Origin of the sequence: Streptomyces sp. NPDC007907, from assembly GCF_042959365.1 — a bacterium.
Taxonomy (GTDB): Bacteria; Actinomycetota; Actinomycetes; order Streptomycetales; family Streptomycetaceae; genus Streptomyces; species Streptomyces indiaensis.
In genome coordinates, this window is record NZ_JBIBKR010000001.1 from 1,082,864 (window position 1) to 1,194,760 (window position 111,897).

At 71.4% G+C, this 111,897-nt stretch carries 105 protein-coding genes, 3 tRNA genes, 1 pseudogene and 1 riboswitch (2 of these 110 only partly in view); of the genes and pseudogenes, 37 read left to right on the forward strand and 72 right to left on the reverse strand.

Going from position 1 to position 111,897, the window contains the following annotated elements:
• The 9 genes from ACFZDI_RS04980 to ACFZDI_RS05020 all read right to left on the reverse strand — a co-directional run.
• On the reverse strand, window positions 1-168 hold the 5' end (the start) of the coding sequence (locus ACFZDI_RS04980; RefSeq protein WP_234849671.1) for a UDP-N-acetylmuramate dehydrogenase. The gene continues 888 nt to the left of window position 1, outside the view; the window shows 168 of its 1,056 coding nt (coding positions 1-168); the start codon lies at window positions 166-168; its stop codon lies off the left edge, out of view.
• Between the two features lie 97 nt (window positions 169-265).
• Entirely contained in the window at window positions 266-646 is a 381-nt protein-coding gene (locus ACFZDI_RS04985; protein ID WP_391247745.1) for a DUF3291 domain-containing protein, read from the reverse strand.
• A gap of 30 nt (window positions 647-676) precedes the next feature.
• Window positions 677-2,113, reverse strand: a complete 1,437-nt coding sequence (locus tag ACFZDI_RS04990; RefSeq protein WP_391247747.1) for a DHA2 family efflux MFS transporter permease subunit — start codon at window positions 2,111-2,113, stop codon at window positions 677-679.
• 92 nt (window positions 2,114-2,205) lie between these two features.
• Complete coding sequence (locus ACFZDI_RS04995) at window positions 2,206-2,760, reverse strand: TetR family transcriptional regulator (protein WP_391247749.1); 555 nt, start codon at window positions 2,758-2,760, stop codon at window positions 2,206-2,208.
• A gap of 135 nt (window positions 2,761-2,895) precedes the next feature.
• Entirely contained in the window at window positions 2,896-3,324 is a 429-nt protein-coding gene (locus ACFZDI_RS05000; RefSeq protein WP_391248049.1) for a MaoC/PaaZ C-terminal domain-containing protein, read from the reverse strand.
• 8 nt (window positions 3,325-3,332) lie between these two features.
• Window positions 3,333-3,785, reverse strand: coding sequence for a MaoC family dehydratase N-terminal domain-containing protein (locus ACFZDI_RS05005; RefSeq protein ID WP_361109479.1), 453 nt, complete (start codon window positions 3,783-3,785; stop codon window positions 3,333-3,335).
• Window positions 3,786-3,885: 100 nt separating this feature from the next.
• Complete coding sequence (gene rpmG / locus ACFZDI_RS05010) at window positions 3,886-4,050, reverse strand: 50S ribosomal protein L33 (RefSeq protein ID WP_003948671.1); 165 nt, start codon at window positions 4,048-4,050, stop codon at window positions 3,886-3,888.
• 89 nt (window positions 4,051-4,139) lie between these two features.
• Window positions 4,140-4,212 (reverse strand) — tRNA-Met (locus ACFZDI_RS05015).
• Between the two features lie 47 nt (window positions 4,213-4,259).
• Window positions 4,260-4,332 (reverse strand) — tRNA-Thr (locus tag ACFZDI_RS05020).
• A 387-nt stretch (window positions 4,333-4,719) separates the two neighbouring features.
• Here ACFZDI_RS05020 and ACFZDI_RS05025 point away from each other — a divergent pair.
• Both ACFZDI_RS05025 and ACFZDI_RS05030 read left to right on the forward strand, forming a co-directional pair.
• The gene (locus ACFZDI_RS05025; RefSeq protein ID WP_234849677.1) at window positions 4,720-5,979 is read left to right on the forward strand and encodes an amidohydrolase family protein; all 1,260 of its coding nucleotides are present in this window, start codon (window positions 4,720-4,722) and stop codon (window positions 5,977-5,979) included.
• A gap of 164 nt (window positions 5,980-6,143) precedes the next feature.
• The gene (locus tag ACFZDI_RS05030; RefSeq protein ID WP_234846132.1) at window positions 6,144-6,800 is read left to right on the forward strand and encodes an NAD(P)H-binding protein; all 657 of its coding nucleotides are present in this window, start codon (window positions 6,144-6,146) and stop codon (window positions 6,798-6,800) included.
• A gap of 28 nt (window positions 6,801-6,828) precedes the next feature.
• Here the strand turns inward: ACFZDI_RS05030 and ACFZDI_RS05035 are convergent, their stop codons facing one another.
• The 4 genes from ACFZDI_RS05035 to ACFZDI_RS05050 all read right to left on the reverse strand — a co-directional run bounded on the left by ACFZDI_RS05035 (window position 6,829) and on the right by ACFZDI_RS05050 (window position 10,223).
• Window positions 6,829-7,041: a hypothetical protein gene (locus tag ACFZDI_RS05035; protein ID WP_361109488.1), complete on the reverse strand. Its 213-nt coding sequence runs from the start codon at window positions 7,039-7,041 to the stop codon at window positions 6,829-6,831.
• A gap of 255 nt (window positions 7,042-7,296) precedes the next feature.
• Window positions 7,297-8,739 (reverse strand): rifampin monooxygenase, encoded by a 1,443-nt coding sequence (gene rox / locus ACFZDI_RS05040; protein WP_391247752.1) that lies wholly within the window; start codon window positions 8,737-8,739, stop codon window positions 7,297-7,299.
• 331 nt (window positions 8,740-9,070) lie between these two features.
• Window positions 9,071-9,898, reverse strand: coding sequence for a hypothetical protein (locus ACFZDI_RS05045; protein WP_234846128.1), 828 nt, complete (start codon window positions 9,896-9,898; stop codon window positions 9,071-9,073).
• A 243-nt stretch (window positions 9,899-10,141) separates the two neighbouring features.
• Window positions 10,142-10,223, reverse strand: a tRNA-Tyr gene (locus ACFZDI_RS05050).
• A gap of 220 nt (window positions 10,224-10,443) precedes the next feature.
• Here ACFZDI_RS05050 and ACFZDI_RS05055 point away from each other — a divergent pair.
• Window positions 10,444-10,932 carry a YajQ family cyclic di-GMP-binding protein gene (locus ACFZDI_RS05055; RefSeq protein ID WP_033309004.1) on the forward strand — a complete coding sequence of 163 codons (489 nt, stop codon included), beginning with the start codon at window positions 10,444-10,446 and terminating at the stop codon, window positions 10,930-10,932.
• 109 nt (window positions 10,933-11,041) lie between these two features.
• On the opposite strand, the gene ACFZDI_RS05060 is transcribed toward ACFZDI_RS05055, so the two are convergent.
• The gene (locus ACFZDI_RS05060) at window positions 11,042-11,308 is read right to left on the reverse strand and encodes a GlsB/YeaQ/YmgE family stress response membrane protein (protein WP_234846066.1); all 267 of its coding nucleotides are present in this window, start codon (window positions 11,306-11,308) and stop codon (window positions 11,042-11,044) included.
• Between the two features lie 193 nt (window positions 11,309-11,501).
• Here ACFZDI_RS05060 and ACFZDI_RS05065 point away from each other — a divergent pair, with 193 nt between their 5' ends.
• Window positions 11,502-12,758 carry an amino acid permease gene (locus tag ACFZDI_RS05065; protein ID WP_391247754.1) on the forward strand — a complete coding sequence of 419 codons (1,257 nt, stop codon included), beginning with the start codon at window positions 11,502-11,504 and terminating at the stop codon, window positions 12,756-12,758.
• Window positions 12,759-13,066: 308 nt separating this feature from the next.
• Here ACFZDI_RS05065 and ACFZDI_RS05070 read toward each other — a convergent pair whose 3' ends face one another.
• From ACFZDI_RS05070 to ACFZDI_RS05125, 12 genes are all read right to left on the reverse strand, one after another.
• Window positions 13,067-13,459, reverse strand: coding sequence for a YccF domain-containing protein (locus tag ACFZDI_RS05070; protein WP_234846064.1), 393 nt, complete (start codon window positions 13,457-13,459; stop codon window positions 13,067-13,069).
• On the reverse strand, window positions 13,456-14,319 hold the full coding sequence (htpX, locus tag ACFZDI_RS05075) for a zinc metalloprotease HtpX (RefSeq protein ID WP_234846062.1): 864 nt from the start codon (window positions 14,317-14,319) through the stop codon (window positions 13,456-13,458). Before htpX ends, ACFZDI_RS05070 begins: the two co-directional genes overlap by 4 nt.
• 280 nt (window positions 14,320-14,599) lie before the next feature.
• The gene (locus ACFZDI_RS05080; protein WP_391247757.1) at window positions 14,600-16,123 is read right to left on the reverse strand and encodes a proton-conducting transporter membrane subunit; all 1,524 of its coding nucleotides are present in this window, start codon (window positions 16,121-16,123) and stop codon (window positions 14,600-14,602) included.
• A complete protein-coding gene (locus ACFZDI_RS05085; RefSeq protein WP_391247758.1) occupies window positions 16,120-17,694 on the reverse strand; it encodes an NADH-quinone oxidoreductase subunit M in 1,575 nt (524 codons plus the stop codon). Before ACFZDI_RS05085 ends, ACFZDI_RS05080 begins: the two co-directional genes overlap by 4 nt.
• Window positions 17,695-17,700: 6 nt before the next feature.
• The gene (locus ACFZDI_RS05090; RefSeq protein WP_391247760.1) at window positions 17,701-19,695 is read right to left on the reverse strand and encodes an NADH-quinone oxidoreductase subunit L; all 1,995 of its coding nucleotides are present in this window, start codon (window positions 19,693-19,695) and stop codon (window positions 17,701-17,703) included.
• On the reverse strand, window positions 19,692-20,090 hold the full coding sequence (nuoK, locus tag ACFZDI_RS05095) for an NADH-quinone oxidoreductase subunit NuoK (protein WP_391247762.1): 399 nt from the start codon (window positions 20,088-20,090) through the stop codon (window positions 19,692-19,694). Before nuoK (ACFZDI_RS05095) ends, ACFZDI_RS05090 begins: the two co-directional genes overlap by 4 nt.
• Window positions 20,090-20,782 carry an NADH-quinone oxidoreductase subunit J gene (locus ACFZDI_RS05100; RefSeq protein WP_391247764.1) on the reverse strand — a complete coding sequence of 231 codons (693 nt, stop codon included), beginning with the start codon at window positions 20,780-20,782 and terminating at the stop codon, window positions 20,090-20,092. The genes nuoK (ACFZDI_RS05095) and ACFZDI_RS05100 overlap by 1 nt, the downstream gene beginning before the upstream one ends.
• Window positions 20,779-21,489 (reverse strand): 4Fe-4S binding protein, encoded by a 711-nt coding sequence (locus ACFZDI_RS05105; RefSeq protein ID WP_391247766.1) that lies wholly within the window; start codon window positions 21,487-21,489, stop codon window positions 20,779-20,781. The genes ACFZDI_RS05100 and ACFZDI_RS05105 overlap by 4 nt, the downstream gene beginning before the upstream one ends.
• A gap of 2 nt (window positions 21,490-21,491) precedes the next feature.
• Window positions 21,492-22,460 carry an NADH-quinone oxidoreductase subunit H gene (locus ACFZDI_RS05110; protein WP_391247767.1) on the reverse strand — a complete coding sequence of 323 codons (969 nt, stop codon included), beginning with the start codon at window positions 22,458-22,460 and terminating at the stop codon, window positions 21,492-21,494.
• The gene (locus ACFZDI_RS05115; protein ID WP_391247769.1) at window positions 22,457-24,109 is read right to left on the reverse strand and encodes an NADH-quinone oxidoreductase subunit C; all 1,653 of its coding nucleotides are present in this window, start codon (window positions 24,107-24,109) and stop codon (window positions 22,457-22,459) included. Before ACFZDI_RS05115 ends, ACFZDI_RS05110 begins: the two co-directional genes overlap by 4 nt.
• Window positions 24,106-24,720 (reverse strand): NADH-quinone oxidoreductase subunit NuoB, encoded by a 615-nt coding sequence (locus ACFZDI_RS05120; protein WP_391247771.1) that lies wholly within the window; start codon window positions 24,718-24,720, stop codon window positions 24,106-24,108. The genes ACFZDI_RS05115 and ACFZDI_RS05120 overlap by 4 nt, the downstream gene beginning before the upstream one ends.
• Window positions 24,711-25,118, reverse strand: a complete 408-nt coding sequence (locus tag ACFZDI_RS05125) for an NADH-quinone oxidoreductase subunit A (RefSeq protein WP_104785621.1) — start codon at window positions 25,116-25,118, stop codon at window positions 24,711-24,713. Before ACFZDI_RS05125 ends, ACFZDI_RS05120 begins: the two co-directional genes overlap by 10 nt.
• Before the next feature lie 223 nt (window positions 25,119-25,341).
• Between ACFZDI_RS05125 and ACFZDI_RS05130 the strand changes: the two genes are divergently transcribed.
• The 5 genes from ACFZDI_RS05130 (at window position 25,342) to ACFZDI_RS05150 (ending at window position 32,087) form a co-directional block, all read left to right on the forward strand.
• Window positions 25,342-26,550 carry a sensor domain-containing protein gene (locus ACFZDI_RS05130; protein WP_391247773.1) on the forward strand — a complete coding sequence of 403 codons (1,209 nt, stop codon included), beginning with the start codon at window positions 25,342-25,344 and terminating at the stop codon, window positions 26,548-26,550.
• A gap of 110 nt (window positions 26,551-26,660) precedes the next feature.
• Window positions 26,661-28,022, forward strand: coding sequence for a sensor domain-containing protein (locus ACFZDI_RS05135; RefSeq protein ID WP_391247775.1), 1,362 nt, complete (start codon window positions 26,661-26,663; stop codon window positions 28,020-28,022).
• 228 nt (window positions 28,023-28,250) lie between these two features.
• Window positions 28,251-28,910, forward strand: coding sequence for a response regulator transcription factor (locus tag ACFZDI_RS05140; RefSeq protein ID WP_308287393.1), 660 nt, complete (start codon window positions 28,251-28,253; stop codon window positions 28,908-28,910).
• 176 nt (window positions 28,911-29,086) lie between these two features.
• Window positions 29,087-31,015, forward strand: coding sequence for a 2-oxoacid:acceptor oxidoreductase subunit alpha (locus tag ACFZDI_RS05145; RefSeq protein ID WP_234846048.1), 1,929 nt, complete (start codon window positions 29,087-29,089; stop codon window positions 31,013-31,015).
• Complete coding sequence (locus ACFZDI_RS05150; RefSeq protein ID WP_391247776.1) at window positions 31,008-32,087, forward strand: thiamine pyrophosphate-dependent enzyme; 1,080 nt, start codon at window positions 31,008-31,010, stop codon at window positions 32,085-32,087. Before ACFZDI_RS05145 ends, ACFZDI_RS05150 begins: the two co-directional genes overlap by 8 nt.
• Before the next feature lie 31 nt (window positions 32,088-32,118).
• On the opposite strand, the gene ACFZDI_RS05155 is transcribed toward ACFZDI_RS05150, so the two are convergent.
• A complete protein-coding gene (locus tag ACFZDI_RS05155) occupies window positions 32,119-32,499 on the reverse strand; it encodes a winged helix-turn-helix transcriptional regulator (protein WP_391247778.1) in 381 nt (126 codons plus the stop codon).
• 91 nt (window positions 32,500-32,590) lie between these two features.
• Between ACFZDI_RS05155 and ACFZDI_RS05160 the strand changes: the two genes are divergently transcribed.
• Window positions 32,591-33,445 carry an NAD(P)H-binding protein gene (locus tag ACFZDI_RS05160; RefSeq protein ID WP_391247780.1) on the forward strand — a complete coding sequence of 285 codons (855 nt, stop codon included), beginning with the start codon at window positions 32,591-32,593 and terminating at the stop codon, window positions 33,443-33,445.
• A 185-nt stretch (window positions 33,446-33,630) separates the two neighbouring features.
• Window positions 33,631-34,581 (forward strand): EamA family transporter RarD, encoded by a 951-nt coding sequence (rarD, locus tag ACFZDI_RS05165; RefSeq protein WP_391248051.1) that lies wholly within the window; start codon window positions 33,631-33,633, stop codon window positions 34,579-34,581.
• A 32-nt stretch (window positions 34,582-34,613) separates the two neighbouring features.
• Here rarD and ACFZDI_RS05170 read toward each other — a convergent pair.
• Window positions 34,614-35,816, reverse strand: a pseudogene (locus tag ACFZDI_RS05170) (MFS transporter); the annotation flags it as partial.
• Window positions 35,817-35,908: 92 nt separating this feature from the next.
• On the opposite strand from ACFZDI_RS05170, the gene ACFZDI_RS05175 reads away from it, so the two are divergent.
• A complete protein-coding gene (locus ACFZDI_RS05175) occupies window positions 35,909-36,358 on the forward strand; it encodes a helix-turn-helix domain-containing protein (protein WP_234846043.1) in 450 nt (149 codons plus the stop codon).
• Here the strand turns inward: ACFZDI_RS05175 and ACFZDI_RS05180 are convergent.
• Window positions 36,345-36,968, reverse strand: coding sequence for an ABATE domain-containing protein (locus tag ACFZDI_RS05180; protein ID WP_391247783.1), 624 nt, complete (start codon window positions 36,966-36,968; stop codon window positions 36,345-36,347). The two genes, ACFZDI_RS05175 and ACFZDI_RS05180, sit on opposite strands and share 14 nt — an antisense overlap.
• A 21-nt stretch (window positions 36,969-36,989) precedes the next feature.
• On the opposite strand from ACFZDI_RS05180, the gene ACFZDI_RS05185 reads away from it, so the two are divergent.
• Both ACFZDI_RS05185 and ACFZDI_RS05190 read left to right on the forward strand, forming a co-directional pair.
• Complete coding sequence (locus tag ACFZDI_RS05185; RefSeq protein WP_234846041.1) at window positions 36,990-37,463, forward strand: VOC family protein; 474 nt, start codon at window positions 36,990-36,992, stop codon at window positions 37,461-37,463.
• A gap of 152 nt (window positions 37,464-37,615) precedes the next feature.
• Window positions 37,616-38,566 carry a M28 family peptidase gene (locus tag ACFZDI_RS05190; protein WP_391247785.1) on the forward strand — a complete coding sequence of 317 codons (951 nt, stop codon included), beginning with the start codon at window positions 37,616-37,618 and terminating at the stop codon, window positions 38,564-38,566.
• A gap of 16 nt (window positions 38,567-38,582) precedes the next feature.
• Here ACFZDI_RS05190 and ACFZDI_RS05195 read toward each other — a convergent pair whose 3' ends face one another.
• Complete coding sequence (locus tag ACFZDI_RS05195) at window positions 38,583-40,130, reverse strand: tetratricopeptide repeat protein (RefSeq protein WP_391247787.1); 1,548 nt, start codon at window positions 40,128-40,130, stop codon at window positions 38,583-38,585.
• A gap of 159 nt (window positions 40,131-40,289) precedes the next feature.
• On the opposite strand from ACFZDI_RS05195, the gene ACFZDI_RS05200 reads away from it, so the two are divergent.
• The 3 genes from ACFZDI_RS05200 (at window position 40,290) to ACFZDI_RS05210 (ending at window position 42,648) form a co-directional block, all read left to right on the forward strand.
• Window positions 40,290-40,793: a DUF6668 family protein gene (locus tag ACFZDI_RS05200; RefSeq protein ID WP_234849383.1), complete on the forward strand. Its 504-nt coding sequence runs from the start codon at window positions 40,290-40,292 to the stop codon at window positions 40,791-40,793.
• 20 nt (window positions 40,794-40,813) lie between these two features.
• Window positions 40,814-41,944 carry an amidase family protein gene (locus ACFZDI_RS05205; RefSeq protein ID WP_391247789.1) on the forward strand — a complete coding sequence of 377 codons (1,131 nt, stop codon included), beginning with the start codon at window positions 40,814-40,816 and terminating at the stop codon, window positions 41,942-41,944.
• 122 nt (window positions 41,945-42,066) lie between these two features.
• Window positions 42,067-42,648 carry an NAD(P)H-dependent oxidoreductase gene (locus ACFZDI_RS05210; RefSeq protein WP_391247791.1) on the forward strand — a complete coding sequence of 194 codons (582 nt, stop codon included), beginning with the start codon at window positions 42,067-42,069 and terminating at the stop codon, window positions 42,646-42,648.
• A gap of 22 nt (window positions 42,649-42,670) precedes the next feature.
• Here the strand turns inward: ACFZDI_RS05210 and ACFZDI_RS05215 are convergent, their stop codons facing one another.
• From ACFZDI_RS05215 to ACFZDI_RS05230, 4 genes are all read right to left on the reverse strand, one after another.
• Window positions 42,671-43,588 (reverse strand): ABC transporter permease subunit, encoded by a 918-nt coding sequence (locus tag ACFZDI_RS05215; protein ID WP_391247793.1) that lies wholly within the window; start codon window positions 43,586-43,588, stop codon window positions 42,671-42,673.
• Window positions 43,575-44,558, reverse strand: a complete 984-nt coding sequence (locus ACFZDI_RS05220; RefSeq protein ID WP_234849378.1) for an ABC transporter ATP-binding protein — start codon at window positions 44,556-44,558, stop codon at window positions 43,575-43,577. The genes ACFZDI_RS05215 and ACFZDI_RS05220 overlap by 14 nt, the downstream gene beginning before the upstream one ends.
• Window positions 44,559-44,595: 37 nt before the next feature.
• The gene (locus ACFZDI_RS05225) at window positions 44,596-45,837 is read right to left on the reverse strand and encodes an outer membrane lipoprotein carrier protein LolA (protein ID WP_391247795.1); all 1,242 of its coding nucleotides are present in this window, start codon (window positions 45,835-45,837) and stop codon (window positions 44,596-44,598) included.
• A gap of 231 nt (window positions 45,838-46,068) precedes the next feature.
• Window positions 46,069-47,079 (reverse strand): polyprenyl synthetase family protein, encoded by a 1,011-nt coding sequence (locus ACFZDI_RS05230; protein WP_234849375.1) that lies wholly within the window; start codon window positions 47,077-47,079, stop codon window positions 46,069-46,071.
• A 502-nt stretch (window positions 47,080-47,581) separates the two neighbouring features.
• Window positions 47,582-47,757, forward strand: a riboswitch (cyclic di-AMP (ydaO/yuaA leader).
• A 5-nt stretch (window positions 47,758-47,762) separates the two neighbouring features.
• Here ACFZDI_RS05230 and ACFZDI_RS05235 point away from each other — a divergent pair.
• Window positions 47,763-48,539, forward strand: a complete 777-nt coding sequence (locus tag ACFZDI_RS05235) for a transglycosylase SLT domain-containing protein (protein ID WP_234849374.1) — start codon at window positions 47,763-47,765, stop codon at window positions 48,537-48,539.
• Here ACFZDI_RS05235 and ACFZDI_RS05240 read toward each other — a convergent pair.
• The gene (locus ACFZDI_RS05240) at window positions 48,503-49,351 is read right to left on the reverse strand and encodes a Cof-type HAD-IIB family hydrolase (protein WP_391247798.1); all 849 of its coding nucleotides are present in this window, start codon (window positions 49,349-49,351) and stop codon (window positions 48,503-48,505) included. The genes ACFZDI_RS05235 and ACFZDI_RS05240 overlap by 37 nt on opposite strands.
• 172 nt (window positions 49,352-49,523) lie before the next feature.
• Between ACFZDI_RS05240 and ACFZDI_RS05245 the strand changes: the two genes are divergently transcribed.
• The 3 genes from ACFZDI_RS05245 to ACFZDI_RS05255 are packed head-to-tail and all read left to right on the forward strand — an operon-like array spanning window position 49,524 to window position 52,788.
• Window positions 49,524-50,609 (forward strand): GNAT family N-acetyltransferase, encoded by a 1,086-nt coding sequence (locus ACFZDI_RS05245; RefSeq protein ID WP_391247800.1) that lies wholly within the window; start codon window positions 49,524-49,526, stop codon window positions 50,607-50,609.
• Window positions 50,610-50,629: 20 nt separating this feature from the next.
• Entirely contained in the window at window positions 50,630-51,949 is a 1,320-nt protein-coding gene (locus ACFZDI_RS05250; RefSeq protein ID WP_391247803.1) for a glycosyltransferase, read from the forward strand.
• A 32-nt stretch (window positions 51,950-51,981) separates the two neighbouring features.
• On the forward strand, window positions 51,982-52,788 hold the full coding sequence (locus ACFZDI_RS05255) for a polysaccharide deacetylase family protein (RefSeq protein ID WP_391247805.1): 807 nt from the start codon (window positions 51,982-51,984) through the stop codon (window positions 52,786-52,788).
• A gap of 53 nt (window positions 52,789-52,841) precedes the next feature.
• Here the strand turns inward: ACFZDI_RS05255 and ACFZDI_RS05260 are convergent, their stop codons facing one another.
• The 5 genes from ACFZDI_RS05260 to ACFZDI_RS05280 form a co-directional block, all read right to left on the reverse strand.
• Window positions 52,842-53,891, reverse strand: a complete 1,050-nt coding sequence (locus ACFZDI_RS05260) for a glycosyl hydrolase (RefSeq protein ID WP_391247807.1) — start codon at window positions 53,889-53,891, stop codon at window positions 52,842-52,844.
• 98 nt (window positions 53,892-53,989) lie between these two features.
• Window positions 53,990-54,430 (reverse strand): hypothetical protein, encoded by a 441-nt coding sequence (locus ACFZDI_RS05265; RefSeq protein WP_391247809.1) that lies wholly within the window; start codon window positions 54,428-54,430, stop codon window positions 53,990-53,992.
• On the reverse strand, window positions 54,427-56,244 hold the full coding sequence (locus tag ACFZDI_RS05270; protein ID WP_391247811.1) for a glycosyltransferase: 1,818 nt from the start codon (window positions 56,242-56,244) through the stop codon (window positions 54,427-54,429). The genes ACFZDI_RS05265 and ACFZDI_RS05270 overlap by 4 nt, the downstream gene beginning before the upstream one ends.
• A gap of 245 nt (window positions 56,245-56,489) precedes the next feature.
• Window positions 56,490-58,757, reverse strand: coding sequence for an oligosaccharide flippase family protein (locus ACFZDI_RS05275; protein ID WP_391247813.1), 2,268 nt, complete (start codon window positions 58,755-58,757; stop codon window positions 56,490-56,492).
• A complete protein-coding gene (locus tag ACFZDI_RS05280) occupies window positions 58,750-60,066 on the reverse strand; it encodes a DegT/DnrJ/EryC1/StrS family aminotransferase (protein WP_391247815.1) in 1,317 nt (438 codons plus the stop codon). Before ACFZDI_RS05280 ends, ACFZDI_RS05275 begins: the two co-directional genes overlap by 8 nt.
• Before the next feature lie 310 nt (window positions 60,067-60,376).
• Here ACFZDI_RS05280 and fahA point away from each other — a divergent pair, with 310 nt between their 5' ends.
• From fahA to ACFZDI_RS05320, 8 genes are all read left to right on the forward strand, one after another.
• Window positions 60,377-61,588: a fumarylacetoacetase gene (gene fahA, locus ACFZDI_RS05285; RefSeq protein ID WP_391247817.1), complete on the forward strand. Its 1,212-nt coding sequence runs from the start codon at window positions 60,377-60,379 to the stop codon at window positions 61,586-61,588.
• 217 nt (window positions 61,589-61,805) lie between these two features.
• Complete coding sequence (locus ACFZDI_RS05290) at window positions 61,806-62,744, forward strand: M48 family metalloprotease (RefSeq protein WP_391248053.1); 939 nt, start codon at window positions 61,806-61,808, stop codon at window positions 62,742-62,744.
• Window positions 62,745-63,077: 333 nt separating this feature from the next.
• A complete protein-coding gene (locus tag ACFZDI_RS05295) occupies window positions 63,078-63,866 on the forward strand; it encodes a GntR family transcriptional regulator (RefSeq protein WP_234849362.1) in 789 nt (262 codons plus the stop codon).
• A gap of 33 nt (window positions 63,867-63,899) precedes the next feature.
• Complete coding sequence (locus tag ACFZDI_RS05300; RefSeq protein WP_003992261.1) at window positions 63,900-64,127, forward strand: ferredoxin family protein; 228 nt, start codon at window positions 63,900-63,902, stop codon at window positions 64,125-64,127.
• Window positions 64,128-64,142: 15 nt separating this feature from the next.
• Complete coding sequence (locus ACFZDI_RS05305; protein WP_391247820.1) at window positions 64,143-65,489, forward strand: ABC transporter substrate-binding protein; 1,347 nt, start codon at window positions 64,143-64,145, stop codon at window positions 65,487-65,489.
• Window positions 65,486-66,364 carry an ABC transporter permease gene (locus ACFZDI_RS05310; RefSeq protein ID WP_344367863.1) on the forward strand — a complete coding sequence of 293 codons (879 nt, stop codon included), beginning with the start codon at window positions 65,486-65,488 and terminating at the stop codon, window positions 66,362-66,364. Before ACFZDI_RS05305 ends, ACFZDI_RS05310 begins: the two co-directional genes overlap by 4 nt.
• Complete coding sequence (locus tag ACFZDI_RS05315) at window positions 66,348-67,196, forward strand: ATP-binding cassette domain-containing protein (RefSeq protein ID WP_391247823.1); 849 nt, start codon at window positions 66,348-66,350, stop codon at window positions 67,194-67,196. Before ACFZDI_RS05310 ends, ACFZDI_RS05315 begins: the two co-directional genes overlap by 17 nt.
• A gap of 11 nt (window positions 67,197-67,207) precedes the next feature.
• The gene (locus tag ACFZDI_RS05320; RefSeq protein ID WP_391247824.1) at window positions 67,208-70,180 is read left to right on the forward strand and encodes a fumarate reductase/succinate dehydrogenase flavoprotein subunit; all 2,973 of its coding nucleotides are present in this window, start codon (window positions 67,208-67,210) and stop codon (window positions 70,178-70,180) included.
• A 47-nt stretch (window positions 70,181-70,227) separates the two neighbouring features.
• Here the strand turns inward: ACFZDI_RS05320 and recQ are convergent, their stop codons facing one another.
• From recQ to ACFZDI_RS05395, 15 genes are all read right to left on the reverse strand, one after another.
• Complete coding sequence (recQ, locus tag ACFZDI_RS05325; RefSeq protein ID WP_391248055.1) at window positions 70,228-72,339, reverse strand: DNA helicase RecQ; 2,112 nt, start codon at window positions 72,337-72,339, stop codon at window positions 70,228-70,230.
• Between the two features lie 217 nt (window positions 72,340-72,556).
• Window positions 72,557-74,206, reverse strand: a complete 1,650-nt coding sequence (gene nuoN, locus ACFZDI_RS05330) for an NADH-quinone oxidoreductase subunit NuoN (RefSeq protein WP_361109629.1) — start codon at window positions 74,204-74,206, stop codon at window positions 72,557-72,559.
• Complete coding sequence (locus tag ACFZDI_RS05335) at window positions 74,203-75,774, reverse strand: NADH-quinone oxidoreductase subunit M (protein WP_234849600.1); 1,572 nt, start codon at window positions 75,772-75,774, stop codon at window positions 74,203-74,205. Before ACFZDI_RS05335 ends, nuoN begins: the two co-directional genes overlap by 4 nt.
• A 5-nt stretch (window positions 75,775-75,779) precedes the next feature.
• The gene (gene nuoL / locus ACFZDI_RS05340) at window positions 75,780-77,744 is read right to left on the reverse strand and encodes an NADH-quinone oxidoreductase subunit L (protein WP_234849601.1); all 1,965 of its coding nucleotides are present in this window, start codon (window positions 77,742-77,744) and stop codon (window positions 75,780-75,782) included.
• Window positions 77,745-77,759: 15 nt separating this feature from the next.
• Window positions 77,760-78,059 (reverse strand): NADH-quinone oxidoreductase subunit NuoK, encoded by a 300-nt coding sequence (nuoK, locus tag ACFZDI_RS05345; protein WP_003992252.1) that lies wholly within the window; start codon window positions 78,057-78,059, stop codon window positions 77,760-77,762.
• Window positions 78,056-78,901 (reverse strand): NADH-quinone oxidoreductase subunit J, encoded by an 846-nt coding sequence (locus ACFZDI_RS05350; protein ID WP_234849602.1) that lies wholly within the window; start codon window positions 78,899-78,901, stop codon window positions 78,056-78,058. Before ACFZDI_RS05350 ends, nuoK (ACFZDI_RS05345) begins: the two co-directional genes overlap by 4 nt.
• Entirely contained in the window at window positions 78,898-79,563 is a 666-nt protein-coding gene (nuoI, locus tag ACFZDI_RS05355) for an NADH-quinone oxidoreductase subunit NuoI (protein WP_391247827.1), read from the reverse strand. The genes ACFZDI_RS05350 and nuoI overlap by 4 nt, the downstream gene beginning before the upstream one ends.
• A complete protein-coding gene (gene nuoH / locus ACFZDI_RS05360) occupies window positions 79,556-80,953 on the reverse strand; it encodes an NADH-quinone oxidoreductase subunit NuoH (protein WP_361109638.1) in 1,398 nt (465 codons plus the stop codon). Before nuoH ends, nuoI begins: the two co-directional genes overlap by 8 nt.
• A complete protein-coding gene (locus tag ACFZDI_RS05365) occupies window positions 80,950-83,454 on the reverse strand; it encodes an NADH-quinone oxidoreductase subunit G (protein WP_391247830.1) in 2,505 nt (834 codons plus the stop codon). Before ACFZDI_RS05365 ends, nuoH begins: the two co-directional genes overlap by 4 nt.
• On the reverse strand, window positions 83,451-84,797 hold the full coding sequence (gene nuoF, locus ACFZDI_RS05370; protein WP_268839673.1) for an NADH-quinone oxidoreductase subunit NuoF: 1,347 nt from the start codon (window positions 84,795-84,797) through the stop codon (window positions 83,451-83,453). The genes ACFZDI_RS05365 and nuoF overlap by 4 nt, the downstream gene beginning before the upstream one ends.
• Window positions 84,797-85,657, reverse strand: coding sequence for an NADH-quinone oxidoreductase subunit NuoE (nuoE, locus tag ACFZDI_RS05375; RefSeq protein WP_361109644.1), 861 nt, complete (start codon window positions 85,655-85,657; stop codon window positions 84,797-84,799). The genes nuoF and nuoE overlap by 1 nt, the downstream gene beginning before the upstream one ends.
• Window positions 85,654-86,976 carry an NADH-quinone oxidoreductase subunit D gene (locus ACFZDI_RS05380; protein ID WP_053669589.1) on the reverse strand — a complete coding sequence of 441 codons (1,323 nt, stop codon included), beginning with the start codon at window positions 86,974-86,976 and terminating at the stop codon, window positions 85,654-85,656. Before ACFZDI_RS05380 ends, nuoE begins: the two co-directional genes overlap by 4 nt.
• The gene (locus tag ACFZDI_RS05385) at window positions 86,973-87,713 is read right to left on the reverse strand and encodes an NADH-quinone oxidoreductase subunit C (RefSeq protein WP_234849608.1); all 741 of its coding nucleotides are present in this window, start codon (window positions 87,711-87,713) and stop codon (window positions 86,973-86,975) included. The genes ACFZDI_RS05380 and ACFZDI_RS05385 overlap by 4 nt, the downstream gene beginning before the upstream one ends.
• Window positions 87,710-88,264, reverse strand: a complete 555-nt coding sequence (locus ACFZDI_RS05390; protein ID WP_030610600.1) for an NADH-quinone oxidoreductase subunit B family protein — start codon at window positions 88,262-88,264, stop codon at window positions 87,710-87,712. Before ACFZDI_RS05390 ends, ACFZDI_RS05385 begins: the two co-directional genes overlap by 4 nt.
• Window positions 88,265-88,277: 13 nt before the next feature.
• The gene (locus ACFZDI_RS05395) at window positions 88,278-88,637 is read right to left on the reverse strand and encodes an NADH-quinone oxidoreductase subunit A (protein ID WP_003992243.1); all 360 of its coding nucleotides are present in this window, start codon (window positions 88,635-88,637) and stop codon (window positions 88,278-88,280) included.
• A 724-nt stretch (window positions 88,638-89,361) separates the two neighbouring features.
• On the opposite strand from ACFZDI_RS05395, the gene ACFZDI_RS05400 reads away from it, so the two are divergent.
• Window positions 89,362-90,201: a C40 family peptidase gene (locus ACFZDI_RS05400; RefSeq protein ID WP_234849609.1), complete on the forward strand. Its 840-nt coding sequence runs from the start codon at window positions 89,362-89,364 to the stop codon at window positions 90,199-90,201.
• Between the two features lie 429 nt (window positions 90,202-90,630).
• On the opposite strand, the gene ACFZDI_RS05405 is transcribed toward ACFZDI_RS05400, so the two are convergent.
• Window positions 90,631-91,923 carry a geranylgeranyl reductase family protein gene (locus ACFZDI_RS05405; RefSeq protein ID WP_361109647.1) on the reverse strand — a complete coding sequence of 431 codons (1,293 nt, stop codon included), beginning with the start codon at window positions 91,921-91,923 and terminating at the stop codon, window positions 90,631-90,633.
• 98 nt (window positions 91,924-92,021) lie between these two features.
• Here ACFZDI_RS05405 and ACFZDI_RS05410 point away from each other — a divergent pair, with 98 nt between their 5' ends.
• Entirely contained in the window at window positions 92,022-92,546 is a 525-nt protein-coding gene (locus tag ACFZDI_RS05410) for a GNAT family N-acetyltransferase (RefSeq protein ID WP_391247834.1), read from the forward strand.
• 74 nt (window positions 92,547-92,620) lie between these two features.
• Complete coding sequence (locus ACFZDI_RS05415; protein ID WP_308287594.1) at window positions 92,621-92,968, forward strand: PASTA domain-containing protein; 348 nt, start codon at window positions 92,621-92,623, stop codon at window positions 92,966-92,968.
• Here the strand turns inward: ACFZDI_RS05415 and ACFZDI_RS05420 are convergent.
• Window positions 92,955-93,650 carry a demethylmenaquinone methyltransferase gene (locus ACFZDI_RS05420; protein ID WP_234850772.1) on the reverse strand — a complete coding sequence of 232 codons (696 nt, stop codon included), beginning with the start codon at window positions 93,648-93,650 and terminating at the stop codon, window positions 92,955-92,957. The two genes, ACFZDI_RS05415 and ACFZDI_RS05420, sit on opposite strands and share 14 nt — an antisense overlap.
• Before the next feature lie 491 nt (window positions 93,651-94,141).
• Between ACFZDI_RS05420 and ACFZDI_RS05425 the strand changes: the two genes are divergently transcribed.
• Window positions 94,142-95,155, forward strand: coding sequence for a chitinase (locus tag ACFZDI_RS05425; protein ID WP_391247837.1), 1,014 nt, complete (start codon window positions 94,142-94,144; stop codon window positions 95,153-95,155).
• A gap of 13 nt (window positions 95,156-95,168) precedes the next feature.
• Here ACFZDI_RS05425 and ACFZDI_RS05430 read toward each other — a convergent pair whose 3' ends face one another.
• The 3 genes from ACFZDI_RS05430 to ACFZDI_RS05440 all read right to left on the reverse strand — a co-directional run bounded on the left by ACFZDI_RS05430 (window position 95,169) and on the right by ACFZDI_RS05440 (window position 98,182).
• The gene (locus ACFZDI_RS05430; protein WP_391247839.1) at window positions 95,169-95,846 is read right to left on the reverse strand and encodes a hypothetical protein; all 678 of its coding nucleotides are present in this window, start codon (window positions 95,844-95,846) and stop codon (window positions 95,169-95,171) included.
• 7 nt (window positions 95,847-95,853) lie between these two features.
• Window positions 95,854-97,053: a cyclic dehypoxanthinyl futalosine synthase gene (gene mqnC, locus ACFZDI_RS05435; protein WP_391247841.1), complete on the reverse strand. Its 1,200-nt coding sequence runs from the start codon at window positions 97,051-97,053 to the stop codon at window positions 95,854-95,856.
• Window positions 97,054-97,165: 112 nt separating this feature from the next.
• Window positions 97,166-98,182: a type II CAAX prenyl endopeptidase Rce1 family protein gene (locus ACFZDI_RS05440; RefSeq protein WP_391247843.1), complete on the reverse strand. Its 1,017-nt coding sequence runs from the start codon at window positions 98,180-98,182 to the stop codon at window positions 97,166-97,168.
• A gap of 86 nt (window positions 98,183-98,268) precedes the next feature.
• On the opposite strand from ACFZDI_RS05440, the gene ACFZDI_RS05445 reads away from it, so the two are divergent.
• On the forward strand, window positions 98,269-98,577 hold the full coding sequence (locus tag ACFZDI_RS05445; RefSeq protein WP_234848644.1) for a hypothetical protein: 309 nt from the start codon (window positions 98,269-98,271) through the stop codon (window positions 98,575-98,577).
• 25 nt (window positions 98,578-98,602) lie between these two features.
• On the opposite strand, the gene ACFZDI_RS05450 is transcribed toward ACFZDI_RS05445, so the two are convergent.
• Entirely contained in the window at window positions 98,603-99,331 is a 729-nt protein-coding gene (locus tag ACFZDI_RS05450) for a prepilin peptidase (RefSeq protein ID WP_391247845.1), read from the reverse strand.
• Complete coding sequence (locus ACFZDI_RS05455; protein ID WP_234848646.1) at window positions 99,328-102,318, reverse strand: bacterial transcriptional activator domain-containing protein; 2,991 nt, start codon at window positions 102,316-102,318, stop codon at window positions 99,328-99,330. Before ACFZDI_RS05455 ends, ACFZDI_RS05450 begins: the two co-directional genes overlap by 4 nt.
• Window positions 102,319-102,639: 321 nt before the next feature.
• Here ACFZDI_RS05455 and ACFZDI_RS05460 point away from each other — a divergent pair, with 321 nt between their 5' ends.
• The 3 genes from ACFZDI_RS05460 (at window position 102,640) to ACFZDI_RS05470 (ending at window position 104,777) form a co-directional block, all read left to right on the forward strand.
• Window positions 102,640-103,287 carry a hypothetical protein gene (locus ACFZDI_RS05460; protein ID WP_391247847.1) on the forward strand — a complete coding sequence of 216 codons (648 nt, stop codon included), beginning with the start codon at window positions 102,640-102,642 and terminating at the stop codon, window positions 103,285-103,287.
• Window positions 103,288-103,313: 26 nt separating this feature from the next.
• On the forward strand, window positions 103,314-104,336 hold the full coding sequence (locus ACFZDI_RS05465) for a hypothetical protein (protein WP_391247849.1): 1,023 nt from the start codon (window positions 103,314-103,316) through the stop codon (window positions 104,334-104,336).
• A gap of 87 nt (window positions 104,337-104,423) precedes the next feature.
• Window positions 104,424-104,777, forward strand: coding sequence for a hypothetical protein (locus tag ACFZDI_RS05470; protein WP_391247851.1), 354 nt, complete (start codon window positions 104,424-104,426; stop codon window positions 104,775-104,777).
• 65 nt (window positions 104,778-104,842) lie between these two features.
• Here ACFZDI_RS05470 and ACFZDI_RS05475 read toward each other — a convergent pair whose 3' ends face one another.
• From ACFZDI_RS05475 to ACFZDI_RS05520, 10 genes are all read right to left on the reverse strand, one after another.
• Window positions 104,843-105,064 carry a hypothetical protein gene (locus ACFZDI_RS05475; protein ID WP_234848652.1) on the reverse strand — a complete coding sequence of 74 codons (222 nt, stop codon included), beginning with the start codon at window positions 105,062-105,064 and terminating at the stop codon, window positions 104,843-104,845.
• 306 nt (window positions 105,065-105,370) lie between these two features.
• Entirely contained in the window at window positions 105,371-105,793 is a 423-nt protein-coding gene (locus tag ACFZDI_RS05480) for a pilus assembly protein TadG-related protein (RefSeq protein WP_391247853.1), read from the reverse strand.
• Window positions 105,794-105,837: 44 nt separating this feature from the next.
• Entirely contained in the window at window positions 105,838-106,266 is a 429-nt protein-coding gene (locus ACFZDI_RS05485) for a TadE/TadG family type IV pilus assembly protein (protein ID WP_234848654.1), read from the reverse strand.
• Window positions 106,267-106,728 (reverse strand): TadE/TadG family type IV pilus assembly protein, encoded by a 462-nt coding sequence (locus ACFZDI_RS05490; protein WP_391247855.1) that lies wholly within the window; start codon window positions 106,726-106,728, stop codon window positions 106,267-106,269.
• A 46-nt stretch (window positions 106,729-106,774) separates the two neighbouring features.
• Window positions 106,775-107,026, reverse strand: a complete 252-nt coding sequence (locus ACFZDI_RS05495) for a hypothetical protein (RefSeq protein ID WP_010041603.1) — start codon at window positions 107,024-107,026, stop codon at window positions 106,775-106,777.
• A gap of 100 nt (window positions 107,027-107,126) precedes the next feature.
• Window positions 107,127-108,050 carry a type II secretion system F family protein gene (locus ACFZDI_RS05500; protein WP_361109682.1) on the reverse strand — a complete coding sequence of 308 codons (924 nt, stop codon included), beginning with the start codon at window positions 108,048-108,050 and terminating at the stop codon, window positions 107,127-107,129.
• On the reverse strand, window positions 108,050-109,000 hold the full coding sequence (locus ACFZDI_RS05505) for a type II secretion system F family protein (protein WP_391248057.1): 951 nt from the start codon (window positions 108,998-109,000) through the stop codon (window positions 108,050-108,052). The genes ACFZDI_RS05500 and ACFZDI_RS05505 overlap by 1 nt, the downstream gene beginning before the upstream one ends.
• A 46-nt stretch (window positions 109,001-109,046) precedes the next feature.
• On the reverse strand, window positions 109,047-110,351 hold the full coding sequence (locus ACFZDI_RS05510; protein ID WP_391247858.1) for an ATPase, T2SS/T4P/T4SS family: 1,305 nt from the start codon (window positions 110,349-110,351) through the stop codon (window positions 109,047-109,049).
• Entirely contained in the window at window positions 110,348-111,238 is an 891-nt protein-coding gene (locus tag ACFZDI_RS05515; RefSeq protein ID WP_391247860.1) for a hypothetical protein, read from the reverse strand. The genes ACFZDI_RS05510 and ACFZDI_RS05515 overlap by 4 nt, the downstream gene beginning before the upstream one ends.
• A gap of 17 nt (window positions 111,239-111,255) precedes the next feature.
• Window positions 111,256-111,897, reverse strand: partial view of a hypothetical protein gene (locus tag ACFZDI_RS05520; RefSeq protein WP_234848659.1) — the 3' portion only. 96 nt of this gene lie beyond the right edge of the window; the window shows 642 of its 738 coding nt (coding positions 97-738); its start codon lies beyond the right edge, outside the window — the gene reads right to left on this strand; the stop codon is at window positions 111,256-111,258.

Sequence of the window (111,897 nt, forward strand, 5' to 3'; positions counted from 1 at the left end):
CAGGTTCGAGCCACCGCCGATGAGCAGCAGCGGGGTGCCCGTCTCGTCGGCTTCGCGGACGGCGGCGATCACCTCGTCGTCCGTCGTGGCGGTGATCAGCCGGGTCGCGGGGCCGCCCAGGCGGAAGGTCGTCAGCGGGGCGAGGGGGGCGTCGTGGAGTTCCTGCACGGGCCCAAGCGTACGAGACGGCACCGACGGCGTCGGGCACGCCTGGGTGCGGCCCCCTTCCGGGAGGGAAGGGGGCCGCACGCACGCGTGGTGGTGGTCAGGGCAGGCGGCGGAGCGCCTCGGACCAGGAGAGGGGGAGGTCGTCGCTGCTCGCCTGCCAGGTGGTGTACGCCGAGTCCTTCATCTGCGGGGCCAGGCCCCTGGAGGCCGGGCCGTGGGTGCCCGAGCGGGCGAAGGCGTGCAGGGCGTCCTTGGACTCCCAGGCGGACAGGGTCCAGAAGGTGCGCTTCAGGGGCGCGGCCTTCAGGGTGGCTCCGTAGGCGCCGGGGCTGCGGCGGATCTGCCGCCAGACGGCGGGCGTCCCGGCGAGGAACCTCAGGGCTCCCCACAATGTCCGGGTCTCGAAGCGGGAGGCGAAGACGTACACCTCGGTGCCGTGGGGCGGGGTGTTCGGGACGGTCCAGGGAAGGGTGGGCATGCCACGTCTCCTTGTCGGGGTCCGGCGGGATCAGTGGGCAGCCGTTTCCAGGACCGGTGCCGGTTCGGCCGGGGCGGACTGCTCTTCGGTGCGCCGCCGGGTCGGGATCAGCAGGGCGGCGATGCCGGCGACGGCGACCACCGCGGAGCCCGTGACCAGGGCGGGCCGCATGCCGTCGACGAAGGTCTGGCCGGTCTCGTAGCCGCCCTGGGCGGCGAAGATCGAGGCCATGACCGCGATGCCGAGCGCCCCGCCGACCTCGCGCAGGGCGTTGTTGGCGCCGGAGGCGATGCCCTGCTCCGTGGGACGGACGCTGGACATCACCAGGTGCGAGGCGGGGGCGAAGAACAGTGCCATGCCGATGCCGCTGATGATCAGGGCGGGCAGCTGGACCGTGTAGGAGGCGTCGACCGTGGCCACCACCGCCATGTAGCCGAGGCCCAGGGACTGCAGGAACAGGCCCGCCGCGACGACCGGGCGGCCGCCGATGCGGTCGGCCAGGATGCCGGCGATCGGGGCGACCAGCATCGGCATGCCGGTCCAGGGCAGCATCCTCAGGCCCGCCTCGGTGGGCGAGTAGCCGAGTACGCCCTGCATGTACTGGCTGAGCAGGAAGATCGAGCCGAACATGCCGAGGAACATCAGCAGGCTCGCCGCGTTGATGCCGGCGAAGGCCCGGGAGCGGAACAGCCGCATCGGGAGCATGGGGTTCTTGGCGCGGGTGCTGTAGAGGATGAAGCCGACGAGCAGGGCCCCGCCCGCGAACAGCCCGGTCAGCACGAGGGACGTGGTCCAGCCGTCGGCGGGGCCGCGGACCAGGCCGTAGACGATGCCGAAGAGGCCGCCGCTGGCGAGCAGGGTGCCGGGGACGTCGAGTGGGGCTCCCGTGCCGTGGGACTCGGCGAGGCGGAGGCGGGCGAGGGGCAGCAGGGCCAGGCCGAGCGGGACGTTCAGCCAGAAGATCCACTGCCAGGAGATGTGTTCGGTGAGGCTGCCGCCGACGAGCGGCCCGGAGGCGACGGCGAGTCCGTTGACGGCGCCCCAGATGCCGTAGGCCATGCCGCGCTTGGCGACGGGCACGGCGGCGGTCAGCAGGGTGAGCGTCAGCGGCATCATCACCGCCGCGCCGGCGCCCTGGACGGCGCGGGCGGCGATGAGCGAGTCGATGCCGGGCGCCATCGCGGCGGCGGCCGAGGCGCCGGTGAAGACGGTGATGCCCGCGATGAAGAGCCGCCGACGGCCGAAGCGGTCGCCGAGGGCCGCGCCGAACATCAGCAGGACGGCGAAGGTGAGCGTGTAGGCGCTCACGGTCCATTCCAGGTCGTGCAGTCCGCCGCCGAGGTCATTGCGGATGGAGGGCAGGGCGGTGGTGACGACGAGGTTGTCGAGGGCCGCCATGAATCCGGCGACGCTGGTGATGACGAGGGCCCAGGCGGCTCCCCCGCGACGTGCGGTCTGCTGTGACATCGCTCCCCCATGGAGTGTGTGCCGTGATCGATTAGTTATTGATTACTAACTTTCGAGGTCATGAAAACGGTCTGCCTCCTGGCCCTGTTGTGTCAGCTGTCGGAACCCGGCACACCCAGTCCTGCCCAGACCCGGTGATCGGCCGGGAAACCCATGGCCACCAGGCAGTTGATGAGCATGCCCTGGGCCAGGAAGGTCGTCGTCTCGTGGGCGTCGGCGCCCAGCGGCAGGTGGATGGTGTCCCACAGCCGCATCCAGCCCGTGCGGACGGCTTCGCCGAACTCACGGTCGCCCTCCTCCTCGGCGGCCGCGACGGCGAGGTACATCTGCATCTGCATCATCAGCCGCTCGGGCTGTTCGGAGATGGTCTCGACGTACGCGGCACCCATGGCGTGGCGGGCTTCCTCACCCTCCAGCCCTTCGGCCGCCTCCGCGAACATCCGGATGGTGTCCTCGACGCACCGCTCGGCCGCCGCCAGGAAGATCGCCTTCTTGCCCGGGAAGAGCCGAAAGAGGTAGGGCTGCGAGACGCCGACCCGGCGGGCGATCGCCTCGGTCGAGGTGCCGTGGTAACCACCGCGGGCGAACTCGGTCGTCGCGGCCCGGATGACGCTCTCGCGCCGCTCTTCCGCACTCATCCTTGCCATGGAAATGAAGTTAGTGCTCAATCACTAACTATGTCAAGGAGTGGTCTGCCCGATCATGCGTGCGGAGTTGGCCGGGCCCATGTGTAAGGGGCGCCCCACCGTGGTGAGCGCCCCTTACGTGATGTCGCGGCCGGCTCAGGCCAGTCGGACGACCGCCCGGGACATGCCCAGCACCTTCTGTCCGGCGCTGGTCGCCGTCAGGTCCACGCGGACGGTGTTGTCGTCGAGCTTGGCGGCGACCTTGCCGACCACCTCGATCACGGCGCCCTGGTCGTCGTTCGGGACGACGACCGGCTTGGTGAAGCGGACGCCGTACTCGACGACCGCGCCCGGGTCTCCGGCCCAGTCGGTGACCACCCGGATCGCCTCGGCCATGGTGAACATGCCGTGCGCGATCACGTCCGGCAGGCCGACCTCCTTGGCGAACTTCTCGTTCCAGTGGATCGGGTTGAAGTCGCCGGAGGCACCCGCGTACTGCACGAGGGTCGCGCGGGTCACGGGGAAGGTCTGCGCGGGCAGTTCGGTGCCGACCTCGACGTCGGCGTAGGAGATCTTCGCGGTCATGGGGTCGCTCACGCCTCCTCGGCCGCGCGGGCCACGAGCTTGGTCCAGGCGGTCACGACGTGCTCGCCGGCCTCGTCGTGCACCTCGCCGCGGATGTCGACGATGTCGTTGCCCGCGAGGGACTTGATCGCCTCGATGGTCGAGGTGACCGAGAGCCGGTCGCCGGCACGGACCGGGCGGCGGTAGGCGAACTTCTGGTCGCCGTGCACGACGCGGCTGTAGTCCAGGCCGAGCTGGGGGTCTTGGACGACCTCTCCGGCGGCCTTGAAGGTGATCGCGAAGACGAAGGTCGGCGGGGCGATCACGTCGGGGTGACCGAGTGCCTTGGCGGCCTCCGCGTCCGTGTACGCCGGGTTGGCGTCCCCGACCGCCTCGGCGAACTCACGGATCTTCTCCCGGCCCACCTCGTACGGCGCGGTGGGCGGGTACGTCCGCCCCACGAAGGACTGGTCGAGCGCCATGGCCCGGCACCTCCTGGTAGCTCTACTGATCGGTACGGATACCTCAACGACGCGAGGCCGCCCCCGATCACTCGGGAACGGCCTCGCGTACGAGCCTGATTTATCGCGTCTCGCGGTGCGCGGTGTGCGCGTTGCAACGCGGGCAGTGCTTCTTCATCTCAAGACGGTCCGGGTTGTTACGCCGGTTCTTCTTGGTGATGTAGTTCCGCTCCTTGCACTCCACGCAGGCCAGCGTGATCTTCGGGCGGACGTCGGTGGCAGCCACGTGAGTGCTCCTAAGACGAACGGATGGACTATTTAACGCAAGAAAGAGTAGCCGATCGAAGGACCGACCCCGCAATCGGCTACTGTGAGTAGCGGTGACCGGACTTGAACCGGTGACACAGCGATTATGAGCCGCTTGCTCTACCGACTGAGCTACACCGCTTTGATGTGGTCCGGACCCCGCCTTGCGACGGGAGCCAGTCACACCAGAGCCCCAAAACGGAATCGAACCGTTGACCTTCTCCTTACCATGGAGACGCTCTGCCGACTGAGCTATTGGGGCGAGCGATGAAGACATTACACGCTCGCCCGCCGTTCGCCCAAATCCGTTTCGAGGCCCCCGCCCCGGACGCCCGGCCCGTCCTCCCGGCAGCCTCGTGCACGCCTCCCGTCCCATGCGCGGACCGTCTTCCGGTCCGTGAGCGGGTCGCCTCCTGACCCGTGGGAGGGGTGCCTCCTGGCCCACGCAGGGCGCCCCCTGGCCCATGGAGGTCGCCCCCTGGCCCAGGCAGGTCGCCTCCTGACCCATGGGGGGGCCGCCGGCGATCCGGGCGGACCACGCCGGTACGACTATTGCGCTCCTCCCGGCCGGGGGCGTGGGGCCGCCCTAGGCTCGTCTCACTCTGCGTGATCACGCGTCCTCCCGTGCAGCCCGAGCCCCTGGAGTGCGATGCCCGACAGCCGGCCGCAGCCACCACCGCCACCGTCGTCCTCGCCGGGTCCGGCCGACCCGTCGTCGCTGCTGCTGTGCGGGGCGCGGCTCACCGACGGCAGGACCGTGGACGTACGGCTGGGCGGCGGGCGCATCGAGGCGGTCGGCACGGCAGGAAGCCTGCGAGCGGGCGGCACGCGCGCGTGCGGGACGCGTGTGGACCTCAGCGGCTATCTGCTGCTGCCGGCTCCGGCCGAGCCGCACGCCCATGCCGACACGGCCCTGTCGGCCGACACCGGGGGTCCCGTCTCCTACGAGCCGCAGGACGTCCAGCGCCGGGCGACGGAGGCCGCACTGCTCCAGCTCGGACACGGTGCGACGGCGCTGCGGGCACATGTGCGCATCGGGGACGTGCAAGGGCTCGGCGCTCTGGCGGCCGTGCTGCAGGCGCGGCGGGCGCTGCGCGGGCTGGTGGAGCTGACGACGGTGGCGGTGCCCCGGGTGCTGACCGGGGTGGCCGGCGCGGACGGGCTGGCGATGCTGCGGGACGCGGTGAAGATGGGCGCCTCGGTGGTGGGCGGCCGACCGGACCTCGACCCCGATCCGACGGGGTACGTGGAGGCGGTCCTGGAGCTGGCCTCCGAGCACGGCTGTCCCGTCGACCTGCACACGGACGCCGGGGACCCGGCCCGACTGGCCCGGCTCGCGGCGATGGCGGGCGGGCTGCGCCCCGGGGTGACCCTCAGCCCGTGTGGCGACCTCGGCCGGCTGCCCTCCGAGGTGGCCTCGCGGGCGGCCGACCAACTCGCCGCGGCCGGGGTGGCCGTGGCGTGCCTGCCGCAGGGCGGCTGCGGCGGCGTGGACCGGCGCGGGGCGGCTCCGGTACGGCTGCTGCGCGCGGCCGGGGTGCGGGTGGCCGCCGGGAGCGGGGCACTGCGGGACGTGTCCAACCCGGTGGGGCGCGGCGACCCGCTGGAGGCGGCCTTCCTGCTGGCGTCGCGCTATGGGCTGCCGCCCGAGGAGGCGTACGAGGCGGTGAGCTCCTCGGCGCGGGCGGTGCTGGGGCTGCCGGTGGTGCGGGTGGAGGCGGGCTTTCCGGCCGAGTTGCTCGCAGTGCGCGGGGAACGGCTCGCGGGGGTGCTGTCCCTGGCGTACAGCCGGATCGTCGTGCACGAGGGGCGCGTGGTGGCGCGGACCAGCGCGGTGCGGGAGTACTGCAGCTCGGCGGCGTCGGTCGAGCTGGGGCTGCCGCGGCAGGGGCGGGGTGAGGCGCCGTAGGGGGTGAGGTTGGGTGGGGTGCGTTGGCGGGATGCCGTAGGGGCTGCGGTGGGGGTGGGCTGGGTGAGGTGCTGTAGGACGCGTGGGGGGATGCCGTAGGGGTTGCGGCGGAGCGGGCTCGAGTCGTGCGGCGGACGGTGCTGTCGAGGCGTACGGTCGAAGGCATGCGCATTGTCATCGCTGGTGGTCATGGTCAGATCGCGTTGCGGCTGGAGCGGCTGCTCGCCGCGCGCGGGGATGAGGTAGCGGGGATCATCCGGAAGGCAGAACAGGCCGACGACCTGCGGCAGGCCGGTGCCGAACCGGTCGTGCTCGACCTGGAGTCGGCGTCCGTGGAGGAGGTCGCGGAGCAGCTCAGGGGCGCCGACGCGGCGGTCTTCGCGGCGGGCGCGGGCCCGGGCAGCGGGGCCACCCGGAAGGACACGGTGGACAAGGCCGCGGCGGTCCTCTTCGCGGACGCTGCGGTGAGCGCGGGGGTGCGGCGCTTCGTGATCGTGTCGTCCATGGGCGCCGACCCGCGCCACCAGGGCGACGAGATCTTCGACGTGTATCTGCGCGCCAAGGGCGAGGCGGACGCGTACGTGCGCGGGCTGGACGCCCTGGACTGGACGATCCTGCGCCCCGGTCAGCTCACCGACGACGCCGGAACCGGCCTCGTACGGTTGGAGGCCCGGACAGGCCGCGGCCCGATCCCGCGCGACGACGTGGCCGCCGTACTGGCGGAGCTGGTGGAGACCCCGGCCACGGCCGGACTCACGCTGGAGCTGATCAGCGGGTCGGCGCCGGTGTCGGTGGCGGTCAAGTCGGTTGCGGGGAACTGAGGTTCGCCGTCAGCCGCCCGAGCGCGCTCTAGAACAGGGGCAGTTGGCCGGGGAAGTCCGGGACCGTGTAGCCGTCCAGGGACGGTTGTTCCGGGCCGGGGCGCGCCGGGCGGCGGGAGCCCGGGCACGAGGTGAGTTCGCCGTGCTCGCGGGCGCCGGGCGGGTCGTGGCGCGCGTACCGCCCGGCGACGACGGCGATCTCGCGGCGGCACTCGGGGCAGAGTCTGCGGCGGGAGGACATGGGGTCAGTGTGCCGCGTGGGCGGGCCGGCCATGCCTCTCCCCTGCGGCGCTGTCGCCAGGCGTGGACGACTACGACATCGAACTGGCCCACGCCGACGGCGAGTAGACGGTCCGGGGGGGCTGGGGCACGCGGGTGGGGTTGCGCGGGTCGGGTTGCGGGGATGCCCCAATCCCGACGACCTGCGGGGCTTCGGCCGTACGAAGGCGGTGCAGCCGGTGCAGCCAGTTCTGTTGGTTCAGCCGGTGCAGCCAGTTCAGCCGGTGCAGCCGGTTGCCGGGCCGAACCACCTCGGCAGCCGGTCGAGTAGCTCCCGCTGGTCGTCGCCGACCCAGGCCACGTGCCCGTCCGGTCGCAGCAGCACCGCGGGCACGTCGAGGTCCTCGCTGGCGTCGACGACATGGCCGACCCGGTCCGACCAGCCCGCCACCGAGAGCCGGCCACCAGTCTGGTCGAGCAGCAGTCCTCGCCCGTCGCGCATCCGCTCGTAGAGGCGGCCCCGCTGCAAGCGCACGTCCCGCAGCCGCCTGCCGAGGAGTTCGTGGCCCTCGCCGCAGTCGTAGCGGACGTCGATCGCGGTGACCTTCTCGATCAGGTACCGGTTCACTTCCTCGAAGTCCATCAGCTCCGCCAGCAGTCGGCGCACGGCCTGCGGCCCCGGCTCGGGTGCCAGCAGGTGCATCTGCGCACGGGTGTTGTCCAGGACGGAGGCGGCCACCGGGTGGCGTTCGGAGTGGTAACTGTCCAGCAGGCCCCCCGGAGCCCGGCCGCGCAGCTCGGCGGCCAGCTTCCAGCCGAGGTTGAACGCGTCCTGGATGCCGAGGTTGAGCCCCTGCCCACCGGTCGGCGGGTGGATGTGCGCGGCGTCGCCGGCCAGCAGGACGCGGCCCGTGCGGTAACGCTCGGCCTGCCGGGTGGCGTCACCGAAACGGGAGAGCCAGCACGGGGAGTGCACACCGAGGTCGGTCCCGGCGTACTTCCGCAACTGCTGCCTGAACTCGTCGAAGGTCGGCGGGACCGTCCGGTCCTCGGCCACTCCCTCGGCGGGCACGATGACGCGATGCACGCCGTCCCGCACCGGCATGGCGCCGAACCGGAAGTGGGTCCTGCGAACCTCCGCCATCACGGCCGCCAGTTCCTCCGGCGACGCGGCCACCTCCATCTCGCCCATCAGCGTCTCGACCCTGGACGGCTCGCCGGGAAAGCCGACGCCGAGCAGCTTCCGCACCGTGCTGCGACCGCCGTCACATCCGATGAGATAGCGGGCGCGCAACCGTGTGCCGTCCGCGAGTCGGGCCGTCACACCGTCGTCGTCCTGGGTCAGCCCGACCAGTTCGCAGCCGCGCCGGATCTCGGCGCCGAGTTCGGTGGCGTGCTCGGCGAGCAGACGATCGGTGGCGGGCTGCGGGATGCCGAGGACGTACCCGTGCGCGGTGTCCAGCCGCGCGGGTGACGGCTTGGCGAGGCCGGCGAAGAAGCCGCCGAGCGGGTGCTTGGTGCCCTCGGCGAGAAAGCGCTCCAGCAAACCGCGCTGGTCGAGCACCTCGATGCTGCGCACGTGCAGACCGAGTGCGCGCACGTACGCGGCCGGTTCGGCCTCCCTCTCCAGCACGAGCACACGCCGCACGCCGTGCAGCCGCAGTTCCCCGGCCAGCATCATTCCGGTCGGACCACCGCCGGTGATGACCACATCGATCAAGGAAGACCCCAATGTCGCCCGTTTCTGGCTTCGGAGCGAAGATTCTGCGGCACCAAGGGGGTCTTGCCGCAAGGTCCCCCCTGCGCTATACGTTGAGAGTGGCAAGGAGCTGATGAGCCCTTGCCTTTCCCTATGGGCGCCGGCCGCTTCTTCTCTGAGGTCTTTCTCCGTGCCGCCGACGCTTTTGTCTCACTGCGCATCGGGCCGGAATCCTGCCTCCGCCACGCTTTCGGCCCCTTCGTGACGCCCCCCGCGTGGATGTAACGGCAGGTCAGGACGTCCAGGGGCCTGGGGAGACGGGGCGCGGGATCCCGACCCGTCGCTGTCTACGTCAGCGCACGTCGACGTAGTCGGCCGCACTGGTGGCGACGCCGGTCGTGGAATTGCCGTAATAGACCCAGCGGTACGAGCCGTCGACGGATGCGGTGACCGTGGTCTTCAGTCCCCCGGTGCTGCTGGTGGTGGACTTCTTGACCGTCTTGAAGGTGTCACTGCCCTTGGCACGGAATTGCAGGCTCACCGTACGGCCGCTGTAGGCGTCGTACTTCTTGGTGCTCCAGTTCGCCCGGGTCAGTTTGCCGGTGACGGTGACTGTCTTGCCCTTGGTGACGGGCTCCGGCGAGGCGTTGGTGGTGGCCTTGGCCGCGCGCTTGAGCTGGGCGGTGGTGGACCGCGTCTCCAGTTCGCCGGTCTTGAGGCCGCCGTCGGCCTTCCACAGCTTCAGTGAGACGCCGACCTTCCAGGTCGTGGCGTCGCTGTTGGAGTCGACGTGCTCCTGGCTCGGGTGCGGGTCGATGTAGAGGGCGCCCTCGCAGCGAGCGTGCTTGGCGTCGGTCTCGTAGCAGGTGTAGCTGCCCGGCTGGATGAAGTTCTCACCCGTGTCGGCCGCGGTCTCGATGCTGCCCCGGTAGAGGAAGGGGTAGGCGTCGTAGCGGGAGGGGTCCGCGGTGCTGTAGCCGGAGGGCAGTGCGATGGCGAAGCTGATCGACGGCTCCACCACCTTCGACGTGCCGACGACGATCGGCTTGCCGTTGTTGATGACGATGTCCGACACGGTGATACCGGTGTCCGCCGCCTGAGCGGCCGGCGCGTTCAGCACCGAGAGCCCCAGCGCCCCCACGAGCGTGGCCACCGCGACGGTTCGTCTGCCTGTTTTCATTGCACCTCTTCAGGAGGATGGCGTTACAAGAGGCGGCAGCGTATCTGACGCGTCCATGCCCTCCACCTGGCGAACTGGAGTGATCATGCTCACCTGGGCGACGTACGCCGCTCGGAGGCGGGGCGCGAGTAGTACGAGGTCGGACGCGTCCACGCCCGGTCCCTCATGGGAGCACCAGGACGGGACAACGAAAAACCCCCTCAGATCAGGTGACTACCTGATCTGAGGGGGTCTTCCCCAGTGTGGCGGCGCCAGGATTCGAACCTGGGAAGGCTGAGCCGGCAGATTTACAGTCTGCTCCCTTTGGCCGCTCGGGCACACCGCCGGGGTTGCTGCCCTTCGAACCGCTCTTCGGCGGTGCTCCGTGGCAACGACGTAAACAATACCTGATGCCGAGGGGTGCTTCGCCACCCGATTGATCGGCGCTCCGTCGGCCGCGGGTGGCTAGGCTGGTCCGGATGCGGCCCATGACCCGAACGGGCCCTGCGGCCGCCCGCATACGCCGGTACGCACGATACGCACCCTGATACAAGGAGCCACAGGACATGGCCGACTCCAGTTTCGACATCGTCTCGAAGGTCGAGCGGCAGGAGGTCGACAACGCACTCAACCAGGCCGCCAAGGAGATCTCACAGCGCTACGACTTCAAGGGCGTGGGTGCCTCGATCTCGTGGTCCGGTGAGCAGATCCTCATGGAGGCGAACTCCGAGGACCGGGTGAAGGCCATCCTCGACGTCTTCCAGTCCAAGCTGATCAAGCGGGGCATCTCGCTGAAGGCCCTGGACGCGGGCGAGCCCCAGCTCTCCGGCAAGGAGTACAAGATCTTCTCGTCGATCAAGGAGGGCATCTCCCAGGAGAACGCGAAGAAGGTGGCGAAGACCATCCGTGACGAGGGCCCCAAGGGCGTGAAGGCGCAGGTGCAGGGCGAGGAGCTGCGGGTCAGCTCCAAGAGCCGTGACGATCTGCAGGCCGTCATCACCCTGCTGAAGGGCAAGGACTTCGACTTCGCGATGCAGTTCGTGAACTACCGGTAGGTCTTGTCCCCGGGCTGCCGCCCGCACGGATACAAGAGGGGTGGGCACTACCGGTGCCCGCCCTTCGTCGCGTCTTCCGGCGGCCGTGCGGACGCACCGGGACGCGGGGTCAGTCGCGCGAGTGGCCGAACAGAAGGCGGTAGGCGATCAGGAGGACGAGCGATCCGCCGACCGCCGCCGCCCACGTCGCACCGTCGTAGAAGCCCTTGGTGATCGGGTGGTCCATCCAGCGGGCCGATATCCAGCCGCCTATGAACGCGCCAGCGATGCCGATCAGGGTGGTGCCGATGAGACCGCCCGGGTCGCGCCCGGGCAGCAGGAACTTCGCGATGGCTCCGGCCAACAGTCCCAGGATGATCCAGCTGATGATGGTCATGCCGTGAACCTGCCCTTTCACGCTGTGCCCGCACCGTCCCGGCCGTGTGATCTTGCCTTCGGCAGGCCGGGCCCATGCGTCGTTCGTCCGGCGTCCCGGGCGCGGCTTCCTCGCCACGCACATTCACACCGTGTTGGTGGGGAGGACGCTCCGCCCGCATCCACCGGTTGCGCTGATCAGTAGGGTGCGGTTCATGACAGCTTCCGGTCCCGGCCTGCGCCGCACCCTCGGCGTGGGCGACGCAGTCGTCATCGGACTCGGCTCGATGGTGGGAGCCGGGATCTTCGCCGCCCTCGCGCCGGCCGCGCGCGCCGCCGGCACCGGGCTGCTCCTCGGCCTCGCCGTCGCCGCCGTGGTCGCGTACTGCAACGCCATGTCGTCGGCGCGTCTCGCCGCCTTGTACCCGGCCTCGGGCGGCACGTATGTGTACGGGAGGGAACGGCTCGGCCGGTTCTGGGGGTATCTCGCCGGGTGGTCGTTCGTGGTCGGGAAGACGGCCTCCTGTGCGGCGATGGCGCTCACCGTGGGGACGTACGTCTGGCCGGAGCAGGCGCACGCGGTGGCGGTCGCGGCCGTGGTGGTGCTGACCGCGGTGAACTATGGCGGTGTCCAGAAGTCCGCGTGGCTGACGCGGCTGATCGTGGCGCTGGTCCTGGCTGTCCTCGCTTCCGTGGTGGTGGTGTGCCTGTCGTCGGGTGAGGCCGATGCCGGGCGGCTGGACATCGGGGCCTCGGGCGGGGCCGACGGGGTCTTGCAGGCGGCCGGTCTGCTGTTCTTCGCCTTCGCCGGGTACGCCCGGATCGCGACCCTCGGCGAGGAGGTGCGGGATCCGGTACGCACCATTCCGCGCGCGATTCCGCTGGCGCTGGGCATCGCGCTGGTGATCTACGTGTGTGTGGCGGTGGCTGTCCTTTCCGTACTGGGGCCGGATGGTCTCGGGGACGCGACGGCGCCGCTGGCCGACGCGGTGCGCGCGGCGGGGGCGCCGTGGCTGGTGCCGGTGGTGCGGATCGGTGCGGCGGTGGCCGCACTGGGCTCGCTGCTCGCGCTGATCCTGGGGGTGTCGCGGACGACGCTCGCCATGGCACGGGACCGGCATCTGCCGGGAGTGCTGGCCTCCGTGCATCCGCGGTTCCAGGTGCCGCACCGGGCTGAGCTGGCCGTGGGTGCGGTGGTCGCGGTCCTGGCCGCCACGGTGGACGTCCGGGGCGCGATCGGGTTCTCCTCCTTCGGTGTGCTGGCGTACTACGCCGTGGCCAATGCGTCGGCATGGACGCTGTCTTCGGCGCCGGCGGCACGGGTGGTGCCCGCGGTGGGACTCGCCGGATGCGTGGTGCTGGCGTTCTCGCTGCCCGGGATGTCGGTGGCGGTGGGCGCGGGGGTGCTGGCGGTCGGAGTGGTTGCGTACGCGGCGCGGCGGTGGATGCAGGGCGGGGCGGGGAAGGGCTAGGGCGGCCGGCTCTGTGCCGGTGGGGGAAGGGCTGGGGCGCCCGGCTCTGTGCCGATAGGGGAAGGGCTGGGGCGGGCGCGACCCTGTGCCGGTAGGGGAAGAGCTAGGGCGGGCGGCCCTGTGCCTGGGCCGGTGGCCAGGGGCTCGAAGTGTGTTTTCCCGTGGACGGGTTGTAAGGCGCGTCCGTGACTCGGGGCGGCAACTGCTCGTTCGCGGTCATGGGTTCATCATGCAGGCCGCCGCCGACAACCGGGCCGGCCTGTGGATAACCCCTGACCTGTGGACACCGGAGGGCCGGTTTCCCTCCGTCAGCGCACCGCGAACGGCTCGTTCGTCCGCACGATGTCGCGGCCGAGCGGGAACAACGAGACCGGGATGAGCTTGAAGTTGGCGATACCCAGCGGGATACCGATGATCGTGAGGCACAAGGCGATGCCGGTGGTGATGTGGCCGAGGGCGAGCCACCAGCCCGCGAGCACGAGCCACAGCACGTTCCCCACGCAGGAGGGCGCGCCCGCGTCGTGGCGCTCGATCGTCGTGTACCCGAAGGGCCACAGGGCGTAGACGCCGATCCGGAAGGCCGCGATGCCGAACGGGATGCCGATGATGGTGATGCACAGCAGCAGGCCCGCGAGCATGTAGGCGAGGAACAGCCAGAAGCCGCTCAGGACGAGCCATATGACGTTGAGTACGGTCCTCACTGGTTCCCACCTGCCATCTGCTCGAGCCGGGCGATGCGTTCCGCCATCGGCGGGTGTGTGGAGAACATCTTCGAGAGGCCCTGACCGGGCCGGAACGGATTCGCGATCATCATGTGGCTGGCGGTCTCGATGCGCGGTTCGGGCGGCAGCGGGAGCTGCTTCGTGCCGAGTTCGAGCTTGCGCAGGGCGCTGGCCAGGGCGAGCGGGTCTCCGGTGAGCTGGGCTCCGGAGGCATCCGCCTGGTACTCACGGGAGCGGCTGATGGCGAGTTGGATGATCGAGGCGGCCAGCGGTCCGAGGATCATGATCAGCAGCATGCCGAGCAGACCGGGGCCGTCGTCGTCGTCCGAGCGTCCGATGGGGATCAGCCAGGCGAAGTTGACCAGGAACATGATGACTGAGGCGAGGGCGCCCGCGACCGACGAGATGAGGATGTCGCGGTTGTAGACGTGGCTGAGTTCGTGACCGATGACGCCGCGCAGCTCCCGCTCGTCCAGCAGCCGCAGGATGCCGTCGGTGCAGCACACGGCGGCGTTGCGTGGGTTGCGTCCCGTGGCGAAGGCGTTGGGTGCTTCCGTCGGGGAGATGTACAGGCGTGGCATGGGCTGTCGGGCCTGGGTGGAGAGCTCGCGGACCATGCGGTAGAGCGCAGGAGCCTCGAACTCGCTCACCGGACGGGCGCGCATCGCCCGCAGTGCCAGTTTGTCGCTGTTCCAGTACGCGTACGCGTTGGTGGCCAGTGCTACCAGGACGGCGATGACGAGCCCCATGCGGCCGAAGAAGCTGCCGATGACGATGATGAGTGCGGACAGTCCTCCCAGGAGGATCGCTGTCCTGAGCCCGTTGTGCCGGCGGTGCACGGTACGCCCTCCTAGTGGTGCGGCAGGGGGACCTTTGCTTGCTGTGTCTGCGGTGCCACTGGTGCCGCGTCGTCACGTCCAGTGGACCGTCCCGTACTGGTCAACGCCAGGCGGGAGGTTCGAGTTCCCTGGTGCGTGGGGCAGCCGGTGTGGGCCGTCCGGGGTGACGGCACGGGGAGACGGCGCGCGCGTGGGAGGGCGAGTGCCCGCACGCGCGCGGTGTAAGCGGACGGTGTGAACGGTCGGTTCTCGTGAGGGTCGGCCCTGCCCGGAACGGGCTTCAGAAGAGTCCGGTGTCGGTGAAGCGCAGGACCAGCTGGGGGGCGCCGGACAGAGCGATGCCGAGGACCCCGGTCAGAGCGATCGCGGCGGTGACCGGGCCGGGAACGCGGTGTTTCTCCGGTTCCCCCTCGGGTGCGCGGAACAGCAGGGCCGTCCACTGGAGGTAGTAGAACAGCGCGATGACGACGTTGACGGCCATGACCACGGCCAGCCAGCCGAGGCCGGCGTCGACGGCCGCGGAGAAGACGGTGACCTTGGCGAAGAGACCGATGATGCCCGGCGGCAGTCCGGCGAGGCAGAGCAGGAAGAACGCCAGGAGCAGCGCGGACAGGGGGCTGGAGGCGTACAGGCCGCGGTAGTCGGCGACTCGGTTCAGGACCTTCGTCCGGCCGACGAGCGCGGCCACGGCGAAGGCTCCGAGGTTCACGGCGCCGTACATCAGGGCGTAGGCGACGGTGGAGCCGATCGATTTCTCGGCGTCCCCGGAGTACGCGGCGGCGGCGATCGGCACCAGGAGGTAGCCGGCCTGGCCGACGGAGGACCAGGCGAGCAGCCGTACCGCGCTGTACGCGCGCGTGGCCTGCTGGCGCAGGGCGCCGACGTTGCCGACGGTCATGGTGAGCGCGGCCAGGGCTGCCAGGGCGGGGCCCCAGACGTCGGCGTACGAGGGGAGGGCCACGACCGTGACGAGGATGAGGCCGCTGAAGCCGACCGCCTTGCCGATGACCGACAGGTAGGCCGCGATCGGCAGGGGCGCTCCGACGTAGGTGTCGGGCACCCAGAAGTGGAAGGGCACGGCGGCCGTCTTGAAGGCGAAACCGACGAGGGTGAGGACCACACCGGCCTGGGCGAGGGTGTGGAACTGCCCGTCGACGTGCTGGATGCGTTCGGCGACCTGGGTGAGGTAGAGGGTGCCCGTGGTGGCGTACACGAAGCTGATGCCCATCAGGCTGACCGCCGTCGCGGTGACCGAGGACAGGAAGAACTTCAGGGCCGCTTCTGAGGACTTCCGGTCGCCGTACCTGAGGCCGACCAGCGCGAAGGCGGGCAGCGAGGCGACCTCGAGGGCGACGATCAGGGTCGCGAGGTCGCGGGAGGCGGGCAGCAGGGCGGCTCCAGCCGCGGAGGACAGCAGCAGGAACCAGTACTCGCCCTCGGGGAGGTCCTTGCGGGCGTCCTTCAGGGCGGTGACGGACAGGAGGGCGGCGAGGAGGGCGCCGCCGAGGACCAGGAACTGGATGACCAGGGTGAAACGGTCGGCCGTGTAGCTGCAGACGGCGGCGTCGCCGGTCAGGCAGAAGGTGTTGCGGTCGCCGTCGAGGAGGGGCAGCAGCATCGCCGTGGCGGCGGCCAGGCCGGCCACCGACGTCCAGCCGAGCAGGGCCTTGCGGTGCTCGGCGACGAACAGGTCGGCGACCAGGACGACGAGTCCGACGACCGCGGCGATGGTGGGCGGAGCGATGGCGAGCCAGTCGACGGACTGGACCAGCGACGCCGCCAGTGGCTGGGCCGGGGAGCTCATCGGGTGCCTCCTGCGAGGAGCTGCTGGACGGCCGGGTCGCTCAGGCCGAGGAGGGCCCTGGGCCACAGGCCCGCGACGACGGTGAGGATGACGAGCGGGGTCCACGCGGCGAACTCGTAGGAACGGACGTCGGTGAGGGTCGGGGCGTCCTGGGGCAGGGCGCCCATGCAGACCCGGCGGACCACGATCAGCAGGTATGCGGCCGTCAGCAGGGTGCCGAACGCGCCGATCGCCATGAAGGTGAGGAAGGCCGCGCGGTTGAGGCCTTCGGCGGGTCGGAACGCGCCGAACAGGGCCAGCATCTCGCCCCAGAAACCGGCCAGGCCCGGCAGGCCGAGCGAGGCGACGGCGGCGAACGCGAGCAGGCCGCCGAGGCGCGGGGCCTTGCCGTAGAGGGCGGCGCCGGTCTCCTCGGCGAGGGTGTCGAGGTCGGTGGTGCCGGTGCGGTCCTTCAGGGCGCCGACCAGGAAGAAGAGCAGGCCGGTGATGAGGCCGTGGGCGATGTTGGCGAACAGGGCGCCGTTCACGCCGGTCGGGGTCATCGTGGCGATGCCGAGCAGGACGAAGCCCATGTGGCCGACGGAGGAGTAGGCGATGAGGCGCTTGAGGTCGCCCTTCGCGCCTTGCTTGGCGAGGGCCAGGCAGGCCAGGGATCCGTAGATGATGCCGACGACGGCGAGGGCGGCGAGGTAGGGCGCGAAGGTGCGGAAACCGTCCGGCGCGATGGGGAGCAGGATCCGGACGAATCCGTACGTACCCATCTTGAGCAGCACGCCGGCCAGGAGGACCGAGCCGACGGTGGGGGCGGCGGTGTGCGCGTCGGGCAGCCAGCTGTGCAGCGGCCACATCGGCGTCTTCACCGCGAGCCCGATCCCGATCGCCAGAACGGCGATGACCTGCACGGATGCGGTGAGTGACCGGCCGTTGTCAGTGGCGAGTGCCATCATGTCGAACGTGCCCGCCTTGATCCCGATCAGGAGCAGGCCGAGCAGCATGACCACGGATCCGAGCAGCGTGTAGAGGATGAATCGCCAGGCTGCCCGGCTCCGGTCCTCGCCGCCCCAGCGGGCGATGAGGAAGTACATCGGGATGAGGACCATCTCGAAGGCGAGGAAGAACAGCAGCAGGTCCAGTACGGCGAAAGTCGCGAGCGTGCCGCCCTCGAGGACGAGCAGCAGGGCGACGAAGGCCTTCGGGGCGGGGCCTTCGGGCATCTTGAAGTACGAGTAGAGCGCGCAGAGGAAGGTCAGCAGCGCGGTCAGGACCAGAAGGGGGAGGGAGATGCCGTCGACGCCGAGGTGGATGCGCACGTCGAGTGCGGGGATCCAGCTGATGTCGGTCGTGGCCTGCATCTTGGAGGGATGGTCGTGGTCGAAGCCGAGCGCGAGGACGATCGCGGCGATGAGGATCACGCCGGTCACGGTCACGCCGTGCCGGAGCACGGCCTGCTCGGGTGACTTCCCCTTCAGTCCGGGCGGAGCGGGCAGGAGAGCCGCGACGGCGCCGAGGAGCGGGCCGACGACGATGAATGCCAGAAGGAACTGCATCACGGACTCGTTGATATCGATCACGCCTGCTCACGCTCCCGTGGCGACGAGGACGGCGGCGACCGCGAGGACGACGGTGCCGGCGAGCAGCGCGCTCACATAGGTCTGGACGTTGCCGGTCTGGGCACGCCGTACGGCGGCGCCGAGCCAGCGGGGCAGCGCACCCGCACCACGGACGTAGGTCTCGACGACCTCGCGGTCGAGGAACCGGACGAGGCTCGCTCCGGCCTGGACCGGGCGGACGAAGAGGACCGTGTACACGGCGTCCAGATGGAAGCCGGCGGCCGCGTGGCGGTGCAGGGGGCCGAGCAGCAGCCGTCCCGGGTCGGCGGGATCGGGGGTGTAGGCGATGTCGCCGTAGGCCGGCTTGTGGGTGGCGATGGCTTCCGCCTCGACCTGGGCGGCGTCGCCCTCGGGGTGGGCCGCGACGGCGCCCAGGGGGACACGGGCCGCGAGGGCGGTGGTGTGCCGCCAGGCCGCGTAGGTGACGATGCCGCCGACCAGTGCCAGGCCCGTGCCGAGCACGGAGGTGGTCAGGGTGGGGCCGAGGTCGCGTCCGTCGAACCAGTCGGGCAGCAGGCGGAACGCGAATCCGCCCAGCGCCAGGGACGGGACGGCGAGGACCCACAGCACGACGGTCATCGTCAGCGGCTGCCTGCCGTGGTCGGGGGCTTCGGTTCCCCGGCCACAGAAGGCGAGCAGCCACAGGCGCATCGCGTAGGCGGCGGTGAGTACGGCCGTGAGCAGACCGGCGACGAGGACGATCCAGCCCGCGGCGGCGGGGGTGTGCTCGGTGTGTCCGGTGACGACGTGCTCGGCGACGCCGAGCACGGCCTCCTTGGAGAAGAAGCCGCTGAACGGCGGGATCGCGGCGAGCGCGAGCAGCGCCACGGTCATCGTCCAGTAGGCGTCGGGGATGCGGTCGCGCAGGTTCCGCATGCGGGACATGGCGGCGAGCGAGTTGGTGCCGGCGGCGTGGATGATCACGCCGGCCGCGAGGAACAGCAGCGCCTTGAAGGCGCCGTGGGACAGGAGGTGGAACACGGCGGCACCGCGGTCGCCCACGGCGAGGGCGCCGGTCATGTACCCGAGCTGGCCGATCGTCGAGTAGGCGAGGACGCGCTTGATGTCGTCCTGGGCGAGCGCGGCGAGCGCCGAGCCGGTCATCGTGACGGCGGCCATGACGGCGAGGACGACCATCGCGGCCTGGGAGGCCTCGAAGACCGGGAGGAGACGGGCGATGAAGTAGACACCGGCGGCGACCATCGTCGCGGCGTGGATCAGCGCGGAGACGGGGGTCGGGCCCGCCATCGCGTCGGGGAGCCAGGTGTGCAGCGGGAACTGCGCCGACTTGCCCGCCACACCGGCCAGGAGCAGCAGCGCGATCAGCGTCGGATGGTCGAGCCCGCCGCTCGCGACGGTGCCGAGGATCCGGGTGATGCGGAACGATCCGGCGTCGGTGGCCAGGGCGAACAGGCCGATGAGGAAGGGAACGTCGCCGAGCTTGGTGACCAGGAAGGCCTTGAGGGAGGCGGCGCGCGCCTCGGGGGTCTCCCAGTAGTGGCCGACCAGGAAGTAGGAGCAGATGCCCATGACCTCCCAGCCGACCAGCAGCACGATCAGGTCACCGGAGTAGACGACCAGGAACATCGCGGAGGTGAACAGCGAGACGAGGGCGGCGTAGGAGGGGTAGCGCGGGTCGTCGCGCAGGTAGCCCGTCGAGTAGATCTGCACGCAGGACGCGACGAGGCCGACCAGGACGGCGACGAGGGCGGCGAAGCCGTCGATGTGCAGGGCGAGCTCGATCGGGACAGAGCCGGTGGGGGTGAGTTCCGTGGCCGAGTCGACGGCCGCGCCGCCGCCCTGGCGTCCGGCGACCACCGCGGCGAGCACCAGGGAGGTGAGCGTCGGCAGGACGGCGAGCGGGCGGACGAAGCCGGGTGCCGTGCGGCCCAGCAGCAGGCCGGCGACGGCGCCGAGGAAAGGAAGGAGGGGGACGAGGGCGGCGAGGGTGGTCGTGGTCACGCGGTGGCCTCAGCCTTCTGGCCCTCGTCGGACCGCTCGGCCGTGAGGGCGTCGTGGTCGGGGCCGTCGGGGTCGTGCCGTTCGGCGGTGTCGCGGAGCTTGTCGATGTCCGCGGTGCCGCGGTTGCGGTGGACGGCGAGGACGATCGCCAGGCCGATGCCGATCTCCGCGGCGGCGATGGCGATGGTGAACAGGGTCAGGGCCTGGCCGGAGTGCAGGGTCTCCTCGGCGGCCCTGCTGAGCCAGACGTCGAAGGCGACCAGGTTGAGGTTGACGGCGTTGAGCATCAGCTCGACCGACATCAGGACCAGGATCGCGTTGCGGCGGGCGAGCACGCCGTACAGGCCCGTGCAGAAGAGCAGGGCGGAGAGGACGGCGGGGTAGGCGAGGTGCATCAGCGGGCCCCTTCCTGCTCGGAACGCCCCGCATTACCTGAACTCTCCGTGACGGTTCGGGAACTCTTGGTGGTGGCCGGGGCGTTCACGGGGGGAGAGCTCGACTCCGCCTTCGCCTTGCGGGACAGGACGATGGCGCCGACCAGGGCGGCGAGGAGGAGGACGGAGAGGGCCTCGAAGGGGAGCACCCAGTTCTGGAAGAGACTCGCGCCGGTGGCCTCGGTGGAGCCGGCGGCGGGACCGTCCAGGTCGATCCAGGTCGTGCGGAAGGCGTCGACGACGACCCAGACCAGGGCGGCGGCAGCGGCGACGGCCACGGCGAGGGCGGCCCAGCGGTTGCCGGAGTCGGCGTCCGGGGAGCGGCCGATGGGGGCTCTGGTGAGCATCAGACCGAACAGGAGGAGGACGACGACGGAACCGACGTAGATGAGGACCTGCACCCACGCGATGAACTCGGCGGTGAGCAGGAGGTACTCGACGGCGAGGCCGCCGAGGGTGACCACCAGCCACAGGGCGGCGTGCACCAGCTGCTTGGTGGTGACGGTGACGAGGGCCGCGCCGAAGGTCACCAGGCCGACGAGGAGGAAGGCGATCTCGACGCCGGTCGGGGAGAGGAAACCGTGGGTTTGTGCGGCGGCTCCGGTGGTGTGACCGGTCGCGAAGTAGGCAGCACTGCTTGCGGCGAGGATCATTCCGCGCCCTCCTGCCCCGGCTTGGGGTGACCCGGCATCGGATGACCTTGGTCAGGGCGATCCAGCTCCGGGCGGTCCGGCTTCGGCTGGTCGGTCTGCTGCTTGGAGTCGCCCTGGGGGCGGGTGGGCTGCTCGGCGGCTCGGGCCTGCTCGTCGGCGTGCGGTTCGGCGGCCGGCGGGGCCTGCTGGGCGGCCAGCTTGTCGGCGGCCTTGCGGGCGGCGGCGAGTTCCTTCGGCTCCTCCGCGCCGGGGTCGAGGGCCGGCGGGGCCGGGACGGTCCACATCCACTCGCGGAGCTTGTCGCGCTCGTGGGTGAGCTCACGGATGTCGGTCTCGGCGTACTCGAACTCGGGAGACCAGAACAGGGCGTCGAAAGGACAGACCTCGATGCAGATACCGCAGTACATGCACAGGGAGAAGTCGATGGCGAAGCGGTCGAGGACGTTGCGGCTGCGCTCGCGGCCGCCCGGAGCCGCCGGGGGGACCGTCTCCTTGTGGGAGTCGATGTAGATGCACCAGTCCGGGCACTCACGGGCGCACAGCATGCAGACCGTGCAGTTCTCCTCGAACAGGCCGATCACACCGCGGGTGCGGGGCGGGAGGTCGGGCTGGGCGTCCGGGTACTGCGCGGTGACGGACTTCTTCGTCATCGTGCGGAGGGTGACGGCCAGGCCCTTGGCGAGGCCACTGCCAGGAAGGGGGGCCATGGTTACTGGATCACCACCTTGACGATGCCGGTGAGGGCGATCTGAGCGAGGGAAAGGGGGACGAGGAGGGTCCAGGACAGCTTCTGGAGCTGGTCCTCGCGCAGACGCGGGTAGGTGACGCGCAGCCAGATCACGAGGAAGGCGAGGACGGCGGTCTTCAGCAGGGTCCATACCCAGCCGAGGGCGTCGGCGCCCCAGGGGCCGTGCCAGCCGCCGAGGAAGAGGACGGTGGTCAGACCGCACAGGACGACGATTCCGGCGTACTCGGCGAGGAGGAAGAGAGCGAAGCGGAGACCGGTGTACTCGGTGTACGCGCCGAAGATGATCTCCGAGTCGGCGACGGGCATGTCGAAGGGAGGGCGCTGCAGTTCGGCGAGGCCGGCCACGAAGAAGACGATCGCGCCGACGATCTGCCAGGGCAGCCACCACCACTCGAAGGCGTCGAGGATGCCGGGGAGGGAGACGGTGCCGGCCGCCATCGCCACCGAGGCGGCCGTCAGGAGCATCGGCAGTTCGTAGGCGAGGAGCTGGGCGGCGGTGCGCAGGCCTCCGAGCAGGGAGAACTTGTTCGCGGACGCCCAGCCGGCCATGAGCGAGCCGAGGACGCCGACGCCCGTGACGGCAAGGACGAAGAAGACGCCGGCGTCGATGACCTGGCCGACGGCTCCCTCGCCGGGGCCGATGGGGATGGCGAGCAGGACGAGGAGGTAGGGCAGGAGGGCGACGGCGGGAGCCAGTTGGAAGATGCGGCGGTCGGCGCCCGCGGGGACGACGTCCTCCTTCTGCGCGAACTTCACGCCGTCGGCGATCAGCTGGGCCCAGCCGTGGAAGCCGCCGGCGTACATGGGGCCGAGGCGGCCCTGCATGTGGGCCATGACCTTGTGTTCGGTCTGGCCGATGATCAGGGGGAGGGTGAGGAAGACGACGAAGACGACCAGGAGTCGCAGGGCGACGTCGAGCACGTCGTTCACTGCGGGCCTCCTGCGGGGTCCTCGGGGTTCTCAGGGTTCCTGGAGTTGCTGCGGTTCCTGGAGTTGCTGGGGTTCTTGGGATGGTCGGGCTTTCCGGGGCTTCCCGGGTCTTCCCGGTGCTCGGGGTCGTCCCGGTGCTCGGGGTCGTCCTGGTTGCCCGTGGGCTTCGCGGTGTCGTCCGAGGGGTCCGGCCGGGTCGCCGAGTCGGGGGTGCCCGGGGCGTCCGAGGTGTCCGCCGGGCTCGCAGCACGCTCAGGGGCGTCCGAAGCTTTCGGGGACCCCGAGTCCTCCGGGTGATCCGGCGGCTCGGAGGGCTGGGGCTCGTCCCCGGCCTCCCGTGCCGGCAACGGCGCTGCCTCGGGAGACGGTTCCGGGGTCGGTTCGTCGAAGGCGGGGCGGGCGTGGTGCCAGGGGGCGTCCGAGCTGCGCGGGGCGCTCGACGAGGCCGGGCCGGACGTCGGGGACGCGGGGTCGGGCGTCGACGTCGGCCGGCTGGGCTGCTGACTCGTCGATCCCTGCGCCGCCGAGCGGTTCCGCCGTGGTCCCGAGGAGGCCCGGGCAGCCGAAGTCTCAGCGTCGGCAGCCGAAGCCTCAGGACCCGGAGCCGAAGCCTCCGTCCCGGCAGCCGAAGGTTCCGCCCGGGCAGCGGAAGCCTCCGGGCCCTCAGCCGAACGTTCCGGCCGGGCAGCCGAAGGTTCCGGACCCGCAGCCGACGTCTCCGTTCCGGCAGCCGGGGTTTCCGTGCCGGCGGTGGACTGACTCGCCGAGCCTTCCGTGCCGGCGGTGGACCGGCTCGCCGAGCCTTCCGCGGCCGTACGGGTACGCCGGGCGGCAGCCGGAGTCTCGGGGGCGGTGGCGGACTGGCTCGCGGAGCCCTCCGACGCCGAGCGGGTCCGGCGCGGGGCAGTCGGGCCGGTCGCTCCGGCTGTCGGGGTCTGCGCACCGGCGGCGGACTGGCTCGCCGAGCCCTCCGACACCGAGCGAGTGCGTCGTACGGGGCGTTCTCCCGTGGGGCGTGCGGCGCCTCGGGCCGGGCGTTCGCCTGCTGCGCGGCCCGCGCCTCGGGCGGGGGCCGGGGGGAGTTGGCCCTTGAGGGGGCCCCACTCGTTGGGGTCGGGGACGCCGGGCGGGAGCATCTGGCGTCGCTTGGGGCCGCCGTGTTCCGACTCGCCCGGTTCCTTCGCGCCGGGCCAGGCCTTGGCGACGCGGGCGGCCAGGACGAAGTCCTTGCGCAGGGGGTGGCCTTCGAAGTTCTCGGGCAGGAGCAGGTGGTCCAGCGCCGGGTGGCCTTCGAAGGTGACGCCGAACATCTCGTGCGTCTCGCGTTCGTGCCAGGCGGCACCCGCGTAGACGTCGATGGCCGACGGGAGAGTGGGAGCCTCGTGCGGGACCGTCGTGCGCAGCAGGAGGCGTCGCACGGGGGCGAGCGCGGCGACGTGGGCGGTGACGCGGAAGCCGGTGCCGGGTTCGTCGACTGCGCTCAGCCAGTCGAAGTAGGTGCAGCCGAGGCGGTCGCGGGCGGTCTTGAGGGCGGTGATCCAGGCGGCCGGGGGAACGTCGACCGTCAGGACCTCGTAGGACTCCTCGGCGGTGGCGTCGGTGCCGAAGAGTTCCTCGGCGTCCGCGGGCAGCCAGCCGACGGCGGTCATCGGCCCTCCCCCGCGGTCGGGCCCGCTGCGGGCGGCTGCACGAGTCCGCTCTGCAGCGCCGCGGCCGAGGGACGCTCCGCGGCGATGCCGTAGCGCTCCCCCAGCGACTCTCGGGCGATCTTCTCCTGGAGCTTGAGGATGCCCTGGAGCAGCGCCTCAGGCCGGGGCGGGCAGCCGGGGACGTAGACGTCGACGGGGATGATCTGGTCGACGCCCTTGGTGACGGAGTAGGAGTCCCAGTAGGGGCCGCCGCAGTTGCTGCATGCGCCGAAGGAGATGACGTACTTCGGCTCGGGCATCTGCTCGTAGAGGCGTTTGACGGCGGGGGCCATCTTGTCGGTGACCGTGCCGGAGACCACCATCAGGTCGGCCTGGCGGGGGCCCGGGGCGAACGGGATGACGCCGAGGCGGATGAAGTCGTGGCGGGCCATCGACGCGGCGATGAACTCGATCGCGCAGCAGGCGAGGCCGAAGTTGAAGACCCAGAGGGAGTAGCGGCGGCCCCAGTTGAGGACGACCTTCATCGGCTCGGGGGCGAGGCGGGCCAGGGCGCCCAGCCGCTTGGGCTCGGGCAGCAGAACAGGCTCGGACACCGTGGGGTTCACGTCCATGCCAGGACGCCCTTCTTGTAGGCGTAGAGCAGGCCGACCGCCAGGAAGCCGAGGAAGATGAACATCTCGGCCAGGGTCGTCGCGCCGTAGCCGGGGGCGGCGAAGACGGTCGCCCAGGGGAACAGGAAGATCGAGTCGACGGCGAAGATCACGTAGAGGAAGGCGTACACGTAGTAGCGGACCTGGGTGTGGGCCCAGCCCTCGCCGACGGGGTCGACGCCGCACTCGTACGTCAGGAGTTTCTCGGGGGTGGGGACGACGGGCCGCAGCAGGCGGCCGGCCCCGAAGGCAACGGCGACGAACAGCACGCCGATCACGGCGAGCAGTCCGACGACCGAGTAGGACTGGAAGTAGTCCGCCGCGACGACGGTCGTGGTGACGACGGTCGGTTCCGGCACGTCCGTCCCTCGCTCCCTCAAAATTCGGACTGGGTCCTGCGACGATGCTGCGGCTCACGGGGAGGCAGCCGTTCGACGATCTGTACGCACGGGAGTCTAGGCCCTGATAAGGGCAGGGTAAGCAGCCCGTCACCGCCCGGGACAGGGGGGTGGGGTTTTCCTCAGTCGATCGTGGCGGTCCCCCTCATGGCGCGGCAGCTCGCGGCCAGGCACGCTGACGCACATGACCCAACGCATCCCGTCCCCGGGCACGACGGCGGCCCGGTCGGCCGCATGGCCGGACGACCGTCCGCCGCCGGCCCGGCTCGCCTATGACCGGCACACCTGGAAAGAGATCGCGCACCTGCTGGCCAACCTTCCGGTGGCGCTGCTCGGTTTCACCTATGTCGTGACGATGCTGTCCATCGGTTTCGGCCTGACCGTCACGGTGGTCGGGTTCCCGCTCCTCGCGGTCGGACTGGTGGGTGCACGGCAGTTGGGCAGGCTGGAGCGGGCCAGGGCGCGGGCGCTGCTCGGGGTGCGGATCGAGGAGCCGAGCCGGCTGCGGCTGCGCGGTGGGGGCGGCTTCTTCCAGCGGCTGTGGATGCAGCTCAAGGACCCGGTGGGCTGGCGCACGGTGCTGTACGAGCTCATCCGGCTGCCCTGGGGCGTGCTCACCTTCACGGTCACGCTGGTCTCGCTGTTCGTGCTGTGGCCGGTGCTGCCGTTCCTCGCACGGGGGCTGACCAACGCCGACCGGGCCATGGTGCGGGCGCTGTTGTCGCCCTCCGACGAGCTGGAGCGGCGGATCGCCGAGCTGGAGTCGGACCGGGGGGTCGTGGTGGACACGGCCGCGGCCGACCTGCGGCGCATCGAGCGGGATCTGCACGACGGGGCGCAGGCCCGGCTGGTCAATCTGGCGATGGGGCTGGGCCTGGCCAAGGAGAAGGTGCTGGAGGACCCCGACGCGGCGGCGGCGATGGTCGAGGAAGCGCACGGCGAGGTGAAGCTGGCGCTCCAGGAGCTGCGGGATCTGGCGCGTGGCATCCATCCGGCGGTCCTGACCGACCGCGGGCTGGACGCGGCCCTGTCGTCGGTCGCCACGCGCTGCACGGTCCCGGTGAAGGTGACGGTCGATCTGCCGGAGCGGCCGGCCGCGGCCATCGAGGGCATCGCGTACTTCACCGTCTCGGAGCTGCTGCAGAACGTCAGCAAGCACAGCGGGGCGAGGTCGGCCTCGGTGGATGTGTGGCGGACCAACACCCGTCTGCTCATTCAGGTGTGGGACGACGGGGGTGGGGGTGCGAGCCTCGACGGCGGTACGGGGATGAAGGGCCTGGCGGAGCGGCTGGACGCCGTCGACGGTCTCTTCGTGCTGGAGTCGCCCGAGGGCGGCCCGACGACGGTCACGGCGGAGCTGCCGTGGCGTGACCGCTCGGGGGCCACGGGGTAGGGAAAACCCCCCGCCCGAGACGCCGACGGACTCCATGGTCGCTCGACCTGCGGCGGAGCAGGGTGGACGTACGAGAGCACAGCCGCGGGACGAGGAGAAGGACGGCGCCGATGGCCACGGAGTACGGACAGGGGTACGGGCTCGACAGCGGGTCCGGGTTCCCCGGGAGCACCGAACGGCGGCACCGGCTGCCGGCCGCGCTGCGGGCGCCGGTCGAGCTCCGCACCTGGCTGGAGCTGGCCCATGTGCTGCTCGGCCTGCCGATGGGCATTCTGCTGTTCACCTACGCGGTCACGATGGTGTCGCTGGGGGTGGGGCTGCTGGTGACGTTCCTCGGCATACCGGTGCTGGCGGCGGCGCTCGCCGGGTGCCGCGGTCTGGGGGCGCTGGAGCGGATGCGGGCGCGCGGGCTGCTGGGTCTGGAGGTGGCCGAGCCGGAGCCGTTGCGGTCGAAGAAGCCGGGCGCGATGGCGTGGATGGGGGCCGTCCTCAAGAGCGGCGCCTCGTGGCGGGCCCTGCTGTACGCGGTGCTGCATCTGCCGTGGGCGGTGTTCTCGTTCGCCGTCTCCGTGAACGTGTGGGCGCTGGGCTGGGCGCTGCTGACGTATCCGCTGTGGTTCTGGGTGTTCCCGGTGTACGCCGGTCAGGACGGGATCCAGCTGTACGGCGGCGAGGCGCATCTGATCTACCTCGACAACCCGTTCGAGATCACGGTGACCGCGCTGGTGGGTCTGCTGTTCACGATGGCCACGCCGTGGATCGTGCGGGCGCTGACGACGGTGGACCGGGTGATGGTGCACGGGTTGCTCGGGCCGTCGCGGCTGGCCTCGCGGGTGGTGGAGCTGGAGTCGGACCGGGGGGTCGTGGTGGACACGGCGGCGGCCGATCTGCGGCGCATCGAGCGGGATCTGCACGACGGGGCGCAGGCCCGGCTGGTGGCGCTGGCCATGGATCTGGGGCTGGCGAAGGAGAAGCTGCAGGAGGATCCGCGGGTGGCCGCGCGGATGGTGGACGAGGCGCACGGCGAGGTGAAGACGGCGCTGCAGGAGCTGCGGGACCTGGCCCGGGGCATCCATCCGGCGGTGCTGACCGACCGCGGGCTGGACGCGGCGCTGTCGGCGGTGGCGTCGCGGTGCACGGTGCCGGTGCGGGTCGAGGTGGACCTGGTGGAGCGGCCCGCGCCGGCGATCGAGGGGATCGCGTACTTCACGGTGTCGGAGCTGCTGCAGAACGTCAGCAAGCATGCGCGGGCCACGTGGGCGGGCGTGGAGGTGTGGCGGACGGAGAACCGGCTGATGCTCCAGGTCGTGGACAACGGTGTGGGCGGGGCCGACGTGTCGCGGGGGTCGGGCCTTGCGGGGTTGGCGGACCGGCTGGACGCGGTGGACGGGATCCTGGTGGTGGATTCGCCGGGGGGCGGGCCGACGCGGGTGACCGCGGAGTTGCCGTGGCGGGGAGCGGACGTGAAGTGACCTCCGGTCGGGGTGCGGTGACCCCCGGCCTTCGCCAACCCACCACTCGACACGGTGAGACAGAAAGCAATCCCCCCTCCCGATTTCGTCGGGCAAGAAAACGCTCCTCCCCCCATCCGCGTCCCGACCCTGAAATGCTGGTGTTGTCGCACGGGTGGGCGCGGGGCCGTTGTGGGCCGCGGACGGGCGGCAACGGGCTGTGGGGGGCCGGACATCGTGGAGGACAGGGTGCGGGTGGTCATCGCCGAGGATTCAGTGCTGCTCAGGGAGGGCCTGACCCGGCTGCTGACCGACCGCGGGCACGACGTGGTCGCAGGTGTGGGGGACGGCGAGGCGCTGATCAAGACCATCACGGAGTTCGACGCGCAGGGCGAGCTGCCGGACGTGGTCGTGGCGGACGTGCGGATGCCGCCGACACACACCGACGAGGGGGTGCGGGCGGCGGTGCAGCTGCGCAAGGCGCACCCGGGCCTCGGGGTGCTGGTGCTGTCGCAGTACGTGGAGGAGCGTTACGCCACGGAGCTGCTCGCGGGGTCCAGCCGGGGCGTCGGCTATCTGCTGAAGGACCGGGTCGCCGAGGTGCGGGAGTTCGTGGACGCGGTGGTCCGGGTGGCGGAGGGCGGGACGGCGCTCGACCCGGAGGTGGTCGCGCAGTTGCTGGGCCGCAGCCGCAAGCAGGACGTGCTGGCCGGTCTCACCCCGCGGGAGCGCGAGGTGCTGGGGCTGATGGCCGAGGGGCGGACGAACTCGGCGATCGCGCGGCAGCTGGTGGTCAGCGACGGTGCGGTCGAGAAGCACGTCAGCAACATCTTCCTGAAGCTGGGCCTGTCCCCGAGCGAGGGTGATCACCGCAGGGTCCTGGCCGTTCTGACGTATCTCAATTCCTGACGTTCACGATCCCCAACGCCGGAAACCCGGACAAAGAGGGACGCATAGCCATACCGAAGTCGTGTCCAAGATGCGAATGACCCACAGAACGCGACCCCTGCGGTCGTAGTGTTGATCCCGGGAGGGCCTGCGGGAAGGCCTGTCCCGGACAGCGTCCTCGAGGGAGGTCCAGTTCAGTGACCAGCCAGGTCAGTAGCCCAGCGGAGCAGGCCGACGAAGCAGTCGCAGGAGAGCAGCGCAAAGCGGCAGGGGCGAAGGACGTCCGCCGTCTCGACCGGGTGATCATCAGGTTCGCGGGGGACTCGGGTGACGGCATGCAGCTCACCGGTGACCGTTTCACCTCGGAGACCGCGTCGTTCGGCAACGACCTGTCGACGCTGCCGAACTTCCCGGCCGAGATCAGGGCGCCCGCCGGGACCCTGCCGGGTGTGTCGTCCTTCCAGCTGCACTTCGCCGACCACGACATCCTCACGCCCGGTGACGCTCCCAACGTGCTGGTGGCGATGAACCCGGCCGCGCTGAAGGCCAACATCGGCGACCTGCCGCGCGGCGCCGAGGTGATCGTCAACACGGACGAGTTCACCAAGCGGGCGATGCAGAAGGTCGGCTACGAGACGTCCCCGCTGGAGGACGGCTCGCTGGACGGCTACCACGTGCACCCCGTGCCGCTGACCACGCTCACGGTGGAGGCGCTGAAGGAGTTCGACCTCAGCCGCAAGGAGGCCGAGCGCAGCAAGAACATGTTCGCGCTGGGCCTGCTGAGCTGGATGTACCACCGGCCCACCGAGGGCACGGAGAAGTTCCTGAAGTCGAAGTTCGCGAAGAAGCCCGCCATCGCGGCGGCCAACATCACGGCGTTCCGGGCCGGCTGGAACTTCGGTGAGACGACGGAGGACTTCGCCGTCTCCTACGAGGTCGCCCCGGCGGCCACGGCGTTCCCGCCGGGTGTGTACCGCAACATCTCCGGCAACCTCGCCCTGTCGTACGGGCTGGTCGCGGCGAGCCGGCAGGCGGATCTGCCGCTGTACCTGGGGTCGTACCCGATCACTCCGGCGTCTGACATCCTGCACGAACTGTCCAAACACAAGAACTTCGGCGTGCGGACCTTCCAGGCGGAGGACGAGATCGCAGGCATCGGGGCCGCGCTGGGCGCGGCCTTCGGCGGTTCGCTGGCGGTGACCACGACGAGCGGTCCGGGTGTGGCGCTGAAGTCGGAGACGATCGGCCTGGCGGTCTCGCTGGAGCTGCCGCTGCTCGTCGTGGACATCCAGCGCGGCGGCCCGTCGACGGGTCTGCCCACCAAGACCGAGCAGGCGGACCTGCTGCAGGCGATGTACGGGCGCAACGGCGAGGCTCCGGTGCCGGTGGTCGCGCCGCGCACCCCGGCGGACTGCTTCGACGCCGCGCTGGAGGCGGCGCGGATCGCGCTGACGTACCGCACGCCGGTGTTCCTGCTGTCCGACGGCTATCTGGCCAACGGTTCCGAGCCGTGGCGGATCCCGGACATCGAGGAGCTGCCGGATCTGCGGGTGCAGTTCGCGCAGGGCCCGAACCACACGCTCGACGACGGCTCCGAGGTGTTCTGGCCGTACAAGCGGGACCCGCAGACGCTGGCCCGCCCGTGGGCGATCCCGGGCACGCCGGGTCTGGAGCACCGGATCGGCGGCATCGAGAAGCAGGACGGCACGGGCAACATCTCCTACGACCCGGCCAACCACGACTTCATGGTGCGCACCCGGCAGGCGAAGATCGACGGCATCGACGTCCCGGACGTCGAGGTGGACGACCCCCACGAGGCCAGGACGCTGGTGCTCGGCTGGGGTTCGACGTACGGGCCGATCACGGCGGCGGTGCGGCGGCTGCGCCGGGCCGGGGAGTCCGTCGCGCAGGCGCACCTGCGCCATCTCAACCCCTTCCCGCGGAATCTGGGCGAGGTGCTGGAGCGCTACGACAAGGTGGTGATTCCCGAGATGAACCTCGGGCAGCTCGCCACGCTCATCCGGGCGAAGTACCTGGTCGACGCCCACTCGTACACCCAGGTCAACGGCATGCCGTTCAAGGCGGAGCAGCTCGCCGCGGCGTTGAAGGAGGCCATCGATGGCTGACACGTCCATGCACGGCACGGGCACCATCGAGGCGCTGTCTCTCGTCCCCAAGGCCGAGGGCAGGCAATCGATGAAGGACTTCAAGTCCGACCAGGAAGTGCGCTGGTGCCCCGGTTGCGGTGACTACGCCATCCTCGCCGCGGTGCAGGGCTTCATGCCCGAGCTGGGGCTGGCGAAGGAGAACATCGTCTTCGTCTCGGGCATCGGGTGCTCCTCGCGCTTCCCGTACTACATGAACACCTACGGGATGCACTCCATCCACGGCCGCGCCCCGGCCATCGCCACGGGTCTGGCGAGCTCCCGCCGGGATCTGTCGGTGTGGGTCGTCACCGGTGACGGCGACGCGCTGTCGATCGGCGGCAACCACCTGATCCACGCGCTGCGCCGCAACGTCAACCTCAAGATCCTGCTGTTCAACAACCGGATCTACGGTCTGACCAAGGGCCAGTACTCGCCGACCTCCGAGGTCGGGAAGATCACCAAGTCGACGCCGATGGGTTCGCTGGACGCGCCGTTCAACCCCGTGTCGCTGGCGCTCGGCGCGGAGGCGTCCTTCGTGGCGCGGACGGTGGACTCGGACCGCAAGCACCTGACGGAGGTGCTGCGGCAGGCCTCCACCCACCAGGGCACGGCGCTGATCGAGATCTACCAGAACTGCAACATCTTCAACGACGGCGCCTTCGACGCCCTCAAGGACAAGCAGCAGGCCGAGGAGGCCGTGATCCGGCTGGAGCACGGCAAGCCGATCCGCTTCGGCGCGGACCTGGCCAAGGGTGTCGTGAGGGACCCGCTGACCGGTGATCTGAAGGTGGTGGCGGTGACACCGGAGAACGAGGACCGGGTGCTCGTCCACGACGCGCACTCCCCGTCCCCGACCACGGCGTTCGCGCTGTCGCGCCTCGCCGACCCGGACACCCTGCACCACACGCCGATCGGTGTCCTGCGCTCGGTCGAGCGGCCCGTCTACGACACGCAGATGGCCGACCAGCTGGACACCGCCATCGAGCAGCACGGCAAGGGTGATCTGGGCGCGCTGCTGGCGGGCGGCGACACCTGGACGGTCGTGGGCTGACCTGTCCGTACGCCCACGAGGCCCGGGACCGCTAGGAGGCGGCCCGGGCCTCGTCGTATGTGCGCCGCGCCTTCTCCACGTCGTCCATGCGCCGGTGCGTCCAGGCCGTGAGGGCCCGGACCTGTTCGGCGGCCTCACGGCCCAGGTCGGTGAGGGAGTAGTCGACGCGGGGCGGGATGACGGGTTTGGCGTCGCGGTGGACGAGGCCGTCCCGCTCCAGGGTCTGGAGGGTCTGGGTCAGCATCTTCTCGCTGACGCCCCGGCCTCCGTAGGCGCCGATCGCGCGGCGCAGTTCGCTGAAGCGGTAGGGGCGGTCCATGAGCTCGGTCAGGACGAGCACGCCCCAGCGGCTGGTGACGTGCTCCAGGACCAGCCGGTACGGGCACAGGCCCTCGTTGTCACTTACTGCCATGCCAGTACCTTACTTCAAAGTGGGTACTTTCCCATAGTTAGCGCATGCTCTAGCGTTAGTGGCACCGCACCCCACAAGGAGAGTCCTCACCATGAGCATCGTCGTCACCGGAGCCACCGGACACCTCGGCCGTCACGTCGTGGAGCAGCTGCTGGAGAAGGTCCCGGCCGAGCAGATCACCGCAGTCGTGCGCAACGCGGAGAAGGCCGCCGACTTCGCGGGCCGCGGGGTGAGGATCGCCCTGGCCGACTACAACGACCCCGCCTCGTACGACGGCCTCTTCTCGGCCGGTGACAAGGTGCTGCTGATCTCCGGCAACGAGTTCGACAAGGGCCGCGTGCAGCAGCACAAGGTCGTCATCGACGCCGCCAAGACCGCAGGTGTCGCCCTGCTCGCCTACACCAGCGCCCCGGGCACCCTGACCGCCGCCCTCGCCGACGACCACCGCGGCACCGAGGAGATCCTGCTGGACTCCGGTGTGCCTTACGCCCTGCTGCGCAATGGCTGGTACCACGAGAACTACACCGAGAACCTCACGCCGGTGCTGGAGCACAACGCGGTCGTCGCCGCGGCCGGCGAGGGCAAGGTCTCCTCCGCCGCCCGCGCCGACTACGCCGCGGCCGCCGTCGCCGTACTGACGGGCGACGGGCACGAGAACAAGACGTACGAGCTGGGCGGCGACACCCCGTGGAGCTTCGCCGAGTACGCGGCGGAGCTGAGCCGCCGGACCGGCAGGGAGATCACCTACAACGCCGTCTCGCCCGAGGTCCTGACCGGCATCCTGACGGGCGCGGGCCTGCCCGAGCCGCTCGCCGGGATCCTGGCCGGTGTGGACGTCTCCATCGAGAAGGGCGAGCTGGTCATCTCCTCGGGTGACCTGTCCCGCCTGATCGGCCGGCCGACCACCCCGTTCTCCGAGGCCATCGCCGCCGCGCTCAAGGGCTGACACTTCCCTCGCGCGCACCCTCCCCCGGATGTCATGACCGTATGCCGATACGGGCATGACATCCTGGGGCGCTCGGCGTTACCGTCGTGGACGCGGACGCACCAGGCGCGAAGGAGGGGCACGTGAGCGGCAAGCCGAGGGGTGAGCGGCACATAGGACTGCTGAACGGCTTCGCGGCCTACGGGATGTGGGGGCTCGTCCCCCTGTTCTGGCCCCTGCTGAAGCCGGCCGGAGCGGTGGAGATCCTGGCCCACCGGATGGTGTGGTCGCTGGTCTTCGTCGGCGCCGCCCTGCTGGTGCTGCGCCGCTGGGCCTGGGCCGGTGAGCTGCTGCGGCAGCCCCGCAAGCTGGCGCTGATCACGGTCGCCGCGGCGGTGATCACCGTCAACTGGGGGCTGTACATCTGGTCCGTGAACTCCGGGCACGTCGTCGAGGCCTCCCTCGGGTACTTCATCAACCCGCTGGTCACCATCGCGATGGGTGTGCTGCTGCTGAAGGAGCGGCTGCGGCCGGCGCAGTGGGCGGCGGTCGGGACCGGCGTCGTCGCGGTCGTCGTGCTGACCATCGGCTACGGCCGGCCCCCGTGGATCTCGCTCTGCCTCGCGTTCTCCTTCGCCACCTACGGGCTGGTGAAGAAGAAGGTGGGCCTCGGCGGCATCGAGTCGCTGGCCGCCGAGACCGCGATCCAGTTCCTGCCCGCGCTCGGCTTCCTGGTGTGGCTCTCCGCGCGGGGCGACTCCACCTTCGCGACCGAGGGTGCGGGGCACGCGGCGCTGCTCGCCTCGGCCGGCATCGTCACCGCGCTCCCCCTGGTCTGCTTCGGCGCGGCCGCCATCCGCGTGCCGCTGTCCACCATCGGCCTGCTCCAGTACTCGACACCGGTCCTGCAGTTCCTGCTCGGCGTCCTCTACTTCCACGAGGAGATGCCGCCGGAGCGCTGGGCCGGGTTCGCGCTGGTGTGGCTGGCGTTGACGCTGCTCACCTGGGACGCGTTGCGCACCGCGCGCCGGGCCTCCCGGACGCTCACCAGTGAGATCAGCGTGCCCAGCACGACCAGGGCGAGCGGCACGGTCAGTGCCGCACGGAACGCCGAGAGCGTGGCCTCCGGGCCGGACCCGGTGGACGCCAGGCCGTAGACCGCCGTCACCGCCGAGATGCCGATGGCGGAGCCGAACTGCGTCGCCGTGGTCAGCAGCCCGCCGGCCAGCCCCTGCTCCGACTCCGCCACCCCGTCCGTCGCCGCGATCGTCAGCGGCCCGAAGGCCAGGGCGAAGGCGAGGCCGCTGAGCAGCAAGGCCGGGAACATCATGGCGTAGGACCACTCCATGCCGACCGGCAGGAACAGCGCGTACGAGGCCACGGCCAGCAGGAAACCGCCGGTGATCACCGGTGCGTGGCCGAAGCGGGTGACCAGCCGGGGCGTGAGCGTCGGTGCGAGGACGGCGTCGATGCCCGTGACGACCAGGGCCACCGCCGTCTGGAGGGACGACCAGCCGCGCAGTTCCTGCAAGTAGAGCGTGACGACGAACTGGAAGCCGAAGAAGGCACCGAGGAAGAGCAGCGCCCCGAGGTCGGCACGCACGGCCGCGCTCCAGCGCAGCATGCCGAGCCGGACGAGCGGGTCGGGGCAGCGGCGTTCGACCGCGACGAACGCACCGGCCAGCAGCACGGCCGCCAGCCCCGAGGCCAGGGTGAGCGGCCAGTGGTGCAGGCCGTGCTCCAGGCGTACGACGGTGTAGGCGGCCAGCAGCATGGCCCCGGCGGCGGTGACCGCACCGGGGAGGTCGAAGGTGCGCCGGAGCCTCGGCGGGGCATCCTGCCGGGGGATCAGACGGGCGGCGACGACGAGCAGGGCGGCGGCCAGCAGCACCGGCGCGAAGAACACCCAGCGCCAGCCGATCCCGGTGAGCAGACCGCCGATCACCAGGCCGAGGGAGAAGCCGGCGGCGCCCGTCCCGGCGAAGACCAGCAGGGCCTTGTTGCGCTGCGGGCCCTCCTCGTACGAGGTGGTGATCAGGGAGAGCGCCGCCGGGGTCATGAAGGCGGCGGCCACACCCGTGACGAACCGGGCGACGATCAGCATCCAGCCGTCGGTCGCGAAGCCGCCGAGCCCCGAGAAGGCGAGGAAGACGGTCAGCCAGAGCAGGAACATCCGCCGTCGTCCGAGCAGGTCGGCGGCCCGCCCGCCCAGCAGGGTGAAACCGGCGTAGCCGAGCACATAGGCGCTCATCACCCAGGCCGCGGTGCCGGTGGCCAGGCCCAGATCGGCGCGGACGGCCGGGATCGCCACCGCCATCATCGCGACGTCGATGCCTTCGAGAAAGATCGTTCCGCACAGAACGAGCAGCAGCGCCCAGGCACGGGTGCCCATGAGTCAACACTCCTCCGGTCGGGGACGGTTACGCAAGTGAGGGTCAGTTCCCTCTTGTAACCACGGCCCACCCTGCGGCAGCATCGACAGACATGGAAGAAGGCACTTCGAAGTCACCGAGTACCTGCCGGAGCACCGTGGACCACGGCGACGCCGATCCCTTCCAGTGGGACACCCGCGAGGACTGCCAGGTCCGGCAGATCCTCGACCGGATCGCCGACAAGTGGTCGCTGCTGGTCATCGCACTGCTGGAGAACCGGCGGCTGCGCTTCACGGAGCTGCGCCGGGAGATCGACGGGGTCAGCCAGCGGATGCTGACCGTGACCCTGCGTTCGCTGGAGCGGGACGGCCTGGTGAACCGGACGGTGCACCCGGTGGTGCCGCCGCGGGTCGAGTACGAGCTGACCTCCCTCGGCAGGACGCTGCACGCCACGATCCAGTCCCTGGTGACCTGGACGGAGGCGCACCAGGAGGAGATCGCGCAGGCCCGGACCGCGTACGACACCCGTGCGGCTGAGGCCGCGGAGGCTACGACTCCGTAGACGTGTGACGGGCGCGGTGCGTCCGGACCTTCGCGCGGTTCCCGCAGTGCTCCATCGCGCACCAGCGGCGGCGGCCCGGGCGGGAGGTGTCGACGAAGAGCAGGTGGCAGTCGTGCGCGCCGCACTCGCGGACGCGGTCGGCGAAGGGCCCGGTGAACAGGTCGATCGCATCACGGGCGACGGTCGCGAGCAGCCGACTGCCGGTGGCTCCCGGGGCCCAGGCGCGGGTGCCGTCGGGTGCGATGCGGGCGACGAGCGGGGGGCCTGCCGCGGCGGCGTTGACGACGTCCAGGGGGGCGGTCTGCAACGGGCGGCCGTGGGCGCGGTCGGCGGCGAGCAGGAACACGGCGTCGCGCAGGGCGCGGGCCTGCTCCAGCTCCTCCGCGGAGACGGTGAGGTCCAGCCCGTCCGGCAGTCGGCTGCGCCCGGCCCAGGCGACCAGGTCGGAGGGTTCGTGCAGCACTTCCCAGCGGGCGAAGGCGCCGGGGCCGCCCGTCGTCGTCAGCTCCAGGCACAGCGTGCCGGGGTCGAAGCGGTAGGGCTTGCCCGCGTGCGAGACCAGTGTCAGGCCTGGCGTCCGATCCGGCGATTCCCCCGCGCGTCCACTCACCTAACCAGTATAAGTGGTTACATGACGCAGACACCCGCATCGCCCACGCCCGTGCACTGGAAACTCGTCATCGACGCGAACGACCCGCACGCCCAGGCCGACTTCTGGGCCGCCGCCCTGGGGTACGAGGTCGAGGACAACAGCGCCCTCATCGGGAAGCTGCTCGGCTTCGGCGCCCTGCCTGAGGAGGCCACGGTCGACTTCCACGGGCGCCGCGCCTTCCGGGACCTGGTCGCCGTACGGCATCCCGAGGACCCCTTCGAGGAGGAGAGCGGGACCGGGCTGGGGCGGCGGCTGCTGTTCCAGCGCGTGCCGGAGGTGAAGACGGCCAAGAACCGGCTGCACCTCGATCTGCACCCGGGCGGGGGCAGACGCGACGAGGAGGTCGCGCGCCTGGAGGGACTCGGGGCCAGTGCGCTGCGGCGGGTGAAGGAACAGGGCGGCGAGTGGGTCGTGATGGCGGATCCGGAGGGGAACGAGTTCTGCGTGCATTGACCCACGGGGCGGAGGTCGGTGCTCCATAACGCCCTGGCCGGATCCGCACCTTGACGGAGAGTCAGTACCAGCTTCACCATCCAGGCACCCCATTCACTGTGGGCGGCCCGTGGACACCCCACGGGCCACCCGACGGAATCCGGAGCCCCCACATGAAGCTCTCCGTTTCCGCGCGCGCCGTCGCCGCAGGCGGCATGGCGACCGCCATGCTCCTGACCGGCGGTGCCGTGGCGGACGCCGCGTCATCCGCTCCCTCCAGATCCGCCGCCGCCCCGGACATACCCGTGGCGAACGTCAAGACCCATCTGTCCCAGCTGCAGTCCATAGCCACCGCCAACGGCGGCAACCGGGCGCACGGCCGGGCCGGCTACAAGGCCTCCCTCGACTACATCAAGGCCAAGCTGGACGCGGCCGGATACACCACCACGGTCCAGCAGTTCACCGCCTCCAGCCGCACCGGCTACAACCTCGTCGCCGACTGGCCGGGCGGCGACGCGAACCGGGTCGTGATGGCCGGCTCGCACCTCGACAGCGTCACCTCCGGGCCCGGCATCAACGACAACGGCTCGGGCTCCGCCGCGGTCCTGGAGACCGCCCTGGCCGTGTCCCGGGCGCAGTACAAGCCCACCAAGCACCTGCGGTTCGCCTGGTGGGGAGCGGAGGAGCTGGGTCTGGTCGGCTCCCGTTACTACGTCAACCGGCTGGCCACCGCCGACCGTTCGAGGATCAGCGCCTATCTGAACTTCGACATGATCGGCTCCCCGAACCCCGGCTACTTCGTCTACGACGACGACCCGGCGATCGAGAAGACCTTCAAGGACTACTTCGGCGGCATCGGCGTCCCGACCGAGATCGAGACCGAGGGCGACGGCCGCTCCGACCACGCGCCCTTCAAGAGCGCGGGTGTGCCGGTGGGCGGACTGTTCACCGGGGCGAGCCGGACGAAGACGGCGGCGCAGGCGGCCAAGTGGGGCGGTACGGCCGGGCAGTCCTTCGACCGGTGCTACCACTCCTCCTGCGACACGACCGCCAACATCAACGACACCGCCCTGAACCGCAACAGCGACGCCCTCGCGTACGCGGTGTGGGGGCTGTCGGAGTAGCCCCCCTGTCCCACGGCTACCGGGTGCGGGCGCGTTCGGTGAGGCGGCCCATGCGGGCGCGGGCCGACTCCAGCTGCTCGACCTCCTCGGCGGCGGGGCCGTCCTCGGCGGCGAGTTCCGTCCACAGGCCGATCAGGTCGCGCCCGAGTTCCAGCCCGAGCGCCGGGTCGCGCACGGCGCGCCAGGCGGTGGCCGCGCTCTCCACGTTGCCGTAGGCGGCCTCCGCGTCGCCCGTGCGGCGGCGGGCACCGGCCAGGTCGAGCGACAGCCGGAAGGCGCGGAGCGGGTCACCGGCCAAGTAGGCGATGTACGCCGTGAGTTCGCCCAGCCGGAGCACCTCCGGGTGCTCCGGCCCCAGCGTCCCGGACGCCTGCACGAGGGTCTGCTCCGCCAGGGCGGCGGCCGCTTCGATCCTGCCCTCCTTCACCGCCTCGTTGATCCGGCCGACCGGCTCCGCGAGGAGCGCCGGTGCGTCGGACTCGCCCGGGGCGGTGAGGGGTTCGTCCCCGAGCACGGCCTCCGCGACGGCGTCGAAGCCGCGGGGAGGGGTGGGCTTGGGGTCGGGGTCGGGGTCGGAGGCGATCAGGGCGTCTTCGGGGACCGGCGCGGGGCGCGGCGCAGGCTGAGCCTTGGGGATCGGGAGCGGCCTGGCGTCCATGGGCGGGGGCGGGCCGAAGGCACCGGTGGGCGGAGCGACGGTGCCGGGCGGCGTCGCCGCGTCCGGGGCCGGGGGCGTGTCCCGCGGCGCGGGTTCCGCCGACTCGGGTACGGCTCGCAGCTCGAAGGTCGGTACGGGTTCGGCGCCCGGCTGCGGCTCGGGCACGGCCCGCAGCGGGAACGTCGGGGTGGAGCCGCGGCCGGGCTCGGGCACGGGACGCAGCACGTGCGTGGCCCGGTCACCGGGCGGCTGCGGCGGTTCGGCCGGCGGCGCGGGGATATCAGCACCGGGAGCCTGCCGCGGCCCCTGCGCGCTCGCGGTGTCGGCGTCCCGGGGGTGCTGCGGCGCCTGCGCGGACGCGGGCTCGGCGGCTCGGGCCTGCTGCGGCCCCTGTGCGCTCGCGGTGTCGGCAACTCGGGGGTGTTGCGGCCCCTGTGCGCTCGCCGTGTCGGCAACTCGGGGGTGCTGCGGCCCCTGTGCGCTCGCCGTGTCGGCAACTCGGGGGTGCTGCGGCCCCTGTGCGGTCGTCGTTTCGGGGACCCGGGGGTGTTGCTGGTGCGGTGGGGGCGTGGCGATGGGCTCGGACGTGAAGTGGCTGGAGCCGTCCGGGTCGACCTGGAGCGGGACGACGTAGCCGATGCGCTCGTCGCGGATCGTCGCGAGGACGGGATGGCCGGTGGCGAGGGCGATGTGGTGGAGGCGGTTCAGGACGGCCCGCTGGATCTCCTCGCCGGGGGCCGCGAAGACCGGGACCCCGCCCACGGAGGCCCCGTCGGACACCCCGGCCGCTCCCCCGCCCACGTCCGTGCCGGCCACGGGGACATGGACGTCGATCGGCGCCGCCGGGGTCGCCGCGTGCGCGGCCTGCATCTGTTCCCGCTTCTTCTCGCGGCTGAGTCGCGACATCGTCCCCTCACTGGGCGTCGTACACCTACTGTCGAGTGTGTCCGCTCGCCCCCGTTTCTCACGTCACCACGGTGTCACAGGCTCGTCCCAAGGGCCGTCGGCCCCGGCGCGGCCGTCGGGGAGAGCATGAGAACCGCGCGTACGAGGGAGGAGAGGGGCATGCACACAGGCATGCGACAGGGGCCCGAGATCTGGCTGCGCGGCCCGGTGACGACCCCGGAGCCGGGGCCGCCGGAGCCCGCGCACGCCCATGCCGCGGCGCGGCACTTCTCCTGGGTCGGCACGCACGGCGGCGCGGGCGTCTCCACCCTCGCCGCGGTCTACGGCGGCCATGACAGCGGCCGTTCCTGGCCCGGGCCCGGCGATCCCCCGTCGGTGCTGCTGGTCGCGCGGACCCACGCGGCGGGACTCGACACGGTCGCCGGCGCGGTGGAGCTCTTCCGGCGCGGCCAGGCCCCGCCGGGGCTGGACCTGGACGCCGTCGTCCTCGTGGCGGACGCCCCGGGCCGGCTGCCGCGCCCGCTCGCCCAGCGGGTGAGGGCCCTGGAGTCGGTCATCGACGTGTACCGCGTGCCGTGGGTGCCGTCTTGGCGGCTCGGCGAGCCGGGCCGCCCGCCGCGTGAGACGGAGGACCTGGCCCGGTTGACGGGAGCGGCACGCTGACGGCCGTACCCCTGTCGGCCGTGCCCCTGTCGGCGGGGGAGATCGCGGCGGCCGTCCGGACCCGGGAGCTGCGCGCGACGGACGTGGTCGCGGCGGCCCTGGCCCGGATCGAGCGCGCCGATCCGCATCTGTGCGCGTTCGTCGAGGTGTGGGGCGAGGAGGCGTTGCGGCGGGCGGGCGAGCTGGACAGGCGGCTCGACCGCCGGGGCGCGGATCCGTCCCTGCCGCTGGCCGGTGTGCCGATCGCGGTGAAGGGGCGGCACGGACTGCGCGCGGCGGAACCGCTGCTCGCGGCCGGCGGTGTGGCCGTGGGGGCCACGTCCGTGCCCGGGCCGGGGACGCCCTGGCAGACGTGGGGGCTCGGGGCCCGGGGCCGGACCGTCAATCCGTGGCGGGCCGACCGTACGCCGGGCGGTTCGTCGGCCGGGGCGGCGGCGGCCGTGGCGGCCGGGCTGGTTCCGCTGGCGACGGGCAGCGACGGGGCCGGGTCGGTGCGCATCCCGGCGGCGTGGTGCGGAGTGCCGGGACTGAAGCCGACCGGTGGGCGGCTGCCGTCCCGCGACCGTACGGGGCTTGCCGCTCCGGGAGTGCTCGCCCGCTCGGCGGCGGACGTCGGGCTGTGGTGGGCGGTGGTGTCGGAGGAGCCGTTGCCGGCGGAGCCTGCCTTTCCCGTCACCGCCGTCTGGTCCCCCGACCTGGGGTTCGCCGAACCCGACCCGGAGCCCGTCGCGCTGGCGTGGGCGGCCGTGGAGCGGCTGGTGACGGCGGGGGTCGTACGGCTCGTACGGCCGCGAGTGCCGCTGCGGCTGGCGGACCCCGCGCCGGCCTGGCTCGCCCTGCGGACCTCCGGCGCCGATCCGGCCGGGGCAGAGCGCCTGCGGGCGGAGAACGACCGGCGACTCGCCGGGGTCTTCGGCGAAGCCGAGCTGTTGCTGACCCCGACGGCACCGACCGCCCCGCACGGGCACGAGGGGCCCGGGGACCGTTACTCCACCTCGCTCACCTGGGCGTTCAACCTCAGCGGACACCCCGCGACGAGCCTGCCGGCGGGCTTGGGCGCCGACGGCTGCCCGGCCGGGCTACAGGTGGTGGCACCGCACGGCCGGGAGGCACTGCTACTGGCCGTGGCGCGCAGGGCGGAGCGCGGCTGACGGGAGCCGACCGAGATGACGGGCACCCCCGGCACCAACGGGGGCACCCCTGGCACATTTACTTGCGTACGCATATGATGCACACGCCTGTAATTGATGTACGCCGACTTTGAGGGGCACCCATGACCCGCCGTTTCCTTTTCGTCCTGGGCAGCGCTCGCGCCGAGGGCAACTCCGAGCTGCTGGCCCGCCGGGCCGCCGAACAACTGCCCCCGGACGTCGAGCAGGAGTGGCTGGACCTCACCGAGTTTCCGGTGCCGGATTTCGAGGACCTGCGGCACGACAGCGACCACGTCCGCCCGACCGAGGGCAACGTGGCCCGGCTGCTCGACGCCACGCTCGCGGCGACGGACATCGTGATCGTCTCGCCCCTGTACTGGTACTCGGTCTCCGCGCAGACCAAGCGCTACCTGGACTACTGGTCGGGCTGGCTGCGCACACCGGGCCTGGACTTCAAGGCGACCCTGGCCGGCCGCACCCTGTGGGGCGTCACCGCCCTCGCGCACACGCAGGAGGTGGTCGCCGACCCGCTCGTCGGGGCACTGCACAACTCGGCGGCGTACATGGGGATGCGCTTCGGCGGGGTGCTGCTCGGCAACGGCAGCAGGCCCGGTGACGTGCTGACCGACGACGCGGCCCTGACCCGCGCCAAGACCTTCTTCACGCAGGAGGCGCCCCTGGCCAGGTTCCTGTACGAGGACTGAGCACCGGGACCGGGTCCGCGGCCTAGGCGGTGATGTCCTTCGTCGTGAAGCGCGCCCACGCCGCCGACCCGAACACCGCCGCGTAGAGGGCCTGCAACTCGACGTTCTTCGTCAGGTCGTCCCAGTAGACCGGCTCGCGCATGAGGTCGGCGAAGGACAGCCAGTAGTGGGAGAAGAGGTAGGGCTGGAGGGCGTGCAGCTGCGGGATCTGGTCGAGGATCTGGACCGTGATCAGCAGGCCGACCGTCGTCGCCATCGCCGCGATGCCGCTGCCCGTCAGCGTCGAGACGAACAGGCCGAGCGCGGCGACGCCGATCAGGGAGGCGGCGACGGCCAGGGCGATCAGCAGGGCCCTGCCCAGGCCCTCGGCGAAGCCGATCCGCGTGCCGGAGATGGTCGTCAGGTCCCCGAGCGGGAAGAGCAACGCGCCCACGGTCAGCGCGGACACGGCGACCACGAGTGTGGCGGTCAGGCAGAAGACGACGACCGTCGCGTACTTGGTGAGCAGCAGGCGGCCGCGGCCGGCCGGGGCGACCAGTAGGTACCGCAGCGTGCCGGAGTTGGCCTCGCCGGCGATCGCGTCCCCGGCGACGACCCCGACCGCCATGGGCAGGAAGAACGGCACCGTGGCGGCCAGGGCGGTGAAGACGAGGAACAGGCCGTTGTTGGTGATCTGCGAGAGGAAGGCGGGTCCGCCTCCCCCGCCGCCGGGACCGGCCGAGGAACCGTCGCCGGTCTCGATCTTGACCGCGATGCCCACCAGGACGGGGACGGCCGCCAGCACCGCGAGGAGGGCCAAGGTGCGCCAGCGGCGGAACGTGGTCAGCAGTTCGTTGCCAAGGAGGGAGGCGCGGAAGGTCGTCCGGCGGGTGCGGGCCGTCTGTGGCTCCTCGCGCAGTTCCCCGCGCCCCTGAGGGGCGCTCGGATCAGCCCGCGACATCGAAGCCCTCCCCCGTCAGCGCCACGAACGCGTCCTCCAGCGAGGCCCGTTCGACGGTGAGGCCGCGTACCCGGACCCCGGCCGTCACCAGCGCGGCGGTCACCTCGGCGAGGTCGCGGTCCGGGGGTTCGCCGGTCACCCGGTCGTCGGTGACGACGACGTCGCCCACGCCCTGCTCCTTCAGCACCCGGGCCGCCTCCGCCGTGTCCGGCGTGGTCACGGCCAGCCGGCCGCGCGCCCCGGCGGACAGCTCGGCGACCGGGCCCTGCGTGATCAGCCGGCCCTGCGCCATCACGGCCGCGTGCGTGCAGACCTGCTCGATCTCGTCGAGGAGGTGGGAGGAGAGGAAGACGGTCGTGCCGTCCGAGGCCAGTTCCCGTACGAGGGTGCGGATCTCGCGCATGCCCTGCGGGTCGAGGCCGTTGGTCGGCTCGTCGAGGACGAGCAGCCGACGCGGCTGGAGCAGCGCGGCCGCGAGGCCCAGGCGCTGTTTCATGCCCAGCGAGTAGGCCTTGGCCTTCTTGCCCGCGGCGGCCGTCAGGCCCACCCGGTCCAGTGCGGCGGCGACCCGGGCGCGCCGGGTGCGTGGATCGGCGGCCGGGTCGGCGCTGTCGTAGCGGACGAGGTTGTCACGGCCGGAGAGGAAGCCGTAGAGGGCCGGGCCCTCGATGAGGGCGCCGACGTGCGGCAGTACGGCGCGGGTGGCCCGGGGCATGGGCTGCCCCAGGACCCGGGCCGTGCCGGAGGTGGGTTCGATGAGACCCATCAGCATGCGGATGGTGGTGGTCTTGCCGGAGCCGTTGGGTCCGAGGAAGCCGAAGACGCTGCCCGCCGGGACGGTCAGGTCGAGACCGTCCACGGCGAGCTGTCCGCCGCGGTAGCGCTTGGTGAGCGCGCGGGTGGCGATGACCGGTTCGTCGCCGGCCCCGGTCCCTCCCTGCTCCGGTTCCGTGGCGGACACCTCGCCCATCGGCTTCCTCGTTCCCTCGACGTCGCCCAGGCAGGGGCTACTTGGCGGCGTCGGCCGCCTTCACGAGCGCGTCCTTGGTGACCAGGCCCGCGTAGACCTTGCCGTCGTCGGTGACGAGGGCGTTGACGAGGCGGGTCGAGAAGACCGTGCCCGAGCCGAACTCGCCGTGGACCTTGTCGCCGAGCGAGTCGAGGAAGCCGCCGAACTCGCCGCCGGCCTTGCCGGAGGGCACGCCCTCGCCGCCGGTGTCGAAGGTGGCGATGGCGTTCCAGCCCTCACCGATGGTCTTCATCCCGTCGGGGCCCTTGCCGGCGTCCTGTCCGGCCTCGGGGGCGTGGTCCTTCGCCCCGCCCTTGCCGAACTCCTCGCCGAAACCCTTGCTTGCACCCTTGGGAGCGTCCTTCTCCTCGGTGACCTTCGCGCCCTTGGGCGGGGTGAAGTCGAAGGTCGAGGCGGCGGGCCTGGCGAAGTCCACCTTGGTGAAGCCGACGTCGACGACGGCGGCGCCGCCACTGGCCGGGGTCAGCGTGAACTTCAGCGGCATGCCGGTCTTCGCGTCCACGGCCACCGTGATCGCGCCGACCGTCGAGCCGGACTGCTTGGGCTGGACGACCAGCTTGTAGGCGTCCCGCCCGGCGACCTGGGCGGTGCCGTCCACGGTCACGGACGTCGTGTCGTCGACCGCCTTCAGGGCCTCCTCGGCGAAGTCCTTCGGCGTGGCCGGCGGCTGCTGGTCCTTGCCGCGCTCCGGGCTGTCGGCGGAGGTGCCGTGGTAGACCTCGTTGGACTTGCTGTCGTAGCCCCAGACGTCCGTGCCGTTGTGGATGACGCTGTACTCGGCGGCGTTCTCCAGCAGCGACAGCTTCTGCCGGTCCGGGCCGTCGACGGCGACGCGCAGGGTGTGCGTGCCGGAGGCCAGTTCGGTGAGTTTGGCCGTCGGGTCGGCGGAGGAGCCGTCCCCGCCCTGGCCCGCGGCGCCGGACAGCAGGCCGGACTCCAGGCCGCCGAGGTTCGGCAGGCCGAGGTCCGTGCTGATCTTCACCGTGCCGGACAGCTGCTGGACGTCCGACTTCGCGATCTTCTCGATGAGCTGCTGTGCGCTGATCTTCGGGAGGTCGGGGTCGCCGGAGTCGGCGAGGGCGGGCACCAGGCCGATCGTCGCGGCCGCCACCCCCACCACCGTGACCGGGACGATGTACCGCGCGGCCTTGCGCCGCCCGGAGCGCTGCTCGTCGACCTCTCCGGCGGTCGTGCTGTCGTCGGATGCGTACGGTGCCATGTGTGCCCTACCTCCGTGGTCGGCGGCGGCTGTCCGTGTCGTCCACGCACTCGTCCCTGAGCCGCCATTCTCACCCGAACAGGTGAGGAGTGGTGTTCTTCCGTGCATCCATCTGACCAAATCGGCCAGGGAGATACGTCAGACCCCGGACTCAACTGCGCGTACTGCTGGGGTATGACACGGAGGGGCGACTTCTCCCCCGACCCGTAGGGGTCGCAGGGGAAGGGCGTGCTAGCCGGCCCGGTGCACCACCGCGTCGCACAGCTCCTGGAGCGCCGTCTTCGCGGTGCACTCCGGCAGCGGTGCCAGCGCCGAACGGGCGTCCTGGGCATAGCGGACGGTGTCCCGACGGGCCTGCTCCAGGGCCGGGTGGGCGCGCAGCAGGCGCAGGGCCTCGCTGTGCCGGTCGTCGTCGGTGAGGTCGGAGTCGAGCAGCTCGCACAGGGCGAGGTCCTCGGCGAGCCCGAGCCGGGCCGCGCGCTCCCGCAGCCGCAGCACCGGCAGGGTGGGGATGCCCTCGCGCAGGTCGGTACCGGGGGTCTTGCCGGACTCGTGGGAGTCGGAGGCGATGTCGAGGACGTCGTCCGCGAGCTGGAAGGCGACGCCGAGCCGCTCGCCGTACTGGGTCAGCACGTTCACGACGGTGTCGTCGGCGCCGGACATCATCGCGCCGAACCGGCACGACACGGCGATCAGCGAGCCGGTCTTGCCGCCCAGCACGTCCAGGTAGTGCTCGATGGGGTCCCGGCCGTCCTGCGGTCCGGCCGTCTCCAGGATCTGGCCGGTCACCAGGCGCTCGAACGCCTCGGCCTGCACCCGCACGGCCTCGGGGCCGAGGTCGGCCAGGATGTGCGAGGCGCGGGCGAAGAGGAAGTCGCCGGTGAGGACCGCGACGGAGTTGCCCCAGCGGGTGTTGGCACTGGGGACGCCACGGCGCACGGCGGCCTCGTCCATGACGTCGTCGTGGTACAGCGTGGCGAGGTGGGTCAGCTCCACGACGACGGCCGACGGCACGATCCCGGGTGCGTGGCGGTCGCCGAACTGGGCGGAGAGCATCACGAGCAGCGGGCGGAACCGCTTGCCGCCGGCCCGCACCAGATGCTGGGCGGCCTCCGTGATGAAGGGCACCTCACTCTTGGTGGCCTCGAGCAAGCCTTCCTCGACAGCCGCCAACCCGGCCTGGACGTCGGCTTCCAGATCCTGGTCCCGCACGCTCAGCCCGAACGGCCCGACGTCGGTCACGAGGGGTCTCCTGTCTGCTGTGTCTGCCGGTGATTACGCGGATTGTCGATAGGTCGCCGCTCTCACTCGAGTCAGCGTATCCGGTCACGTTTCGATCACCGCCAGCGCCCATGGTTACAGGCCGGGTGGTATCCGATCACGACCGCTATGTTTTCGATCAACCTATAAGAACAGATATTTATCGACTTACCCAGGGGTAGAGAACTATGCACGATTTGCCGTGATGATTCGGCGAATTCCCCTTGGCGGAAATTGCCCTCTCGGCCCGTGATCAGTGAGGTCAATCACTTCTCCCCCTACTCCGCACCTTCCCGGCGACCACCCGTACCGCCTTTACCCAATAGCCAGTTGGGCCTTGGCTCCCGCAAAGGATCAAGTGGTCCAAAATCCCCCGACCAAGGTCAACCACTCGATATGTGATGGAGCTGCTTGTTCCCGACATGTGCTCTCGCATACGTTCCGGCCCTGTCCGGCGGACGCCTAATCCTGCCGCCGCCCGGACGTCCCACAGGAACCGACTCACTCACGCGTGGCAGGAGCGGGGGACCCAGGTAAGTCGCCGGTCCGCACAGCGGTCCGGCTCGGGGTGAAGCCGCGTACGGCACACGGCGCCGTACGCGGCCGGGCACCTCCCGGCCCGAACCCGACAGCTCACCTCGCAGGCGCCGGAGAGGAACATCGCCATGGCCGCACGAGGCAAGCACCGTCGCACCAGAACCAGCCCGCTGACCCGAGGCATCGTCGCCGTCGGTACCGGTGGAGCCGCACTCACCCTTCCGCTCCTCGGAGCCACGCACGCGAGCGCCGCCGAGCCCCAGAGCGCCCCCGCCGCGCACTCCGTGAAGCAGGCGGCCCAGCCCGCCAAGTCCCGCACGTACACCGTGGTCAAGGGCGACTCGCTCGCCCACATCGCGGACAAGTACGACATCTCCGGCGGCTGGAAGCAGCTCTACAAGGACAACCGCGCCGCCGTCGGCGACAACCCGAAGCTGATCCACCCGGGTCTGAAGCTGAAGGTGAACACCGCCAAGGCGGACGCCCCGAAGAAGACGGCGACCAAGTCGTCCGCCCCCGCCAAGCCGGCCGCGAAGCCCGCCGGCGGTGTCGCCCAGGCCACCCAGGCGTCCGCGAAGACCTACGCGAACAACCTCGACGGCTGGATCCGCGAGTCGCTGGACATCATGGCGCAGCAGGGGATCCCGGGCTCCTACGACGGCATCTACCGCAATGTCATGCGCGAGTCGTCCGGCAACCCCCAGGCGATCAACAACTGGGACTCCAACGCCGCCGCGGGCACCCCGTCCAAGGGCCTGCTCCAGGTGATCGACCCGACGTTCGCCGCCTACCACGTGCCCGGCACCTCCTTCGACCCGTACGACCCGGTCGCCAACATCACGGCGGCCTGCAACTACGCGGCCGACCGCTACGGCTCGATCGACAACGTCAACGGCCCGTACTGAGCCGCCCCGCCCAGCCGTCGCTCGAGGACGACGGCGATGCCGTCGTCCTCGTTCGACAGGGTGACCTCGTCGGCCACGGCCTTGAGTTCGGGATGGGCGTTGGCCATCGCGACGCCGTGGCCGGCCCAGTCGAACATCGGGATGTCGTTGGGCATGTCGCCGAAGGCGATGGTGTCCGCCGGCCGCAGCCCCAGATGCTCGGCCGCCAGCGCCAGGCCGGTCGCCTTGGTGATCCCGCACGGCTGGAGCTCGACCGTGCCGGGCCCCGACATCGTCACCGTGGCCAGTGAGCCGACCACCGACCGGGCGGTCGCCGCCAACTCGTCGTCCGTCAGGTAGGGATGGCGCAGCAGCACCTTGCTGATGGGCTCGCCCCACAGCTCCTCGCGCCGGTCGACCCGGACCGCGGGCAGCGTGGGGTGCGGCATCAGATAGCCCGGCTCGATCAGCGTGAGCCCGTCGACCCCGTCCTGGTCGACCGCCGCGTACACCTGCCCCACCTCGGCCTCGATCTTGCCGAGGGCGGTCTCCGCCAGCTCCCGGTCCAGGGTGATGGACCACAGCAGCCGGTTCGCGCCGGCGTCGTACACCTGCGCGCCCTGCCCGCACACCGCGAGCCCCGTGCAGCCGAGGTCGTCCAGGAGCGGCCGCACTCTCGGTGCCGGCCGGCCCGTCACCACGAGGTGCTGGGCACCGGCGTCCGCCACCCGCGCGAGCACGGCGAGGGACCGGTCGGACAGGGTGTCGTCGCCGCGCAGCAGCGTCCCGTCCAGATCGGTGGCGATGAGTGAATATGCGAAGGGTGCGGCCATGATCAGAGAATACGGACAGCGCGGCCCCTTCGTTTCATCGTACGGCGGACGCCGATTGCCCGGTTGAAGGCCTCTGCACCGATTGGCAACAACATGCTCCGCTACCTACCCGTGGGGCCGCATAGAGCGGTACCTTCCCTGTGTCCAGGGGGGACTTGATCGGGGGGTCGGGTTGAGCAGTGGGCGCATTCGCGTGGCCGGGCCCGGGGAGCTCGGTGAAGGGGAGAGGGAGCGCTGGCGTGCGCTGCGCGCCGCCTCGGAGGCACCGCGCAACCCTTTCATGGAGCCGGAGTTCACCGAGGCCGTCGGCCTGGTCAGGCCGGGGGCCCGGATCGCGGTGGTGTACGAGGGGGCGGAGCCGGCCGGCTTCCTGCCCTATGAACGGGGCCCGTTGGGGCAGGGCCGGGCGATCGGACTGGGCGTCTCGGACGCGCAGGGCGCGATCCTGCGGCCGGGCCTGGACGTGGAGACGGGCGAACTGCTGAGGGCCTGCTCGCTGTCGAGTTTCGCCTTCGACAATCTGGAGGCCGAGCAACGGCTGTTCGTCCGGTACGCGGCCGAGGAGTACGCCACCTACGTCATCGACGTGGAGAAGGGCTACGAGACGTACGAGTCGGTGCTGCGCGCGCAGTCGCCGAAGTTCCTGAAGACCACGCTGGCCAAGGAGCGCAGGCTGGGCCGGCAGGCCGGTGAGCTGCGGTTCGTCTTCGACGAACGCGACCCGGCCGCGCTGCGCACGCTCATGGAGTGGAAGTCCGCGCAGTACCGCAGGACCGGCCGCCGGGACCGGTTCGCCCAGGAGTGGATCACCCGGCTCGTCGGGCGGCTGGCCGGGACCCGGGCCGCGGAGTGCAGCGGCACGCTGTCCGTGCTGTACGCCGGTGAGCGGCCCGTCGCCGCGCATTTCGGACTGCGCTCGGCCTCCGTGCTGGCCTGCTGGTTCCCGGCCTACGACCCGGAGTTCGCGAAGTTCTCGCCGGGTCTGGTGCTGCACCTGCGCATGGCGGAGGCGGCGGCCGCCGCCGGCATCGGCATGCTCGACCTGGGGCGGGGCGCGGCCGAGTACAAGGACGCCCTGAAGACGGGCGAACTGCCCGTGTACGAGGGTGCGGTGACCCGTCCGGGGGTGGGCGCGGCCCTGCACTGGCTGAGCCGTGAACCGGCGCGCCGCGCGCACAGTTTCGTCCGCGGCAGGCCGCAGCTCGCGTCGCTGGCCGCGCGGACGCTGAAGGGCGCGGCTCGGCTGCGCCGTACCTGACACACGAGGGGGGTGGGCGCATGGCCCGTTCGGTGCGTGCGCAGGAGGAGATACGGCGGTTCCTGGACATCGGGGCGGTGCAGGTCGCCGAGCTGGACCTGGACGGTGACGAGGCGGTGCTCAGACCCGGCCCGGGGAGTCCGCCCGTGACGCACGGAGAGGTGTTCGTGCTGGTCAGGAGAGGCGGCCGGCCCGCGGGCACGTTGCTCGGGCAGGTGCCGGAGGGAGCGGATCCGAAGGCCGTGCTGGCACAGCGGGCGCGGGCGGAGTGCGGGCCGGCCGTCCTCGGCGGTCCCGGGGAGCCGCCGTCCACGACCGTCGTCGTCGCGACCCGGGAGCGGGCCGGGCAACTGGCCCGGGCGCTGGACTCGCTGCTCGCGCAGGACCATCCCCGGTTCGAGATCGTCGTCGTCGACAACGCGCCCGTCACGAGCGAGACGCGGGAGCTCGTCGAGCGGAAGTACGCCGAGCGCGTGCGGTACGTCTGTGAGCCCGTTCCGGGGCTCGCAGCCGCCCACAACGCCGGGCTGGACGCCGTCGGCGGCGAGGTGGTCGCCTTCACCGACGACGACGTGGTCGCCGATCCGCGCTGGCTGGCCGAGCTGACCGCGCCCTTCGCCGCCGACCCCGGGCTCGGGTGCAGCACCGGGCTGATCCTGCCCGCGCGGCTGACCACCCCGGCCCAGGTGCTGCTGGAGAGCCACGGCGGCTTCGCGAAAGGCTTCACTCCAAGGACGTACGACCCGGCGCACCCGCCGGGCGACGAGCCGCTGTTCCCGTTCACGGCCGGGCGGTTCGGCTCGGGCGCGAACATGGCGTTCCGCACGGCGGTGCTGCGTTCCGTCGGCGGTTTCGACCCGGCCACCGGGGCCGGCACGGCCGCCCGGGGCGGTGACGACCTCTACGGCTTCGTGCGCGTCCTGGCACAGGGCCACCGGCTGCACTACACGCCGTACGCGCTGGTGTGGCACCACCACCGGGAGACCTGGCGGGACCTGGAGACCCAGGCCTACGGCTACGGCGCCGGGCTGACCGCCTACCTCACCGCGGTGCTCGTGAACCGGCCCGCGCTGCTGCCCGCGTTCCTCGCGCGGCTGCCCCGCGGCCTCGCCCACGCCCGCACGCTGACGGCGGTGCGCGACACGGACGCGGCGGACGGCGCCGGCACGCCGGGCGACCACGACGAGCGGACGCATCCCTGGCCACGGCGGCTGTCGCGGTTGCAGCGCCGGGGGATGGTCTACGGGCCGGTCGGCTATCTGCGGGCGCGCCACGCGCTGCGCGCGGCGGTCCGGGAGAAGACGGCTCAGCGGGAGAAGACCGCTCGGGGGGCGAGATGACCACGTCGGCACGTACGCGTGGTGGGGGGCAGATGTCGCCCTCGGGCGCCCCGGCCATCCCCGTGTTCCTCTACCACGCGGTGATGGACGACCCGCCGGAGTGGATCGCCGAGTTCACGGTCACGCCGAAGCAGTTCGCCGCGCATCTCGACGCCGTGGTCCGCAGCGGGCGCACGCCCGTCACGATCAGCGCGGTCGCCGATCATCTGGCCGGGCGGGCACCGCTGCCGCCCCGGCCCGTGCTGCTCACCTTCGACGACGGTTTCGCCGATCTGCCCGGCCCCACCGCCGAGGCCCTGGCCGCACGCGCGCTGCCCGCCACCGCCTATCTGACCACCGGCGCCATCGCCCCGGGTGGCCGCAGTCTGCTGCCGCCCGCGCCGATGATGAGCCTGGCCGGTGCGGCGGAGCTGGAACGTTCCGGCATGGAGATCGGCAGCCACACCGTGACGCACGCGCAGCTCGACACCCTGTCCGCCGAGGCCCTGGCGTACGAGCTGCGCACCTCCAAGGCGGTGCTGGAGGACGCCCTCGGGCACGAGATCCGGCACCTCGCCTACCCGCACGGCTACAACAGCCCCCGGGTCCGGGCCATGTCGGCGCGGGCCGGCTACGAGACGGCGACCGCCGTGCGGCACGCGCTCAGCTCGGACCGCGACGAGCGGTACCGCATCGCCCGGCTCATCGTCCGGCGCACCCACACCGTGGCCGACGTCGAGACCTGGCTGGCCGGGTCGGGCGCGCGGGTGGCGCCGTACCGGGACGGGCCGAAGACGATCGCGTGGCGGTGGTACCGACGGGCCCGCGCGGTCGTGCGCGGGCCCGAGTTCGCGGGGTGACCCCGGGCCGGGTCGGGTCACTTGAGCGGCTGGGGTGGCCCGGCCGGGTCGGGTCACTTGAGCGGCTGGTTGAGGTACGGGTCGGAGACGGCCTTGCGCAGGCTGTGCCAGGCCTCGTCGTTCGCCAGTGCCAGGTTGCAGTGCGGTCCGGGGTCGCGGTAGTTCCACTGGAGGGCGGCCTTGACGCCGTCCAGGTCCTTCAGCACGCCGGGCACCTGCGCGTACCACTCGGCCTGCCGGTCGGGGCGGTTCGCGTCCGCGGCGGTGCCGAACTCGGAGAGCATCAGCGGCTTGTCGTCGGAGATGTTCGCGCGGATCCAGTCGTGCGTGGCGTGCTGCGTCTGCGCGAAGGAGAGCCAGCCCGCGTCGTGACAGCGGTAGTAGTTGTACTGGTTGTAGCCGATCCAGTCGACGTAGTCGTCGCCCGGGTACATCTTCTTGATCTCGACGGCGTGGTCGAGGTACCCGGTGGTGATCCACGTCCACACCACGTTGTCCACCCCCAGGGCGCGGAACCGGTCGTGGAGGTGCCGGTAGGCCTTCACGTAGTCGGCGGGCGTGCCGCTGTCCGGGGTGCGGGTGTCCATCTCCAGGTCGAAGGAGAGGAACACCTTCTTGCCGTAGTCCTTGATGCGCCGGGCCTGGACGTCGATCACCCGGTCGTCCAGCTCGCCGGCCGCGATCTGCTTCCAGGTCGGCTGCTGCTGCCTGGTGCCGCCCCACCACTTGCTCTCCCAGGAGAGCAGCAGCAGATGGTCCTCGCCGACGCGCCGCTCCTCCGGGGTGAGCAGTTGGCCCTCCCGCCGGGTGCCCGAGGGCAGGGACATGTCGTGGTACGTGTACACGAGGTCCAGCTCGCGGCCCACGCGCTTCTCGTAGGCGCGCACCTTCTCCGGCAGGTCGTCGCGCTCGTGCGGCACGAACGCCCCGAACCAGGCGCCGCAGGGCGGCTCCAGCAGGGCCGTCGGACGGCAGTTCGCGCCGGAACCGGCCGCTCCCTGCCCCTGCGGTCCGGAGGCGTCCCGCAGGGCGAGTACGGCGACCAGGACCGCGCTGACGACCGTGGCCGACGTGAACAGCAGTCGGCGCCGGCTCGATGCCAACGGGCCGGCGGCCTGCTGCGCCTGGTGCGGGTCTTTCCGGTGCAGTCCTCCGGTGCTGCTCGGTGTGCGGCGAAAGGGACGGTGGGGACGGTTGAACCTCACGGAGCGGAACCCTTCGGTGCCTTGGGTGTCGTCCTCGGCGGCGGAGAGGCGCGCAGCGGCGGACAGAACGCGGCGAGTGTGGTCAGCAGCGTCAGCGTCAGCAGCACCCGCTGCGCGCTGAAGGTGTGCGTGGCGATCAGCACGGTCGCGACGAGCATCACGGCGCCGATGCTCAGGAACAGCGTCAGCATCAGCCGTTCCAGCAGGTCGGAGTGGCGCGCGAAGCGTGGGTCCCGGCGCTCCACGGGCCCCTCGGCGGGCCGCGCCCCCAGCGCGGGGGCGCAGACTCTGACCATGGCGGCGCCCGGCCCCGCCGCCAGGAACAGCACGACTGCGGCGCCCCGCAGCGGTGACCCGCCGGGCAGGGCCAGCGCGGCGAGCGCCAGCCAGCCGCCGAACGGGGGCAGCATCCGGACCACGAGTTCCTGCGGTGTCATCGCTCCGCTCCCCCTGACTGCTTCAGCTCGTAGAGCCATCCGGCGCTGTTCTCCGCCACGAGCCGGAACCGCGGCGATGCGGCGACGGACCGCTGGATGCGCCGCAGTTGCGCCTTGTCGAGCTGGCCGTTCATCTCCGAGTTGGCCAGCTGCCCCTGGGTGAGCAGGAAGTAGGCCCGGCCGGGCCGCTCCACTCCGGCCATGTCGCGCGCGAGGGTGGCGGCGGGTCTCCTGACGATCCGGTCGACGTGGCTGCGGCCGTCGTCGAGGAACCAGTAGTGGTCGACGCTCCAGTAGGAGGCGTACGCGTCCGGGTAGTTGCGGTTGGCGGCCACGACCAGTGAGCCGTCGGGCGCCTGGTCGAAGAGCTGCCGTACGAGGGCCACCTCCTGCGGCGGGAAGTAGTTGATCCGGTCCTTGCCGGAGTAGGCGGGGACGAACGCCAGGGTGGTGCCGAGCAGCGCAGCCAGCGGCACCCAGGTGCCGATGCCCCACCGGCGGCGCTCGGCGGGGCCGGCGGTCTGCCGTCGGCCGGCCTCCTGCGCGGCGGCGTCGGCGGCCAGGGTGCGGACCTTGGGCAGCAGCGCCGCGGCGGCGAAGAAGCCGGCGCCCGGCAGCATGAACAACAGCACCCGGAAGATCATCTCGCTGCCGTAGCTGCTCGCCGCGAACATCGGCAGCGGGGCCGCCGCGATCAGCAGCAGGGGCCACGCGCGGTGGCGCAGGACTCGCTGGCGCCACACGCCGACGGCCGCGAGCAGCAGCACGGAACCGGACAGCAGCCGGGCCGCCCAGGACGTCGCGACCGCTCCAGCTCCGGTCGGGGTGGCTCCGTACCCCGTCTCGACGTTGGCGCCGACGTCGCCGATGGAGCGGATCATGTCGGGCATCGCCGCGGAGAGGAAGGGCAGCGCGGCCGTGAGACACCACGCCAGGAAGATCACGACGGTCGTCACCACCGGCACCCAGTCGCGGTAGCGGCGGCTCAGGCACAGGGCGAGCAGGCAGACGACCAGCATGCCCGGCGTGAGCTGGTGGGAGATGACGATCGCCACGATCATGACGGTGAGCACCACCGTCCACACGGCCTGGCGAGGCTGCCCGCGCCGCACGGCGGACCGGCCGAAGCGGCGCAGGACCACCGCTAGCACCCCCAGGTGCAGCGCGTACGCCACGGATTGGGGGGAGAAGTAGTCCTGCCCCACCCAGTTGGCCACGTAGAAGAGCCAGACCGCGGTCCAGATCAGCCGCCGGTCCTCGGTGAAGGTGCGGTAGATCAGCAGCAGCGGGAGCAGCAGCATCAGGCTGGAGACCAGGGGCCACCAGGCCATGAACATCGCCGCCGAGTCCACGCCCAGCAGCCGCTGAAGGGCTGCCTGGGCGGCGAAGAAGCCCGGCCACTGGTCGTACACCGCCATGTCGCCGACCTGGTCGGCCGTCTGCAGCCCGCCGGCCGTCAGCAGATGGTCGATGACCGCTTCGTGCTTCCACGCCCAGGCGTACAGCGGGGTCGGGTAGAGCACGGCCTGCGTGGCCCGCTCCATCACCAGCAGGCCCAGCACGTACGCCGCCGGCCAGGCACCCGCGCGGCGCGGGTCGCGGACGGTGAACCAGAAGCCGGTGGTGAGCACCGCCAGTCCCGCCCAGAAGGCCGGGTGCAGCGCGCTGAGCAGCCCGTAGTCGTCGAGCCGCGAGACGTCGGTGTGCCGCACGGCGTACGCCCACAGCACGAGCGCGACGAGCAGCAGAGCAGCGGGCCGGACCGATGCGCCGCGCCCGGACCGGACGGGGGTCAGGTCGGACAGATCCGTCACGGGCTCATGGGCGGGGCTCGACGACTCCGAGGAGGAGGGGCTGGATGACTGGCTGGCCGTCTCGGGGCCGCGGGCGGGGGTGTTCGCGCCGTCGCGTGGGGGTGTCGGTTCCGGCGTGGATCTCTCCCTCGGTGTGACTGGCGGACGCACGGTGGTTCCCCCCTGGCGGTTGCTCTCTTCGGCTGTGCTCGGCTCTGTCGGCTCGGTCCGGGCCCGGGCCGGTTCGGTCTCGGCTTCGGATGTGATCAGTCGCGGGGCCGGCCGTTCGGTAATCCGCCGGCCGTTCGGTGGGCTATCGGATCTGTCGGGGCTGGAGTACGGGAGCGCCACCACGCCGAGGCGGCGCGGTGCAGCGGCAGGAGCAGCAGGAGGACGACGAGCAGGGGCGGTGCGAGGGGTGCGAGCGCGTCGCGCCACACCCAGCCGCCGACCGCGACGAGATACAGAACCCCCCAGCGCCCCGGCCACGTCAGACGGCCGCCCGCGCTCGCGAGCAGCAGCCCCAGTGGTACGAGGCAGAGCAACTGGCAGACCGGCGGCACCCAGCGCAGCAACGGCTCGGGCCCCCCGACCCCCACAGCGTCCGCCAGGAAGCCGGCCGTCTTCTCGTACAACGCCCCGTCCACCGGCCGCGGTTCCCGTCCGAGGGCGACCGGGGCGGCGTACAGGGCGCACAGGACGGCGCACAGTGCCGTGCCGGGCAACCACGCCTCGCGCCGGGTGCTCAGCGTGACGGCGGCGACGAACACCACGAGCATCAGGACGCCCGCGGTGAGGGACGGCAGGGGCAGCCCCGCCAGCAGTTGCCGCCCGCTCAGGGCAGCTTCGGATGACCGGTCGAGCCACGGCAGGTCCCGCAGCGGAGCGCAGAAGAAGACGACGCCGACACCGAGCAGGCTCCACAGGGCGCCCCTCAGCCGGCGCTCCCACGGCTGCGGGTCCGGTTCCGCGGGCTCGTGGAGCGCGGGCTCCCCGGTCGGTCCCTCGGGCCGCACGATCAGCGCCAGGGTGTCCGCCTGCAGCGCCTCGCGCTCGTAACCGGGGCGCCCGATGAACAGCGTGACCGTGTCCTGGTCGCCGTCCTTGGGCTGGTAGGCGGCCCGGCGGGCCCAGGTCGTGCCGTATCCGGCGGTGGCGTTGAGCTTCGCCCAGCGGGTGCCGTAGGCGGCGTCGGCAGGCGTACGGGCGGTGGGGGTGGCCTCGCCGGGGCGCAGGGCCGCGCGCAGTCCGGCCATGGAGACCACGGCGATCAGCGTCATGCTCAGCAGCACCGCCCAGCCGGCGCCGGCGATGCCCGACGGTGTGAACAGCACGGCCGCGCTGCCCAGGACCAGGGCGCACATGGCCCCTTGGAGCGCGGCCAGCACTCCCGTGCGCCCCTGCACGCGCAGCACGCCGATGTACAGCTCCACCACGACCCGCGGCAGGGCACCGAGGGCGAGCAGCCGCAGCACGGTCGAGCCGTGTTCGGCGTAGTCAGGGCTGAAGGGCGTGAGGATCTGCGGGGCGAAGACGACCAGCACCGCCACGACCGGGACCAGCAGCAGCGTCATGCGCCGCAGGGCGCCCCGGACGCCGTCGGCGAGTTGGCGCGGGTCGTGCGAGGCGTGCGCGGTGAGCGACGAGGCCATGTTGATGGCCATGAACTCCATCGTGCCGCCGACGGTGTAGGCCACGTAGAAGTAGCCGTTCTCGGCGGCGCTGAAGCGGACCGCGACCATCACCGGCAGCAGGTTGATCATCGCCAGACTGAACAGGGCGCCCAGCGAGTCCCCGGCGAGGAAGCGGCCCATGTCCCGGATCTTCGGGGGTTCCTTGTCGCGGTCGGCCTCCGCCTGGCGCGGGATGAGCCGACGGAAGATCAGCCAGCCCAGCGGCAGAGTGGAGAAGGCGATCGCCACCGCCCAGGAGACGAAGATCCCGAGAACGGGCAGCGTGCCGGCGAAGACGCCCAGGAGGGCCAGCTTGCCGACCGAGAAGACCGCGTTGCCGGCGGGCACCCACTCCGCCTTGCGCAGTCCGGTGAGCACCCCGTCCTGGAGGGTGAGCAGCGCCCAGGCCACGCACGCCGCGACGAACACCGCCCCCGCCACCGGAGTGCCCAGGGGTGCGTAGGACGCTCCCCAGGCGTCGAGCGTGAGCAGGAAGACGGCGGCGGCGAGCGCCACGACCAGTGAACTGGCCACGTAGGTGCCCCACACCAGCCGGCCGGTCTCCCGTCCCGCGCGCGGGACGAAGCGGACGACGGCGCCGATCATGGTCGTCGCCGTGATGCTGGCGAGCAGCCGCATCGCGGCGATCGCGGCCGAGCCCTGGCCGACGGCCTCCTCCGTGTAGTAGCGGGCGGCCACCAGCCAGAACCCCAGGCCCAGTACGGCTGAGACGCCGGTGCTGAGCATGAGGAAGTAGGCGTTCTTGAACAGCGAGTCGTGGCTGTGGTCGCCGTCGGCAGGCTTCGGCCCGCCGCCGTCGGTGCGCGCGGCGGCGGGCTCGTGGACCTGGATCTCAGCCACGGGACCGGCCCAGCCCTCCCGGTGTCGGTTCGTTCCCGGGCCGCTCTCCCGGCGTCGGCGTGCCGGGGTTCTCTTCGGGCGTCGGCTTGTTGCCGGGCTCTTCTCCCGGCGCCCGGACCGGCTGGGCTCCGGACCGCTCCAGGACCTCGATGACCGCCTGTGCCCGCCGCGGGTCCACGGGCAGGGCGTGCCGCGCGAACCAGCGCGCCGCCCCGGGGGCCGGTGAGGGATCGGTGAACTCCGCACCGGCGTAGTCGTCCAGCGGCGGGTCGTAGAGGTAGCCGACGACGATGCCCTGCCGCGCCAGGGCCGCCATCGCCGCGTCCCGGTCGGCCACGAACAGCGGGACCCGGAACAGCGGCTGGATCGCGTGGCCGTCGCGCGGCTTGGCCCAGGGCGTGGACAACAGCAGCTCCGTGCCCTGCCGGCAGGCGTCCAGCACCTCGTCCAGCCGGTCGAGCTTGCGCCCGATGCGGCGCAGCCGCAGCCGGCCGGACTCCAGCCGGTAGTCGTGCATGTCGACGCGCACCCACGGGTGGTGGGCGTCGAGCCCGGGCGTCTGGTGTGCGGCGAGGGCGAGTTCGTCCGGGCGCAGCGGCATGCGGATCTCCTCGCGGTCCGCCAGCCCGAGCAGCCGGACCGCCGCCCAGGCGGCACGCCGCAGCCGCAGCCCACGCACCGTCGCCTCCGCGTACGGCCGGACCAGGTAGGCGAGTTCGGCACTGGCCCTGCGGGGTGCGAGGAGTCCCTCGCAGGTCTTCTCGACCGCCTCCCTGAGGCCGGGGTCGGCGAGCGAGAGCATGCCTCCGGCCTTGGCCCCGACGTGCTTGGACAGGCTGAACACGGAGGCCTCGCCCCAGGCCCCGACCGGCCGGTCCCCGGCCCGGCTGCCGATCGCGTGCGCCCCGTCCTCGAACAGCGGGATGCCCAGGGCGTCGCACTTTTGTCTCAGGCGCGGCGCCGGGTCCGGGTTCCCGTACAGGTTCGTCGTGAGCACGGCCGACACCGAGCCCCACACCTCGTCCGGCACGGCATCGATGTCGATGGACGCGTCGAGCGGGTTCAACGGCGCCTGCACCGGGCGCAGTCCGGCCGCGAGCACGACGAAGAAGATCACGTCGTCGTTGACCGGCGACATCAGCACCCGTCCGCCGGGCGGGCACCAGTGGCGCAGCGCCACGTACAGCCCGAAACGGCACGACGGTACGTACACACATTCCCGGCCGAGCCGGGTGCGCATGGTCTCTTCCAGCCGCTTCGGCTGTGCACCACGCCGCACCGAACCCGGACCGGCCTCCCCTATGGCCATCCGCCCCCCAGATGTGCCGTGGGAAAGCCCCCTCCCCGAGGCCTTCCGGCACCCGCCCAGAGTCGCCCCGTTCGCACCGCTCCGTCAAGATTGCGTCGCGTCCTGTGGATAACTTCCGGCACGTACGAATGCGGCGTCCCGTCCGGCGCGCCGGAGTCGCCCCGGCCGGTCCCACCCGGGCCCACCTGCCCCGTTCGCCCCTGTCCGTCTCCTCGGCCTCTGCCCAGGACGGGGGTGTCACCCGTAACGTGTGGCACGACCACGAACACGTGGCGACGACATGGCACACCCGAAAGCGAGGCAGCACCCGATGCCCCCCTTCGATGTCCCCGAGGGCGACCCCTTCGGCCCGCACAACCTGCCGTACGGCGTGTTCTCCCTGCCCGGCTCGTCCCACCGGACCGTGGGCGTCCGGCTCGGGGACCACGTGCTGGACGCGGGCGCGGCGGCCCACGCGCTCGGCTCGCCCTACGCCTCCCTGCTGGCGCAGCCCACCCTCAACCCGCTGCTGGCGGCCGGCCGCACGGCCTGGTCCGACGTGCGCAGGGCGCTGACGGCCTGGGTGACCGTGCCGTCCCACCGGGAGACCGTCGCACCGCTGCTGCACCCGCTGTCGTCGGTGACCCTGCACCTGCCGTTCGAGGTCGCGGACTACGTGGACTTCTACGCGTCGGAGAACCACGCCCGCAACGTCGGGCAGATCTTCCGCCCCGACGCCGAGGACTCCCTCACCCCCAACTGGAAGCACCTGCCCATCGGCTACCACGGCCGCTCCGGCACGGTCGTCGTCTCCGGCACCGAGGTGCCGCGGCCGTCCGGCCAGCGCAAGGCCCCCACGGACGCCGCCCCCGTCTTCGGCCCGTCCGTCCGCCTGGACATCGAGGCCGAGGTCGGCTTCGTCGTCGGCGTGCCCTCCCGGATGGGCGCGCCGGTGGCCCTCGGGGACTTCCGCGAGCACGTGTTCGGCCTGTGCCTGCTCAACGACTGGTCCGCGCGCGACATCCAGGCCTGGGAGTACGTGCCCCTCGGCCCGTTCCTCGGCAAGTCCTTCGCCACGTCGGTCTCGGCGTGGATCACCCCACTGGACGCCCTGGAGGAGGCCCTCGTGGCGCCCCCGGCCCGGACGCACGAGCTGCTGCCGTACCTGGACGACAGCGACGAGGAGCCCGGCGGCTACGACCTGCGGATCAGCGTCTCCGTCAACGGCCACGTGATCTCCGAGCCGCCGTTCTCCACCATGTACTGGACGGCCGCCCAGCAACTGGCCCACATGACCGTCAACGGCGCCTCCCTGCGCACCGGCGACCTCTACGGCTCCGGCACGGTCAGCGGCCCCACGGAACGGGAGCGGGGTTCCCTGCTGGAACTGACCTGGAACGGCCGCGAGCCGCTCGAACTCCCCGACGGCAAGCGGACGTTCCTGGAGGACGGCGACGAGGTGACCCTCACGGCCTGGGCCCCGGGACCCGACGGCGTGCGGGTCGGGCTCGGCGAGGTGACGGGGCGGGTGGTCCAGGGCTGACGCGGACCGGCCGGGAGCCGGCCGACGGCCGCCCCTCCCGCCCCATGCGGTGTCGTCCGGACCCTGACGCACACCGCCCGGCCCGGCATACTGGGCGCGGGGCGGTGTGCCCGCACGTCCGCCACGCTCGTCGTGGCCACCGGTGCGCACGGCGGCCGCCCTCCCCCGCACGACCCGTAGCCGCCCCTCTTGTGACGAGGAACCGGAGCCCGTGGCCATGACCGTCTGCCTGCTCCTGCTGAGTGTCGTCGCCGTGACGGCCGCCGTCCCCGTTCCCCGTGCGCTGACCCGGGCGTCCTGGCCCGAGCGGGAACCGGTGGTCGCGTTGTGGGTGTGGCAGTGCCTGGTCGCCACCGTCCTGCTGGCGTGCGTGACGGCACTGTCCCTGGGCGCCGCCGCCGTGTTCGGCACGGTCCGCGCGCAGCTCTTCGCCCCGGCACCGGCCGCGGTGACCGCCGCGTACGACCTGTCCGCCGCCCCGCCGTGGGCCGCCGCCCTCACCCTGCTGCTGGCCTGCGGCGCCGCCTGGACGACCGCGATGCTCGCGCGGGAACTCGTCGAGGCGCGCCGGCGCAGGGCCCGGGCCCGGGCCCATCTGCGCGAGCGCGCCCCCGACCTGCCGGCCGGTCTGCCCGCGGCGCGCGGTCCGCTGCTGGTCCTGGAGGACGAGTACCCCGACGCCTGGTGGATGCCCGGCCATCCGCCCCAGCTGATCGTCACCACGGGCGCCCTGCACCGCCTCACCGGCCACCAGCTCGACGCGGTCCTCACCCATGAGCGGGGCCACGCCCGGGCCCGCCACGACTGGCTGCTGCACCTCTCCACGGCCCTGGCCACCGGCTTCCCCCGCGTCCCGTTGTTCACCCACTTCTGCGACCAGACCCACCGCCTGGTCGAACTGGCCGCCGACGACACGGCCTCCCGCCGCTGCGGGCACCTGACCACGGCCCTGGCCCTGATCGAGCTCAACCAGCACCGGGGCGTGCTGTCCTGCGCCTCCAGCAACCGCCTGCTGGGCGAGCGGGTCGACCGGCTGCTGGAACCGCCGCCCCGGCTGGGGCGCCGGCACCGGGCCCTGACCACCACGACGGCCGCACTCGTACCGCTGCTGCCCCTGCTGATCGTCTTCGCCCCGGGCTTGACGGCCCTGTCGTAGGGGCACCGGCCGCGGGCGGCGGGCTCCCGGAGCGGCGTCGGCCCGGAGGCGGCCGGCTGTTTGAGCAGCACCGGCTCGAGGCGGGCTGTTTGAGCAGCACCGGCCCGGAGGCGGTCGGCTGTCCGAGCAGGACCGGCTCGGAGGCGGTCGGCTGTCCGAGCAGGACCGGCTCGGAGGCGGTCGGCCGTCGGCGCGGCAGCGTGGGGGCGGGCGGTGGCGGATCTGGTCCGGGAGCAGCCAAAAGGCCAGCTCACTCGTCGAACAGGTCACATTGCCGGTGGCGCAACATTCCCGCAACACCACTTTTCCTATCGGATAGGTATGGTCCGATCCATGCCCAGTGACCGCATCCGAGACCACGCCGGACAGGGAGCCGCGACCACCGTCGCCGCCCACCGCGCGCGGCGACGGCTGCGCGCCGACCGGGCACGGCAACTGGCCGACCTGCTCCGGCGGCTGCTGCTGACCGGCGCCTTCCCCGACGGGGTCCTCCCCCTCGAGTCGGCCCTCGCCGCCGAGTACGGCGCCAGCCGCAACACGGTCCGCGAGGCTCTCGACCTGCTGCGGGCCGAGGGTCTCGTGGAGCGTCAGCCCGGTGTCGGCACGGTGGTCGTGGCCCACAAGTACCCCCACGGCCTCGACCGCCTGATGGGCCTCGCGGAGACCCTCCGCGAGCACGGCCGCGTCACCAACGAGGTCCGCACCATGGGCCCCACCCCGGCACCCGCGCCCGTGGCCGACCGCCTCCGGCTCGCGCCCGGCACCGACGTCCTCTACATCGAACGCCTGCGCAGGCTCGGCGGACTGCCACTGTCCCTCGACCTCACCTACATCCCCCTCGACATCGGCACCGAACTGCTCGGCGCCGACCTGGAGAACACCGACGTCTTCCGCCTCCTGGAAGCCGTCACCGGCCGGCGCCTCGGGCATGCCGAGATCACCCTGGAAGCAGTCAGCGCGGACAGCCACTCGGCCTCCGTGCTCGAAGCCCCGCGCGGCGCCGCCGTCCTCATGCTGGAACGCCTCACCCACCTCGCGGACGGCCGCCCGGTCGACCTGGAGTTCATCCGCTTCCGCGGCGACCGCATCACCATGAGCGGCCTGCTGCACCGGAACCGGTAGCCCACCCGCTCGCGCACATCCCTGGAGACAGCCATGCCCTTGGCGCCCCAGCGGGCCGACGTGCCCGTGACCATCGACGAGTCGAAGTGCATCGACGGCTGCACGCTCTGCGTGGACATGTGCCCGCTGGACTCCCTCGCCATCGACGAGCGCAACGGCAAGGCCTACATGCATGTCGACGAGTGCTGGTACTGCGGCCCGTGCGCGGCTCGCTGCCCCACCGGGGCGGTCACGGTCAACATGCCCTATCTGCTCCGGTGAGAGGCCCGAACCATCATGAAACGCACAGTCGTCGCCATGTCCGCCGCCGTCCTCCTGCTCCCGCTGAGCGCGTGCGGCGGTGACGCCGATGCGGGCAGCGGCTCCACGGTCACCGTCACCATCGGCTACCAGTCCAGGACGATCAACACCGTCACCGCGGGCACCCTGCTCCGTTCCCTCGGCGCCTTCGAGAAGCAGCTGAACTCCCTGCACGACGGCGTCCACTACAAGGTGAACTGGCAGGACTACGCCACCGGCGCCCCCATCACCGCCCAGATGACCGCCGGGAAGATCGACATCGGCTCGATGGGTGACTTCCCGCTCCTCATCAACGCGGCCCGCGGCAAGCAGCTCAACAGCCCCACCCGCCTGGTGTCGGTCACCGGCTACAACCTCCGGGGCGGCCTCAACACCATCGTCACCGCACCCGGTTCCGAGCTGACCTCGCTGAAGGACCTGAAGGGCAAGAAGGTCTCCACGAGCGTCGGCTCCGCCGCCGACGGCACCCTCGTACGGGCCCTGCAGCGCGCCGGCATCGATCCGAACAGCGGCGTCGAGAAGCTCAACCAGCAGCCCTCGGTCGGCGCCTCCGCCCTCACGGCGGGCAGCACGGACGCCCTGTCCCAGTTCGTCGCCTGGCCGGGCCTGCTCGCCTTCCAGGGCAAGGCGAAGGCGATCTACGACGGGGCCCGGCTGAACCTGCCGACCTTCCACGGCGTCACCGCCCGCGAGGACTTCGCGAAGCAGCGCCCGGCCGTGCTGGAGGCGTTCCTGAAGGCCCAGGCGGAGGCGACCGACTACCTGAACGACCACCCGGTGGACGCCGCCGAGAAGGTCGCGAAGGCGACCGGGCTCCCCGCCGAGGTCGTCTACCTCTACAACGGTGCGCACGGCATCGCCACCTTCGACCCGGCCATCAAGCCCCAGCTCGTCTCCGCGCTGAAGCAGGATGTGTCGATCCTGAAGTCGGCGAAGCTCACCGGCGACGTGGACGTCGACTCCTTCGTGGACGACCAGTACGTGAAGAAAGCCCTCGGGACGACGGCGTACTCCCAGCACCTCGCCACGAAGCCCGCACCGGCCGCGAGTGAGGCCTGGCCCAAGGGCGCCTCGAAGACGGTCACGTTCGACTCCCCCTCCAAGCTGCTGCGTCACGTCGCCGGACACCGGGACGACCTGCGCGCGGCCTACGTCCCCGACACCACCACCGGCACCCTCTGGTTCGCCGACAAGGCCGTGTGGGTGGCCGACGGCGACAAGCTGCTGCCCTTCGTCGCCCCCGACACCGCGCAGGCGTACATCGCCGGGCACGGCGGAGCGCGGGTCGTCTCCTATGCCGACGCCCTGGAGCGGGCCTCGTGAGGCGGTATGCGCTCCGGGTCCTGTCGCTGGTCACCGCCCTCGGCCTGTGGCAGGCGCTGACCAGCCTGGACGTCGACCTGTGGCTGCGCTTCTCGCAGTTCCCGACGGTCACCGACGTGGCCCGGGCGTTCGCCGCCCGGGTGTCCGGGCCGGACTACTGGACGGACCTCACCGACAGCCTCATCCGGATCCTCACCGGTTTCCTGCTGGCCGCCGTCCTCGGTGTGGCCACGGGTGTGCTCGTGGCGCGCTCGCGTCTGGCCGAGGACCTGCTCGGCCCGGTCCTGGAGGTGATCCGCCCGATTCCGGCCATCGCCCTGGTGCCCGTCGCGATCCTGCTGTTCCCCTCCAACGAGCAGGGCATCGTCTTCATCACCTGCACCGCCGCCTTCTTCCCGGTCCTGGTCTCCACCCGGCACGCGGTGCGGGCCCTGACGCCCGTGTGGGAGGAGGCCGTGCGGACCATGGGCGGCGGCCGGTGGCGGATCCTCGGCTCGGTCGTCCTGCCGGGCGCGCTGCCCGGCGTGTTCGGCGGGCTGTCCGTCGGCATCGGCGTCTCGTGGATCTGCGTGATCTCCGCCGAGATGATCTCCGGCCAGTACGGCGTCGGTTACCGCACCTGGCAGGACTACACCGTCGTCGACTACCCCGGTGTGTTCGTCGGCATGGTCACCATCGGCGTGCTCGGCTGGCTCACCTCCACCGCCGTGGAACTGCTGGGCCGCCGCCTCACCCGCTGGCTGCCCCGCACGGCGTCCGTGTCCGGGACACGGACGCCCCGGCCCGCCCGGCCCGTGACGCCGGCACCGGCCGTCCCCGCCACCGCCGCCGGCGGGGCCCGATCCGAGGAGGCACGCGATGAGCACCTCGTCTGAGACCGTCCCCGACACCCCGCCCGTGACCGCCCCGAGCACCTCCTCGAAGGCCGGCCGGGGCAGCACGCCCGGGACCGCCGCCGCCCCGGGCTCCCCCGTCCGCGGCACCCGGCTCACCCTCACCGGCGCCTCCCTCGGACGCCCCGGCGCGACCGCCCTGGACAAGGTCGACCTGGACATCGCCCCCGGCGAGATCCTCACCGTCGTCGGCCCCTCCGGCTGCGGCAAGTCGACCCTGCTGCGCACCCTGGCCGGCCTGCTGGCGCCGCTCGCCGGCGGGATCACCCAGGACGGACAGCCGCTGACCGGCCCCTCGGCGGACCGTGCCCTGGTCTTCCAGGAGGACGCCCTGCTGCCCTGGCGCACCCTGCGCGCCAACGTCGAACTGCCCCTCGCCATCCGCGGCGTGTCCCGCTCCGAGCGCCGGGAGCAGGCCCGGTCCTGGCTGGAACGGGTCGGACTCGGCGCGCAGGCACGGCAGTTGCCGCACCGGGTCTCCGGCGGGCAGCGCCAGCGTGTCCAGCTGGCCCGCGCCCTGGCCGGACGCCCGAGCGCCGTGCTGATGGACGAGCCGTTCGGCGCGCTCGACGCGCAGACCCGCGCGGGGATGCAGGACCTGCTGGTCGAGGTGCTCCAGGGCACGGGCGCCACCGTCGTCTTCGTCACCCACGACGTGGACGAGGCCCTGTTCCTCGGCGACCGGATCGCCCTGCTTCGCGCGGGCGGCCTCGTCGCCGTCCGGGACATCCCCCGCCCGCGCGAGCGCGGCGCACACGACGATCCTGCGCGCGTGGCCCTGCGGCGCGACGTCCTCACTTCGCTCGGTACGTGAAAGGCACCCCGGTGACCACCTCCGTGAACCCCCCTGCGGACACCCCCCTGGCCGTCCCGTCCCTCGCCGACGCCGAGGAACTGACCTGCGACGTCCTCGTCATCGGCGGCGGCACCGCCGGCACCATGGCCGCCCTGACTGCCGCCGAGCACGGCGCGAACGTGCTGCTGCTGGAGAAGGCGCACGTCCGCCACTCCGGCGCGCTCGCCATGGGCATGGACGGCGTCAACAACGCGGTCATCCCGGGCCGGGCCGAACCCGACGACTACGTCGCCGAGATCACCCGTGCCAACGACGGCATCGTCGACCAGTCCACCGTCCGCCAGACGGCCACCCGCGGCTTCGGCATGGTGCAGCGGCTGGAGTCCTACGGCGTGAAGTTCGAGAAGGACGAGCACGGCGACTACGCCGTCCGCCAGGTGCACCGCTCCGGCTCCTACGTGCTGCCGATGCCGGAGGGCAAGGACGTCAAGAAGGTCCTGTACCGGCAGCTGCGGCGGCGCGAGATGCGGGAGAGGATCCGCATCGAGAACCGGGTCATGCCGGTGCGTGTCCTCACCGCCGGGGGCCGGGCCGTGGGGGCGGCCGGCTTCAACACCCGCACCGGGCAGTTCGTCCAGGTCCGCGCGGGCGCGGTGATCCTCGCGACCGGCGCCTGCGGCCGTCTCGGCCTGCCCGCCTCCGGCTACCTCTACGGCACCTACGAGAACCCCACCAACGCGGGCGACGGCTACGCCATGGCCTACCACGCGGGCGCCGAACTCACCGGCATCGAGTGCTTCCAGATCAACCCGCTGATCAAGGACTACAACGGCCCGGCATGCGCCTACGTCGCCAACCCCTTCGGCGGCTACCAGGTCAACCGGCACGGCGAGCGCTTCGTCGACTCCGACTACTGGTCCGGCCAGATGATGGACGAGTTCGCCGCCGAGGTGGCGTCCGACCGGGGTCCCGTCTACCTGAAGCTGAGCCACCTCCCCGAGGAGTCGGTCTCGGCCCTGGAGACGATCCTGCACTCCACCGAGCGCCCCACCCGCGGCACCTTCCACTCCGGCCGCGGCCACGACTACCGCACCCACGACATCGAGATGCACATCTCCGAGATCGGCCTGTGCGGCGGCCACTCCGCCTCCGGTGTCCGTGTCGACGAGCACGCCCGCACCACCGTGCCCCGCCTGTACGCGGCCGGCGACCTGGCCTGCGTGCCGCACAACTACATGATCGGCGCGTTCGTCTTCGGCGACCTCGCGGGAGCGGACGCCTCCCAGTACTCCGCGTACGAGGGGGAGTTGCCGGGCGACCAGCTGCGCGAGGCGCACGAGCTGATCTACCGCCCGCTGCGCAACCCCGACGGCCCGCCGCAGCCCCAGGTCGAGTACAAGCTGCGCCGCTTCGTCAACGACTACGTGGCCCCACCCAAGTCCGGAGCCCGGCTGTCGCTGGCCCTGGAGGCGTTCCAGCGGATGCACACGGACATCGCCGAGATGGGCGCCCGCACCGCGCACGAGCTGATGCGCTGCGCCGAGGTCACCTTCATCCGGGACTGCGCGGAGATGGCCGCGCGCTCCTCCCTGGCCCGCACGGAGTCCCGCTGGGGCCTCTACCACGACCGCATCGACCACCCCCAGCGGGACGACGCGTCCTGGTTCCACCACCTCGATCTGCACAAGTCCCCCTCTGGTGCCATGGAGTTCACGGCACGTCCCGTGGCTCCCTATCTCGTTCCCGTCGACGGCTTCGACCCCGTCGGCGGCCCCTCACGTGACCTCGGCGAGGTGCATGCCGAGGATGTGGCCACGGCCGGCTCGCGGGACGTGGCGCCGGTCGCCTCCGCCGTGGGAAGCCCACTGCCGGAGCCGGCTCCGGCACCGCAGGCCCCGGTCACCGCGCCGTCCGGTGAGCAGTCCGCCACCCGCCTCCTCGAACTCGTCGCCCTCGCCGAGGAGGAGCCCGAACTCGGCGCCCTGCGGCCGTATCTGACCGACCCCGTGCCCGCCGTCCGCCGCGAGGCCGTCGCCGTGCTCACCGAGACCCTGCCGCCCGGGACGGGCACCGCTCTCGCCGCCGCCCTGCGCGACACCGCCGCCGAGGTGCGGGCCGCCGCTGCCGCGTCCCTGCGTGAGCTCGTCGAGACGCTCCCGGCCGAGCCCGACCTGCGCGACGGCCTCGCCGCCGCCCTGGCCGAGCCGGACCCCGTGGTCCGGGCCGCGGCACTGGACGTCCTGCGCGCCCTGCGCCTCGGGGACGCCGCCCTCTTCGCGGCCTCCCTCACCGACTCCGACATCGCCGTCCGCATCGAGGCCGTCCGCGCCCTGGTGTCGGTCGACGCCGCCGGCGAACTGGCCGGTGCGGCCCTCTCCGACCCCTCTCGCGAGGTCCGGGTCGCCATCGCCAAGGGCCTCGCGACGGTGAGTGCCGAGCAGTCGACCGCCGTTGGCCCGGCCACGGTGGATGCCGAGCGGCAGAGCGCCGAGCGCAAGGCCACGGTGGATGCCGAGCGGCAGAGCGCCGAGCGCAAGGCCACGGTGGATGCCGAGCGGCAGAGCGCCGAGGCCCCGGCCACGGTGGGCGCCGAGGAGTCGGCGTCTGGCGCAACGGCCGCCGTCGATCCCACCCTCGCCGCCATCGAAGCGGCCCTCACCGGCCTCCTCGACGACCCCGATGCCCTGGTGCGGGCCGCGGCCTACGGAGCACTCGGCACCACCGGCTGCCCGGCGCCCCTCGTATCACGCGCGGTGGCGGCCCTGTCCGAGGCGGCCTGGCAGGTACGGGCCGGAGCCGCCACGGCCCTGTCCGTCGCCGAACCCGACGTGGCCGTCCCGGCCCTGGCCAAGACCCTGGGGGACGCCAACGCCGATGTCCGCAAGGCCGCCGTCCTGGCACTGACCCGGCATCGCGCCACGGAGGAGGCCCGGGCAGCCCTCGCCACGGCGACGACCGACTCCGACGCGGACGTCAGGGCGTACGCGGGACGGGCGTTGTGACCGGCACGGCGGCTCGCCGCTGCCGGTGACGCGGCCGGCGCCCGGCCCTATATCCAGTCGTCGGGCTCCGGCTCCTCGTCCATCTCCGGCCAGTGATCCGGCTCGCCCGCGTCATGGCCGGGGGCGTGAGCCGGGGCCGGGGACGAGTCGCCCGCGGGAGCGGAGCCCGACGGCCCGCCCAGCGACGCGAGCACCTCCAGCACGCCCTCGCCGTACGTGGTGAGCTTCTTCTCGCCGACTCCGCTGATCCCGCCGAGCTCCCGCACCGACGTCGGCCACACCGTGGCGATCTCCCGCAGCGTGGCGTCGTGGAAGATCACATATGCCGGGACGCCCTGCTCACGGGCCTGCTCGGCGCGCCAGGCGCGCAGCGCCTCGAACGCCGGCAGCAGTTCCTCGGGCAGCTCGGCGGCGACGGCCTTGCCCTTTCGCTCGCCCCGCCCGGAGCCCGCGGAGGAGGACCCCGACCGGGAGGACGCCGGCTTCTTCGGCTCCTTGCGCAGCGGCACCTCCCGCTCCCGCCGCAGCACCGCCCCGCTGGCCTCGGTCAGCACCAGCGTGCCGTACTCGCCCTCCACCGCGAGCAGCCCCTGGGCGAGCAACTGCCGGATGACACCCCGCCATTCGCCCTCGGTGAGCTCCTCGCCGATGCCGAACACGGACAGCTGGTCGTGGTCGAACTGGATGACCTTGCCGGTCCGTTTCCCCAGCAGGATGTCGATGATCTGCACCGCGCCGAACTTCTGCCCGCGCTCGCGCTGCAGCCGGACGACCGTCGACAGGGCCTTCTGCGCCGCGACGGTGCCGTCCCAGGTCTCCGGTGGGGTCAGGCAGGTGTCGCAGTTGCCGCAGCCGGACGGGTCGGGGTCCTGGCCGAAGTAGGCCAGGAGCTGACCCCGGCGGCACTGGGCCGTCTCGCACAGGGCCAGCATCGAGTCCAGGTGGGCCTGGGCCCGGCGCCGGAAGGCCTCGTCGCCCTCACCGGACTGGATCAGCTTGCGCTGCTGTATGACGTCGTTCAGCCCGTAGGCCATCCAGGCCGTCGAGGGCAGCCCGTCCCGGCCGGCCCGGCCGGTCTCCTGGTAGTAGCCCTCGACCGACTTGGGCAGGTCGAGGTGGGCGACGAAGCGGACGTCCGGCTTGTCGATGCCCATGCCGAAGGCGATGGTCGCCACCACGACCAGGCCGTCTTCGCGCAGGAAGCGGGACTGGTGGGCCGCGCGCGTCCCCGCGTCCAGACCCGCGTGGTACGGCACCGCCTCGACGCCGTTGCGGCTGAGGAACTCGGCGGTTTTCTCCACCGAGTTGCGCGACAGGCAGTAGACGATGCCCGCGTCGCCCGCGTGCTCCTCGCGCAGGAAGCTCAGCAACTGCTTCTTGGGGTCGGCCTTGGGCACGATCCGGTACTGGATGTTGGGCCGGTCGAAGCTCGCCACGAAGTGGCGGGCCGTCGGCATGTTCAGCCGCTGGGTGATCTCCTGGTGCGTGGCGCGGGTGGCCGTCGCCGTGAGCGCGACCCGCGGCACGTCCGGCCAGCGCTCGCCGAGCAGCGACAGCGCGAGGTAGTCGGGCCGGAAGTCGTGGCCCCACTGGGAGACGCAGTGCGCCTCGTCGATCGCGAAGAGGGAGATCTTGCCGCGGGAGAGCAGGTCGAGCGTGCTCTCCAGCCGCAGCCGCTCAGGGGCCAGATACAGCAGGTCCAGCTCGCCGGCGAGGAACTCGGCCTCGACCGTCCGCCGCTCGTCGAAGTCCTGCGTGGAGTTCATGAACCCGGCCCGCACGCCGAGCGCCCGCAGCGCGTCCACCTGGTCCTGCATCAGGGCGATGAGCGGGGAGACGACCACACCCGTACCGGGTCTGACCAGGGACGGGATCTGGTAGCACAGCGACTTGCCACCGCCGGTCGGCATGAGGACGACGGCGTCACCGCCCGCCACCACGTGTTCGATGACGGCTTCCTGCTCGCCGCGGAAGGCGTCGTACCCGAAGACCCGGTGCAGCGCGGCCAGCGCCTCGCTCACGTCGGCGCCGAGGGGCCCGCCGGGTCCGCTGCCCGCGCCGATCCCGGCACCAGTCACGGTCGCGCCGGTCCCAGCCGTCCCGGTCCCGGTCACCGCGTCCTGTTCCGTCATCACACCTGTCCCGCCCGTCGCGCCCATCGTTGCGTCCCCCGTGCGTCGCGCCTCGACCACTGCCTCGGCCACTGCGTCCACCATAGGCGTCCGCACCGACAGCCCCGCAGTTATCCACAGGTCCCGCCGCCCGGCGGAGACCGCGTCCGCACACGGGTTCGGCCGAGGTCCGGCGGCCGACCGGGAAACGCCGTGGGACCCGGCTCCCGAAGGAGACCGGGTCCCACGCAGAGGTACACGGACGTCAGCGGACGAAAACGCCCGCCTGGCCCGCCAGGTCCAGGAAGTACTGCGGCGCCACACCGAGCACCACCGTGACCGCCACGCCCACCCCGATCGCCGTCATCGTCAGCGGTGACGGCACGGCCACCGTCGGGCCCTCCGGCCGCGGCTCGCTGAAGAACATCAGCACGATCACGCGGATGTAGAAGAACGCGGCGATCGCCGACGAGATCACACCGATCACGACGAGCGGTGCCGCCCCGCCCTCCGCCGCCGCCTTGAACACGGCGAACTTCCCGGCGAAGCCGGACGTCAGCGGAATGCCGGCGAAGGCCAGCAGGAACACCGCGAACACCGCCGCCACCAGCGGCGACCTGCGTCCGAGCCCGGCCCACTTGGACAGGTGCGTCGCCTCACCGCCCGCGTCACGGACGAGGGTGACCACCGCGAAGGCGCCGATCGTCACGAACGAGTACGCCGCCAGGTAGAACAGCACGGAGGAGACACCGTCGGGCGTGGTCGCGATGACACCCGCGAGGATGAAGCCGGCGTGCGCGATCGACGAGTACGCCAGCAGCCGCTTGATGTCGGTCTGCGTGATGGCGACGATCGCACCGCCCAGCATCGTGACGATGGCCACGGCCCACATCACCGGCCGCCAGTCCCAGCGCAGGCCCGGCAGCACGACGTACAGCAGCCGCAGCAGCGCGCCGAACGCCGCCACCTTCGTGGCCGCCGCCATGAAGCCGGTCACCGGCGTCGGAGCGCCCTGGTACACGTCCGGTGTCCACATGTGGAACGGCACCGCGCCCACCTTGAACAGCAGCCCCATCACCAGCAGCGCGGCGCCGATCAGCAGCAGCGCGTCGTTGCCCATGGTGTCGGCGAGCGCCGGGTTGACGTCCTGCACGGTGCCGTCGACGACCTGCGCGATCGTGGCGTACGACATCGACCCCGCGTAGCCGTACAGCATGGCGATGCCGAACAGGGTGAACGCGGAGGCGAAGGCGCCCAGCAGGAAGTACTTGACCGCCGCCTCCTGCGACATGAGCCGCTTGCGGCGGGCCAGCGCGCACAGCAGGTACAGCGGCAGGGAGAGGACCTCCAGCGCCACGAACAGCGTCAGCAGGTCGTTGGCCGCCGGGAAGATCAGCATGCCGGCGACGGCGAACATCAGCAGCGGGAACACCTCGGTGGTGGTGAACCCGGCCTTGACCGCGGCCTTCTCGCTCTCGCTGCCCGGCACGGAGGCGGCCTGGGCGGCGAAGGAGTCGACGCGGTTGCCGTGCGCCTCCGGGTCGAGGCGCCGCTCGGCGAAGGTGAACAGGCCCACGAGAGCCGCCAGCAGGATCGTGCCCTGGAGGAACAGGGCCGGTCCGTCGACGGCGATCGCGCCCATCGCCGCGATGTGTGCCTTGGTCGTGCCGTACCCGTCGGCCGCGAGCGCCACGACCGCGGCGAAGGCCGCGGCGAGGGCGACGACGGACACGAACATCTGGGCGTAGTAGCGGGACTTCCGCGGGACGAACGCCTCGATCAGGATCCCGACGATCGCCGCGCCGACGATGATCAGAGTGGGGGCGAGCTGCCCGTATTCGATCTTCGGCGCGTCGATCTTGGCGATCGGGTCGGCCGCGTTTGTCCACAGGCTGTGGACGGCTGTTGCGCTCACTTGGCCGCCTCCACCTCGGGCTGGGGGTCCTTCTTCTGGACGTCGGACATGGTCTGCTTGACCGCCGGATCGATGATCTGCGTGACGGGCTTCGGGTAGACGCCCAGGAAGATCAGCAGGACGACCAGCGGGGCGACGACGACGAGCTCACGGACCCGGAGGTCCGGCATCGCGGAGACCGCCGGTTTCACCGGGCCCGTCATCGTCCGCTGGTAGAGGACGAGGGTGTAGAGCGCGGCGAGGACGATGCCGAAGGTGGCGATGATGCCGATCACCGGGTAGCGCGTGAACGTGCCGACCAGGACCAGGAACTCACTGACGAACGGCGCCAGCCCCGGCAGCGACAGCGTCGCGAGGCTGCCGATCAGGAACGTGCCGGCGAGCACCGGGGCGACCTTCTGCACACCGCCGTAGTCGGCGATGAGCCGCGAGCCGCGCCGGGAGATCAGGAAGCCCGCGACCAGCATCAGCGCGGCCGTCGAGATGCCGTGGTTGATCATGTAGAGCGTCGCCCCGGACTGGCCCTGGCTGGTCATCGCGAAGATGCCCATGATGATGAAGCCGAAGTGGGAGATCGACGCGTACGCCACCAGCCGCTTGATGTCCCGCTGGCCGACCGCGAGCAGCGCCCCGTAGATGATGCTGATCAGGGCGAGGACGAGGATCACGGGCGTCGCCCACTTGCTGGCCTCCGGGAAGAGCTGGAGGCAGAAGCGGAGCATCGCGAAGGTGCCGACCTTGTCGACGACCGCCGTGATGAGCACGGCTACCGGGGCCGTCGACTCCTGCATGGCGTTGGGCAGCCAGGTGTGCAGCGGCCACAGCGGCGCCTTCACCGCGAACGCGAAGAAGAACCCGAGGAACAGCCAGCGTTCGGTGTCGGTCGCCATGTCGAGGGTGCCGCCCGCGCGGGCCTCGGCGATCTCCTGGAGCGAGAAGTTCCCGGCGACCACGTACAGGCCGATCACCGCGGCCAGCATGATCAGACCGCCGACCAGGTTGTAGAGGAGGAACTTCACGGCCGCGTACGAGCGTTGCGTCGCCGCCGCCTTCTCGCCGTGCTCGTGAGCACGGTCCCCGAAGCCGCCGATGAGGAAGTACATCGGGATCAGCATGGCTTCGAAGAAGATGTAGAAGAGGAAGACGTCGGTGGCCTCGAAGGAGAGGATCACCATCGCCTCGACGGCCAGGATCAGGGCGAAGAAGCCCTGCGTCGGCCGCCACCGCCTGCTACCGGTCTCCAGGGGGTCGGCGTCGTGCCAGCCCGCCAGGATGATGAACGGGATGAGCAGCGCCGTGAGCGCGATGAGCGCCACCGCGATGCCGTCCACGCCCAGCTCGTAGCGGACGCCGAAATCGGCGATCCAGGCGTGCGACTCGGTGAGCTGGTAGCGGTCGCCGTCCGGGTCGAAACGGACCAGGACGACGATCGCCAGGACGAGCGTGGCGAGCGAGACGAGCAGCGCCAGCCACTTGGCGGCGGTGCGCTTCGCGGCCGGTACGGCGGCCGTGGCGATCGCCCCGACGGCCGGGAGCGCCGCTGTCGCTGTCAGCAGAGGAAAGGACATCGGTATCAGACCGCCCTCATCAGCAGGGTCGCGGCGACGATGACCGCGGCGCCGCCGAACATCGAGACCGCGTAGGAGCGGGCGAAGCCGTTCTGCAGCCTGCGCATCCGCCCGGACAGGCCGCCGACCGAGGCCGCCGTGCCGTTGACGACGCCGTCGACCAGGGTGTGGTCGACGTAGACCAGGGACCGCGTGAGGTGTTCGCCGCCGCGGACCAGGACGACGTGGTTGAAGTCGTCCTGGTACAGGTCGCGCCGGGCGGCCCGGGTGAGCAGCGAACCGCGCGGGGCGACGGCCGGGACCGGGCGGCGGCCGTACTGGGCCCAGGCGAGGGCGACGCCGATGATCATGCAGGCGACGGTCGCGGTGGTGACCACGCCCGCACTGATCGGCGGATTGCCGTGGCTGTGTCCCGTGACGGGCTCCAGCCAGTGCAGGAACCGGTCGCCGATGCTGAAGAACGCGCCGCCGGCCACCGATCCGACGGCCAGCACGATCATCGGGATCGTCATGATCTTCGGCGACTCGTGCGGGTGCGGCGGGGTGTACTCGCCGCGCGTCTCGGCGGCGGGCTCCACGTCGGGCCGGGCCGGGGACGGCGTCGGGGCGTTGCGCCAGCGCTCCTCGCCGAAGAACGTCATCAGCATCACGCGCGTCATGTAGAACGCGGTGATGGCCGCGCCGAGCAGGGCGCAGGCGCCGAGGATCCAGCCCTCGGTGCCGCCCTTGGCGAACGCCGCCTCGATGATCTTGTCCTTGGAGAAGAAGCCGGACAGGCCCGGGAAACCGATGATGGCCAGGTAGCCGAGGCCGAAGGTGACGAAGGTGACGGGCATGTACTTCCGCAGGCCGCCGTAGCGGCGCATGTCGACCTCGTCGTTCATTCCGTGCATGACGGAACCGGCGCCGAGGAACAGACCGGCCTTGAAGAAGCCGTGCGTCACCAGGTGCATGATGGCGAAGACGTAGCCGATGGGGCCGAGGCCCGCGGCGAGGATCATGTAGCCGATCTGCGACATCGTCGAACCGGCGAGGGCCTTCTTGATGTCGTCCTTCGCGCAACCGACGATCGCACCGAACAGCAGCGTGACCGCGCCGACGATGGTGACGACCAGCTGCGCGTCCGGGGCGCCGTTGAACACGGCCGCGGAGCGGACGATCAGGTAGACACCGGCCGTCACCATGGTCGCCGCGTGGATGAGGGCCGAGACCGGGGTCGGGCCCTCCATCGCGTCCCCGAGCCAGGACTGCAGCGGCACCTGGGCGGACTTGCCGCAGGCGGCGAGGAGCAGCATCAGGGCGATCGCAGTCAGCTTGTCCTCACCGGCGGCGCCCGCGAGCCCGGCCTCCCCGTGGCCGCCGAGCACCGGCCCGAAGGCGAAGGTGCCGAACCACAGGAACATCAGCATGATCGCGATGGACAGGCCCATGTCGCCGACGCGGTTGACCAGGAAGGCCTTCTTGGCGGCAGTGGCGGCGCTGGGCTTGTGCTGCCAGAAGCCGATCAGCAGGTAGGAGGCGAGACCGACGCCCTCCCAGCCGACGTACAGCAGCAGGTAGTTGTCGGCGAGGACCAGGATCAGCATCGCCGCGAGGAACAGGTTCAGATAGCCGAAGAAGCGGCGGCGCCGCTCGTCGTGCTCCATGTACCCGACGGAGTACAGGTGGATCAGCGATCCGACGCCCGTGATCAGCAGCACGAACGTCATGGACAGCTGGTCGAGCTGGAAGGCGACGTCCGCCTGGAAGCCCTCGACCGGGATCCAGCTGAACAGGTGCTGGCTCAGGACGCGGTTCTCGGCGTCCTGGCCGAGCATGTCGGTGAACAGCACCAGCCCGAGCACGAAGGAGACGGCCGCGAGCGCGGTGCCGAGCCAGTGGCCGACGGCGTCCAGCCGCCGGCCGCCGCACAGCAGGACCGCCGCTCCGAGCAGGGGCGCCGCCACCAGCAGCGCAATGAGGTTCTCCACGATTTCTCCGACCCCTTACAGCTTCATCAGGCTGGCGTCGTCGACCGAGGCCGAGTGGCGGGCACGGAACAGGGACACGATGATCGCGAGCCCGACCACGACCTCGGCGGCGGCGACGACCATCGTGAAGAAGGCGATGATCTGGCCGTCGAGGTTGCCGTGCATCCGGGAGAAGGCGACGAACGCGAGGTTGCAGGCGTTGAGCATGAGCTCGATGCACATGAACACGACGATCGCGTTGCGCCTGATCAACACGCCGGTGGCGCCGATCGTGAACAACAGGGCCGCGAGGTAGAGGTAGTTGACGGGGTTCACTTGGACGCCTCCTCGGACCGCTGGAACTTCGCCGGCCCGACCGCCCTGCGCTCCAGACGCTCCTCGGACCGCTGCTCCAGGGCCTTGAGGTCGTTGAGCGCCTCCTGCGACACGTCACGGATCTGGCCGCGCTCGCGCAGGGTCTTGCTGACGGTGAGGTCGGACGGGGTGCCGTCGGGCAGCAGACCCGCGATGTCGACCGCGTTGTGCCGGGCGTACACACCGGGCGCCGGCAGCGGCGGCAGGTACGTGCCCTGGCGCACGCGCTGCTCGGCGAGCTCCCGCTGCGTCTTGGCGCGCTCGGTGCGCTCGCGGTGCGTGAGCACCATGGCGCCGACGGCGGCGGTGATGAGCAGGGCGCCGGTGATCTCGAACGCGAAGACGTACTTGGTGAAGATGAGGGCCGCCAGACCCTCGACGTTGCCCCCGGCGTTGGCCTGGCCGATGCCGTTGAAGTCCGTCAGGGAGGCGTTGCCGATGCCGCCGATCAGCAGGACTCCGAAGCCGAGGCCGCACAGCAGGGCCAGCCACCGCTGCCCCTTGATGGTCTCCTTCAGGGAGTCCGCCGCGGTGACGCCGACGAGCATCACGACGAACAGGAACAGCATCATGATCGCCCCGGTGTAGACGACGATCTGGACGACGCCCAGGAAGTAGGCGCCGTTGGCGAGGTAGAACACCGCCAGGACGATCATGGTGCCGGCGAGGCAGAGCGCGCTGTGCACGGCCCTCTTCATGAGGATGGTGCACAGGGCGCCGATCACCGCGACGGTGCCGAGGATCCAGAACTGGACGGCCTCTCCGGTGGAGGTGGAGTAGGCGGCGGCGAGCTGGGCGGTCATCGGCCGATCACTCCCTCCGACGCGGGTTCCGTCCCGCCGAAGGTCGAGTCGGCCTCCTGGACGACCTCGCCCTTGGAGTGGTCGACCTGCCGCTCGGTGCCGGGCGCGGCCTCCGTCACCAGGCCCCGGTAGTAGTCCTGTTCGTCGGTGCCGGGGTAGAGGGCGTGGGGCGAGTCGACCATGCCCTCCTCCAGACCGGCGAGCAGCTGCTCCTTGGTGTAGATGAGGTTGGCGCGGCTGGAGTCGGCCAGCTCGAACTCGTTGGTCATCGTGAGCGCCCGGGTGGGGCAGGCCTCGATGCACAGGCCGCACAGGATGCAGCGGGCGTAATTGATCTGGTAGACGCGGCCGTACCGCTCGCCCGGCGAGTAGCGCTCCTCGTCGGTGTTGTCCGCGCCCTCCACGTAGATGGCGTCGGCGGGACAGGCCCAGGCGCACAGTTCACAGCCGACGCACTTCTCCAGGCCGTCCGGGTGGCGGTTGAGCTGGTGCCGTCCGTGGAAGCGCGGTGCCGTGGTCTTCTGCTGCTCCGGGTACTGCTCGGTCAGCCGCTTCTTGAACATGGCCTTGAAGGTCACGCCGAAGCCGGCCACGGGGTTCTGGAAACCGGGCTTGGTGTCCTTGGGTTCCGCACCCTTCGAACGCTCGAGTTCCTCAGCCATCGGACGCCTCCTTTCCATCCGTAGATCCGCCCAGAGATCCGTCACTCTGAGTATCGGCCCCACCACTGACAATCAGCTCCCGCTCACGGCGCGAGCGGCGCGGGACCGGCGGAAGTTCCTGTCCGGGCAGGGGCGGTACGGGGAATCCTCCCGCCATCGGGTCGAAGGCGGCCGGTGCCTCGGCCGGCTGTTCGGCCTTCTTGGCCTTCTCGCGGAACATGTCGGCGACGAAGGAGAGCAGCAGCAGGGCGAGCACGCCGCCGCCCACGTAGAGGGCGATGTCGGCGAAGTCGTAGCCCTCGTTCCGGAAGGCCCGGACGCTCGCGACGAGCATCAGCCACACCAGGGAGACCGGGATCAGGACCTTCCAGCCGAGCTTCATCAGCTGGTCGTAGCGCACGCGCGGGAGGGTGCCGCGGATCCAGATGAACATGAACAGCAGCAGCTGGACCTTGACGGTGAACCACAGCAGCGGCCACCAGCCGTGGTTGGCGCCCTCCCAGAAGGTGCTGATCGGCCAGGGGGCCCGCCAGCCGCCGAGGAACAGGGTGGTGGCGACGGCCGAGACGGTCACCATGTTGACGTACTCGGCGAGCATGAACATCGCGAACTTGATCGACGAGTACTCGGTGTTGAAGCCGCCGACCAGGTCGCCCTCGGACTCGGGCATGTCGAAGGGGGCGCGGTTGGTCTCGCCGACCATCGTCACGATGTAGAGGACGAAGGAGACCGGCAGCAGCACGATGTACCAGCGGTCGGCCTGCTGCTCGACGATCGTCGAGGTCGACATGGACCCCGAGTAGAGGAAGACGGAGGCGAAGGCGGCGCCCATCGCGATCTCGTAGGAGATCATCTGCGCGCAGGAGCGCAGGCCGCCCAGCAGCGGGTACGTCGAGCCGGAGCTCCAGCCCGCCAGCACGATGCCGTAGATGCCGACGGAGGCGACCGCGAGGATGTAGAGCATCGCGATCGGCAGGTCGGTGAGCTGCATCGTGGTGCGCTGGCCGAAGATCGAGATCTCGTTGCCGGCCGGGCCGAAGGGGATCACCGCGATCGCCATGAAGGCCGGGATGGCCGCGACGATCGGCGCGAGGACGTACACCACCTTGTCCGCGCGCTTGACGACGACGTCCTCCTTGAGCATCAGCTTGATGCCGTCGGCGAGCGACTGGAGCATGCCCCAGGGGCCGTGCCGGTTCGGGCCGATGCGCAGTTGCATCCAGGCGACGACCTTGCGCTCCATGACGATGGAGACCAGCACGGTCACCATCAGGAAGGCGAAGCAGAACACCGCCTTGATGACGACCAGCCACCACGGGTCGGTGCCGAACATCGAGAGGTCTTCTGCGGCGAGGTACGGGCTCGTGCCGCCGCCTCCTCGAAGGCTCATGCCTCCACCTCCTTGGGGGCCTCGCCGGCGAGCGTCGCCGGACCGATGCGGACGAGGGAGCCGGGCCGCGCCCCGGTGTCGGAGGCGACGCCGCCGCCGGCGGAGTTCAGCGGCAGCCACACCACCCGGTCGGGCATCTCGCTGATCTGGAGCGGGAGTTCCACCACGCCCTGCGGACCGGTCACCGCGAGCAGGTCGCCGTCCTTGACGCCCGCCTCGGCCGCCGTCGCGGACGACACACGCGCGCGGGCCGCGTGCCGCGTCCCGGCGAGTGCCTCGTCGCCCTGCTGGAGGAGACCCTGGTCGAGCAGCAGCCGGTGCCCCGCGAGCACGGCCTCCCCGGTGGCCGGCCGCGGCAGTGCGGCCGCGGTCTCCAGGGGCTCACCGGCCCGCGGGCCGTCCCAGGCGCCGAGCCGGTCGATCTCGCCGCGCACGGCGCGCAGGTCCGGCAGCCCGAGGTGGACGTCCATGGCGTCGGCCAGCATCTGCAGCACGCGCGCGTCGGTGGGCGCGGAGCGGCGGGTCATCTGGTCCGGCTTGAGCGCCGCCTCGAAGAAGCGGATCCGGCCTTCCCAGTTGAGGAAGGTGCCGGCCTTCTCGGCGACCGCGGCGACGGGCAGCACGACGTCGGCCTTGCGCGTGATCTCGCTCGGCCGCAGCTCCAGCGAGACCAGGAAGCCCACTTCGTCGAGCGCCGCACGCGCGCGTGCCGGATCGGGCAGGTCGGCGATCTCCACACCCGCCACCAGCAGGGCCTGGAGCTCCCCGGTCGCGGCGGCCTCCACGATCTGGCCGGTGTCACGGCCGTAGCGGTGCGGGAGACCGGCGACGCCCCAGACGGCGGCGACCTCGTCCCGCGCGCGCGGGTCGGTGGCCGGGCGCCCGCCCGGCAGCAGCGACGGCAGCGCGCCCGCCTCGATCGCGCCGCGTTCCCCGGCCCGGCGCGGGATCCACACCAGCCGGGCGCCGGTCGCGGCGGCGGTGCGGGCGGCGGAGGTGAGCCCGCCGGCCACGGCCGCCAGCCGCTCGCCGACGACGATCACCGCGCCCTCGGCCCGCAGGGCCTCGGCGGCGAGCGCACCGCCGTCCTCCAGGCCGGCGCCGCTCGCGAGCGCGTCCAGCCACTCGGTCTCGGTGCCGGGAGCCGCCGGGAGCAGGGTGCCGCCGGCCTTCTCCAGTCCCCGGGTGGCGTGCGTGGCGAGCGAGAAGGTCTTCTGGCCGTGCTTGCGCCAGGCCTTGCGCAGCCGCAGGAAGACGCCGGGCGCCTCCTCCTCCGCCTCGAACCCGACCAGCAGGACGACGGGGGCCTGCTCCAGCAGGGTGTACGTGACGCCCGTGCCGTCGAGGTCCCGGCCCCGCCCGGCGACCTGGGCCGCCAGGAAGTCGGCCTCCTCGCTGCTGTGCACGCGCGCGCGGAAGTCGATGTCGTTGGTGTCGAGGGCCACGCGCGCGAACTTGCTGTACGCGTAGGCGTCCTCGACGGTGAGGCGGCCGCCGGTCAGGACACCGGTGCGGCCCCGCGAGGCCAGCAGTCCCTGGGCGGCGATCTGGAGTGCCTCCGGCCAGGAGGCCGCCTCCAGCTCGCCCTCGGCGTTGCGCACCAGCGGCGTCTCGAGCCGGTCCCGCTGCTGCGCGTACCGGAACCCGAACCGCCCCTTGTCGCAGATCCACTCCTCGTTGACCTCGGGGTCGTTCGCCGCCAGGCGCCGCATGACCTTGCCGCGCCGGTGGTCGGTACGGGTGGCGCAGCCGCCGGAGCAGTGCTCGCACACCGACGGGGAGGACACCAGGTCGAAGGGGCGGGAGCGGAATCGGTACGCCGCCGAGGTCAGCGCGCCGACCGGGCAGATCTGGATGGTGTTGCCGGAGAAGTACGACTCGAACGGGTCGCCCTCGCCGGTGCCGACCTGCTGGAGCGCGCCCCGCTCGATCAGCTCGATCATCGGGTCGCCCGCGACCTGGTTGGAGAACCGGGTGCAGCGGGCGCACAGCACGCACCGCTCGCGGTCGAGCAGCACCTGCGTGGAGATCGGGACGGGCTTCTCGTAGGTCCGCTTGCGGCCGTCGAAGCGGGAGTCCGCGTCACCGTGCGACATGGCCTGGTTCTGCAGGGGGCACTCGCCGCCCTTGTCGCAGACCGGGCAGTCCAGGGGGTGGTTGATGAGCAGGAGCTCCATCACGCCCTTCTGGGCCTTCTCCGCGACCGGCGAGGTGAGGTGGGTCTTCACCACCATCCCGTCGGTGCAGGTGATGGTGCAGGACGCCATCGGCTTGCGCTGGCCCTCGACCTCGACGATGCACTGCCGGCAGGCCCCGGCCGGGTCGAGCAGGGGATGGTCGCAGAACCGGGGGATCTCGATGCCGAGCTGCTCGGCGGCCCGGATGACCAGGGTGCCCTTGGGCACGCTGATCTCGGCGCCGTCGATCGTCAGCGACACGAGGTCCTCCGGCGGGACCGCCGCCTCTCCCCCGCCGGAGGGAGCGCTGGTGGTCACGGTCATGCGTTCACCTCCGTGCGGTCGGCCCAGGCCGTCGACTTGGCCGGGTCGAAGGGACAGCCCCGGCCCGTGATGTGCTGCTCGTACTCCTCGCGGAAGTACTTGAGCGAGGAGAAGATCGGCGAGGCGGCGCCGTCACCGAGGGCGCAGAAGGACTTGCCGTTGATGTTGTCGGCGATGTCGTTCAGCTTGTCGAGGTCGGACATCTGTCCCTTGCCGGCCTCGATGTCGCGCAGCAACTGCACGAGCCAGTAGGTGCCTTCGCGGCAGGGCGTGCACTTGCCGCAGGACTCGTGGGCGTAGAACTCCGTCCAGCGCGTGACGGCGCGGACCACGCAGGTGGTCTCGTCGAAGCACTGGAGTGCTTTCGTGCCGAGCATGGAACCGGCGGCGCCCACTCCTTCGTAGTCAAGGGGGACGTCGAGGTGCTCGTCGGTGAACATCGGCGTCGAGGAGCCGCCCGGCGTCCAGAACTTGAGGCGGTGCCCGGGGCGCATCCCGCCGCTCATGTCGAGCAGCTGGCGCAGCGTGATCCCGAGCGGCGCCTCGTACTGGCCGGGGCTGGCGACGTGGCCGGAGAGGGAGTAGAGCGTGAAGCCGGGCGACTTCTCACTCCCCATCGACCGGAACCATTCCTTGCCCCGCTGCAGGATCGCGGGAACCGACGCGATCGATTCGACGTTGTTCACCACAGTCGGGCACGCATAGAGGCCCGCGACGGCAGGGAAGGGGGGACGAAGCCGCGGTTGGCCACGGCGGCCTTCGAGCGAGTCCAGCAGTGCGGTCTCCTCACCGCAGATGTACGCGCCCGCGCCCGCGTGCACGGTGATGTCGAGGTCGAGTCCGCTGTCCAGGATGTTCTCGCCGAGGAAGCCCGCCTCGTAGGCCTCGCGCACGGCGGAGTGCAACCGTCGCAGTACGGGGACGACTTCACCCCGCAGATAGATGAAGGCGTGCGACGACCTGATGGCGTAACACGCGATGATCATGCCCTCGATGAGGCTGTGCGGGTTCGCGAAGAGGAGCGGGATGTCCTTGCACGTCCCCGGCTCCGACTCGTCGGCGTTGACAACCAGATAGTGCGGCTTTCCGTCCCCCTGGGGAATGAACTGCCACTTCATCCCGGTGGGGAAGCCCGCGCCGCCGCGCCCGCGCAGACCGGAGTCCTTGACGTAGGCGATCAGGTCGTCCGGTGACATGGCGAGCGCCTTGCGCAGCCCCTCGTAGCCGTCGTGCCGCCGGTACACGTCCAGCGTCCAGGACCTGTCCTCGTCCCAGAAGGCCGAGAGCACCGGTGCGAGCAGCTTCTCGGGGCTCATGTCTTTCAGCTCGGGTGCCAAGGTCATCACTCCCCCTCCTCGGCGGTGGGCCCGGCCGGGTGGGCCGGGTCGGAGGCCGATGTGTCCTGCGGCGCGTCGTGCGAGCTCAAGTGCTCCGTCGGTGACGGCTCGTGCGGCGCCCCGGTGCGGGCCGCCTCACCGCGCGGGTGCACCACACGGGCGGGAGAGGCCTCGCCCTTGGCGAGCTTCAGGCCGACCAGGGAGGCGGGTCCCGCGCTTCCCCCGGACTCCACGGCCCCCTCCCGCTCGTCGGGGAAGCCGGCCAGGATCCGGGCGGTCTCCTTGAAGGTGCACATGCGCGCCCCGCGGGTGGGGGTGACCGGCCGGCCCGCGCGCAGGTCGTCGACGAGGCTCTTGGCGCTGGCGGGGGTCTGGTTGTCGAAGAACTCCCAGTTGACCATCACGACCGGCGCGAAGTCGCAGGCCGCATTGCACTCGATGTGCTCCAGGGTGACCTTGCCGTCGCCGGTGGTCTCGCCGTTGCCGACGCCGAGGTGCTCCTGGAGCTCCTCGAAGATGGCGTCCCCGCCCATCACCGCGCACAGGGTGTTGGTGCACACCCCGACCTGGTAGTCACCGCTCGGCCGGCGGCGGTACATGGTGTAGAAGGTGGCGACCGCGGTGACCTCGGCGGTGGTCAGGCCGAGCACGTCCGCGCAGAACTGCATCCCGGTGCGGGTGACGTGCCCCTCCTCGGCCTGCACCAGGTGCAGCAGCGGCAGCAGGGCGGACCGGGAGTCCGGGTAGCGGGCGACGACCTCGCGCGCGTCCGTCTCCAGACGGGCCCGGACGTCGTCCGGGTAGGCGGGTGCGGGCAGTTCGGGCATGCCCAGGCTGACGCCCCGCTCGGAAGACGATGTGGTCACCGGTCGACGCCTCCCATCACGGGGTCGATGGACGCCACCGCGACGATGACGTCGGCGACCTGGCCGCCCTCGCACATCGCCGCCATGGCCTGCAGGTTGGTGAAGGACGGGTCGCGGAAGTGGACCCGGTAGGGGCGAGTGCCGCCGTCGGACACGACGTGCACCCCGAGTTCGCCCTTGGGCGACTCGACCGCCGCGTAGGCCTGTCCCGGCGGGACGCGGAAGCCCTCGGTGACGAGCTTGAAGTGGTGGATCAGGGCCTCCATGGAGGTGCCCATGATCTTCTTGATGTGGTCGAGGGAGTTGCCGAGGCCGTCGGGGCCGAGGGCGAGCTGGGCCGGCCAGGCGATCTTCTTGTCGGCGACCATGACCGGGCCGGGCTGGAGCCGGTCCAGGCACTGCTCGACGATCCTCAGCGACTGGCGCATCTCCTCCAGCCGGATGAGGAAGCGGCCGTAGGAGTCGCAGGTGTCGGCGGTCGGGATCTCGAAGTCGTACGTCTCGTAGCCGCAGTAGGGCTGCGCCTTGCGCAGGTCGTGCGGCAGGCCGGTGGAGCGCAGGATCGGGCCTGTCGCGCCGAGAGCCATGCAGCCGGCCAGGTCGAGGTAGCCGACGTCCTGCATACGGGCCTTGAAGATGGGGTTCCCGGTGGCGAGCTTGTCGTACTCCGGGAGGTTCTTCTTCATCTTCTTCACGAACTCGCGGATCTGGTCCACCGCGCCGGGCGGCAGGTCCTGGGCGAGTCCGCCGGGGCGGATGTACGCGTGGTTCATCCGCAGGCCGGTGATCAGCTCGTAGATGTCGAGAATGAGTTCACGATCACGAAAGCCGTAGATCATGATCGTGGTCGCGCCGAGTTCCATGCCGCCGGTGGCGATGCACACCAGGTGGGAGGAGAGCCGGTTCAGCTCCATCAGGAGCACGCGGATGATCGAGGCCCGGTCGGGGATCTGGTCCTCGATGCCGAGGAGCTTCTCCACGCCGAGGCAGTACGCCGTCTCGTTGAAGAACGGCGTCAGGTAGTCCATGCGCGTCACGAACGTGGTGCCCTGGGTCCACGTCCGGTACTCGAGGTTCTTCTCGATGCCGGTGTGCAGGTAACCGATTCCGCAGCGGGCCTCGGTGACGGTCTCGCCGTCGATCTCCAGGATCAGGCGGAGCACACCGTGGGTGGACGGGTGCTGGGGGCCCATGTTGACGACGATGCGCTCGTCGTCGGCGCGGGCGGCGGTCTCGACGACCTCGTCCCAGTCGCCGCCGGTGACCGTGTAGACGGTGCCTTCGGTGGTCTCGCGAGGAGAAGCGTGCGAGGTGCTCATGAGTACGACCTCCGCTGGTCCGGAGCCGGGATCTGGGCGCCCTTGTACTCGACGGGGATGCCGCCGAGGGGGTAGTCCTTGCGCTGCGGGAAGCCCTGCCAGTCGTCCGGCATCATGATCCGCGTCAGGGCGGGGTGGCCGTCGAAGACGATGCCGAAGAAGTCGTACGTCTCGCGCTCGTGCCAGTCGTTCGTCGGATAGACCGAGAACAGCGACGGGATGTGCGGGTCGCTGTCGGGGGCGCTGACCTCCAGGCGGATCACCCGGTTGTGGGTGATCGAGCGCAGGTGGTAGACGGCGTGCAGCTCGCGGCCCTTGTCGTTCGGGTAGTGCACGCCGCTGACGCCGGTGCACAGCTCGAAGCGCAGGGCGGGGTCGTCGCGCAGGGTGCGGGCGACGCGGACGAGGTGCTCGCGCTCGATGTGGAAGGTGAGCTCGTCCCGGTCGACGACCGTCTTCTCGATGGCGTTGTCCGGGAGCAGTCCCTGTTCCTCCAGGGCGCCCTCCAGCTCGTCGGCGACCTCGTCGAACCAGCCGCCGTAGGGGCGGGCCGCCGGTCCCGGGAGCCGGACCGAGCGGACCAGGCCGCCGTAGCCGGAGGTGTCTCCGCCGTTGTTCGCCCCGAACATGCCGCGCTGGACGCGGATCTCCTCGCCACCCTGGCCGCGCTGGCCCGGGAGGTTCTCCGCGGAGAGGTCCTTCTCGGGATTGACACCGTTGCCGTTCGCGTCGCTCACCGCAGCAGCCCCTTCATCTCGATGGTGGGCAGCGCCTTGAGCGCCGCTTCCTCCGCCTCGCGGGCCGCCTCCTCGGCGTTCACGCCGAGCTTGGAACTCTGGATCTTCTGGTGGAGCTTGAGGATCGCGTCCAGGAGCATCTCCGGCCGGGGCGGACAGCCGGGGAGGTAGATGTCGACCGGCACGATGTGGTCGACGCCCTGCACGATGGCGTAGTTGTTGAACATGCCGCCGGACGAGGCGCAGACCCCCATGGAGATCACCCACTTGGGGTTCGGCATCTGGTCGTAGACCTGCCGGAGCACCGGCGCCATCTTCTGGCTCACCCGGCCGGCGACGATCATCAGGTCCGCCTGGCGGGGCGAGCCCCGGAAGACCTCCATGCCGAAGCGCGCCAGGTCGTAGCGGCCGGCGCCGGTGGTCATCATCTCGATGGCACAACAGGCGAGGCCGAAGGTGGCGGGGAAGACCGAGGCCTTGCGCACCCAGCCCGCGGCCTGCTCGACGGTGGTCAGCAGGAAGCCGCTCGGCAGCTTTTCTTCGAGTCCCATGACGTGTGGCCCCTCAGTCCCATTCCAGGCCGCCGCGCCGCCATACGTACGCGTACGCGACGAAGACGGTGAGCACGAAGAGCAGCATCTCCACGAGCCCGAAGATCCCCAGGGCGTCGAAGGTGACGGCCCAGGGGTAGAGGAAGACGATCTCGATGTCGAAGACGATGAAGAGCATCGCCGTCAGGTAGTACTTGATGGGGAAGCGCCCGCCGCCGGCCGGCGTGGGGGTCGGCTCGATACCGCACTCGTAGGCCTCGAGCTTGGCCCGGTTGTACCGCTTGGGCCCGATCAACGTGGCCATGACCACGGAGAAGATCGCAAAGCCTGCCCCGAGGGCTCCCAGTACGAGGATGGGCGCATAAGCGTTCACCGCTCCTCGCTCCTCTCAGTCGGCACTGACTGCTGGCGGTTTGCATCGGGCTCACATCCGCCCCACCCGTCCCTCGAACCCCGCCCGCCCCGGCGAAGATCGGGAACATGTGAAGCAGGTCACAAGCCCAACCGCGTGCATCTTATGCCCGACGCTCTGTGATCTGCGACACGGGGTATTCCACAAGCTTTGTGATCTCCACCACCTGACGATCGATCATGAAGTCGGATGAGCGGTGATCTTCACACGCGAAGCGTCCGAGTGATCACGAGAGGTGACATTTTGGCTCGTCAGCGCAGGCCGGGGGGGCGTCTCAATATCAAGAGGGTTCTCTTGCATGCAAATTGGCGGTGGACTTGATCTCTTGATAGAGGCGCGTTCACACGTGAGGGGGGTGCGCGGGGCGGGGTGTGGACGCGTGCACGCGTTCACGATCTCCGCGGGCTCGTGACCCGGTCGCGATCTCCACACCCGGACGCGACCGGAAGGGCGGCCGTTCCGTGACCTCCGCCACATCGACGAGGGGTCCGTGAGAACGGGGCTTGGCCAATCAACCCCACCGATGGTAAGCGCGGGGCAATTCGGGCGTATTGATCAAACACCGTGATCACAGGCCGGTCACGGTGTGCCCGCAATGTCCGTTACGGCGTCAATAAAGGTGCTCGTTGGGGGGTTTTGGGGGCCCGATTGAGCAACTGTGGCGCAGCACACGTTTCTTGAAGATATGAAGGAGCCCCTGGTACCGGTTATTCCCATGTCCCACACCGCTCACATACGCAGCCACCGGAAGCCCCGCCGCAGCGCGACCTCATCGATCGCCCTGCGCGCCGGAGTGGCCGGTGGCGTTCTCAGCATGGCAGCGGCGGGCGCGTCGGCCTCGGCGAACGCCGCCGAGCCGGTGACGCAGACCATCGAACTGCCCACCCTGACGGCCGATATGTCCGCTCAGGTCGCCCAGTCCGCTGCCGCCACCCAGCAGGCCGCCGCGAACTACGAGCTGCGCGCCGAGCGTGACGCCGCCGCCGCCAAGGCCGCCGCGGAGGCCAAGAAGGACCTCGCCGCCGCGAAGAAGAAGGCGGAGGCCAAGAAGGAGGCCGCCGAGGCCGCCCGCAAGGCCGCCGCCGAGCGCGCCAACCGCAGCACCGAGCGCGCCACCCTCTCCGCGTCCGCGTCCGCCTCCACGTCCACGTCCACCTCGGCGCCCGCCAGCGGCAGCGTCGCGACGGTCATCGCGTTCCTCAAGGCCCAGGTGGGCGACGCCTACGTCATGGGTGCCACCGGCCCCAACGCCTGGGACTGCTCCTCGCTGGTGCAGGCCGCGTACAAGCAGGTTGGTGTGGACCTGCCGCGCGTCTCGCAGGACCAGTCGATGTCCGGCACGGACGTCCCGCTGTCCAGCATCCAGGTCGGCGACATCCTGTACTGGGGCGGCAAGGGCTCCGCGTACCACGTGGGTGTCTACATCGGGAACGGCCAGTACCTCGACGCGGCCAACCCCTCCAAGGGCGTCGTCATCCAGGACCTGTCGGGTTACCCGGCGTCGGGCGCGGTGCGCGTCCTCTGACGTCGCACACCGTCTGACCCTGTCTCCGCACATACGGGCTCGGGGGCCGCTGCCGCATCAAGGCAACGGCCCTCCCGGCCTGTCCGGGGTCCGTCGGGCCCCCGACCCTCCGCCCCCGCCCCCGAGGCGCTCCAGTGGCCCTCAGAAGCCGCCCTGAACGCCACACGGCATCACGCCCCGGCCCTGCGCTTCCGCCCCTTCGGCATCGTGCGCCCGAATTGTCCCGACGTGGCCGAGTGTTGGGGGTGAGCGGCACGAGCGCGCCGCCCGGGTCACTCCCCTGACGGGCCGGTGGTCCCGTACGCCCGAAAAGCCCCTTGTCGGCATCGCGGCGTCGAACGCGTGACGGCAGGCCGGGGCCCCGTCGGTCTCACCCGCACCCGCCAGTCACCCGCGCCCGCAGGGCGGGCGCGCACGTCGTCCGCCCGCTCAGGCCTTCGGGGCCACTCGGCTCAGCCCGTTGATGATGCGGTCCATCGCGTCGCCGCCCGTGGGGTCGGTGAGGTTCGCGAGGAGCTTCAGCGTGAACTTCATCAGCATCGGGTGCGTGAGACCGCGCTGGGCCGCGATCTGCATGACCTTCGGGTTGCCGATGAGCTTCACGAAGGCGCGGCCGAGCGTGTAGTAGCCGCCGTAGGTGTCCTTGAGGACGCGCGGGTAGCGCTGGAGGGCCAGTTCACGGCTGGCGGGCGTCGGCCGGGCGTGGGCCTGGACGATGACGTCGGCGGCGATCTGTCCGGACTCCATGGCGTAGGCGATGCCCTCGCCGTTGAAGGGGTTCACCAGGCCGCCGGCGTCACCGACGAGCAGCAGGCCCTTGGTGTAGTGCGGTTGGCGGTTGAAGGCCATCGGCAGCGCGGCGCCGCGGATCGGGCCGGTCATGTGATCCGGCGTGTAGCCCCAGTCCTCCGGCATGGACGCGCACCAGGCCTTGAGGACCTCGCGCCAGTCCAGCTCCTTGAAGGAGTCGGAGGTGTTGAGCACGCCCAGGCCGACGTTCGAGGTGCCGTCGCCCATGCCGAAGATCCAGCCGTAGCCGGGCAGCAGGCGGTCCTCGGCGCCGCGGCGGTCCCACAGCTCCAGCCAGGACTCCAGGTAGTCGTCCTCGTGGCGCGGGCTGGTGAAGTACGTGCGCACCGCCACGCCCATCGGCCGGTCCTCGCGGCGGTGCAGGCCCATCGCCAGGGACAGCCGGGTGGAATTGCCGTCGGCAGCGACGACGAGCGGCGCGTGGAAGGTGACCTCGCGCTTCTCCTCACCGAGCTTGGCGTGCACGCCCGTGATGCGGCCGGTGCGGTCGTCGACGATCGGCGCCCCCACGTTGCACCGCTCGAACAGCCGGGCGCCGGCCTTCTGGGCCTGCCGGGCGAGCTGCTCGTCGAAGTCGTCGCGCTTGCGGACGAGGCCGTAGTCGGGGAAGGAGGCGAGATCCGGCCAGTCGAGCTGGAGCCGCACCCCGCCGCCGATGATGCGCAGCCCCTTGTTGCGCAGCCAGCCGGCCTCCTCCGAGATGTCGATGCCCATGGCCACCAGCTGCTTGACCGCACGCGGGGTGAGGCCGTCGCCGCAGACCTTCTCGCGGGGGAACTCGGTCTTCTCCAGCAGGAGGACGTCGAGCCCCGCCTTGGCGAGGTGGTAGGCGGTGGTGGAGCCCGCCGGCCCCGCGCCCACGACGATCACATCGGCGGTGTTCTCCGAGAGGGGCTCGGTCACGACACTCACGGCGGGATCTCCCCAAGGTTCGGAATTGATGTGCCGAGCGGCACTCGACATGGGCAGTCTATGCAGCGGTATTCATCACCCGGCTGAAGGGCTGCCCCGTGAATCGAGCTCTCCCCGACGTACGGCTCCGAGTCCCCACGCACGAGGACGCGTTCGCGTGGCACCGGATCTTCGACGACCCGGACGTCATGGAGTTCCACGGCGGCAGGGCCGCGGAGCTCTCGGTCTACGAGGAGCTCACCGCCCGCCAGCGCCGGCACGACGCCGAGCTCGGCTTCTGCCTGTGGACCGTGCTCGACGAGTCGGGGCAGGTCATCGGCTTCACCGGCGCCCAGCCGTGGGAGCGGTCCTGGGGCCCGGCCGGCGAGATCGAGATCGGCTGGCGGCTGGGCCGGGAGCACTGGGGCAAGGGCTATGTGACGGCTGCCGCGCAGCGGACCCTGGAGCGGATGCGGGAGGTCGGCGTCCCGGGCGTGGTCGCGATGGTCGACGCCCGCAACAGCCGGTCCATCGCGGTGACGCAACGGCTGGGGATGCGTCTGGCCGAGACGTTCACGACCCCGGCCTCGCAGCGGGCGGGGCACTGCTACCGGCTCGATCTCCGGGCCGTTGACGCACCGTAGTCGTCTGCCACAGAACGACATCTGTCGCTTCCGGTCGGTACGGGGCCGGAGTTACCCTTCCCGTACCGCTGGGGGTGACATCTGTGCACATATCCCGCAAGACACCCGAAGTGTGCGTGCCGCGTCTGGTCGGGCTGATGGCCGTGGACGCGCGGGAGACGGCCCGGGCGCGGGGTCTCCTCCTCACCACGCCGGACCGGCCGGAGCCCCCACTCGCCGTCGTCGACTACGTCGTACGCCAGTACCCGCAGCCCGGGGCCGAGGTGCCGCGGGACTCGATGGTCTACGTGTGGTTCGACTTCGGGCCCGGGGAGGGCGGCGGGGGCGTGCACGAACCGCGCATCCCCCGTCCGCCCCGGGGCGGTCCGCAGCGCGAGCTGGACGAGCCGGGCGACCCGTCCATGGTGCTCAGCTCGCCTTGAAGCCCCGGTGCAGGGCGACGATCCCGCCGCTCAGGTTGCGCCAGGCCACCCGGGACCAGCCGGCCTTGCCCAGCCGCTCGGCCAGGGCGGGCTGGTCGGGCCAGGCGCGGATGGACTCGGCGAGGTAGACGTAGGCGTCGGGGCTGGAGGACACGGCCCGGGCGACCGGCGGCAGGGCGCGCATCAGGTACTCGGTGTAGACCGTGCGGAACGGCGCCCACGTCGGGTGCGAGAACTCGCAGATCACGATGCGCCCGCCGGGCCGGGTCACCCGGAGCATCTCGCGCAGGGCCGCGTCCGTGTCCTGCACGTTGCGCAGCCCGAAGGAGATGGTGACGGCGTCGAAGGTGTCGTCCCTGAAGGGGAGCCGCGTGGCGTCGCCGGCGGTGTACGGCAGCCAGGGCTGGCGCTGCTTGCCCACCTGGAGCATGCCCTGCGAGAAGTCGCACGGGACGACGTAGGCGCCGGTGCGGGCGAAGGGCAGCGAGGACGTGCCGGTGCCCGCCGCGAGATCGAGGATCTTCTGCGCGGGGCGCGCGTCGACCGCCTTGGCTACCTCCTTGCGCCACCGCCGGTCCTGGCCGAGGGACAGCACGTCGTTGGTCAGGTCGTACCGTTCCGCCACGTCGTCGAACATCGAGGCGACTTCGTGCGGCTGCTTGTCCAGGGATGCGCGGGTCACGGGCCCATTCTTGCAGCCCGCCCTCCGGGCAGGAGCCGCGGCTGCTCGCGTGCCGGCCCTGGCGTACCTCAGCGGCGCGACGAACCCCGCCGACCACAGGGCCTGTGGTGGCGCTCGCGGCCTCCGGGGGCCTGGCTCCGCACCCGCGAACGGCAGCAACCGCGACGGCGTCAGGGACGTCCCCCACCCCAGGGAACGCGGCGGCGAGGACGGCCACGTACCCGTTGCCGCGTTTGCGGCGGCGACCGCGAGGGGCGTGGATTTCGGTGGCAGGCCCGGAATGCATTCCCCGGACAGGAGGGCGCCTTATGTGTTCTAAACTCGGCTTCCTGTGAGAGACCCGCGAGAAACGACGCAACCCTCCCTTTCTCCGAGAGTTCCCGGGAAAGCCCGCGGAAATCGCCGCCCGCAACCGACCTCGTGAGACGTTTGCTGCCGGGAAACGTACTTCCTGTCCGACCACCATCCTCACGAGAACGGGAGCGCACGTCATGAGGAGTTACCGGAAACCGGTGGCGGCCGGACTGGGCTGTCTCTTCGCCCTCGCCACCGCCGCGTGCTCCGGGCAGGGCGACGCCGCCCGGCCGGCCGCCGAGGCCGCCACGTCCCCCACGGCGACGGCCGCGGCCGGCACCTCGTACGCCCCGTACCTCAGCGCCACCGAGGCCGCCGGCACCGACACCGCCGGCTCCCCCACGACCTACAACCTGGCGTTCGTCCTGGCCGACGGCGACGACTGCACACCGCGCTGGAACGGCACGCACGCCGTCGATGACGCGAAGGTCGCCTCCCGCATCGCGAAGCTCAAGGCGGACGGCGCCCGGGTCCGGGTCTCCTTCGGCGGCGCCTCCGGCAAGGAACTCGCGGTGAACTGCGACAACGCCGCGAAGCTGACGGCGGCGTACGGCGAGGCCCTCGACGCGGCGGGCGCCACCCTGGCCGACTTCGACATCGAGGGCGACGAACTGTCCGACTCCGCTTCCATCGCCCTGCGTTCGGAGGCGATCGCACGGTTGCAGGAGGAACGCACCGACCTGGAGGTCTCGTTCACGCTCCCGGTGATGCCGTCCGGGCTCGACAAGCACGGCCTCGCGCTGCTCGCGTCCGCCAACGACAAGGGCGTACAGGTCTCCACCGTCAACCTCATGACGATGAACTACGGCTCGTCGTACGACGGTGACATGGGCGGTTACGCCCTCACGGCCGCCAAGGCCGCGCACGCCCAGCTGAAGAAGACCTTCGGCACCTCGGACCCGGCCGCCTGGCGGGGCATGGCGCTCACCTCGATGATCGGCGTCAACGACGTGGCGAACGAGACGTTCACGCTCGCGGACGCCGCCGAGGTGCGGGCGTTCGCCGAGGAGAAGGGCATCGCCTGGGTGTCGATGTGGGCGACGGCCCGGGACCGGCAGTGCGCGGACGGCTCCGACTCGGCGAAGGCGGCGACGGATTGCAGCGGGGTGACGCAGGAGGCCGGGGCGTTCGGGAAGGCCTTCGCGGGCTGATCCGGCCCCGGGGTCAGCGGGCCCGGTACACCAGCCGGCCGCCCAGCACGGTCGCGACGCAGGTGACCGCTCCGCGCTCGCGCAGGGCCGCCTCGCCGGGTACGTCGAACACGGCCAGGTCGGCCCGGCCACCGACGGTCAACGGGCCGTGGACCGTGCCGCGGAGGTCGTACCCCTCGGCGAACGGGTCGAGGTCGGGCCGCTCACCGAGGAGCGTGCCGGGAGCCCCGGCGGTGCCCACGACGGTCAGCCCGGACCGGGCGACGGCCGTGGCCACCAAGGGGTCGCGGAAACGGGCTCCGGGCGAGGCGACCGCGGTCGTGCCGTAGCGCAGCATCCGCTGCACTCCGCGCCGCACACTGCCCGACCAGCGGGTCTCGGTGAGGTCGCCCAGGGCGGCCAACCGCTCGCCCCACAGGGGCTGTTCACCCAGCTCGTCGGCTTCGCGCGGGTCGGGGTGGTAGCACTGGCGCAGCAGCCACAGCGCGTGCCATTGGCGCAGCCCCGGGGTGAGCACGCCGGGCCAGCGCCGCACCCGCGCGCCCGGAGCGTCCTCGACGGTCTCCTCGAACGGCCCGACGGCGATGATCCGGTCGCCGTCCACCACGACGGCACCGTCCACGACGGGTGCGTCCGTGCCGGGGTCCGCGCCCGCCGGCAGGACCAGCGGGGCGGCGTGGATCGTCAGCACGGTGGGGTCAGTTGGGGGCCAGCAGCTTCAGCTCGGGGTGAGCCGTGCCGCCCTCGATGGCCGTGGAGGAGATGTGCGAGACCACACGGTCGTCGACGGGGTCGTTCGCGGGATCGTCGTGGACGACGAGGTGCTCGTAGGTGGTGGCGCGCTGGGCGGGCACCCGGCCCGCCTTCCGGATCAGATCGATGATCTCCATCCGGTTGGACCGGTGCTTGGCACCGGCCGACGACACCACGTTCTCCTCCAGCATGATCGAGCCGAGGTCGTCCGCGCCGTAGTGCAGGGAGAGCTGGCCGACCTCCTTGCCCGTGGTCAGCCAGGAGCCCTGGATGTGGGCGATGTTGTCCATGAACAGCCGCGCGATGGCGATCATCCGCAGGTACTCGAAGAGCGTCGCCTGCGTGCGGCCCTTCAGGTGGTTGTTCTCCGGCTGGTAGGTGTACGGGATGAAGGCGCGGAAGCCGCCCGTACGGTCCTGGACGTCCCGGATCATGCGCAGGTGCTCGATGCGCTCGGCGTTGGTCTCGCCGGTGCCCATGAGCATGGTGGAGGTGGACTCCACGCCCAGGTTGTGGGCGATCTCCATGATCTCCAGCCAGCGCTCGCCGGACTCCTTCAGCGGGGCGATGGCCTTGCGGGGCCGCTCGGGCAGCAGCTCGGCACCGGCACCGGCGAAGGAATCGAGCCCGGCGGCGTGGATGCGCTGGATGGCCTCCTCCACGCTCACCTTGGAGATCCGGGCCATGTGCTCGACCTCGGACGCGCCCAGCGAGTGGATCACCAGCTGCGGGAAGGCGTCCTTGATCGCCTTGAAGTGCTTCTCGTAGTACTCGACGCCGTAGTCCGGGTGGTGGCCGCCCTGGAACATGATCTGCGTGCCGCCCAGCTCGACGGTCTCCGCGCAGCGGCGCAGGATGTCGTCGAGGTCACGCGTCCAGCCCTTGGCGGTGTCCTTGGGGGCGGCGTAGAACGCGCAGAAGCGGCAGGCCGTGACGCAGACGTTCGTGTAGTTGATGTTGCGCTCGATGATGTACGTCGCGATGTGCTCGGTCCCGGCGTACCGGCGGCGGCGCACCGCGTCGGCGGCGGCTCCCAGGGCGTGCAGGGGAGCGTCCCGGTACAGCACGAGCGCCTCGTCCGGGGTGATCCGCCCACCGGCGGCTGCACGGTCGAGGATGGGCTGAAGGTCGGCCTTCTCGGTCACCGGGCGTCCCTTTCGTAAGGGTTGTGGACGGACGAGCCCAGCGTACGCCAGGGGTTCCCCGGGCCGGACGTCAGGCCGTGCGGGGGGTCGTACGGTGCCGGGGGCTTGGCCGTCAGGCCGTGCGGGCGGGGTCGTACGGTGCCGGGGACCAGAGGCGCTGCGGTGCGCGCCGCCGGGCCAGCCACAGCACGAGCGCGGCGTAGAGCAGGTCGGTGACCACCGCGGTGAGGGCCAGCGGCCAGGGCGCGTCGGCCGCGGTCTCGTCCGATGCCAGTCCGTCGACGACCGCGGCCGAGGCGCCGAAGGCCAGCAGGTTGTTCAAAACGTGCAGGGCGATGGCAGCTTCCAGACCGCCGGTGCGGATCGTGAGCAGGCCCACCACCAGGCCGTTCACCAGCAGACCCAGGAAGCCCCAGCGGGTGCCCCAGCCGTGGGCGGCGGCGAACAGCACGGCCTGCGGGAGCACGGCGATCCACGGGGAGCGCACGAACGCCCCGGCCGCCTGGGTCAGCCAGCCCCGGAAGACGTACTCCTCGGCCGCTGCCTGCAGCGGGACGAGGAGGACCAGGACGGCCAGCGCCGTGAGGAAGGAACCCCAGCCCACCCAGGTGCCGGACGCGTCCGAGTCGCCCGGCAGGAAGAAGGCGATCACCGTGAGCAGGAGGACGGGCGGCAGCCCGGCCAGCAGACACCACCCGAGCCAGCGGACCCGCAGCCGCCCGGTGACCGAGGTGACGGTGCCGGCGGGCCGTCTCGCCGGCCACAGCGTGGCCAGCAGCACCAGGGGCAGGGCTATCGCGAGGGACACCAGGTCCGTCGCGGTGTTCCCCAGTACCCCTAAGTCGGGTCCCCCGTCGGGAAGTTCGGGGACGCCGAGTACTGCTCCGAGGACGTAGGAGGCGACGGCCAGCACCAGGACGAGCACACAGTAGGCGACGGCCAGGAGCAGGGTGCCGACCAACGGCCGCCACCAGCGGTGACGTCCTGTGGCACGGTCCAGGCGGTGGTAGGGGTGGCCGGCGGGGTCGGTGGGCGGTGCGGTGGGGAACGGGGGCAGGGCAGCGGGATGGGGGGACGGGCCGATGGGATACGGGGAGGAACCGGGCGGATACGGGGGCGTATTTGTCATGATCAGCATCATGTCAGTGCCGGTTGCGCGGATCCCACGCGTTTGCCGGTGCGTCGGCCGCGTCACCCCAGTCAGGAGGCATCCCGATGACCGAGTCCGCCCGCCCCGCAGAAGCCCGGGACTCGGGGCCGGTCCTGTTCCTGCCTCCGTACCTGCTGCTGGTCCTGGCCGATGCCGGGGTGGAGAAGGCCCCGGTGGGCGAGAGACCCGTGCTGTTCCGGCTGTTCGCGGCCGTGGCCGTGCTCGGCGTGGTGAGCGCCGTCGTGCGGCTGCGGCGGATGCGGACCGCGCACCGGCGCCGCCCCCTGCCCGGGTGGACACGGTTGCTCGGCGTTCTGCTCGCCGCGTACGGGCTGTACGTCGCGTATCGGGTCGTCGACGTCGCGGCCGGGTGACCACCCGAGGCACCGGACGCCCGGGTCAGGCCGTGTACGCGCCCACGAGCAGGCCCAGGAACGCGCCCGCGATCAGGAACGGGCCGAAGGGGATGGCGGTCTTCCGGGTGGCCCGGCGGGTGAGCACCAGGGCGGCGCCGTACAGCGCGCCCAGCAGGAAACCGGCGAAGGTGCCGAGCATGACCGTCGGCCAGCCGTACCAGCCCAGGGCTGCCCCGGTGCCCAGGGCCAGCTTGACGTCGCCGAAGCCCATGCCGGCGGGGTTGATGAGGAACAGGACGAAGTAGCCACCGCCCAGGGCGAGTGAACCCAGCAGGGCGGTCGTCCAGTGGCCCGCGTGTTCGGGGACGAGGGCGGTGACGCCGAGCAGGGCCAGGGCGGTCGCGGCGAAGGGGAGGGTGAGCGGGTCCGGCAGGCGCCGTACGCGGAAGTCGACGACCGTGAGCAGCACCCCGGCCGGGGCCAGCAGCAGCCAGACGCCGAGCTCGGGCCGGGTGCCCGTCGCGGCGGCCGTGGCCGCGCAGACGAGGGCGGTGGCGATCACCAGCGGTGCCGTACGCGGGCCGTAGCCGGGCTCGGCGCACTCCGCGCACACCGCCCGTCCGAGCCAGCCCTTGACGGCGTGCCCGCCGGGGCACTCCCGCCGCCACGCCTCCCCCGACGGCGCCGAGAACCGGTAGGCCGCGCGCGGCAGCAACGCTCCCGCCGCCGCGCCCCACAGCGCGGCGGCGAGGACCAGCAGCCCGCTACTCATCCCGCCGCTGCGATCGCGTCACGCCACGTCGGCAGCAGCTCGTCGAGCAGTGCCTCGGTGCGCGGCGGCAGCCCGCGGGCCCCGCTGCGGCCGATGAGGTCGGTGGCGAGGGCGGTCAGCCGGTCCGAATCACCCGTGGCGTGCGTGGCGCGCAGCAGCGCGTGCCACAGGCGCTCATCGGCCGGGGCCGTGCGCAGGGCCGCGTTCAGCGCCTCGATGGCCTTCTCCGCACGGTCCTTCTCCATGTGGAACTCGCACAGCGCGAGCCCCGTGTCCGCGACGAGCAGCGGCAGTTGGGCGTCCACGATCTCGTGGGTGAGCCACCGGTAGCGGCCCTCGGGCCGGTCGGCGAGCAGCGGCCCGCGCACCAGCACGAGCGCGTCGGTGAGCAGCCGCCCGCGCACGGCCCGGCTGTCGACGCCCCTGCCCTGGGTGGCCTCGTGGTAGAGGGACCGCAGCACGTCCAGGTCGGAGACGACCGTCTTGGCGAGCGTGAGCCGGCCGGAGCCGTCGGTGGCGAGGCGGGGCGTGCCGTCGGGGTCGGTGCCGAGCCACTCACGCAGCCGGTCGAGCAGCGCGCTGCGCACGTCGTCGGTGACACCGCGCGGCCACAGCGCCGAGGACAGCACCCGCGGGTGCACGCCCTCGCGGTGCAGGAGCAGCAGGGCGAGCGCCTCGTGCAGCAGCGCGCTGCGCTCCCCGTCCGGGGTGTCCAGGCCGATGATCTCGTACGGCCCGACGAGCCGGGCGTACACGGCCGGGCGGCCCTGCTCGCTGATGTCGACGAGGAACGGCGGGGTGGTCGTGGGTCCGTCGCTCTCGCGCTCCGGGTCGGCCTCCACGAACAGCTCGACCACGGCCCGCTGTTGGGTCACGGGCAGCAACTGCGCGTCGAGTTCGAGCCCGAGGAGCGGCGCGAGCAGCTTGCCCTGACCGGTGATCTCCATCTCCCAGGCGGCGCCCGGCAGATCACCGGTCTCAGTGCCGACGAGGTAGCCGATGCCGAGCCGGCTCGCGTCGGAGGCCAACTCGGCGAGCGTGACGGCGTCCTCCGCGGACGGCTGGGCGGCGAGCAGGACGAGGTGCGGGGCCCAGCGGGTGTGCTGGGCGGGCCCGGTGCGCCCGGTGAGGACGGAGTCGTGGCCGGCGGCGCCCAGCGCTCCGCGCCGCTGCCGGGTCTCGGCCTCCATGGTCTCCAGGAGGGCCTCGACGTCCTCCAGGTGCCGGATGCGGTTCGGGGCGAGGGGCGTGAGGTCCTCCCCGAAGCCGACGAGCGTGATGGTCATGCGGTCCGACCAGCCGTTGGTCGCCAACTCGGCGGCCACGGACGCGAAGACGGCCGCCCGGTCGGCCTCCCGGCCGCTCAGCGACACGATGCCGGGCACGGCCTCGAGGTTGAGCAGCAGCCGCGAGTCGTCCATGGTGCCGAGGCTGACGAGGCCGGGGTAGGGGGCGGCCGTGTCGACGTCCTCGTAGCGCTCGGCGTCGGCGCGGGCGAGCATCCAGAACGTCTGGTCCTGCCCCTGCTGCCAGGGGGCCGGGGGCTTCCCGGCGGGCTGGGCGAGCTGGAGGTGCAGGTCGCCGTTGCTGAGCCAGGCCGCGTAGACGACGGGCAGGGCGCGCGACTCCTCGGCGAGGGAGGCGGCGAGGCCCCGCAGGGACCGGTCGAGCAGCCTCACGCCCTCGGGGTCGGCGCCGACGAGCAGTGCGTCCTGGACGTCTTGGGCGTCGCCGGTCGGCGTGGGCGGCTCCATGCCGCGCCGGCCGCCGACGGATCCGAACGCCGACTGCCACAGGGCCTGCCGGCGGCGCCGCCCCAGGGCGCCGAGGAGACCGGCGGCGAGGAGGGGCGCGGTGAGGAGGGCCTCGGGGAGGCCGAAGGAGCTGTCGGACCCGGTGTCGACGGCGGTGGCCTGCTGGTGGCCGCCGTCGTGGACGGGCCGCTGCCGGTCGGGGACGGACACGTGGGTGGCGCCGCCGCCCTGCGCGTGGTCGCTGCCGCCTTGGGCTCCGCCTCCGCCCTGGGCGTGGTCGCCGGTCCGGGCGTAGTCGCTGATCTGCTGCTGCACGTCGGGTGACACATGGGGGGCCTCGTCGGGCATCTCGACGAGGTCGCCGCCGCGGGCGTCGCCGGGCATCTCCATGATCCAGCCGGGCCGGATGAGACTGGCCTCGGAGAGCCTGGACCCGTCGGGCTGCACGCGGTCCTTGTTGAGTTCGAAGATCTCCTTGTAGCGGCGACCGTCACCGAGGTGCCGTTGGGCTATCTCCCACAGGGAGTCGTGGTGACGTCCCTCGGGCGGCTGGATCCGGTAGTACTTCGTGTCGCCCTGCCGGGCGGTGCTGCCGCCGGCGTCGGCGTGGGCGGCGGCGTGCGAGGCCTGCTCGGCGAGGGCGGCCGCGGCGCCGGAGGCCTGCTCCTGCTGCTGGGCGAAGATCCCCGGGGTGGCCTGGGCGGCCGCGACGGTCGGCTTCTGGTTGGCGTCGTAGCCGTGCCCGAGCTGCGACAGGCCGGGCGTGAAGCTGGCGGCGGTGGCGCCGACGAGCAGCAGCGCGGCGACGAGCTGCCGGGCGAGCAGCTGGCTCGGCCCGGCGCCGGGCACCCGCCCCGGCACGCCGACACCCGACAGCGCGGCCTTCATCTCCACGAGCACGCAGGCGGTGAACTGGGCCCACGCCAGCCACACGATGACGGTGAGGATGTTCAGGAACGTGTGGACGGTGATCTCTTGCTGGAGCCAGTCGAGCCCGGGCATGCCGTCCGGCAGCGGCCACCCGATCTGGGTGGCGAGCGCGCCCGGCACGCCGACGAGCAGCACGGCCAGGGCGACGAAGGCGAGGAACGCCTTGAGGAAGTCCCCGAACGACCGCCGCCGGATCGTCACCGGCTGCGGGGTCCGGTTCCTGGGGGCGGCCGTGGTTCCCGCCGCTCCCGTCGTACTTCCCGACGTACTTCCCGTCGAGCTTGAGGTGCGGCGTCGCGGCATGGCGGGTGTCCTGGGGTCGTGTGTGAAGTGAGGTGAGGCCGAGCTGTGAGTAAGGGGTGTGCTGAGCCTACAGAGATCTTATGGACTCTTATCGGGGTCGTCGAAGGGCGGATCACAGGATCCCCACGGTCGTCCGATTTGCCCCTGGGGTCACGGGTGTTCGCCCCTGGGCCGGGCATCCGCGGGCGCCGTCTTCGCACGTGCCACGCAGGCCTCTCACGATCCCCACGCAATCCACCGCTGGCCCTCAAAGTGCCACGCCCCGCCCCTGATAGCTTCGTTCCCTGTCGCGTACAACGAAACTCACGGGGGAGATCAACTGTGGCCCGCCGCGCACTGACCACCACTGCCACAGCGTTCGCCACGGCGGCGGCGCTGCTTCTGACCGCCTGTGGCGGGGGCGATGACGCGTCGTCGGACGACATCAAGGGCGCGGGCGACAACTCCCCCCGCCCGACGGCGTCGAAGTCGTCCGCGGCACCCGACGTCAAGCGCCCGGTCATCAAGCTGCCCGGCAGCTTCCAGCTGAAGTTCGAGAACTGGACGAGCAGTGATCCGGTGGAGCAGGCGGTGCTCGACGACGGCAAGGAGCAGCTCCGTGCCGGGTATGAGGCGATCATCGAGAACGACCCCGACAGCAAGAACCGTGCCTTCTACGACACGAAGAACGGTTTCCTGCAGAGCCGGCAGTGGATCAAGAGCTACACGGACAAGAACCTGGCCGTCATAGGCAAGTTGCCCGTGTTCGACCCCAAGGTCACCCTCTCCAAGGACAAGGCGGCGGCGTCCCTCTCCTACTGCACCGATGAGAGCAAGGCCTCGACGAGGAACCGCAAGACCGGTGAGGTCAAGGGCAACCCGGCGGGCACGGACCCCGAGGTCTTCTACGTGATCTCCATGGGCAAGAGCCCCCAGGGTGTCTGGCAGGCAGTGTCGGCCCGCTCGGAGCGGGGTGGCTGCCCGCAGTGAGGTCCTCACACGCCACCCGGCCCCTCTTGCTTCTCTCGCTCACCGGGGCCCTGCTCGCACCCGTACCCGCCGTCGCTCTGGGCGGCGAGGGCAGCTACGGCGGCGGGGCCAAGAACGACGAGATTTCCGCTTCCGCCTCGCACTCCCGCATCAAGGTCACTCAGACAAGCGGCCCCACCGGCGGCAAGCAGGGCACCGTCGCGTCGACGGACGTCGACTGGAAGCCGCCGCCATGCTGGTACGAGCCCGTCTTCACCCCGGAGCAGCTGAAAAACTTCTCGGAGAACGACGGCAGCGGTGACGCCGGTCTGCGTGACGGCTGGTACGGATCGGAGCTGTGGACCGACCACTTCCGGGACGAGAAGGACGCGACCACCATCTTCACGAAGCCGGCGACCGTGAAGGGGTACAAGGACTACAACCTCGGCAAGAAGGGCTACTTCTGGCGCGGGGTCGCGCCGAACGTGACCGAGCTGGACGACACGTCCCTGTGCAGCCGGCTGATGTTCTGGCAGGACGCGGGCGAGATCCCCGACGTGCCGAACGCCCCCACTCCGGAAGTCCTCGCCGAGTACGCCTACGACAAGGTGAAAGTCCCGGCAACCGAGGTTGAGTTGAAGCCGGCGGCCAGGTCGACGGTGAACCTGCCGACTTGGGTCTGGCTCGACAAGGGCACGTTCAAGGACGTCAAGGTCCGCGCGGAGCTCCCCGGCACGGGCCTGTGGGCGGAGACGACGGCCAAGCCGGTCGCCCTCCACCTGGACCCGGGCACCGCGGACGCCGAGGTCTTCCCGGCCTCCGGCGACTGCGAGATCGACGACGACGGCTCCATCGGCAGCCCGTACACCAAGGGCGCCGCCGACAAGACCCCACCGTGCGGCATCCGTTACCTCCGCGCGACCGACGGCACTCCCTACCAACTGTCGGCCAGCGTCACCTGGAAGATCACTTGGCAGGGCTCCGACGGTACGGGTGGCGACCTGCCCGACGGCACGTTCGAGACGACGCAGGACATGGACGTCCAGGAAATCCAGTCGATCAATCGCTGAGCGCCACAGGTCGGGCACGGACGACGGAAAGAACGGGCCGGGTACGGTTCAACCGGCGTCAGAGTGCCGGACCTTGGGGGCAGCCGTATGGGCAAGGGCAAGAGCGACCTCGCGCTTCCGCTGACCGACCTGGAGGGCTACGGGCGCCGGCTGCGGTCCATCAAGACCCGGCTGAATCACACCAAGAAGCTCTTCGAGTCGTACCAGGACGACATCGGCGACGGCAGCGTCAATGACGCACTCGGCGATTTCGAATCCAACTGGGAAGACGGGCGCGAGGACATCACGCAGCAGCTGGACGCGCTGGCGAGTATGTCCGATGCCGTGGTGCGCGAGTTCAAGAAGCTGGACGACGAACTCGCCAAAAAGGTGAACGACGCCGTGAAGACCGAGGACAAGCGGGGCGGTAAGGGCGGTAAGGGAGACGGCGGGGGGAAGTAGGCCCCTGTCCGAGAGAGGGGAAAAGGCGCCGGGGCCGAAGCCCGGGCGCCTTTTTCATGCGTGCGTCAGTGAGCGACGGCCGCGTTGAGGTGCAGGTCCGCCTCGATGCCGTGCGGCGAGACGGCGAGGCCCAGGCCGCCGCCCACGCCCGCGGTGAGGCCCGCGGCCGTGGTCTCGACGTAGAGACCGGCTGCGGCACCCGCGGCAGCGCCCGCCTGGCCGCCGGCGATGGTGTCCAGTTCGGCGTCGGACATCTGGGCGGTCTGGATCTGCGGGGTGAAGGCCATGAGGGGCGGTTCCCTTCGTTTCATCATTCGAATTGCTTGATCGCAACCGATCAAAGCACGCCGGAGTAGGGGCGGCCAGTCGATGCCCAGTCCGTGGATGGGAAAGCGGACGGAAAGCCTGAGACGCATTCATGGCTGTGGTCATTCGGTGACCGGGGACCTCGTGGCCTTCACACCTTCCGCCGTTTTCGCGTTACTGGAATGCGGTCCGCAGCGCGGAAACCGGCCCGGGCCCGGCGGTTTCCCCACTCCACCCCGACCTCACAGTGAACGGTGTGCAGATTCGCGGGATGTTCGGGATCCGGCTCAGCCGACCTCGTTCTGCGCCACGGCCTGCCCGTGGACCACCACGTCACCGCCGTAGAACATGCCCGTGAAGACCGGGGAGTAGGTGAGCTGCACCTCGACCTCGACCTGCTCCGCGTTCGCCGCGACACAGTGGGTCGCGCCGATGTCCGCGCCCGTCATGTCCATCTCGCGCGCGAAGGCCTTCACACGGGCGTCACAGTTCTCGAAGTTGATCGGCGCGGGACCGCCCTCGTTCTCGTAGAGGGCGTCACGGTCGATGTCCTGGGCCGCGTAGCGGGCGGCCTGTTCGGCGATGTCGGCGGCGCGTTCCCGCTTGGAGATGGACAGGCCGCCGTCGATGACGAACGCGGCGAGGGAGAGGAAGACGAGCGTGAAGATGATGACCGCGCCGGCACCGGAACCGCGGTCGTCCAGACGCACGCCGCGGGCCGTCCACCACGACGGCCGGCAGGGCCGGAAGAGTCTCACACCGTCCTCCGGAACGGGTCGAGCGGGGAGCTGAAGCTCGCCGTCAGCGTCGTCGGCACGTCCAGGCCGAGCATGGCCAGACCCCGCACCTGGCAGCTCACCTCGACCGTGAAGATGGTGTCCGGTTCGAAGCCCTGGCTGGTCTGCACGACGTTCACCGGGCCCGAGCAGACGTCCGCCAGGTTCGCCTCCGCGGCCTTCTTCGCCTCGGCCATGGCCGTCGCGTGGTCCTTCTGGATCGACCCCGCGCGGGCCGCGTCCCGGGCAGCGCCGTCGAGGGCTCCCCGGCCGTCCACGAGCTGCCCGAAGGCCACCAGGACCAGGATGAACAGGATCATCACCGGTGCGAGGATGACCACTTCGACGGTGGACAGGCCCCTGTCGTCCGCGGCGCGGCGGGCCTTCCCGGGAGAGGGGACGGACATTCAGTTGCCCTCTTCCTGTACGAACCGCTCCACCGGCCCGGCCGACTGCGCGTGCACGGTGAGGTCCAGCCCGGGGAACACCGTCGGGACCCGGGCCGCGATCTCCACGCCCACCGTGTTCGGCTCCGGCTGCACCATCGTCACGTCCGGGGACAGCACCAACTGCGGTCCCAGCTGCTGGATGTAGCTGTCCACGACGTCCCGTGCCTCGCCCCGCCACCCGCCGGGCTGTTCGTCGGCCGTGGCGCGGGCCTTGCGGGCTCCGGCCTGGGCCGCCGCCTGGGCGACGTGGTCCGCGAAGAAGTACAGGGCGAACTGCACGGTCGCGAAGATCATGAAGAACAGCACCGGGGTGAGCAGCACGAACTCGATCGCGGTCATGCCCGAGTCGCCGCGGGTGGCCACCCGTTTCCGTGCGGCCCGTACCCAGCGGCGTATCCGTCTGCTGACGTCTGCCGGCATCCCCGTGAACCCCGTTGCCCTGATGCTCCTTGTGATCCTGAGGCGGTCAGCAGGTCTTGCCCGCGTCCGCGCCCTTGATGCAGTCGCCCACCTTGTTGGCGCCCTCGCTCAGCGCGGCGTTGATGATGGCGGCCACGACACCCACGATCGCCACGACGACCGCGGAGATGATGACCCACTCGACCGCGGAGGCACCGCGGTCCAGTTCGCCGGAGCGGGCCCGCTCGGTGCGCGCCTGGAGGAAGGTGACGAGGAAGTCCACGGCGGGGATGCCGGTGTGGAAGTTACGTCCGTTCATGACGTCTTGTCCTTTCGAAATCGGTTCACGGAAGTTCTGGAGTTGTGAAGGTCGCTCACTGTGAGCTCACCGCGAGCTCACCGCAAGGCTCACGCACGGCTCACTGCACCTGGAACACCCGCATCGCCGCCGGAAAGATCAGGAACACCAGGAACCCGGCGCACAGCAGCAGCTGGGCGACGAGCATCGACTGGGACTTCTCGCCCGCGCTGCCCTCGATCTCGGCGAGCTCGCGGTGGCGCATGGTCTCGGCGCGGGAGGCGAGGGACTCACGGACCTTGGCACCGTCGTCCGCGACCAGGGCCAGGGAGGCGGAGAGGTCCTTGAGTTCCTCCACGCCGATCTCCTCGCCGAGCGCGCCGAGCGCCTGCCACTGGCTGACGCCGGTGATGCGGGCGTCGGACAGGGCGTTGCGGATGCGCTGGTTGGCCCAGCCGTCGGAGACCTCGGCCGCGGCCATCAGTGCCTCGGGCAGACCGCGTCCGCCGGCGAGGCTCATCGACACCAGGTCGAGGTAGGCGCCGATCACGCGCCGCAGGTCGCGCCGCTTCTCGGCGGCGTCCCGCCGTACCTCCAGGTCGGGCAGGAAGAAGAAGACGACCGCGAAGAGCAGGGCCAGCCAGACCGGGATGATCGGGCTGCGGCCGAAGCCCAGCGTGTAGACGATGGCGAACAGGAACGGGCCGAAGAACAGGCCGGCCACGCCCAGCAGCACCTTCGTCGCCAGGAACTTCTCCCAGCTGCGGTCCAGCACCGCCAGGTCCGCGCGCAGCGAGCGCTGCTCCCAGCCCTGCTGGAGGTAGAACTCCGAGACGCGCAGGCCGACTTCGGCGCGCAGCGCGCCCAGGCGGCCCTTCTCCCGCTCGACGCGGGCCGACTCGTAGGCCGAGCCGCGGGCCCGCATCGCGTCGATCCGCGCGACCTGCGAGATCGCACTGCGCTTGCTGGGCATGAGGGCACGGACGAGGGCGTAGACGCCCAGGCCGATGACGGCGCCGACGACGAGCGGCATCGTGAGGTCCATCAGCGCGCCCCCTCTTCCTGCGGCAGCCGCTGCTGGGACTGCGCGTGCGACGGCGTCCGCGGGCGGACGAACTGGACGGAGGCCTCGTCGCGGACGAGGAAGCGCTCGGGCGTCTCGATGGTGGACAGCTTGCGCAGCCACCAGAAGCCGAGCGCGAACAGGCCGCAGACGCAGGCCAGGACGAGCTGGCCGACGGCCGTTCCGTACGGCGCCACGAAGTCCCGGTTGAAGATGGACAGGCCGAGGACGAAGGCGATGGAGACGGCGACGACGATCTGCACGGACCTGCGGGTCGAGGCGCGCTGGGCCATGACCCGCTGACGCATGTCGACCTCCTCGCGGGCCGACTTGGCCAGGGCGCCGAGGACCTGGCGCAGACCGGGGCCGCGCAGCCGGGCGTTGAGGATGAGGGCGGCGACGATGATGTCGGCGGAGGCGTCGTCGATCTCGTCGGCGAGCTGCTGGAGCGCCTCGGGCAGCGGGGTGCGGGCGCGCAGCCGGTCGACGAGGGCGTCGAGGTGGGGTCGCAGGACGGGTGCTGCGGCACGGGCGGAGGCCGGGATGGCCTGCTCCAGGCCCACGGCGCCGGCGATGGTGTCGCGCAGGGACTCCGTCCAGGAGGCCAACGCCTCCACGCGGCGCATGGCGGCCCGTTCCTCACCGGCGCCGCCGAAGAGGCGGTCCCAGAAGAAGACGAGGACACCGGCCGCGAGGCCCGCGACCACCCAGCGGGTGAGGACGAGGACGACCAGGCCGACGATGGCGGCGAGCGAGCCGCGCTGCCCGGCGAAGCGGATCAGTTCGCTCGCCCGCTCGGCGGCCTTCTGCTTCTCGTGGTCGGGTTTGGCGGGCAGCCCGCGTACGGCGACGAGGAGCAGGGCGAGGCCACCGCCGACGGCGACGCCGCTGCCTATCGAGTACAGGACGGTGGTGGAGAACAGGCCGCCCATGGAGCCGAGCGAGCCGAGTGCCGCGAGGTTCGTGGTCATCCCCGGCTCACCCCCAGGTCCCGGTCGGCCGGTAGCCGTGTGCCATCAGTTCCTCCAGGCAGGCTATGGGGGCGTGCGGCACGATCCGGCCGTCGGGGGCCTCCGCGAACACCTCGCTGGACAGCACGCGTCCGTCGACGCCGTTGACCTCGCGGACGGAGGTGACCATGCGCTGGAGGCGGCCGCCGTTGCCGTAGTTGTTGCGCCGCTGGATGAAGACGACGAAGTTGACCGCGCCCGCGATCAGCATCTGGCTGGCCTCGATGGGCAGCCGTTCCGTGGCTTGCAGCGCGTAGGTGGAAATACGGTTGAAGACCTCGTGCGAGCTGTTGGCGTGGATCGTGGACAGCGAGCCGTCGTTGCCCTGCGACATGGCGTTGAGCATGGTGACGATCTCGTCGCCGAGGACCTCACCGACGATGACCCGTGAGGGGTTCATACGCAGCGAGCGGCGCACCAGTTCCGCCATCGAAATGGTGCCCTGCCCTTCGGAGTTGGGCAGGCGCTCCTCGAAGGCGACGACGTTGGGGTGCAGGTCGGGGAAGGTGTCGAGGCCGAGCTCCAGGGCCCGTTCGACGGTGATGAGGCGCTCGTGGGGCGGGATCTCGTTGGCGAGGGCGCGCAGGAGCGTGGTCTTGCCCGCGTTGGTGGCCCCGGCGATCATGATGTTCTTGCGGGCGCGGACCGCGCAGGCCATGAAGTGGGCGACCTCGGGGGTCAGGGTGCCGTTGCCGACGAGGTCGGAGATGAACACCTTGCCCATGCGCGCGCGGCGGATGGACAGCGCGGGGCGCCGGGTGACGTCCATGACGGCCGACAGACGCGAGCCGTCGGGCAGGCGCAGGTCGAGCTGCGGGTTGGCCGAGTCGAAGGGCCGGGAGGACAGCCCCGAGTAGGCACCCAGCACCTGGATGAGCTCGATGAGCTCCTCGTCGGTCTCGGCGACCGGGTCGCCCTGCACCTCGCGGCCGTCGGCGTACCCGATGAACACCTGGTCGCAGCCGTTGATGTCGATGTTCTCGACTTCGGGGTTGTCCAGCAGCGGCTGGAGCCGGCCGACGCCGAACAGCGCGGCGTGCACGGCCGCCGCGTACTGCTCCTCGGTCTCGGCGTCCAGCGGTGTCCGGCCCGCGTTGATCTCGGCGCGGGCGTACTCCTCCAGGATCTGGGCTATGACGGCGCGGGCGTACTGCCGTTCGTCCTCCGTGGACATCGGAGTGACGCCGACCTGGTCCTGTCGGCGCTGCTCGGCGATGCGGTCGCCGGCGTCCTGACGGAACCGCTTGACCAACTGGTGGTCGACAGCGGTCATGCTCCGGCCCCCGCGTGGCCCTGCATCCGGCCCGGGGCGTGCGGGGCGTGGTGGGCCTGCGGCGCCTGGTTGGCCTGCGCGGAGGCGGCCCAGGCGGCGCCGTACTGCTGGTACAGGTCGGCGGCGACCTTGCGGGCCGAGCGGATCAGCAGCGACTTGTCGAGACGGCCGCGCTTGCGGCCGGCCAACTGGTCGGCCCCGGCCGGGTCGTCGGCGATGGTGCCGACCACTCGGGCACCGGTCTGGGCGTGCACGAGCATGTCGTTGACCTGCGAGGCGAGCTTCCCGGCCGTGCCGGTGTCGGCGATCAGGACGACGCCGATCACCGGGTTGGCGAGGCTCGCGGCGCCGCGCGGCCCGCCGTGCAGCTTGTTGGCCAGGGCTGCGGCGCGGTCCCGGACGCGGGCGAGGGCCTCCGGCTCGGTGCGGGAGAGCAGCAGTACCAGCGAGGCGTGCGGGAACAGCTCGACGGCCGGGGTGTCCCCGCTGACGCGTCCGCAGTCGGCGATGACGTCGGCGGCGGCGTTCGGGGAGTCGGCGAGGGAGGCGAAGGCGTGCCCGAGGGTCGGCCACAACCCCGCGAGCCCGGCGGCCTGTTCGGCGACACCGAGGCCCACGAGGACTTCCAGCCCTCCGCTCAGCGGCTGTACGTGGTCCCACAGCTGGTCGGGCACGAGGCCGCGGCGCGCGGTGGCCGCGATGGACAGCATGCCCGTGTTGGGGTTGAGCGGTCCGCCGTGCGCGGCGGCACTGCGGTAGACGAGGTCACCGCCCGCCGGGTCCGCCTCGGCGAGCAGGACACGCCGCGGCCAGACCGCCGCGAGTGCGACGGCCGCGGTGGTGACGCCGGGGGAACCCTTGTCGGCGGCGAGAGCGATGAGCGCCATGGGTCGAGTGCCGCCTTCTAGTTGCCGGAGTTACCGGGGACCTGGACGAGAGCGACCTCGCCGTTGGAGGCGGCCTGCGCCAGGGCGGCGGCCTTGTCGCTGTCGACGGTCAGGGTGACCGCGAGGTTGGTGCTGCCGACTAGTTCGTCGCCGCTGTCCTTGGCGCCCGGGACGTAGGTGACGCGGGCGGTGTCGACGATGACGGAGCTGTCGGCCGCCGAGGACGACGAGGAGTTGCTGTTGCTGTTGCCCGAGCCGGAGGCGGAGCTGACGCGGTAGGCCGCGACGGTGTCGCCCATCTTGATGCCGGTCGGGTACTGGCCGGCCTTGAGGGACAGCCCCACGGTGGCCTTGCCCGCGGCGACACCCGCCGCGTCGCCGAACATCTCGCCGACCGCGACGACTCCGCCGGGGATGGTGCTGACGGCCTTCAGCTTCTTCAGCTGGTCGAACTGGCTCCACTCGACGTAGTGGATGCTGTCGTCCTTGGCGACCATGACGGACGTCGTGTTCGACGTGTTGACCGAGCCGCCGGCGGGGATCTCCTGCGTGACCTTGACGACCTCGATGCGGTCACCGGCCTGGAGCACGAGCATGGTCGCGCCCAGTGCACCCACCAGGATGAGCAGCACCGCGAGCGCGGCCAGTGCCGGTTTGCG

Excerpts from the sequence above, each read along its gene's own strand:
- ACFZDI_RS05000 (WP_391248049.1), bottom strand. The coding sequence starts at position 3,324 with ATGACCGCGAAGATCTCCTACGCCGACGTCGAGGTCGGCACCGAACTG.
- ACFZDI_RS05425 (WP_391247837.1), top strand. The coding sequence starts at position 94,142 with ATGAGGAGTTACCGGAAACCGGTGGCGGCCGGACTGGGCTGTCTCTTC.
- ACFZDI_RS05280 (WP_391247815.1), bottom strand. The coding sequence starts at position 60,066 with ATGGCCATAGGGGAGGCCGGTCCGGGTTCGGTGCGGCGTGGTGCACAG.
- ACFZDI_RS05240 (WP_391247798.1), bottom strand. The coding sequence starts at position 49,351 with ATGGCCGCACCCTTCGCATATTCACTCATCGCCACCGATCTGGACGGG.
- ACFZDI_RS05400 (WP_234849609.1), top strand. The coding sequence starts at position 89,362 with ATGAAGGAGCCCCTGGTACCGGTTATTCCCATGTCCCACACCGCTCAC.
- ACFZDI_RS05455 (WP_234848646.1), bottom strand. The coding sequence starts at position 102,318 with ATGCCGCGACGCCGCACCTCAAGCTCGACGGGAAGTACGTCGGGAAGT.
- ACFZDI_RS05335 (WP_234849600.1), bottom strand. The coding sequence starts at position 75,774 with ATGTCCTTTCCTCTGCTGACAGCGACAGCGGCGCTCCCGGCCGTCGGG.
- fahA (WP_391247817.1), top strand. The coding sequence starts at position 60,377 with ATGCCCCCCTTCGATGTCCCCGAGGGCGACCCCTTCGGCCCGCACAAC.
- ACFZDI_RS05135 (WP_391247775.1), top strand. The coding sequence starts at position 26,661 with ATGGCCACGGAGTACGGACAGGGGTACGGGCTCGACAGCGGGTCCGGG.
- ACFZDI_RS04985 (WP_391247745.1), bottom strand. The coding sequence starts at position 646 with ATGCCCACCCTTCCCTGGACCGTCCCGAACACCCCGCCCCACGGCACC.
- ACFZDI_RS04990 (WP_391247747.1), bottom strand. The coding sequence starts at position 2,113 with ATGTCACAGCAGACCGCACGTCGCGGGGGAGCCGCCTGGGCCCTCGTC.
- ACFZDI_RS05445 (WP_234848644.1), top strand. The coding sequence starts at position 98,269 with ATGACCGAGTCCGCCCGCCCCGCAGAAGCCCGGGACTCGGGGCCGGTC.
- ACFZDI_RS05235 (WP_234849374.1), top strand. The coding sequence starts at position 47,763 with ATGGCCGCACGAGGCAAGCACCGTCGCACCAGAACCAGCCCGCTGACC.
- ACFZDI_RS05210 (WP_391247791.1), top strand. The coding sequence starts at position 42,067 with ATGACCCGCCGTTTCCTTTTCGTCCTGGGCAGCGCTCGCGCCGAGGGC.
- ACFZDI_RS05365 (WP_391247830.1), bottom strand. The coding sequence starts at position 83,454 with ATGACCGTGACCACCAGCGCTCCCTCCGGCGGGGGAGAGGCGGCGGTC.
- ACFZDI_RS05060 (WP_234846066.1), bottom strand. The coding sequence starts at position 11,308 with ATGACCATCATCAGCTGGATCATCCTGGGACTGTTGGCCGGAGCCATC.
- rarD (WP_391248051.1), top strand. The coding sequence starts at position 33,631 with ATGTGGGGGCTCGTCCCCCTGTTCTGGCCCCTGCTGAAGCCGGCCGGA.
- ACFZDI_RS05190 (WP_391247785.1), top strand. The coding sequence starts at position 37,616 with ATGAAGCTCTCCGTTTCCGCGCGCGCCGTCGCCGCAGGCGGCATGGCG.
- ACFZDI_RS05120 (WP_391247771.1), bottom strand. The coding sequence starts at position 24,720 with ATGGACGTGAACCCCACGGTGTCCGAGCCTGTTCTGCTGCCCGAGCCC.
- ACFZDI_RS05025 (WP_234849677.1), top strand. The coding sequence starts at position 4,720 with ATGCCCGACAGCCGGCCGCAGCCACCACCGCCACCGTCGTCCTCGCCG.
- ACFZDI_RS05215 (WP_391247793.1), bottom strand. The coding sequence starts at position 43,588 with ATGTCGCGGGCTGATCCGAGCGCCCCTCAGGGGCGCGGGGAACTGCGC.
- ACFZDI_RS05045 (WP_234846128.1), bottom strand. The coding sequence starts at position 9,898 with ATGAAAACAGGCAGACGAACCGTCGCGGTGGCCACGCTCGTGGGGGCG.
- ACFZDI_RS05185 (WP_234846041.1), top strand. The coding sequence starts at position 36,990 with ATGACGCAGACACCCGCATCGCCCACGCCCGTGCACTGGAAACTCGTC.
- ACFZDI_RS05390 (WP_030610600.1), bottom strand. The coding sequence starts at position 88,264 with ATGGGACTCGAAGAAAAGCTGCCGAGCGGCTTCCTGCTGACCACCGTC.
- ACFZDI_RS05250 (WP_391247803.1), top strand. The coding sequence starts at position 50,630 with ATGGCCCGTTCGGTGCGTGCGCAGGAGGAGATACGGCGGTTCCTGGAC.
- nuoF (WP_268839673.1), bottom strand. The coding sequence starts at position 84,797 with ATGACCTTGGCACCCGAGCTGAAAGACATGAGCCCCGAGAAGCTGCTC.
- ACFZDI_RS05450 (WP_391247845.1), bottom strand. The coding sequence starts at position 99,331 with ATGAGTAGCGGGCTGCTGGTCCTCGCCGCCGCGCTGTGGGGCGCGGCG.
- ACFZDI_RS05495 (WP_010041603.1), bottom strand. The coding sequence starts at position 107,026 with ATGAACGGACGTAACTTCCACACCGGCATCCCCGCCGTGGACTTCCTC.
- ACFZDI_RS05315 (WP_391247823.1), top strand. The coding sequence starts at position 66,348 with ATGAGCACCTCGTCTGAGACCGTCCCCGACACCCCGCCCGTGACCGCC.
- ACFZDI_RS05225 (WP_391247795.1), bottom strand. The coding sequence starts at position 45,837 with ATGGCACCGTACGCATCCGACGACAGCACGACCGCCGGAGAGGTCGAC.
- ACFZDI_RS05035 (WP_361109488.1), bottom strand. The coding sequence starts at position 7,041 with ATGTCCTCCCGCCGCAGACTCTGCCCCGAGTGCCGCCGCGAGATCGCC.
- ACFZDI_RS05195 (WP_391247787.1), bottom strand. The coding sequence starts at position 40,130 with ATGTCGCGACTCAGCCGCGAGAAGAAGCGGGAACAGATGCAGGCCGCG.
- ACFZDI_RS05175 (WP_234846043.1), top strand. The coding sequence starts at position 35,909 with ATGGAAGAAGGCACTTCGAAGTCACCGAGTACCTGCCGGAGCACCGTG.
- ACFZDI_RS05265 (WP_391247809.1), bottom strand. The coding sequence starts at position 54,430 with ATGACACCGCAGGAACTCGTGGTCCGGATGCTGCCCCCGTTCGGCGGC.
- ACFZDI_RS05200 (WP_234849383.1), top strand. The coding sequence starts at position 40,290 with ATGCACACAGGCATGCGACAGGGGCCCGAGATCTGGCTGCGCGGCCCG.
- ACFZDI_RS05490 (WP_391247855.1), bottom strand. The coding sequence starts at position 106,728 with ATGCCGGCAGACGTCAGCAGACGGATACGCCGCTGGGTACGGGCCGCA.
- ACFZDI_RS04995 (WP_391247749.1), bottom strand. The coding sequence starts at position 2,760 with ATGGCAAGGATGAGTGCGGAAGAGCGGCGCGAGAGCGTCATCCGGGCC.
- ACFZDI_RS05155 (WP_391247778.1), bottom strand. The coding sequence starts at position 32,499 with ATGGCAGTAAGTGACAACGAGGGCCTGTGCCCGTACCGGCTGGTCCTG.
- ACFZDI_RS05130 (WP_391247773.1), top strand. The coding sequence starts at position 25,342 with ATGACCCAACGCATCCCGTCCCCGGGCACGACGGCGGCCCGGTCGGCC.
- ACFZDI_RS05150 (WP_391247776.1), top strand. The coding sequence starts at position 31,008 with ATGGCTGACACGTCCATGCACGGCACGGGCACCATCGAGGCGCTGTCT.
- ACFZDI_RS05065 (WP_391247754.1), top strand. The coding sequence starts at position 11,502 with ATGACAGCTTCCGGTCCCGGCCTGCGCCGCACCCTCGGCGTGGGCGAC.
- nuoH (WP_361109638.1), bottom strand. The coding sequence starts at position 80,953 with ATGAGCCTTCGAGGAGGCGGCGGCACGAGCCCGTACCTCGCCGCAGAA.
- nuoI (WP_391247827.1), bottom strand. The coding sequence starts at position 79,563 with ATGGCTGAGGAACTCGAGCGTTCGAAGGGTGCGGAACCCAAGGACACC.
- ACFZDI_RS05515 (WP_391247860.1), bottom strand. The coding sequence starts at position 111,238 with ATGGCGCTCATCGCTCTCGCCGCCGACAAGGGTTCCCCCGGCGTCACC.
- ACFZDI_RS05300 (WP_003992261.1), top strand. The coding sequence starts at position 63,900 with ATGCCCTTGGCGCCCCAGCGGGCCGACGTGCCCGTGACCATCGACGAG.
- ACFZDI_RS05255 (WP_391247805.1), top strand. The coding sequence starts at position 51,982 with ATGTCGCCCTCGGGCGCCCCGGCCATCCCCGTGTTCCTCTACCACGCG.
- ACFZDI_RS05380 (WP_053669589.1), bottom strand. The coding sequence starts at position 86,976 with ATGAGCACCTCGCACGCTTCTCCTCGCGAGACCACCGAAGGCACCGTC.
- ACFZDI_RS05295 (WP_234849362.1), top strand. The coding sequence starts at position 63,078 with ATGCCCAGTGACCGCATCCGAGACCACGCCGGACAGGGAGCCGCGACC.
- ACFZDI_RS05100 (WP_391247764.1), bottom strand. The coding sequence starts at position 20,782 with ATGATCCTCGCCGCAAGCAGTGCTGCCTACTTCGCGACCGGTCACACC.
- ACFZDI_RS05485 (WP_234848654.1), bottom strand. The coding sequence starts at position 106,266 with ATGTCCGTCCCCTCTCCCGGGAAGGCCCGCCGCGCCGCGGACGACAGG.
- ACFZDI_RS05475 (WP_234848652.1), bottom strand. The coding sequence starts at position 105,064 with ATGGCCTTCACCCCGCAGATCCAGACCGCCCAGATGTCCGACGCCGAA.
- ACFZDI_RS05470 (WP_391247851.1), top strand. The coding sequence starts at position 104,424 with ATGGGCAAGGGCAAGAGCGACCTCGCGCTTCCGCTGACCGACCTGGAG.
- ACFZDI_RS05505 (WP_391248057.1), bottom strand. The coding sequence starts at position 109,000 with ATGGGCGGCCTGTTCTCCACCACCGTCCTGTACTCGATAGGCAGCGGC.
- ACFZDI_RS05055 (WP_033309004.1), top strand. The coding sequence starts at position 10,444 with ATGGCCGACTCCAGTTTCGACATCGTCTCGAAGGTCGAGCGGCAGGAG.
- recQ (WP_391248055.1), bottom strand. The coding sequence starts at position 72,339 with ATGGGCGCGACGGGCGGGACAGGTGTGATGACGGAACAGGACGCGGTG.
- ACFZDI_RS05080 (WP_391247757.1), bottom strand. The coding sequence starts at position 16,123 with ATGAGCTCCCCGGCCCAGCCACTGGCGGCGTCGCTGGTCCAGTCCGTC.
- ACFZDI_RS05305 (WP_391247820.1), top strand. The coding sequence starts at position 64,143 with ATGAAACGCACAGTCGTCGCCATGTCCGCCGCCGTCCTCCTGCTCCCG.
- nuoK (WP_391247762.1), bottom strand. The coding sequence starts at position 20,090 with ATGCACCTCGCCTACCCCGCCGTCCTCTCCGCCCTGCTCTTCTGCACG.
- ACFZDI_RS05115 (WP_391247769.1), bottom strand. The coding sequence starts at position 24,109 with ATGACCGCCGTCGGCTGGCTGCCCGCGGACGCCGAGGAACTCTTCGGC.
- ACFZDI_RS05350 (WP_234849602.1), bottom strand. The coding sequence starts at position 78,901 with ATGACCGCCCAGCTCGCCGCCGCCTACTCCACCTCCACCGGAGAGGCC.
- ACFZDI_RS05005 (WP_361109479.1), bottom strand. The coding sequence starts at position 3,785 with ATGGCGCTCGACCAGTCCTTCGTGGGGCGGACGTACCCGCCCACCGCG.
- ACFZDI_RS05510 (WP_391247858.1), bottom strand. The coding sequence starts at position 110,351 with ATGACCGCTGTCGACCACCAGTTGGTCAAGCGGTTCCGTCAGGACGCC.
- ACFZDI_RS05160 (WP_391247780.1), top strand. The coding sequence starts at position 32,591 with ATGAGCATCGTCGTCACCGGAGCCACCGGACACCTCGGCCGTCACGTC.
- ACFZDI_RS05290 (WP_391248053.1), top strand. The coding sequence starts at position 61,806 with ATGACCGTCTGCCTGCTCCTGCTGAGTGTCGTCGCCGTGACGGCCGCC.
- ACFZDI_RS05220 (WP_234849378.1), bottom strand. The coding sequence starts at position 44,558 with ATGGGCGAGGTGTCCGCCACGGAACCGGAGCAGGGAGGGACCGGGGCC.
- ACFZDI_RS05440 (WP_391247843.1), bottom strand. The coding sequence starts at position 98,182 with ATGACAAATACGCCCCCGTATCCGCCCGGTTCCTCCCCGTATCCCATC.
- ACFZDI_RS05030 (WP_234846132.1), top strand. The coding sequence starts at position 6,144 with ATGCGCATTGTCATCGCTGGTGGTCATGGTCAGATCGCGTTGCGGCTG.
- ACFZDI_RS05500 (WP_361109682.1), bottom strand. The coding sequence starts at position 108,050 with ATGGACCTCACGATGCCGCTCGTCGTCGGCGCCGTCATCGGCCTGGGC.
- ACFZDI_RS05105 (WP_391247766.1), bottom strand. The coding sequence starts at position 21,489 with ATGGCCCCCCTTCCTGGCAGTGGCCTCGCCAAGGGCCTGGCCGTCACC.